The following is a 108,520-nucleotide window of genomic DNA, read 5'->3' as shown; positions in this document are numbered from 1 at the left end:
GACCGACTCGCGGACGTGGAGGCGGTCCACGGCGCGCTCGCGGTCCCGCTTGTCGTCGTCGTCCCGAGCGACGGTGACCTCTCGGCGGCGGCCGCCCGCGACGCCGGCGCGGCCGACGTGGTCCCGGTCGTCGATTCGAACCTCTTCGAGCGGCTTCCGGAGCGGGTCGAAAGCGTCGTCGCGTGGCGTCGCCGCGGCGCGGCGGCCGCGAGCAAGATAACGGAGGACCTGAAAGAACAGGCGATAGACGAGGCTCCGGTCGGCATCACCGTCGCCGACTGCTCGCTGCCCGACCGACCGCTCGTCTACGTCAACGAGGCGTTCGAGACGATGACCGGCTACTCGGCCGACGCGGCGCTGGGGCGGAACTGCCGATACCTTCAGGGACCGAACACCGACCCCGAGCGAGTCGCCGAACTCCGCCGCGCCATCGAGGCCGAGGAGGCGGCGTCGGTCGAACTGCTGAACTACCGCGCGAACGGCGAGACGTTCTGGAACCGGGTCGATGTCGCGCCACTGAGCGGACCGGACGGCGAGGTGACACACTACGTCGGCTTCCAGACCGACATCACAGAGCGCATGCGCGCGGAGGCGGCCGCCGAGCGGTACGCCGCGCGGGTCGACGAAGAGCGCGCGCGCCTCCAGACGCTCGTCGAGCACATCGAGGGGCTGCTGGAGGACGTGACGAGCGCGCTCGTCCGCGCGGAGAGCAGACAGGAGCTCGAAGCGGCCGTCTGCGATCGAGTCACCGCCGCCGGCTCGTTCGACTGCGCGTGGGTTGGCCACTGCGACCTCGCACCGGCGGTCATCGTCCCAAACGAGCGGGCCGGAACCGACACTGGATTCCTCGACGGCCTCGAAATCGACCGGTCTGACCCCAGCGACCCCACCGCCCGCGCCGCGGAGACGCGGACCGTCCAGTCGGCGACCGTCGGCGATGAGAACGTCTCCGCGGAGGCGCTCGTCCCGTTCGACTCCGTCATCGCGGTCCCGCTAGTCCACAGCGGGACGCTGTACGGCGTCCTGACGGTCTACACCGATGCTGCGGAACTCGACGACCAGGTTCGGGTGGTGTTCGGGACGCTCGGCAGGGCGGTCGGCGCGGCCATCGACGCGTTCGAGAGCCGGCGGTCCCTGCTGTCCGACGAGCGGCTCGAACTCGAACTCGAGGTGCGCGACGAGACGCAGCCGCTGGTCCGACTCGCCGCCGCGGGGAACTGCGAACTCTCGTACCGCGGTTCGGCCCAACACGACGACGGGACCGTGAGTCTGTTCGTCTCGACGGACCCCGCGACGGAGTTCGAGGAAGCCGACACCGACCTCGACGGTCTTCGGAGCGTCGACGTCCTTCCCCGCGGTGACGACGCCGAACTCTACGAACTCACTTTCGCCGACGGGTCGCTCGTCCACCTCGTCGCCGACGCGGGCGGGCGACTCGTCGACCTCGAAGTAGACCGCCTCGGCTGTCGGTTTACGGTCGTCGTCCCCGACCGCGTGGCGGGGCGGGCGCTCCTCGACGACTTCAAGACGGTCGCGGCGAACGCCGAACTCCGCTCCGTCACGAACCGGTCCGAACCGCCGGAGGCGCGCCGCGAGTTCGTCGCGAGCGTCAACGACGACCTCACCGACCGCCAGCAGTCGGCCCTCCAACTCGCCTACCTCGGCGGGTATTTCGAGTGGCCGCACGCCGTCACCGGCGACGAACTCGCGGAGACGATGGGCGTCTCGCGGGCGACGTTTCACCAACATCTGCACGCGGCGGAGCGAAAACTCATCTCTCGATTTTTCGATGGAGAACCGTACTAACGGGTATATCCGGATTTTTGACAGCTGCTCGATGTCTCCCGCCCCCGGGACGCCGACATCAGCGCCCGTGACGACCCGCGAACTGAATCGCGGTCTCGACCCACAGACGTGACGCCTTCCCGTCACGACCGGTTCCGGCCGGTCTGGCCGGCCAGACAGTAAAAGATTAACACCCCAGGCGAACAACCCCCGCCAACGATGGCCGAAGACGTCAAGCCGACCCGCAAGAACTTGATGGCGATCGAAGATCGCATCGAACTCTCCGAGCGGGGCCACGACACGCTCGAGCAGAAGCGTGACGGGCTCATCATGGAGTTCATGGACATCCTCGACCAGGCCCAGGACGTGCGGGCCAACCTCAATCAGGACTACGAGCGCGCGCAGAACAAAATCAACATGGCCCGCGCCATGGAGGGCGACGTGGCGGTCCGCGGCGCGGCCGCCGCGCTGAAGGAGTACCCCGAAATCACGACGCAGTCGAAGAACATCATGGGTGTCGTCGTCCCGCAGATCGAGTCCTCGCGCGTGAAAAAGAGCCTCGACCAGCGCGGCTACGGCCTGCTCGGCTCCTCGGCCCGCATCGACGAGGCCGCGGACGCCTACGAGCAACTCCTCGAATCCATCATCCTCGCCGCGGAGGTCGAGACGGCGATGAAGAAGATGCTCGAAGAGATCGAGACGACGAAGCGCCGCGTCAACGCGCTCGAGTTCAAGCTCCTGCCGGAGCTCTACGAGAACCAGGAGTACATCGAGCAGAAGCTCGAAGAACAGGAACGCGAGGAAATCTTCCGTCTGAAGAAGATCAAGGCGAAGAAGGAAGAAGAAGAGAAGGAAGAGCGCGCCGCCGAGAAAGCGGCGGCCGAAGCGGAAGCGGCGACGGCCGACTGACCCGACTGATCCGTTCTCTCTCGATTCCGTTCTCTTCTCGGTCGAGTCTCCGACCGTTTTTCACCGTCTCGGCGCGTAGAGACTCTCATGTCCTGTCCCGACTGCGACGGTGAACTCGCCGTCTTCGCAGTGCCCGAACCGCTAGCGTCTCACGCGCCCGAGGCGGCGCTGACCGTCGGGTTGTGCGCCGGCTGCCTCCGACTTCATCCGACGGAGACGGTGCCGACCGACGGCGACTCGCGGCCGTTCGCGGACGTGCTTCCCGAGGGCGACGCGGGCGCTGCGGTCGTGCTTCTCGTCGGCATGCTCGACTCGCTGGCGCTCAACCGCGCCGGCATCGTCGACTGCGTCGAGTTCGCCGAACGGTCTGGAATCGACGTGCATCTCACGCTCGACCGGCTCCAGCGGGAGGCGGCCGACCCGCACTTCGATGTCGCCCGTCGGCAGGCGCAGTTGGACGCGTTCCTCTGAGCGCCGCCGCTCTGTACCGTTTGACACCGTGGCGCGCGAAGACGCCGAGGAGGAGTCGCTTAGACGCCGGTGGAGTACCGGAGAATGCCGGCGATACCGCCGAACGCGTCGTAGAGCTGTTCGCCTTTCTCGAAGTCCGTGCTGATGAACTTCGTCTCGGTGCCGCGCTGGTCGGCGAGGTCCATGAGCCACTCGATGACGTCCTCGCGCTCTTTCAGTTCGGCCTCCGAGCCGCCTTCGCACTCGTGGGTGGGCGTGTTGTGACGGTGGTCGACGAGTTCGTACTCCTCTTGGCCGTCGCAGTCGTAGATGGCGATATCCTTTCGGAGGTCCTCGGAGATGAGGAGGCGGTCGACCGACCCCATCACGAGGTTCTTCCGGGTCGCCTCGAACCCGTAGGTGGACTCGTTGCCGCGGTGGAGCTTCTCGAAGAACTCCTCCATCTGCTTTTTGTCCTTCATGACCTCCTGGTCGGCCAGCGCGTCCTGACCGGCGTCGACGAGGTCGTAGAGGCCGGACTCGTCGGTGTAGGCCACGTCGAACTTCCCGACGACGAGGTCCTGCAGTTCGTGGTGGAGGTAGTCTCCGTCGAGGAACTCGTCTTTCGTCGGCGAGGGGCCGCCCACGAGGATGCCGTCCATCTCGTGTCGCTTGGGGACGAACAGGTCGTTCGCCATGCCGGCGACCTCTTGATAGAAGTTGTCGATGGCTTCGAGGCGGAGGCGGGCGAAACGCTGGGCGGACTGACCACCTTTGCGCTGCTTCCCGGGGACGAGCGACGAGGCGCTCTTGACCGGCTCGACGCGCTTGCCCTTGAGCCAGCCGACGTTGGCCTCGCGGCGGTCGAGGACGATGAGCCCGAACAGGCCCTTGTCCATGAGCATGTCCTCGAGCGGTCCGGTGAGGAAGTTCGAGTCGCAGTGGTACCGGAACGACTGAATCGGCTCCGGCGGGCTCTCCAGCACCTTCGTGACCATGTCGGTCTGGCCGCCGCCGGAGTTGACCGCACCGGAGAACATGACGATACCGCGGTCCGGTGGGAAGGTGTCGTAGTAACGGAGACGGTCCTTGATGCTCGTCAGGGCGTCTTGGACGTTCGTTCGCGTCTGCTTCGATTTGATGTTAGACGCTTCGCTGTGCTCTGTGATGACGTGTTCGACCACGTCGGAAATCTGCTTGTCTTCGGGGATGTAGATGGTGACGAGCTGCGTTCCTGACCCTTCGTACTCTCGCAGGTCCTCGATGACCTTCTTGAATTCGTACTTTCGGCGGTCCTCGCTCGCCTCCTCGGCGTCGCTACTCATCACTCCACCTAGTCCCTCCAGCGGCTAAGTAACCTTTGACTGGTCACGTTCCGCGGTATCCCGCCGCACGAGCCGCCCTACGACCCGACTTCGAGACGAGCGCGGTCGGAGAACATTTATGTGGCTGTCACGGGTGGACTTCGACGTTGGAATTATGGCCCGGGTGTACGCAGTTGCCAGCGCGAAAGGCGGGGTTGGAAAGACGACGACCACGGCCAACCTCGGGACGACGCTCGCGATGGCCGGTCACGATGTCGTCGTCGTCGACGGTGACCTCGGGATGCCGAATCTCGCCGGCGCGCTCGGCGTCGACCCGGATGGGGCGACGCTTCACGACGTATTGACAGGCGAGTCGGCGGTCGAGGCGGCCGTCTACGAGGGACCGGTAGGACTCTCGGTGCTCCCCGGCTCGAACGCCCTCGAAGCGTTCGCGACGGCGAACGCGAAGGAGCTCGAACCGGTCGTCTCGGCGCTCGAAGCGAGCTACGATATCGTCATCATCGACACCGGCGCGGGGCTGAGTGACGACACCTTCGTCCCGCTGAAGCTCGCCGACGAGGTCGTCTTGGTCTCGACGACCGAGCGCGAGGCGCTCGGCGACACCGAAAAGACCCGACAGCTCGGCGAGCGCATCGGCGCTGACGTGGTCGGCGTCGTCCTCACGCGCGTTAACCAGTCGAACCCGAACGCCGACGTGGTCGCCTCGCTCCTCGACGCTGGCGTCATCGCCGTCGTCCCCGAGGACCCGGCCATCCGCGAGGCGCTCAGCACGCAGGTTCCGGTCGTCGCCCGCTCGCCCGACAGCATCGCGGCCGCGGGCTACCGCGCCCTCGCCGAAGCGCTCACCGGTAAGCCGGTCCCGATTCCGGACGATGCGGTCGATTCGGTGGAGCCCGAGGCCACCGCGGACGAGTCGGACACGGAACCCGAACCGGCGGCCACCGCGGAATCAGCTTCCGACGTGGCCAGCGACGACGGCACGGCCGACGACGAAACGGACACGCCGGAGGAGAGTGAGCACACGTCGGTCGTTCAGGTCGATGCAGCCCCCGAAGCGGAGTCCGAGCCGGAACCGGAACCCGACGCCGAAGCCGAGACCACTGACACGGACCCAGAGTCGGCGGCCGAGACCATTGACGCCCCCGAACCGGACGACGACCTTGAGGCGTCGATTCCGTTCTCCGGCGGCTCCGTCGAGGCGTCGGACGACTCCGCCGAACTCGACGCGGACCCCGCCGAGGAGCCGGGCGAACCGGCGGTCGAAACGGATGCAGTCGCCGACCCGATGGGCGGTGACGACGCCGTCGAACCCGACGATGTCGTCGAAGCCCCAGACGCTCGTCAGGCCGCCGCCGAAGCCGGTGATGACGACGCGCCGGCCGACCCGTTGGCGGCGGACACGTCCGACGACTCGATGGTCGCCGACCCCGAACCGGTCGGCGACGTGGAACCGGAGAGTGACCCGCTGGCGGCGGACCTCGAAGCGGTCACTCGCGGCACCTCGACCGCCGACGAGGCCGCCTTGGATGTCGACGCCGACGCCGGTGCGACGGATGCGGACCCGCTCGCTGAAGGGGCGGTCGAAGAGGAGTCGGTCGGCGACCTGTCGCCCAGTTCACCGTCCGACGACGCCGTCGAGGCTCCCGAGGGGCGGGCGGACGATGCCGACCCGGTGACTGAGGGGTCCGAAGCTGAGGATTCCGAATCCGCGGAGTCCGTCCCTGCGGACTTCGATCCCGACGCCGAGGAGACGGACGCGCTCGGCGCGGACGAACCCCTCGTCGCCGAGGCCGAGCCGAGCACCGCCGACACTGATGCTGACGCCGACGAATCGCCCGAAGCCGGCGGCGACGAGGAGGGCGTCTACACCACCTCGCTCGTCGAGGAGGTCGAGTCGTTCGACGACGACGAGCGCGACGAGAAGAAAAAGGGGTTCTTCAGTCGCTTCCTCGGCTAAACGGGAAGGCCTTTTAGTCGCGTCTGCGGAAAGCCCTCTATGGCAGACTCTGAGTCCGTTCCCTTCTGGTGGATAGTGTTGTTTCTCGTCCTCGCGCTCGGCAGCGGTGCCGCCGTCGTCTTCTCGGTCGGCGGGTCGCTCCTCGCCGGGGCCGCGGCACTCCCGCTTTTCTTCTGAATCGCTCGAAAAAAGCCGTCGCCGAAGAACTCGCTTAGCCCGCGGTCACATCGACTCGGGCGCTTCCACGCCCACGATGGAGAGCGCGTTCGCCACCGCGTTCCGCGAGGCTTCGACGAGCGCGAGGCGGGCCGCGCCGACCTCCTCGTCGGCGTCGAGCACGGGGCACTCGCGGTAGAAGGTGTTGAACACCTCGGCGAGTTCGCGGGCGAACGTCGCCACGGTGTGGGGTTCGAGGTCGTCGGCCGCGGCCTCGACGACCGCGGGGAACCGCGCGATGGTCGCCAGTAGGTCGCGCTCGGCGTCGGTCGTCAGCACGGCGGGGTCGACCTCGTTCGCGTCGAGGCCGGCGGCGGCCGCCTCGTTGGCGATGCCGCAACAGCGCGCGTGGACGTACTGGATGTAGGGCGCGGACTGGGCCTCGAAGTTGAGCGCCTGGTCCCACTCGAAGGTGATGGTCTTCGTGGGCTGTTTGGAGACGATGTCGTAGCGAACCGCGCCGATGCCGACCTGCCGGGCGATGCGGTCGATGTCGGCCTCGCCGAGGTCGTCGTCGCGGGTGCGGCCTTCGAGGCGGGTCTCGACCTCGTCGCGGGCGCGGTCGATGGCCTCGTCGAGGAGGTCGTCGAGCATGACGCCCGTCCCCTTTCGGGTGGACATCGTCTCGCCGCCGGGGAGGTTGACCCACGAGTAGATGACGTTCTCCAGTTTGTCCACGTCGTTGCCGAGGATGTCGAGCGCGGCCCGGAGCTGTCCGGACTGGAGTTTGTGGTCCTCGCCGAGGACGGTCACGGCGCGGTCGTAGTTGTCGAACTTCCACTCGTGGTGGGCGAGGTCGCGCGTCGTGTACAGCGAGGTGTCGTCCGACCGGAGGAACACGAGATTCTTCTCGAAGCCGTAGTCGTCGAGTTCGAGCTGCCACGCGTCTTCCTCGTAGACGGCGTGGTCGGTCTCCTTGAGGCGCTCGGCGAGGTCGCGGGTGCTCCCGTCGAACATGAATCGCGTCTCCTTGACGAACTCGTCGAACTCCGCGGGGAGGCGTTCGAGACACTCGCGCATGCCGCCGAGCACCTGGTCGACCACGGTCTCGACGCGGGCGTACGTCTCTTCGTCGCCCTCCTCGATGCCCTGGAGAATCTCGGTGATTTCGGCTTCGGCCTGTTCGACTTCCTCGGGGTCGGCCTCCTCGAGGAAGGCGTTGCCCTTGCGGTAGTAACGGACGAGGTCGTACTCGACGCGCTCGCGCGCGGGTTCGCCGTCGAGTTCGTCCTCGTCGAACGTCTCGTAGGCCCACGTGAAGACAGCCATCTGGCGACCGGCGTCGTTCACGTAGTAGTGGCGGTCGACGTCGTTGCCGGCGAAGTCGAGCAGGTTGGCGACGGCGTCGCCGATGACCGGGTTGCGGGTGCGGCCGACGTGGACCGGACCGGTCGGGTTCGCGCTCGTGTGCTCGACGACGACGCTGTCGCCGGTCGCGGGCAGGCGACCGTACTCCTCGTCGGCCGCGGCGGCGTCGAGGGTGTCGTCGTAGTAGGCGTCGGAGACGTGGAAGTTGACGTACGGGCCCTGCGTGTCGACCGCGGCGAGGTAGTCGTAGCCCTCGACGGAGAGTTCCTCGGCGATGTCGGCGGCGATTTTCGGCGGCGGCGCGCCGACGACCCCGGCGAGTCGGAAGGCGACGCTGGAGGCGAGCGTCGCGGGTACGTCCTCCGGCGGTTCCTCGACCCCGAGGTCGTCGGTGGGCAGGTCGAGCGACGAGAGCGCCGCAGAGAGCGCCGTCTCGACCTCCTCACGGAACTGTCTGAACATGTACGCGGATTCTCGATAGGCGGCTAAAGGCCTTTCCGAACCGCCCGAGCGACCCGCGGGTCCCGCTGGCTGGGGACGTTCGTTTCCCTCGGTTTACGGGGTGGTCTTAGCACCACCTGTGCCAATACCTTACCAGTTAGGTAATAGTGGTATATCGTAAGCGGACGACATTCAAATCACGGGCGGCGACCCGCCGCTCTCACCACCCCACCCATGAGTCAATGCAACCACTGCGATGCGTTCGTGTCGAACAACTTCGTCCGCGTCTTCGGCGACGAGGACGGCAACGTCTACGCGTGTCCCAGTTGCTCGGCGAACGCGGGTATCTCACAGGTCAGCACCGAGCGGAGAGCGTCCTCCCTCTGAAGTCGCTGTTCGCCCGTCGACCTTGCCGGGTCCGAAGTTCGCGGAATCACACGCCCACCGCCACCCCACCTCACCCCACCCCACTGCCCCCACAGCACTCCCCGCGTATCCACGCACCCACACCGACTTCGGCGGTCGACACCGATCCCCCAAATCACGCGGTACGACTACGCTTCCCCCGGAACGTCCCCTTCTCACCGCGATAGACTGACCGACGGACTTACCCGTCCGCGATTGGAACTGTCGCGTATCCACGGCGGTCCCGCCCCGCCGCTTCCCTCCGCGTCAACCATCTCACTTTTGGAACGCATTCCACATACGATACGCTTATGAGGCGCGCGTTCGAAGCCGGGAGTATGTCAGAATCGGCAGTCGCCGCGGCGGTCGGGTACGACGAGTTGGCTACGCTCAAACTCGTCGCGCTCGACGGCGGGCGCTCCGGCCCGGTCAAGCTCTCCTGTTCCGGCGTCGCGAACCGACTCGACGTGTCGAACCAGACGGCCTCGCGCCGCCTCCAGCGGCTCGAAGAGGCCGACTTCATCGACCGCGAGGTCGTCGCCGACGGCCAGTGGATAACCATCACCGACGCGGGCGAGTCCGCGCTCAGAAAGGAGTACGCCGACTACCGGCGAATCTTCGAGACGCCTTCCGTGGTCGTTTTCGACGGCGAGGTCACCGGGGGAATGGGCGAGGGCCGCCACTACATCTCGCTTTCGGGCTACATGGAACAGTTCAAAGACCGACTCGGCTACGAGCCGTTCCCCGGCACGCTGAACGTCCGCCTCGACGACGACGCGGTCCGCGCCCGCGCCGGGATGACCGCCCTCGACGCGGTTCCCATCGACGGCTGGGAGGACGACGAGCGCACCTTCGGCCCGGCGACGTGCTACGCCGCCTCGGTCGCAGTCGGCGACGAGTCCTACGAGCCGGTCCACATCATCGTCCCCGAGCGGACACACCACGACGAGTCGCAACTGGAGATAATCGCGCCGGACAAACTCCGCGACGAACTCGACCTCGACGACGGCGACGCGGTCACGGTCCGCGTCGAGGAGGCGGCGTACGAATGAGCCGAACTGCCGAATCCACCGGCGACTTCGACGCCGTCTCGTGCGTTCTCGACGCCTTCCGCGCCGGCGAGCCGGTGCTCATCCACGACTTCGACGACCGCGAGGGCGAGACTGACCTCGTCTACCCCGCGGGTGCGGTCGGCCCCGCCGACGTGGCCCGGATGCGCAACGACGCCGGCGGCCTCGTCTGCGTCGCCCTCCCGAACGACGTGTCCGAGTCCCTCGGCCTCCCGTTTATGGACGACGTGCTCGACCACCCGGCCGCGTCGTCGCACGACCTCGCGTACGACTCGCGGTCGTCGTTTTCGTTCACCGTGAACCATCGCGACTCGTTTACGGGCATCACCGACCGCGACCGCGCGATGACCATCTCTCGACTCGCGCCCGTCGCCGAGGCCGCCCGCGCCGGCGAGTACGACGCCGACGACTTCGGCGGCGAGTTCCGCGCGCCCGGCCACGTCCACCTGCTCCGCGGCGCGCCGAACCTGCTTTCGGACCGGCAGGGCCACACCGAACTCGGCCTCGCCTTGGCCGACGTGGCTGGTATCCCGCCCGCGGTCGTCGTCTGCGAGATGCTCGACGACGAGACCGGCGCGGCCCTCTCGAAGGACGCCGCCCGCGACTACGCCGACCGACACGGCTTCGCCTTCGTCGACGGCGACGGCCTCATCGACGAACTCGTCTGAGCGACAGGCGACCGCCCCGGTTTACCTTCTCACGCGCGCCCGTCGCGCCACGACCACGTCGGTTCCCAGCCGAGCAGCCGCTCCGCCTTCTCGGTCGAGACGAGCGCCTCGTGGCCCGAAAGCGGCGTTCTCACCTCCGCGCCGGGGTAGACCTCCCGGGCGACTGTCTCTGACTCGACGGTCGTCGAGGTGTCGGCGGCCGCGGCCCAGAACACCTCGTGGCCCGCGAAGTCGGCTTCGAGCGCCCGGCGGACGAGCCGCGCGGCGTCCTCTTTGCCGAGGTACGAAAAGAGTGTGTTGCGCGCGGTGTGGAAGTGCCCCGCGTCCTGCAGTCCCGACAGCGATCGGTCGGCCTCGGCGAACGTTTGCCTCGCCTCCTCCTCGCTCGGCATCCACGGGAATCGGAGGCTGGCGACCGTCTCGGGAGCGTCGTCGCGGCGGACGAACCCCGCGGCGGTCTGCTCGGCGACGTACTTCCCGAGGCCGTAGGGGTTCGAGGGCGTCGCGCGGTGAGTCTCGTCCACCGGGAGGAAGTCGATTCGAGCGGGGTCGGGTTCGAAGCTCCCGCCGATGGCGCTCATGCTGGAGGCGACGACCACGCGGTCGATGCCGAGCGCGGCGGCGACTTCGAGGACGACGTAGGTCGATTGGACGTTGCTCTCGAAGACGCGGTGGCCGGGGTCGTTCGTCGGCGTCGAGATGGTTCCGAGGTGGACGAGCGCGTCGGCGTCGACGTCGCTGAGCGCCGCGGTGAGGTCGCCCGGGTCGAGCGCGCTCACGCGGTAGTCGTGGTCCGCGAGCGACGACTCGCTGTGCCGCGAGAGGTTCGTGACGGTGTAACCGCTCGCGCGGAGGTGGGCGACGACGGCCGGTCCGATATTTCCGGTCCCACCCGTGACCGCGACGGATTCGAGGCTCATACTCCGACATGGCGGCCCGCGAACAAAACGCCGGGGGCGGCGGTGGTCGGGTCGTCATGATTTTAGAGGGGGGCCGCCGAAGGCCACTACATGGGATTTGAAGAGATGGATGTCTCGACGATCTGGCAGAGTGGAGAGTACAAGGACTGGGAGGACGCGACGGTGCACGTCCTCACTCACGGTCTCCACTACGGGACGGGCGTCTTCGAGGGGGTTCGGGCCTACGACACCGACCGCGGCCCGGCCATCTTCCGCTGGGAGGAGCACCTCGAACGGCTCTATCAGTCCGCGAAGCCCTACGACATGGAGATTCCCTACACGCGCGAGGAACTCACCGAGGCGACGCTGGAGGTCATCCGGCGCAACGACCTCGACGGCGGCTACATCCGTCCCATCGCGTTCTACGGCTACGACTCGCTCGGCGTCAGCCCCAAGGACAACCCGACCGAGGTCGCCATCGCGGCGTGGCCGTGGGGCACCTACCTCGGCGAGGACGCGCTCGAAAACGGCGTCGACGTGATGGTCTCGTCGTGGCGCAAGCACGCCTCCAGCCAGATTCCGACGAACGCGAAGACGACCGGTCTCTACGTGAACTCCATGCTCGCGGGCGAGGAAGCCCGCCGCAACGGCTACGTCGAAGCCATCGTCCTGAACAAGGAGGGCAACGTCGCCGAGGGCCCCGGCGAGAACATCTTCATGGTCCGCGACGGGAAGATTTACACCCCCGGTCTCTCCCAGAGCATCCTCGACGGCATCACCCGCGACACCGTCATCACGCTCGCCCGCGAGCGCGGCTACGAGGTCGACGACAGCGCGACTATCAGCCGCGGCGAACTCAACACGGCCGACGAGCTGTTCTTCACCGGCAGCGCCGCCGAAGTGACTCCCATCCGCAAGGTCGACAACGTCGTCATCGGCGAGGGCACCCGCGGCCCGGTCACGGAGGAGCTGCAGACCGCCTTCTTCGACCTCGTGGAGCGTCGCACCGACGACCACGAAGAGTGGTTCACCTACGTCGACGAGCAGTAGCCGTAGACGCCCGCGAAAACGAGCTTCCTTTTCACGTCACTGTACCGCCGCGTCCCGATAGCGACGGCCGCCGCCGCCGAATCCTTACTCGTTGCTGGGGACGCGCCCGTCGCCGGACTCCTCGGTCACTTCGATGTTGAACTCGTCCACGTGGTCCTGTTCTGCGAATCCGGCCGAGAGGACGCGCGTGAGGGCCTCTTCGACCTTCTCGCCGGTCTCCTCGATGTCTTCGGGGTCGACTTCCATCACGAACCCGGTGGTGATGTTCGGCGCGGTCGGCATGAAGACGATCTCCTTGCCGTCTTTGGTCTTCTTCCCGGTCTTGAACGCGGTCATTCGGATGCCCGGCCACGTTTCGAGACGGACCGGCTTCTGGAGGTCTTCGGTGCCGGTGAGCGCGGTTTCGACCGCGAGCTTAGAAGCGTTGTAGACGACGCGAACGAGCGGGACTTTGTTCATGGAGGCGTCGAGGCCGGATTCGAGCAGGCGGCCGGCCGTCGTCCGCATCAGGTAGCCGACCGAGAGGACTAACAGCAGGAAAATAATAATGGAGATGACAAATCCGAGCGCCTCCGAAAGCGGCGTCACCGTCCCGTCGGTGGAAAGAATTGTCGCAACGTACGGAATCGACGTGATTCCGTTATAAAAGAAGGCGAGGATGTACAGGATGACGATGAGCGGAACGAGAACCACGAGGCCGCTGGCGAAGTCGCGTCTCCACGAGGACATTGATATCGGGTACGTGAACCCGCGGGCATAAGGGGATTTCTAGTGTGGGACGAGAGACACGCGCCGCGTTCCAGCGCTCGCTCAGACGCCGACGACGGCCCGGAGCGCGAACAGGGCGTTTTCCTTGCGCTCGCGGACCCGGCGATAGAAGTACGAGAACCACTTGTCGCCGTAGGGCGCGTACTGCCACACCTCGACGCCGTCGGCGGCGAGTTCGCGCTGGGCGTCCTCGCGCACGCCCATGAGCATCTGCACCTCGTAGTCGCGGTCGTACTCTGCACCGAGGTCGCGCGCGTAGGTTATCATCTCGGGGTCGTGGCTCCCGACGGCGATACCGCCGTCGTACTCCCGAAACAGGTACGCGAGGAGTTCCTTGTACGCCTCGTTCACCGCCGATTTCTGCTTGTGGGCGACCGCGGCGGGCTCGTCGTACGCGCCCTTGACGAGGCGAATCTTCCCCGGCACGTCGGCGAGGCGTTCGAGGTCGTCGGGCGTGCGCTTGAGGTTCGCCTGCACGCACAGTCCCATCCCGCCGTCGAACTCGCGGGCGAGTTCCTCGAAGGCGTCGAGGGTCACGTCGGTCGTCTCGTGGTCCTCCATGTCGCACCACAGGAAGACGCCGTGCTCGTCGGCCGCCTCGGCGATGCGCCGGTAGTTCTCCTCGAACACGTGGTCGCCCGCGTCGAGGCCGATTTGTGAGGGTTTGACCGACACGCAGGCGTCGATGCCGGTCGAGGCGATGTCCTCGACGAGCCGGACGTAGGCCGCCGCGTCCTCGTCCGCGGGGGCGCGGTCGTCGTAGTGCTCCCCGAGGAGGTTGAGGATGACCGCCACGCCGTCGTCGTTCATCCGTCGGGCGTGGTCGAGCGCTCCCGCCGCGGACTCTCCCGCGACGAACCTGCTCGCGATGGGCGGAATCATAACGAACGATTACGACCCTCAGCTATTGAGGGTTATCATCGATTCGGACGCGAAATCGAACGACTCCGGCGCCTCGCCCGGCGACGAACCGTCGGAACTTACATTCCTCGCCGCCGACGGGTCGGTATGGTCGTCTCTCTCGTCGCCACCGCCTTCTGGGCGATGCTGCCCGCGTACGTGCCGAACAACGCCGCCGTCCTCGCGGGCGGCGGTCGTCCCATCGACGGCGGGCGCACGTGGGGCGGCCGGCGCGTCCTCGGGGACGGAAAGACGTGGCGCGGCACCGCCGCCGGGACGCTGGCCGGGACGCTCCTCGCCGTCGCCCTCAACGCCGTCGGGCCCGCGGTCTCGGGCGCGCTCGGCGTCTCGCTTCCGACGTTCCCGCTCGCCGCCGGGTTCGGCCTCGCGCTCGGCGCGATGCTCGGCGATATCGGCGCGTCGTTCCTCAAGCGCCGCTCGGGCCGCGAGCGCGGTGCCGCGTTCCCCGGTCTCGACCAACTCGACTTCGTCGTCGGCGCGCTCGTCCTCGCGCTGGTCGCCGCGCCCGGGTGGTTCTCGGCGACGTTCACCCTGCCCGTGCTCGCGGTCGTGCTCGTGATGACGCCCGTGCTCCACGTCGTCACCAACGTCGGCGCGTACCTCCTCGGGCTGAAAAACGAGCCCTGGTGACCCACTTTTTTCTGCGTCGGGGTCGCCTCCGGCGACCCGCTCCTTGAAAAACCTGGAGGAAAAAAGGCCGCGAGACTCGGCCTTCGGCCTCGTTCGCGGTACAGTAACAGAACGATTGCTGAACCGGTTCAACCGGACCTCGACACGTCAGTTCTCCACGAACTGTCGAATATCGTCGGCAACGTCTCCTTCCTGTTCCTCAGGAACTCCTGCAAACCAGCTAAGCACCCGGTCTTCCTGTTTCTGTGTCTCCCCAATAACTACATCATCAGATATGAAACACGAAAGACCACGTTGTGCATCGTGGTGCGTCCGTCGTCCTCGTCCGCGGATTGAAACTCGATACAGCGGACGAACTCAACCTTCTCTAAGACGACTGAGGTATCGAGAAGTGACCCGGTTTCCTGTCGAGCCACAACCAGCCAGTCTTTGCCGTGTTCCACAGGGAAGGCGAGAAGTGTCCACCCGTGAGAACCATCGTCCAGCAGCAGCACGTCTCCCTTGGCGTTGGTTATACCGACAACTGCGTGGCTGTCGACCCTCTCAGCAACTGACTCGAACGCCTCTGAAGGAAGCTGTCTCGTTTCGTCGTCGAACGGAACTTCAACTCGGTTCCACAGGTGGTCCGGGTCGGAGAACGAATTCATATCTTCTCTTATAGGTAGGGTGATCTATTTCTCGGGTACGGCCGACTATTTGTGCCGCTCACCCCGAACCAACCCGCTTAAGCGCCTCCCTGAACCCTCTCGAAACAAGATGGCGAACACAGCACTCATCGAGGCGCTCCGAGCCGCCGACGCGGTCCAGTTCGGCGAGTTCGAGCTCTCTCACGGCGGCACGTCGAGCTACTACGTGGACAAGTACCTCTTCGAGACCGACCCCCGGTGTCTGAAGCTCATCGCCGAGGCGTTCGCGGAGCGCGTCGCGGACGACGACAAACTGGCCGGCGTCGCGCTCGGCGCGGTCCCGCTCGTGGCCGCGACCGCGGTCGAGACGAACAAGCCGTACGTCATCGCCCGCAAGAAGGCGAAGGAGTACGGGACGGCAAAGCGAATCGAAGGCGCACTGGAGGAGGGCGAGGAGGTCGTCGTCCTCGAAGACATCGCGACGACGGGCCAGAGCGCCGTCGACGCCGTGGAGGCGCTCCGCGAGGCCGGCGCGGTCGTTGACCGCGTCATCGTCGTCGTGGACCGACAGGAGGGCGCAGCCGAGCTGTTAGCCGAACACGACATCGAACTGGAGTCGCTTCTCACCGCCGAGGACCTGCTGGCTGACGCCGACCGCTAATACACGCTTGTGACTAATTCACTCGGAATCGGCAATCGAAGTATTCATTTTTGTGCAAGTACGAAGGCGGAGGCATGAACAGAGCAGAGAAGGCCGCACTCCAGTTGCAGGCTGTCTCCGTGCTCCGGATGCTCAAAGAGACCCGGACGTACGACGAGCTGGCCGAACTCACGGGACTGCCGGCCGGCGACCTCAACCGTTACGTCAACGGGCACGTCCTGCCCGGGGTCGAACGCGCCCGCGAGGTCGTCGAGGGCGTTGGCCGCGACGCGCTCGCCGACGAACTCGAAGCCCGCGTCCGATTCGACGACGAAGGCTACGTCGATAACTCCGGCGTCGTCTTCGACCAGTCGTTCCTCGACCTCGTCGCGCCCGTCGCGGCGAACACACTGAACCTCGAACGGCCCGACGTGATTCTGACCGCGGCGACCGACGGCATCACCCTCGGCGCGGCGATGGCGAGCTACTTCGGCGCGCGCCTCGCGTACGCGAAGAAGTCGAAAGAGACCGCCGTCGAGGACTTCATCGAGTCGCGCCAGCGCCTCGCGTCCGGCATCGAACTCACCTACTACCTCCCCGCCAGCGCCATCGACGACGGCGAGCGCGTCCTCGTCGTCGACGACCTCATCCGCTCGGGCGAGACGCAGGAACTCCTCTTGGACATCGCGCTGCAGGCCGACGCCGACATCGCCGGCGTCTTCGCGCTCATCGCCGTCGGCGACGAGGGGACGAACCGCGCCCGCGAGCTCACCGACGCCCCGGTCGGCGCGCTGAGCAGTTTCGACTGAGGCGCTCCCGCGGTCGCTCGAATAAACGGTTCAAAACTCGTTAGTTCACTTACAACTGGTGGGGAAATAGGCACTTCTGTGCCGTTCTCACACACTGAATAGGTAGTTTAACTCACGTCCGTGGATAATTCTGTTCGGGAGGATGGTAATGCTTATGTGTGCAATCGTGGGTATGCTTAGTCGTGCATCATGGGGCTCTCTGAAACCCTCGCAAACTACTTCGACGTGCATAAACACGGGTCCACGGTCAGGACCGAGATTCTCGCGGGCATCACGACGTTCCTCACGATGTCGTACATCGTCGTCGTCAACCCGTCGCTTCTCACAGACCAACCGTACATCGAGGGCGTCGACGGCATCGCCATCGCCGGGTACACGCCGGGGGAGGTTCAGTCCATGCTCGCCGTCGTCACCATCCTCGCGGCCGCCATCGCGACTATGGTTATGGCGTTCTACGCCAATCGACCCTTCGCGCAAGCGCCGGGCCTCGGCCTGAACGCCTTCTTCGCGTTCACCGTCGTCGGCGCGTTAGGCGTCCCGTGGCAGACGGCGCTCGCGGCCGTCTTCGTCGAGGGTGTCATCTTCATCGCGCTCACCGCCGTCGGCGCGCGGGAAGCCATCATCAAGGTGTTCCCCGAACCGGTCAAGATGGCCGTCGGAACCGGTATCGGGCTGTTCTTAGCGATTATCGGGTTACAGGCGATGGGCATCGTCGTCAACGACAATGCGACGCTCATCACGATGGGCGACCTCGCGTCGAACCCCGTCGCCATCGTCTCCATCGTCGGCCTGTTCTTCACGTTCGCGCTCTACGCCGCAGGTATTCCAGGTTCGATTATCATCGGCATCGCCGGCACGGCGATTGTCGGATGGGCAGTTACTGCCTTCGGATTCGTTGCTCCTGATGCGGGTCTGGTCGTAGGTGCAACGACGACAACGATTTCGCTCCCTCTGCTTGGTGCTGTTGACCTCGTTATGCCCGGTGGAGGTGCCGCCACCTACGACATCACGCCCCTCGCAGGCGCGTTCATCTCCGGCTTCGGCAACGTCGAGGCGTTCAGTTTCGCCCTCATCGTCATCACGTTCTTCTTCGTCGACTTCTTCGACACCGCCGGCACCCTCGTCGGCGTCGGTCAGGTCGCGGGCTTCCTCGACGAGAACGGCGACCTCCCCGACATCGACAAGCCGCTCATGGCCGACGCGGTCGGCACCACCGCGGGCGCGATGCTCGGCACCTCGACGGTCACGACGTACATCGAGTCCGCCACCGGCGTCGAAGAGGGCGGCCGCACGGGCCTCTCCGCGCTCGTCGTCGCCCTCTTGTTCCTCGGTTCGCTCGCCATCGTCCCGCTCGCAACTGCTATCCCGCAGTACGCCTCCCACATCGCGCTCGTCGTCATCGGCGTCGTGATGCTCCGCAACGTCGTCGACGTCGCGTGGGACGACATCACCGTCACTATCCCCGCCGGCATGACCATCCTCGTCATGCCCTTCACGTACTCCATCGCCTACGGCATCGCGGCGGGCATCGTCTCGTACCCGCTCGTGAAGGTCGCAGCCGGTGAGTACGACGAGGTCAGTGCCGGCCAGTGGGCACTCGCCGTCGCGTTCTTCCTCTACTTCGTCATCCGCACCTCGGGCATGCTGCAAGCGCAGGTCTGAGGCGCCGCTCGCGACCGCTCGGTCCCCCCGCAGGCGTGCGTTTCTCTCCGATGCGTCCGCGACACACACCACCGCCGCGTTTTTCCGCTCGGACTCCATACCTCCGAGCGATGTCTCAACTCGTCCTCTACGAACTGCAGGGCTGTCCGTACTGCGCGAAAGTGAAGAACAAGCTCGCTGAACTCAACCTCGAATACGAGTCGCAGATGGTCCCCAGCGCTCACGCCGAGCGCACGGAGGTCGAGGAGGTAAGCGGCCAGACTGGCGTCCCCGTCCTCGTCGACGAGGAACACGGCGTCGAGGGGATGCCCGAGAGCGACGATATCGTCGACTACCTCGAAGAGACCTACGGCTCGGCGGCGTAACTCCGTCCCCTCCGTCCGGTTCGTCCCACGGTGAGCGTCGCGCTCTCGCTTACTGTTCTCGTTTTCGACCCACAGCCGCCTCGTAGCTCGCGCGGAGCGCGTCCGAGAGTTCGGCGATTCGGCTCGGTTCGATATCGACGGTCGCCCACGACCCGACGACGCGACCGTTCGCCTCGAACGGCAGGACGCGGTGTCGTTCCGCCACCGCCGCTCGCGACTCGGCCGACAGCGACGTAAGCGAGAGCCCCTGCTCGGAGACGACGGCGAAGAGCGTCCCGTTCGCCCGAAACGACGGGCAGCCGAAAAGCACCGTCCGCTCGACCGCCGGCCACGACGCGGCCTCGCGCCACGCCGCGGCCGCGAGCGTTTCGACGGCGGCCCGCGATTTCTCACTCACCCCGTCGTTCCCGTTCGGCCCTCGCACGTTCGACATAGCAACCGCTACGCTGGCGACGATGATAACCATAGTACTAACCGCACGATAGCGTGCCGCGACCCTGCGGTTAGCTCTCTGCGGGGTCGCGGGTCCGCTCGCGAATCAGGTCGCGAATCTCGTCGGGGTCGTCGATGGCGGCGAGTTCCTCACAGCTGACGATGCCGGTGCCGTCGACCGACTCGCGCTTCTGCTGTTCCTCGACGAAGTAGACGGAGCGCGTCCGCGTGATTTCGCCGAGCGAAGACATGATTTGGGCGCGCTTTTCGGCGCTCCTGGTGAACGACGAGTGACCCGTGAGGACGTTCGTCTCCTTCTTGCGTCCGGCGTCCTCGCTGACGGCCTTGAACGGTGCGCGGGCGGTCGGGTGGACGGTGAAGCCGGCGCGCGTCAACACCGACAGGACGTGTTCGTCGTCGGGGTCCACGTCGGGGTCGTCGGGCGTCGGCTCGGCGTCGCGCACGTCCTCCGCGCCCGTGAGCACGTCGACCGGGTTCGAGAACGGCCGGTCGAACAGCTCTTCGAGGTGAATCGCCACTTCGATGCTCGCGTTCATGCCGTTTTCGTACTTCGAGACGGTGCGCCGCGAGACGCCGAGCTCGGTCGCGAGCTGTCCGAGGCTCCACCCGCGTTCTTGCCGCTCTTCGGCGAGCACGTCGCCGTCGAGGCTCACATACAGTCCGCCGGGGGCGGCGTAGATGAGCGGGGGAACCTCCTCGACGAACAGGTCCATGGCGGTGTCGGGGTTCAACACCGGCACGCCGTGGCGGAAGTAGACGACGCCGGGTTTGAGGTCCTCGTCTCGGGTCCGAAGCCCGACGACCAACGGCGTGGCGTCGAGGTACGAACCGAGGCGTCGCATCTCGGAGCCGGTGATGCCGTCGAACGCGTCGATGTTCCCCAGTATCTTGAGGAGCAACAGGTCCTCACCCCTGCGGGCGGCGAGGTCGAAGCTCTTCGGCCGGATGGCGATGCGGTCGCTCACGACGAAGCCCGCGTCTTGGAGCATCGCGGCGACATTACCAACCAGCGCTGACCGGGACATAGGGGGCAATAAGCGATTCGGCCCATAAAGCGTTTTCCCCGGTATCGTCGCCCTCGCCGACGTGTATCCCTTCTCGATGCCGCATTTATATAGCCGCGACCGACCCGAAAGGCGTTACTGCGCCCTCCGGCAATCTCCGCCGATGACCGTCATCGGCCTCGACGACACCGACTCCCGCACCCTCGGGATGTGTACGACCTACCTGGCGACGCTCGTCGCCGAGGCCGTCGAGGCCCACGGGGGGAACGTCGAGCGACGACTTCTCGTCCGCCTGAACCCGGCGGTCGAACACAAGACCCGCGGGAACGCGGCGCTGGCGATTCACACCGACCTCCCCGCAGGCGCGGCGTTCGACCTCGCCCGCGAGGAACTCGACCGCTGGGCCGTCCTCGACGACGACCGAACCAGTCCGGGCATCGTCGTCGCGCCGGGGTCCGCCGACACGGTTTCGACCGCCGTCGCCGACTTCGCCCGCGACGCCGTCCGCGACTTCCACGACCTCGACGCCGCGGTCGACCTCGCCGAGCGCTCCGGGTTCCTGACCGAGGGCTGGCACGGTGGGCGGGGCCGCATCGGCTCGCTCGCGGCCGTCGGCGCGTGGGCCGCCTTCGACGAGTGGACCTACGAACACATCTCCTACCGCGAGTTCCACCGCTGCGGGACGCCCCGCGAGGTCGATTTGGACTCCGTCTTCGACGCCGCCGACGCGGCGTATCCCGACGCGTGGGACACCGTGGACCGCGAGGAGGGCGAGGCCGTCTGCGTGCCGAACGCGCCGGGGCCGATTCTCCACGGCATCCGCGGCGACGACGCCGACACCGTCCGCGAGGTTGCTGCGGCCATCGACTCGGAGCCCATCGACCGCTCGGCGACGTTTCTCACGAACCAGGGGACCGACGCGCACCTCCGCGACGGCGTCGTCTCGGACCTCCGCGACGGCCGCGCCTACCGCGTCGCCGGGACCGTCGCCTCCGGCCCGGAGACGCGCGCCGGCGGCCACGTCTTTTTCGACCTCGAAGCCGGCGACTCGACGGTCTCCGTCGCCGCCTTCGAACCGACGAAGCGCTTCCGACACCGAGTGCGGGCGCTCCGCGTCGGCGACGCGCTCACCGCCTGCGGCGAGGTCGGAGACGGGACGCTCAAACTGGAGAAGTTCGCGGTCCGCGACCTCGTTCGGACGGAACCCGCGACGCCCGTCTGTCCCGACTGCGGGCGGACGATGAAAAGTGCCGGACGGAATCAGGGCTACCGGTGTCGCGACTGCGGGACCGACGCGCCCGGCAAAGTCGAGCGGGCGGTCGACCGTGACCTCGAACTCGGCTGGTACGAGGTGCCGCCGTGCGCCCGCCGACACATCGCCAAACCGCTCGTTCGCGGTGGATTCGACGCGGCGACGCACCCCGAACGCTGAGGTCGCGGCCCGCGGTTTCTGCGTTTAGGACTCCGAGTACCGCGCCCAGTCTTGAACGACGAGCACGTTCGTGTTCTCGCGACGGTCGACGAACGAACTCCCTGCGGGCGGTTTCACGTCCACGACGAGCGTTCCGTCCTCGCGGTTCGCACCGAGTTCGGCGTCGACGTGAACAGTCGCTGCCCCGCCGCCGCCGGTCTTCGCCGTCGCCACGCCGTCGATTTCTGCGGTTCCAGATTTCACGATAACCGTCGCGCCCTCGACGGGGTTTCCTTCGTGGTCGACGACGGTGAAGTCGAGGTCCTGTGCGCCCGGGCCGACCACGTCGGGCGCCGGCTTCACGTCGAGTTCCGAGGTGGCGAGGCCCTGCACTCCCGAGAGCATGTTGAGCATGACGCTCATGCTGGCGACGCCGACCACGAGAGCGACGACGAGACGGACCGGGAGCCCTTCGATGGCGCGCGTGTCTGACCGAAACGTATCGAGCATGGGCCGTCTGGCCGCGGGTTCGTATATAAACCCTCGTCCCGGGGTTCAAGTCGCATCACGGGACCAACCCGTCCCATGCACATCATCGGTCGCGAGTCGGACGACGATAGTCCAGTCTGCCGGTTCGGGAACTACCGCGCCCGCGACGGGAGCGACGGGGCGGCCGTCGGCCTCGACGTGAACCGCCCGCACGCGGCCGTCGTCGTCGGCAAGCGCGGCAGCGGGAAGTCCCACACGCTCGGCGTCGTCGCCGAGGGACTGGCGCGCGCCGTGGGCGTCGCACCGGTCGTCATCGACCCGATGGGCGTCTTCGGGGGGCTCGCCGAGTCGCCGATAGACGGGACAGTCCACGACGCGCCGACTGTCCGCGCCGACGCGCTCCCGCCGACCGCGTGGCCGGACCTGCTCGGTCTCGACCCGACCGGCCCCGCGGGGTCGCTCGTGTGGCGACTCGCGGCCGAGGAAGACTCGCTCTTGGCGATGCGCGGAGCGGTCGACGACGCCGACACCGCACCCGAAACGCGCAGAGCCGCGGCGAACCACCTCGCACTCGCCGACTCGTGGGACGTGTTCCACCCCGACGGGCTCGACCCACGGTCGCTCTGCGGTCCCGCACCCGACGTGCTCGACCTCTCCGGGCTGGACGAGACCCCCGCGAGCGCGGTCGTCCGCGTCGTCGCCCGCGGCCTCTACGACGCCCGCGTCGCGGGTTCGGTCTCTCGCATTCCGTGGGTGCTTCTCGACGAGGCTCACGCGTTCGTCGGCGGTCTCGCGGACGCCGCGCTTCGAACGCTTCTCACGCGCGGGCGAGCCCCCGGCGTCGGCGTCGTTCTCGCGACCCAGCGACCCTCCGCGCTCCCCGAGGTCGCCGTTTCGCAGGCCGACCTCCGGGTCGTCCACCGACTCACCGCTGGCCCCGACGTGTCGGCGATGGCCGCCGCCGACCCGACGTACTTCGACGAGTCGCTCCGGTCCCGGCTCCCGCGCGAACGCGGCTGCGCCCTCGTCGTCGACGACACCACGGAGACGGTCCACGACGTTCGGGTGCGTCCCCGAGAGACGCCAGACGGCGGCGCGACGCCACGGGCGGTCCCCGAGGGTGACCGTTCCGAAACCATGGAGTAGTCTGGCCGGAGAACAGCCGTATGGACCGCTCGGAACTGGCGCTGGTCGCCCTCGGTGGCTTCGCCGGCGCGATACTGCGCTACGGCGTCTCCGTCGCGATTCCCGGTGCGGGCGGCACGCTCGCGGTGAACGTCCTCGGGAGCTTCCTCCTCGGGACGTTCATCACGTCGGTCTCCTCCCGCCGGGCGCAGTTGTTCTTCGGGACCGGGCTGCTCTCGTCGTTCACGACGTACAGCACGTTCGCCGTCCAGACCGTGTCGCTGTCGCCGATGGGCGGCGCGCTCAACGTCGGCGCGAACTACGTGCTCGGCTTCGCCGCCGCCGCGCTCGGCCTCGCGTTCGGAGGGCGGCAATGACTCTCTCGCTTCTCTCGGCCGCCCTCGTCGGCGTCGGCGGGATGGCCGGCGCGGTCGCCCGGCACACTGTCGACCAGCGAGTCGTCGGCAAGTGGAGCACCGTCACCGTCAACGTCCTCGGGAGCGTCGCGCTGGGTTTTCTCGTCTCCGCGCCCGTCGGCGACGCGGCCGTGACGCTCGCCGGAACCGGATTCTGCGGGGCCTTCACGACGTTCTCCTCGTTCGCGGTCGGCGTCGCGGAACTCGCGGACGCGGGCGACTACGATACGGCGGTGCGGTACGCCTTCGGGACGCTCGTTGCGGCGTTGGTCGGCGTGGCGATTGGCGGAGCAGTCGGCGGCTTCGTCGGGTGAGTCCGGCGCTCGCGCCCGTCACCGCCCGACTGATTCGGCGGTCGCCTCGCGCTCGTCGAGGAACTGCTTGGTACCCCGCTTGACGATGAACGGGAAGCGGCGGGCGAGGTACAGCCCGATTCTGGTCGTCAGGTCGGCGGTGACGACGAGGCGGGTAGATTCGATTTTGTCGGCGAACTTCCGCCCTACGTCTTCGGGGTCACTCATCATCGACGACGGGAGCCCGAGTCGGGCCGCCGACCGGGTGGCGGTGTAAGGTGGGTGCATCACGGAACAGGAGACGTTCTCGCGTTGCAGTTCCATCCGAAGCGACCGGGTGAACGCCTCGATTGCGCCCTTCGTCGACGCGTACCCCGATAGTCCCGGCGTGCCGACGAGTCCGACGCCGGAGCTCACGTTGTGGATGTGCCCGGAGTTCCGGGCCCGCATGTGTGGTAGAACGGCCCGTATCATCCGGAGGTAGCCGAAGTAGTTCACCTCGAACTCTTCGCGCGTGTCGTCGAGCGTTCGGTCGTCGAACAGGCCGAAGTTGAATATCGCCGCGTTGTTGAGGAGGATGTCGATGTGCCCCCACTCGTCGAGAATTTCGGCCACCGCCGCCTCCACGTCGTCATCGTTCGTGACGTCGCACTCGTAGACGCGGACGCGGTCGGGAGACGCCTCCTGAAGCGGCCGGAGATTGTCAACGTTAATGTCGAGTCCGGCGACCCGATATCCCTTCTTCAGGAGCGCCGTCAGCGTGTGGTAGCCGATACCCTCGTTCGCGCCGGTTACGACGACGACTCGCCCATCCGTTGTGCTGTTCACGATACTGTACAGACGTCACGCGAGAATATGGCGGTAGTGACGCGTCTCCGGCTCTCAGGCGGTGGCGAGTCCTAGATTTGAACCTCGGTCGCTTTGCTCGCTGGCGCTCGCGTCGCTCCTTGGTTCAAATCCCACCTGTCACCGCTTACAGATTCCACTCGCTGTCGCTCGGCGACGAGACGCCTCGCTGGAGGAGTTGAAATCAGAGAAGCGCCCGAGGCGGGATTTGAACCTCGGTCGCTCCGCTCACTCCGTTCGCATTGCTCCCCGATTCAAATCCCTCTGTCTGGCGGTTACAGCACGTCGGGGTCGCAACGTGACAAGACGCGTCGCTTGGCCTGTAACGTTCGGAAAAGCGCCCGAGGCGGGAGTGCCGCGAGCGGAGCGAGTGGCACGTCGGCGAGACTTCGTCTCGCCGAGATTTGAACCCATTCACAGACGTTCCTGCTCGCTCCCTTCGGTCGCTGTGCGGGCATACGACTGTTCGTGTTCAAATCCCTTTGTCTGGGCGTTTACAGCACGTTGGGGGTCACGACGCGACAAGACGCGTCGCTTGGCCTGTAACGTTCGGAAAAGCGCCCGAGGCGGGATTTGAACCCGCGTCACGACCGTGACAGGGTCGTATGATGGGCCACTACACCACCCGGGCTTACTGAAGTGAGTTTGCGGTACGGAGAGCGCCCGAGGCGGGATTTGAACCCGCGTCACGACCGTGACAGGGTCGTATGATGGGCCACTACACCACCCGGGCCCTCCGTCTGCACTCATCCGTAGCCGAGGTTTATAGATAAGACTTACCATCTGGGTTGCCCTTGGCCCGCGGTACCGCGATTCTTGCCCCGAAGACATTTATATTGGGATACCCCATGCCAACACGTGACGATTCGCGCATCTCCGGTGCGTGACCTCCGATAGCGCCGCCTTTCTTCGAGGCAGTTGGCAAGTGTTAAATGGGTGCGTCCCAAAATCAGCCGTAGTATCCCGTGACAGCTTCTTCCAGCACCCAGCAGCACCATACATGGTAGACGTAAGCCAACACAAACTGGTTCCGGAACACACGAAACTCGACGACGAGGCCGTCGAGGACGTGTTACAGGAGTACAACGTCGAGAAGACGAACCTCCCGAAGATCAAGCTGAAGGACCCGGCGCTCCCCGAGGACGCAGAGCCCGGCGACGTCATCAAGATCGTTCGGAACTCTCGAACGACAGACAAAGCAGTCGTATACCGACTGGTGATCGAATGAACCGACAAGCGCGACGCGAGGTCTCTCGCAAGTACTTCTCTGAAGAACGGCTCGCTGAACACCACTTCCGCTCGTTTAACGCGTTCCTCGAACGCGGCATGATGGACGTCGTCGAGGAGAAGGCGACCATCGAGACCGACATCGGCGACAAGGAGGGCGAGGAACCCGTCTACGTCGAACTCGGTGGCGTCCGCGTGGAGACGCCCCGCGTCCGCGAGGCCGACGGCTCCGAGGAACTGCTCTTCCCGCAGGAAGCGCGCCTGCGCAACATCACTTACTCCGCCCCCGTGTTCATGGAGATGTCCATCGTCCGCGGCGGCGAGGAAGAAGAGGAGGTCGTCGTCGACACCGCCGAGACGAAGGTCGGCCGGATGCCCATCATGGTCGGCTCCTCGAAGTGTAACATCGCGGAGCTCTCCGACGAGGATCTCGTCGAAATCGGCGAGGACCCCGTCGACCCCGGTGGCTACTTCATCGTCAACGGCTCCGAGCGCGTGCTCATGACCTCGGAGGACCTGGCACCGAACAAGATTCTCGCCGAGTACGACACGAAGTACGGCGACGAGATTCAGGTCGCGAAGACGTTCAGCCAGCGCCGCGGTTACCGCGCGCTCGTGCTCTGCGAGCGCAACCGCGAGGGGCTCCTCGAAGTGTCGTTCCCGTCCGTCTCCGGGAGCGTCAACTTCGTCACGCTCGTCCGCGCGCTCGGCCTCGAATCCGACGAGGAGATCGTCCACCGCGTCTCCGACGACCCGGAGATTGTGAAGTTCATGCTCGAGAACCTCGAGGAGGCCGAGGTGCAGACCCAAGAACAGGCCATCGAGGCGCTCGGTAAGCGCGTCGCCGGCGGGCAGGGCAAGAACTACCAGCTCAAGCGCGCCAACTACGTCATCGACCGCTACCTGCTCCCGCACCTCCACGAGGAGGGCGCGGAGGAAGAGGAAGTGCGCATGAACAAGGCGTACTACCTCTGTCGCATGGCCGAGGCGTGCTTCGAACTCGCGCTGCAGCGCCGCGACTCCGACGACAAGGACCACTACGCCAACAAGCGCCTGAAGGTCTCCGGCGACCTCATGAAGGACCTCTTCCGGACGGCGCTCAACAAGCTGGCGCGCGACGTGAAGTACCAGCTCGAACGCGCCAACATGCGGAACCGGAACCTGACGGTCAACACCGTCGTCCGGTCCGACGTGCTCACCGAGCGGCTCGAACACCCCATCGCGACGGGCAACTGGGTCGGCGGCCGCTCCGGCGTCTCCCAGCTCGTCGACCGCACCGACTACATGGGTGTGCTGTCGCACCTTCGCCGCCTTCGCAGTCCGCTGTCGCGGTCGCAGCCGCACTTCGAGGCGCGCGACCTGCACGCGACCCAGTGGGGTCGCATCTGTCCCTCCGAGACCCCCGAGGGACCGAACTGTGGACTGGTGAAGAACTTCGCGCAGGCGATGGAGCTCTCCCAGAACGTCGAAGACGAACAGTCGCTGAAACGAGAACTCGCGTCGATGGGTGTCGAGGGTATTCCCGGCATCGACAGCGTCGACGCCACACCCGCGGACGACTAACATGGCTCAGGCACAGCGAGAAGCGAAAGTATACGTCAACGGTAGTCTCGTCGGGACCCACCCGGACCCCAACCAACTCGCGGCACAGATCCGAGAGGCGCGCCGCCGCGGCGACGTGAGCCAGATGGTGAACGTCTCCGTCAAAGAGCGCACCCGCGAAGTCATCATCAACGCCGACGCGGGCCGCGCCCGCCGTCCGCTCATCGTCGTCGAAGACGGCGAGCCGCTCCTCGACGACGACCACGTCGAGGCGCTCGACAACAACGAACTCGACTTCGACGACCTCGTCGAGCGCGGACTCGTCGAGTTCATCGACGCCGAGGAGGAAGAGGACATCTACGTCGCGGTCGACGAGGACGAACTCAACGAGGACCACACGCACCTCGAAATCGACCCGCAGCTCATCTTTGGCATCGGTGCCGGGATGATTCCGTACCCGGAACACAACGCCTCGCCCCGCATTACGATGGGTGCAGGGATGATGAAGCAGTCCCTCGGGCTGCCCGCGGCGAACTACCGAATCCGCCCGGACACCCGTCAGCACCTCATGCACTACCCGCAGCTCTCGATGGTCAAAACGCAGACCACGGAGCAGATCGGGTTCGACGAGCGACCGGCGGCCCAGAACTTCGTCGTGGCCGTCATGTCCTACGAGGGCTTCAACATCGAGGACGCGCTCGTCATGAACAAGGGGTCCGTCGAACGCGCCCTCGCCCGCTCGCACTTCTTCCGCACCTACGAGGGCGAAGAGCGCCGCTACCCCGGCGGTCAGGAAGACCGCTTCGAGATTCCGTCGCAGGACGTGCGCGGCGCGCGCGGTGAAGACGCGTACTCGCACCTCGACGAGGACGGCCTCGTCAACCCCGAGACGGTCGTCGACGAGAACTCCGTGCTGCTCGGCAAGACCTCGCCGCCGCGGTTCCTCGAGGAACCCGACGACATGGCGGGGCTCTCGCCGCAGAAGCGCCGCGAGACCTCCGTCACGATGCGCTCGGGCGAGTCCGGCGTCGTGGACACGGTCACCCTCATGGAGGGCGAAGACGGCTCGAAACTCGCCAAGGTGTCCGTCCGCGACCAGCGCGTTCCGGAACTCGGCGACAAGTTCGCGTCCCGTCACGGACAGAAGGGCGTCGTGGGCCACCTGGCACCCCAGGAGGACATGCCCTTCACCGCCGACGGCGTCGTTCCCGACCTCGTGCTCAACCCGCACGCCCTGCCGTCGCGGATGACGGTCGGCCACGTGCTGGAGATGCTCGGCGGCAAGGTCGGCGCGCTCGAAGGCCGCCGCGTCGACGGCACCGCCTTCCAGGGCGAAAACGAAGAGGAACTCCGCTCGGCGCTCGAAGAGCGCGGGTTCATGTCCTCCGGCAAGGAGGTCATGTACTCCGGCGTCACCGGCGAGAAGATCGAGGCCGAAATCTTCGTCGGCATCATCTTCTACCACAAGCTGTACCACATGGTGAGCAACAAGCTGCACGCCCGCTCACGCGGTCCCGTGCAGGTGCTCACCCGCCAGCCGACGGAGGGGCGCGCCCGCGAGGGTGGCCTCCGTCTCGGGGAGATGGAGCGTGACACCGTCATCGGCCACGGTGCCGCGATGGTGCTCCAGGAGCGCCTGCTCGACTCCTCCGACAAGGAGAAGGTCTACATCTCCGCCGACACCGGCATGGTCGCCGTCGAGGACCGCGACCAGCGCCGCATCTACGACCCGGTCACCGGCGACGAGGACAACATCCACGAGATCGAGATCAGCTACGCGTTCAAGCTGCTCCTCGACGAGATGGTCGCGCTCGGCGTCCGGCCGCGAATCGAACTGAAGGACGCGGTCTAACCACTCATGTCAATTCAGACACCCAAAGAAATCGGCAGCATCCAGTTCGGGTTGATGGACCCGGAGACGTACCGAGACATGTCCGCGACGAAGGTCATCACCGCGGACACCTACGACGACGACGGCTACCCAATCGACATGGGTCTCATGGACCCGCGGCTGGGCGTCATCGACCCCGGGCTGCAGTGCCGCACCTGCGGCCAGCACTCCGGGTCGTGTAACGGGCACTTCGGCCACATCGAACTGGCCGCGCCCGTCATCCACGTCGGCTTCACGAAGCTCATCCGCCGCCTGCTCCGCTCGACGTGTCGCGAGTGCGGTCGCCTCTCGCTCACCCAGGAGGAGGCAGACGAGTACCGCGACAAGCTCGGTCGCACGAAGGAACTCGGCGACGACTGGAGCGACGTGATGAAGTCGGCGGTCCGGCAGGCCCGCAAGGCCCACCGCTGTCCCCACTGCGGCTCGCCGCAGCACGACATCAAACACGAGAAGCCGACGACCTACTACGAGGTCCAGAACGTGCTCGCCGGGGACTACTCCGAGCGCATCGCCGAAGCGATGCAGCCGGACCCCGACGACGAGGACGACGAGGGCGTCGACCCCGTCACCCTCGCCAACGAGACCGGACTCGACGCCGAGCGCGTCAACCAGGTGCTCGCCGGCGAGTTCCGCCCGGTCGGCGACGACCGCAAGGCGCTCGAAAAGGCGCTTGACCTCGACCTCACCGAAGAGGACATGAACAAGCTGATGCCCTCGGACATCCGCGACTGGTTCGAGGACATACCGGACGAGGACCTCATCACGCTCGGCATCGACCCCGACCGGTCGCGCCCCGAGTGGATGATTCTGACCGTCCTCCCCGTCCCGCCGGTCACGGCGCGTCCCTCCATCACGCTGGACAACGGCCAGCGCTCCGAGGACGACCTGACCCACAAGCTCGTGGACATCATCCGCATCAACCAGCGGTTCATGGAGAACCGCGAGGCGGGTGCCCCGCAGCTGATTATCGAGGACCTGTGGGAACTGCTCCAGTACCACGTCACCACGTTCATCGACAACGAGATTTCGGGCACGCCGCCGGCGCGCCACCGCTCCGGCCGCCCGCTGAAGACGCTCAGTCAGCGCCTGAAGGGCAAGGAGGGTCGCTTCCGCGGCTCCCTGTCCGGCAAGCGCGTCAACTTCTCGGCGCGTACCGTCATCTCGCCGGACCCGACGCTCTCTCTGAACGAGGTCGGCGTCCCGGACCGCGTCGCGTCCGAGATGACCCAGACGATGAACGTCACCGAGCGTAACATCGACGAGGCTCGACAGTACGTCCGTAACGGACCCGAGAGCCACCCCGGCGCGAACTACGTCCGCCGCCCGGACGGTCGCCGCCTGAAGGTGACAGAGAAGAACTGCGAGGAACTCGCGGAGAAGGTCGAACTCGGCTGGGAGGTCAACCGCCACCTCGTCGACGGCGACATCGTCATCTTCAACCGACAGCCGTCGCTGCACCGGATGTCCATCATGGCGCACGAAGTCGTCGTGATGCCGTACAAGACGTTCCGCCTGAACACCGTCGTCTGCCCGCCGTACAACGCCGACTTCGACGGCGACGAGATGAACATGCACGCCCTCCAGAACGAGGAGGCCCGTGCCGAGGCGCGCGTCCTCATGCGCGTCCAAGAGCAGATTCTCTCGCCGCGCTTCGGTGAGAACATCATCGGCGCGATTCAGGACCACATCTCGGGCACCTACCTGCTCACTCACGACAACCCCGAGTTCGTCGAGACGCAGGCGCTCGACCTGCTCCGCGCGACGCGCGTGGACACGCTCCCCGAGCCCGCGGGCGAAAACGACAACGGCCAGCCCTACTGGACCGGCCAGCAGATCTTCTCCGAGCTCCTGCCGGACGACCTGAACATGGAGTTCACCTCGAAGGTCGGCGACACGGTCACCATCGAGGACGGCCAACTCACGCAGGGCACCATCGACGAGGACGCAGTCGGCGCGTTCGGCGGCGAAATCGTCGACGCCCTCGCCAAGGACTACTCGAAGACGCGCTCGCGCATCTTCATCAACGAGATTGCCTCGCTCGCGATGCGCGCCATCATGCACTTCGGGCTGTCTATCGGTATCGACGACGAGTCCATCCCGGACGAGGCGACGGCGCAGGTCGACGAGGCCATCGACGCCGCCTACGACAAGATTCAGGAACTCATCGAAATCTACGAGGCGGGCGAACTCGAGTCCCTGCCGGGTCGCTCCGTCGACGAGACGCTGGAGATGAAGATCATGCAGCGCCTCGGCAAGGCGCGCGACTCCGCCGGTGAAATCGCGGAGGATCACTTCGAGGAGGACAACCCCGCGGTCGTGATGTCGAAGTCCGGCGCGCGTGCGTCCATGCTCAACCTGACCCAGATGGCCGGCTGTGTCGGCCAGCAGGCAGTTCGGGGCGAGCGCATCAACCGCGGCTACGAGGGCCGCACCCTGAGCCACTACCAGAAAGGCGACCTCTCGGCCGAGGCCCACGGCTTCGTCGAGAACTCCTACCGCGCCGGCCTCACGCCGCGCGAGTTCTTCTTCCACGCGATGGGTGGCCGCGAAGGGCTGGTCGACACCGCAGTCCGTACCTCGAAGTCCGGGTACCTGCAGCGTCGTCTCATCAACGCCCTCTCCGAACTCGAGGCACAGTACGACGGCTCCGTCCGCGACACGTCGGGGACCATCGTTCAGTTCGAGTTCGGCGAAGACGGCACGAGTCCGGTGAAGGTCTCGTCCGACGACGAGAACCCCATCGACGTCGAGAACATCGCCGACCGCATCCTCACCTCGGAGTTCAGCTCCAACGAGGAGAAGGAACGCTTCCTCGGCGAGCGCGAACCGCCGACCAACCTCTCCGAGCACGCCGAACCGCGTGTCGACGCCCGTGCGGGGGTCGAATCCGATGACTAAGCACGACGCAACCGCCGACTACGAGTTCGTCGACGACGCCATCGTCGACGTCGTCGAGTCCAAAGAGCTGTCTCGACGCCTGAAGGACCGCATCTACCAGACCATCGAAGAGCGCGAGGGCGTCTCGCTCGAACAGGCCGGCGAAATCGCGCAGGCCGTCGAGGCGCGCTACCTCGACACCCGCGTCGACCCGCTCGACCCCGTCGGGACGGTCTCGGCGCAGTCCATCGGTGAGCCGGGGACGCAGATGACGATGAACACGTTCCACTACGCGGGCGTCGCCGAAATCGACGTCACGCAGGGGCTGCCGCGCCTCATCGAACTGGTGGACGCGCGGAAGACCCCCGACACGCCGATGATGACGGTGTACCTCGAAGACGAGTACGCGAACAACCGCGAACTCGCCCACCAGGTCGTCTGGAACATCGAGTCCACGAAGATTCTGGCGCTCGGCGACATCTCGACCAACGTTGCCGACATGGTCGTCCAGATCGACCTCAACGACGAGACGCTCCTCGAGCGCTGGCCGACCTACGACGACGAGGGCGTCGTCGCGAGCGAAATCGCCGAGACCATCGAGGACGCGCTCGGCATCAAGACCCGCCGCGAGGGGACGCTCATCGAGTTCGGCCCCGAGAGCCCGAGTTACCGCCGGCTCCTCCAACTCGTCGAGGAACTGCGCGACATCGTGTTCAAGGGCATCGAGGAGGTCTCCCGCGTCGTCATCCGCAAGGAGAACAACGAGGACACCGACGAAGAGGAGTTCGTCCTCTACACCGAGGGCTCGGCGTTCGGCGACGCGCTCGCCATCGAGGGCGTCGACGCCTCCCGGACCACCTCGAACAACATCCACGAGGTGCACAAGCAGCTCGGCATCGAGGCCGCCCGTGAGGCGATCATCGACGAGACGATGAACACGCTCCGCGAGCAGGGTCTCGACGACGTGAACATCCGCCACCTGATGCTCGTCGCAGACATCATGACGAACGACGGGACCATCGAGTCCATCGGTCGCCACGGTATCTCCGGGTCGAAGGACTCCGTCCTCGCCCGCGCCGCGTTCGAGGTCACGGTCAACCACCTGCTCGACGCCGCCATCCACGGCGAGGAAGACGACCTCGACGGCGTCATCGAGAACGTCATCGTCGGCAAGCCGATCGCGATCGGCACCGGCGACGTGGACCTGCGCATGGGTTCGCTCGACGTCGAAGACGCGGACGCCAACGCGGCACCAGAACCGTCTGACGACTGACGATGAAAGTTACGCTGTCGGATACGGCCCGCCGCTTCATCGCCCTCTTCGAGGAGGAGACGGAGGCGACCGCCCACGACTGCCTCGTGTTCGAGGACCGGGTCGTCTTCCTCGTCGCCGCGGGCGACATGGCGACGGCCATCGGCCCCGGCGGGCGGACCGTCCAGTCGGTCGAGCGGCAACTCGGTCGGTCGGTCGAACTGGTCGAGGACGCCGACACGCCGGAGGCGTTCGTCGCGAGCGCGCTCGCGCCGGCGGCCGTCCGACACGTGACTCTCTCGCGGCAGAACGACACCGTCGCGTACGTCGAGGTCGCCGAAGCCGACCGCGGCGTCGCCATCGGCGCGAGCGGGAAGACAATCGACACCGCCCGTGAACTGGCGCGTCGCCACTACGACATCGACGACATCCAGTTGACGTAGGGCGGCGGTCTGCTCGACCACACGTTTTTGTCTCCACCGACCCGCGAGCTACGCATGTCGCCGATACGACAGTCTGTCGGAGTCGCAGTCGGGCAACTCGACCCGACGCAGTTTTCGGAGTACGAGGAGCTCACGAGCGCGACCGCGGGATTCGCCGCCGCGGCGATCGTGGTCTATCTCGTCGGTCGGCTCCTCGTGGTCCCGGGCGTGACGAGGCTCGTCAGCGCCCGGAACCGGAACAACCCGACGTTGCAGTCGGCGACGGAGACCTACGCGCACGCGTTCGTCATCGTCGTCGCCGCACTCGCGGGCGCCATCGGCGCGGGCTACGCGTCGGTCCTGACCGACACGGCGCTCATCGTCGCGGCGCTGACGCTCGTCGTCGGGGTCGCCGGACAGGAGGTCATCGGCGCGCTCATCAGCGGCCTCTTTCTCGTAGCCGACCCGGACTTCAACGTCGGCGACTGGATATCGTGGCCCGGTGGCGAGGGGGTCGTCGAGGCGGTTGACTTCCGGGTCACGCGCGTGCAGACGGTGAACAACGAGACCATCTCGGTACCGAACACGGAACTCACGACGAACGCGCTCACTCGCCCGTACGGCCGAGAGCGGTACCGAATCACCGAGCGCGTCGATATCGCGTACACCGACGACGCGGAGTTGGCGCTTCGCGAACTCGTCGAGACGGCGCGGGAGGACGACCGCGTGCTCGACGACCCGGAACCGACCGCGCGCATCCTCGAGTTCGCCGGGAGTTCGATCGGCCTACAGGCGGAGTTCTGGGTCGCCTCGCCGATGGACGTGAGTCTCGTCGACGTTCGCTCGCAGTACCGTCGTCGAGTCAAGCGGCGGTTCGACGAGGAGGGGCTGACACTCGGTCCGGCGTCGGGCCGCGAGGTCAGCGGTCGCCTCGACGTGGACCTTGTCGGCGAGCGCGGCGGCGAGTGACCCCGCTGGACGGGCGCGTCGGCCCGTGTGCGCATCGTTCGCACGGGTGGACGAAACGACACAATCTCCGGGCGGTTTAGTCCCTCTTCGACGCGGAGGGGCCGTCGTTCGAATCGGAGAAACGACCTCAGATTCCTCCTTAGGGGGCGCTAATCGCTCCTGAAGCCGTCTCGTCGGATTCGAAAAGGGAGGCTTAAGTAGCTCCATCTGGAACTGTTGTTCACTATGGCGAACGGCAAATACGCCGCGCGCAAGCTCAAGCAGGACCGGCAGAAGCGCCGCTGGTCCGACTCTGAGTACGCGCGCCGTGAGCGCGGTCTCGGCAAGAAGTCCGACCCGCTCGAGGGTGCCCCGCAGGGTCGCGGCATCGTCCTCGAGAAGGTTGGTATCGAAGCGAAGCAGCCGAACTCGGCGATTCGGAAATGCGTCCGTGTTCAGCTCATCAAGAACGGAAAGCAGGTCACCGCCTTCTGTCCCGGTGACGGCGCGATTTCGTTCATCGACGAACACGACGAAGTCACCATCGCCGGTATCGGCGGCGCGAAGGGTCGCGCGATGGGTGACCTTTCGGGTGTCAACTACAAGGTCGAGAAGGTCAACGGCGTCTCGATGATCGAACTCGTCCGCGGGAACGCTGAAAAGCCGGTGCGCTAACCATGTCGGAAAGCGACGCACCCGAGCCCGAGTCCCCCGCGAGCAGCGAGGAAGCAAAGGAGAACGCGCTTCTGTTCGGCGTCTGGGACGTCTCCGAGATGGAGTACACCGACCCCAGCATGAGCCGGTACATCAAGGCGACGCCCATCGCCCACACGATGGGTCGTCACGCCTCGAAGCAGTTCCAGAAGTCCGAAATCAGCATCGTCGAGCGGCTCATCAACCGTCTGATGCAGACCGAGGACAACACGGGACACAAGCAGAAGACGAGTAAAATCGTCAAGGAAGCGTTCGAAATCGTCCACGAGCGCACCGAGGAGAACCCCGTGCAGGTGCTCATCCGCGCGGTCGAGAACGCTGGTCCCCGCGAGGAGACCGTCCGCCTCAAGTACGGCGGTATCTCGGTCCCGCAGGCCGTCGACGTCGCCCCGCAGCGCCGCGTCGACGAGGCGCTGAAGTTCATCGCACAGGGCACGCTCAGCGGTTCCTACAAGACGACGACCACCGCCGCCGAGGCGCTCGCACAGCAGCTCATCGGCGCGGCCGACTACGACGTCCAGACGTACGCTATCTCCCAGAAAGAGGAGAAAGAGCGCGTGGCCGAAGCGGCCCGGTAATCTCTCCACTCTCTTCCGTTTTTCACCGCGCCGAGTGACGACGCCGTACGGTCGGTCTGGTGGGACACACACCGTTCGTCTGGCGCCTCGTGACCGGTGCGTAGCGTAGCACTCAGTCGGCGGCCATTCCCGGGTTGACGACGTAGTGTTTCACCACGTCGACGAGCGTCCGGCGGTACTCGCTTTTCGAGGGGTCGTCGGCGAGCGTCCGGAACTGTTCTTTGAACGTGTCGAGCGACACCGACGGCGCGTCGTCGCCCGCGGCGTGGGCGAGGTCGTACAGCCGGTGGTCGGGCTCGACGAGGTCGTGTCGCTCCACGAGCGCGAGGGCGAACGCGGCGTTCACGGCCGTGATTTCGGGGTCCGAACCCGCGGTGACGAGTCGAGAGCCGGGGCGTCCGGACGCCTGCGGTCGGTCGGCGAGCGCCGCCGCCAGTTGCGATTCGAGGAACTGGACGAGTTTGTCCGCGGGCGCGACAGACAGTGTCAGGTCGTCGGCATAGATATCCTTGCAGTGATTAGCGATTTGATAGCAGTGCGCGAGCTTCCGACGCTCGACGGTTCTGCCCGCGAGCGCGAGAAAGACCGCCTCGCGCGTGGATTGGTAGTGCGAGACGTGGCCTTCCTCGTTTCGGGCCATGTGTGAGAGTTCGTGGAGCGCGAGTTCGCGGGCCATCGCGCTGGTGGCGGCCTGCCGGGAGATGTTGAGGACGTGGTGGTCCTGATAGTGGCCGGCCCACGTGCGGGAGTCGGGATCATCGCGAACGCGCACGTACACGGGGTACGAAAGCTCGAACTCGGTTTCGAACAGGTCGGCGGCGCTCAAGAACGGGTCTGCCGGTGCGCCCCCGACGACTCGGAGGTCCATTCGAGTTGAGAAATGTTATCAACCAACATGACTCTTACGCCGACCCCGGCAACGAGATTCGCGTCCGGCGGACAGTCTCACCTATCGTGACAAAAATGCTCATACCCCGGCGGTAGGACGGCTGAAAATGGGAAATCCGCTCGGCAAAAACACTACTCTTTTGACCCTCCTGCCGGTAGACCACTGTATAATGGGCCGACGAAAGAAGATCGTCCAGGAATGTGAGAAACTGATGGACAAGCCGGAGCAGATCCGGAACATCGCCATCGCCGCTCACGTCGACCACGGTAAGACGACCCTCTCCGACAACCTCCTCGCGGGTGCGGGCATGATCTCTGACGAGACTGCCGGCCAGCAGCTCGCGATGGACACGAAGGAAGACGAACAGGAACGCGGCATCACCATCGACGCCGCAAACGTCTCGATGACCCACGAATGGGAAGGCGAGAACCACCTCATCAACCTCATCGACACGCCGGGCCACGTCGACTTCGGTGGCGACGTGACGCGCGCGATGCGCGCCGTCGACGGTGCGCTCGTCGTCGTCGACGCCGTCGAGGGTGCCATGCCGCAGACCGAGACGGTCCTGCGTCAGGCGCTCCGCGAGGGCGTCAAGCCGGCGCTTTTCATCAACAAGGTCGACCGCCTCATCAACGAACTGCAGGAAGGTCCCGAGGAGATGCAGAAGCGCCTCGTCGACGTCATCTCCGACGTCAACGAGCTCATCCGCGGGATGACCGAGGAGAAGGACTACGACTGGACGGTCTCCGTCGAAGACGGGACCGTCGCCTTCGGGTCCGCCCTGTACAAGTGGGGCGTCTCCATGCCGTCGATGGAGGAGACCGGTATCTCCTTCGGCGACATCATGGAACTCGAGCGCGGTGGCGACCGCCAGGAACTCCACGAGCGCACGCCGCTTTCGGACGTCGTCCTCGACATGGTCGCGGAGCACTTCCCCGACCCGCTCGACGCTCAGCCCCGTCGTATCCCGACGGTCTGGCGCGGTGACTCCGAGTCCGACCTCGCGCGCCAGATGCGCGAAGTCGACGACGAAGGCGAAGTCGTCTTCATGGCGACCGACATCTCGATGGACCCCCACGCGGGCGAAATCGCGACGGGTCGCCTGTTCTCCGGCACCATCCGCAAGGGTCAGGAGCTCTACGTCTCCGGGACCGCGGGCAAGAACCGCGTCCAGTCCGTCGGTGTCTTCATGGGCGGCGAGCGCGAGGAACTCGACCGCGGCGTTCCCGCGGGGAACATCGCGGCCGTCACGGGTCTCCGTGACGCCATCGCCGGTTCCACCGTCTCCTCCGTCGAGATGACGCCGTTCGAGTCCATCGAGCACATCTCCGAGCCTGTCATCACGAAGTCCGTCGAGGCAGAGCGCATGGACGACCTGCCGAAGCTCATCCAGACGCTCCAGCAGGTCGCGAAGGAAGACCCGACCATCCGCATCGAGATTAACGAGGACACGGGCGAGCACCTCATCTCCGGGCAGGGCGAGCTCCACCTCGAAGTCATCACCCAGCGTATCCGCGACAACCAGGGCATCCCGGTCCGCACCGGTGAGCCGATTGTCGTCTACCGCGAGCAGGTCCAGGGCAAGTCCCACGAGGTCGAGGGCGTCTCCCCGAACCGCCACAACAAGTTCTACATCACGGCGGAACCCCTCTCGCAGGACATCGTCGACTCCATCAAGCTCGGCGAAATCTCGATGGACATGCCCGAACTGGAGCGCCGCGAGGCGCTGCAGGAAGCCGGCATGGACAAGGACACGTCCCAGAACGTCGAACACATCCACGGGACGAACATCCTCATCGACGACACGAAGGGTATCCAGCACCTCAACGAGACGATGGAACTCGTCATCGAGGGTCTCGAAGAGGCGCTCGACGACGGTCCGCTCGCCGCGGAGCCCGTTCAGGGGACGCTCCTGCGCCTCCACGACGCGCGCCTCCACGAGGACACCATCCACCGCGGTCCCGCGCAGGTCATCCCTGCGACGCGTGACGCGGTCCACCGCTCGCTCATCGCGGGTCAGGTGAAGCTCCTCGAACCCATCCAGAACGTCCGCATCGACGTCGCCTCCGAATACATGGGCTCGGCCTCCGGCGAGATTCAGGGTCGCCGCGGCCGCGTCGACGACATGTACCAGGAAGGTGACCTCATGGTCATCGAGGGCATCGCGCCCGTCGAAGAGATGATCGGCTTCTCGTCGGACATCCGTTCGGCCACGGAAGGTCGCGCCTCCTGGAACACGGAGAACGCCGGCTTCCGCGTGCTCTCGGACAACCTCCAGCGCGAGAAGATCATGGAGATCCGCGAGCGCAAGGGCATGAAGCTCGAGCTCTCGCAGGCTATCGACTACATCTAAGCGCGAGCCTTCGCGCCTTCTTTCGGTCACCGGCCCGGGAGCGACCGCAGTGTGTCACACTAACGGTCGCAGCGGTTGCTTCTCGCCGCTCCGTTTTCCGGTCGCTCGGTCGTCCCTTCAGGGGTGAATCGGACGACCGGGGGCGCCGACGTCGAGCGCCGTCAGACTCTCCGTACATTCGCTGTCCGATGAGAGTCCGAACTACGCCACGATAACGGGCTCTCGAAACACCGCCCTTGACGTAGTACTGATTGATAAATAGAACAAATAAAAACGGAGATCGGCTTCACCGCCGCGTGGAGTTCGGTTACAGCGTCAGGTCTTCCCAGGCAACGCTTCCTTCGCTGACGATATTCTCCGGTGTCATCTCGGGAGCGCCCAGAACAGCTCCGGCGTTCGGAATCGGAAGCGGTCCGTATGTGTCCGACGGGACAGCTCCGTCGCCGGATACGACGATTCGGGCAACCATCCCGAGGGTGAGGTGGGGGAGGCAAAGCACGTCGTACACGCCCTGTTTCGTAAAGCGGTAGAGCCACGAGTCACCGCCCACCACCGGAGGCGACGTGAAACCGTGTGACGTTGGAACCCGGCTCGGTAACGTGAATACCGGAGGTTCGCTGAACTTCGGATGGAACGACGTCACCGTGTGAAGCCCATGGTGGACGCGGAATTCGACGACTTCGCCGGGGCGCACGTGCAGTCCAACCGGGTCGAAGATGAACTCCGCCGGAACCTCGTTCCCTGACTCGGGGTCAATCGGGAAGTCGTCGTGGATGTTCTCTTCGTGGGTGTGAAGTTCGACGACGTGGTCGACGAGTCCCGAGGGAACGGTGTCATCCGCCGAGTACGGCGCGCCGTACACCTCGTCGATTCGGTTTCCACGGCCGCTGGTCGCGGCTGCCGTCCCCCCGAGTGCCGACACGGCTGCACCCACACCGAATACTTTCAGCAGTGATCGCCGGTCGATTCCGTGATTCTTGATGACCTCTATCAGTTCGTCGTCGCTGAGTTCGAGGTCGTCGGTATCTGTTTGTTTGGTCATCTGTTTTCCTACCGTCACTGTCCCACCGCGTGACGCGGCACGTGATGGCGTGTATATATCTACGGAAACTGAGTTTGCTACCCATCAACTAACTCGAATATTCTTCGCCTAAGGCTGACTTTCAGACGCTCGTTAGCACGACTGAAGCCGTGGGCTTCCGCCCAAATCACGTGATAATGAGCACACGGCGATCCGTTCTCTCCGACCGAGTCCCAACTGCCGCGGCCGAACTGCACTGACACCCATGTCAAATGCCAGCACGCTGTCGGCGTCGGCAAACCGTGTCGGCTACGAAGGCTTATACCGCGTGGCCGAATCACGGATACGTATGCGTAAGGGTACGTCTCTCGACTCCTGGCGCGACGACGCGAAACCACGACCGAACCGCGCGTCGCGGACAACAGCGTCGGGACGGCCCACGGGGGTGGGACAATGAGCGCACAGGACCTCGACGGCGGGAGCGACGCCGAGACCGACGGGAGCGGCGAGATGCCGAAACCGCACACGATTCGGCTCGAACTCGTCGACGAGCCCGGACAGCTTTTGGCCGCGCTCAAGCCCATCTCCGACAACGGCGGTAACCTGCTTTCCATCTTCCACGAACGAGGGAGCCTGACTCCCCGCGGACACATCCCCGTGGAGGTCGACCTCGAATGCCCGCCCGACCGCTTCGAGCGAATCGTCGAGGCGCTCCGCGACGCCGGCGTCAACGTCATCCGCGCCGGCGCGGAGCACTTCGGCGAGGAGGTAATGGTCATTCTCGTCGGCGACATCGTCGATTCCGACCTCTCGGACACGCTCCACCGCATCGAGTCCTCGGCGGACGCGACCCTGCAGGACCTGTCGCTGTCCGCCCGCGAGGGGACCAACGAGGCGTCGAGCGCCCGACTCCGACTCGCGGTCCGCTCCGGCCGCGTCGACGAGACGCTGTCGGTCGTTCGCGACCTCGCCGCCGAGAAGGGACTGCACGTCGTCGAGCCGCTCGCGGAGGGATCCCAATGAGCCTCAGACTCGCAGTGCTCGGCGCGGGCGCGGTCGGCGGCTCGGTCCTCGACCTCGCGGGCGACTACGGTCACGATGTCGTTGCGTTCGCGGACTCGTCTTCCTCCGCGGTCGACCCCGCCGGGCTCGATCCGAGCGCGGTCCACGACCGAAAGGAACGCGAGGGCGTGGTCGGCGAGGCGGACCCCGCGGCGGTGTTCGACGCCGATTACGACGTGTTGGTGGAGGCGACGCCGACGACGCTCGGCGACGCCGAGCCCGGCTTTTCGCACGTCGAGCGCGCGCTGGCCGACGACCGTCACGTCGTGCTTGCGAACAAGGGTCCGGTCGCGGAACGGTACGCCGACCTGCGCGCGCTCGAAGCCGAGAGCGAGGGGACGGTCCAGTTCGAGGCCGCTGTTGGCGGCGCGATTCCCGTCCTCTCGACCATCTCGGACCTCGGCGCGCCCCACGTGACGGCCGCGCGCGGCGTGCTGAATGGGACGGCGAACTTTATCCTCTCACGGATGGCCGCCGAGGGACTCGACTATGAGCACGTGCTCGCGGAGGCACAGGACCTCGGCGTCGCCGAGGCGGACCCGACGTTCGACGTCGACGGCATCGACGCCGCGCTGAAGTTCGTCATCCTCGCGAACGTCCTCTCCGACGGCGAGACCGAGTACGCGCTCGACGACGCCGAGGTCGAGGGCATCCGCAACGTCCCGGGAACGGCGCTCGATCTCGCCGCCGAGGACGGTCGGACAGTCCGCCTCATCGGCGAGGCGACGGCCGACGGGGTCCGCGTCGCTCCGCGGCTGATTCCGCAGGGCTCCGCGCTGTCGGTCACGGGCACGCAAAACATCGTCCAGTTGGAGACCAAACACGCGGGCCAACTGAATATCAGCGGCCGCGGGGCGGGCGGTCCGGAGACGGCGACCGCCGTCCTGTCCGACGTTTCACGCCTCGAATAGCAGACAGGCGGCCCGTACCCTCTGTTTCTTTCGACTGTCGATATCCACCGGACACTCCATTTCCGCGACCGTGGTATGGTTCCGCAAATCGCAGTACGGCGGTTAGACGGCCCGTAGCGCGTATCGAAATCGTTTTAGGGGTTTCAGCAAAAACATTCCCCACAGAGCGCCTTAGCGCGTGAACACACCAATGAGCGACAAACCCCACCAGAATCTGGCCATCATCGGCCACGTCGACCACGGTAAGAGTACGCTCGTCGGCCGACTCCTGTTCGAGACCGGCTCCGTCCCGGAGCACGTCATCGAGCAGCACCGAGAGGAAGCCGAGGAGAAGGGCAAGGGCGGATTCGAATTCGCCTACGTCATGGACAACCTCGCCGAAGAGCGCGAGCGCGGTGTCACCATCGACATCGCCCACCAGGAGTTCGACACGGACGAGTTCTACTTCACCATCGTCGACTGTCCTGGCCACCGCGACTTCGTCAAGAACATGATCACCGGTGCCTCGCAGGCTGACAACGCGGTTCTCGTCGTCGCCGCCGACGACGGTGTCGCGCCGCAGACCCGCGAGCACGTCTTCCTTGCCCGCACCCTGGGCATCGGCGAACTCATCATCGCGGTCAACAAGATGGACGTCGTCGACTACAGCGAAGACAAGTACAAGGACGTCAAGGAGCAGGTCAACAAGCTCCTCAAGCAGGTCCGCTTCAACTCTGACGACGCGACCTACGTCCCGATTTCGGCCTTCGAAGGCGACAACATCGCCGAGCGCTCCGACAACACGCCGTGGTACGACGGCGACATCCTGCTCGAAGCGCTCAACAACCTGCCGGCACCGCAGCCGCCGACGGACGCGCCGCTGCGCCTGCCCATCCAGGACGTCTACACCATCTCCGGCATCGGTACGGTCCCGGTCGGCCGTATCGAGACGGGTACCCTCAACCCCGGCGACAACGTGAGCTTCCAGCCCTCTGACGTCGGCGGCGAGGTCAAGACCGTCGAGATGCACCACGAGGAAGTCGACCAGGCCGGACCTGGCGACAACGTTGGTTTCAACGTACGTGGCGTCGGCAAGGACGACATCCGCCGCGGCGACGTCTGTGGCCCGGCTGACGACCCGCCGAAGGTCGCCGAGACGTTCAAGGCGCAGGTCGTCGTCATGCAGCACCCCTCGGTCATCACCGCTGGCTACACGCCGGTCTTCCACGCCCACACGGCGCAGGTCGCGTGTACCATCGAGTCGATCGACCAGAAGCTCGACCCCGCGTCGGGCGAGGTTGCTGAGGAGAACCCGGACTTCATCAAGTCCGGCGACGCCGCCATCGTGACCGTCCGTCCGCAGAAGCCGCTCAGCATCGAGCCGTCCTCCGAGATTCCGGAGCTCGGCAGCTTCGCTGTCCGTGACATGGGTCAGACCATCGCGGCCGGCAAAGTGCTCGAAGTCAACGAGCGATAACGATGCAACAGGCACGCGTTCGGCTCGCCGGCACGAGTCCGGAAGACCTCGACGATATCTGCGACGACGTCCGCGAGATCGCGAACAAGACGGGCGTCAACCTCAGCGGGCCGATCCCGCTGCCCACGAAGACGCTCGAAGTCCCCGCCCGCAAATCGCCTGACGGCGAGGGGACGGCGACGTGGGAGCACTGGGAGATGCGCGTCCACAAGCGTCTCATCGACCTCGACGCTGACGAACGCGCTCTGCGCCAGCTGATGCGCGTTCAGGTTCCGAACGACGTCAGCATCGAGATCGTCCTCGAAGACTAACGACGGCGCTGTCCGGACCCCCGGACCGCCCGTTCGTGACGGTCGGCCCGTCACACTCGCGGCTGTCGAGGCGCGCGTCCGGAGGACTCTGCCTCCGAGCTGACTTTCAGCGCTAAGGCGCGTGTCATCTCACTTCCGTTCGACGCGCGAGCAGACGCCCGCAGAATCGCCCGACGGAACGGGATGCTATCGCATGCCCGACCGCGGACAAAACATAGGGTATAAGTGTATCCCACGACTCCGTGGGAATGAGGGCTCGTAGATCAGTGGCAGATCGCTTCCTTCGCAAGGAAGAGGCCCGGGGTTCAAATCCCCGCGAGTCCATCCACGTTTTCACAACGTTTCTAAGGCCCGCAAGACGCCTCTCTTGCGGTCTCACGCTGTAACGTTCATCGGCCAGCGGCCGCACAAAACGTCCGCCGCGTCGAGAGTTACTGATTACTCGGCATCCGCCCCGACCACGTCGGTCGATTTTCTGGAGGGAATTGCGGCATGAATTTCCTCCCAAAGTGTCGCGACTGCGATGCCGAAATGCCGGAGCCGGTCGAGTCCGAACAGACGGCTCGGAACCTCGCCGCCTTCCACGCAGATCGGTCCGGCCACCGCGCCTACGTCGAGGAGGTCGATGAGCCATGAGCGACGAGAAGCTCCACGCCAAGTGCCTCCGGTGCGGCTGGCACGTCCGCGCGGGCGACTGGCTCGCTGCGGACCTCGTCTCGGACGCACACGAGGACAAGACGGGTCACGAGACGACGACCGTCGCCGACGGAGAACTGGAGTTCTCGAAGGCATCCGAGGTCGGAGGACCGGCATGAGCGCGGACGAACCCTCGGGGTCGCAGGGTGCAGGACCGGACCTCAGTCACCTCGAAGTCGTCGCGTTCCGGAAGTTGCTCAACACGCTCGCCGTCCCGGACGACGAAGAGCGGATGAACACGGACCTCGGTCCCATCGACGCGGCTAACCGGATCGTCGACCGCCTCGACCGCCTCGAAAACGAACTCGAACAAGAGCGGGAAGCTCGGAAGCGCGCGGAACAGCTTGCCGAGGACGCGCTGGCGATGGCCGAACAGATCGACGATGGTCGACGCCCGGACGGTGGTCCGTCGAAGAAAGAGGTCGCTATGCGCATCTCTCGTGACGAGGTTATCGTCCAGACTGCGAAGGGGAAGAACGCGGGTCCACGAAACGCGGGTGGGAAGCGTGCGGACCAGATCGGATCGGTGGCGAACTCCGGAGTTCAGGCGATGGCTCGGCCACAGCACGACCTCCGCTGGCAGTCCGTCGACGACGCTTGGACTGACCTCGTCTCGTCTTTCGAGGCGTTCCACATCGACGAGTCGGGCGACGAAAAGCGCCTCACAGTGAATCCCGAACTACTCACCGGGTCGCTGGTTCGGACGGTCGAACGCTCTGTGGGTCGGAGTGACCTCGCCAAGCGACTTGTTGGTGACTCCGAGACTGCCGGGGGTCGATAGCCGATGAAACACGCCTCGGACCGGCCACCACCAACTCAATAATTAAGAATACAGCAGTACAGCCTCTCGTAAGCAACTATTCATTAGTCGTAGGTACGTCGGTCGGAGCGTCGTCGGAGCGTCGACGGTGCGGGTTTTCTGGGGGCTTGGTGGCTTCGAGGCCGCCAACAAGTCTCTTGGTGAGTTTCTACCGTGTAAAACCGGATGGTGGTTAGCTACAAGACCGCGCGTGCGATCAGCAGCAACACAGCCACTTGGTAGAATGGTACGCCAATTATCAAGGCGACCATAACCGGGACTAGTACCACCGCCCGATTTGTTGATCGTATTGTCTGGGATCTTGTTTTGTATTTCATCTCGATCACCCTCTCGGGTGTGGTACATCGATTTTATCTCAGACCTTGGATCAACAGTATATGATTGGTGTATAGATGTATAGTTATTATTCAGAAATAGCAGAAAGTCGACGATGTTTGTCACCTGTTCTTATTGACTACGGCAAACACCCGATGATACCCTGCTAGGGACAGTACCAACCACAACGGCAGGTCAACCGTCTGCGTCAGCGCCTCAATCATCGTCGACGACCTCACCGCCGTCAGGGATGTAGACGTTCTCCAGTCGACCGATCCGCGAGCGGACGCCGCGGATGTCCTCGTGCAGCGATGCTTTCACCTCGCGGACGTACAGGCCGAGCACGACCAGGAGCAACGCGACGACTGGGTCAGTCGTCTGCAAGAGCAAGTCGGTGAGTTCACTCACCGTCACCACCGACCGCGAGGATCAGTTCGAGGAGCGGCGCGACCAGGTACAGAACGACGAGCGCCGCGAGGAAGGCGAACAAGAGCTTCGTCTTCATCTCCGCGGTGCCGTGTTCTTCCCCATCGCGTTCGACAACCACGTCGACGGCGCTCCCTTCCGAACCCCACAGACCGGGACCGAGGAGGTCGACGGTATCCTCCTGTCCGTTCAGCGTGCCGTCGTAGTCCATCACCGTGTCGTAGAGCGACCGCGCGAAGTCCCCACGGAGATATCTGTTGTTGTAGGTATCCGTCTCCGAGTCGTTCGTCTCGCCAGTACGCCCCACGTCGGCGAATCCGCCGCCGGGTTCATCGTCGAACTGCCGACCGATGGATTCGTCGACGGACCCCCCGAGGTGGTCGCCAACCCCTGCGTAGGTGTCGTAATCAGCGACTCCCCCACCGGGTTCGTCGTCGAACTGCCGGGCGATGGACTCATCGACAGAACCAGCGAGATGGTCACCGACGCCGGCGACTGCGTCGTACAGGCCCACTACGATTCACCACCGACGAGTAGGCCCACACCGACCGCAGTCACGGCCGTCGCTAGGAGGAGCGTAGTGTTGCCGAGCCCGCGGGCTTTCTGCACGGTGTCGTCGATCACCTCCGACATGGACTGCAGCGTGTCGTGAATGGCGATGTTACGGAACATATCGGCTTCTCCAGACAGATCTGCCGAGGCGGTCGAAATCGAGACTTCCCTGCCACCCAGGTTGAACGACGCCGATTCATTCGGGTCGCTTCCGTCTTGCGCGAGATCGACGAACGTCCGGGCTGTCGCCTCTGCACCGTCCTCTTTCACCTTCTCGGCGACAGATGTGACCGATGGATCGATGGTCGCAACCGAGGAGGTGTCGCCATGTTCGGCCATGACCTCCGACCCAGTCTTACCACCACTGAAGGGGTCAGAGTCGTCGTCATCGTCGTCGCTCCCACCGCCGCCGAGGTTCTGAGCGAGCTGTTCTCCGGCCGTCATGCCGTCGTTGCTGTCGTCGATATCGTCTGGTGCGATGTACATCGTTAGTCTCCCCTCTTGTCGAACGCCGGGGGTTCGGCGTTGTTTGCGTGTGCCTGTGCGATGTCGCGGGCTCGGCCGATGGGGGCGCGTCGGAGTGCATCGAGATGGTTCGGATCGACGGACCCCGGACCACCGGCAGACTCGTCGGCGAGCATCGAAAGGAGCGCATCGAGTCGCTGGTGTGCCTCCCACGCGGACCGTCCAGTCACAGTAACCACCCCCGTGCGAGGTATTCCAGAGACGGGACCTCCCCACCGCTCCCCTCGGTAAGCTCGACGCGGAACCGAGGGTTTTCGGTGTCTGAGAGTGGGATACTGTCGCCTCTGGAGACCGGCCCGGCGACTTCGGAACCGCTGGAGTCCTCGATGAAGACTTGACACGTGGAGTCTGCCGGGGTGGTCGAATCAAACACGACAGCAGTCCACGCGAACACGTCCGGTTCCGGCCACGAGACGATTGGAGACGCGGAAACAGCTTCGCCATTCACGGCGACACGCGAATAGGAATAGACCCCGTCCCCGTTGTAGCTGCCACTCCCAGCATCGAACAGGTTCGATGTTATCTCGAACGTGTCCGCGACCACCGGGAAATTGTTTGTTCCTTCCTCCGGGCGGTAGTCGCAGTACGTGTACACCCAGATTTCTTCAGACTCCGGTATTGAGAGGCCGCTGAAGGTGTGGGACCCACCGGCGGAGAGCGACGACGTACGTGCTTGTTCCCCGGACTCGACCGTCTCGACGACGGTATCACCGACCGCGGTCGCCGACGAGTCCAGGTCGACGGTGATCTCTTCGACCCGGACCTTCGGGTTGATCTTGATACCGTGACCTCCACCCCCTGTGCTTCCACCGCTGGTTATCGAGATGTCGACGGAGTCCGAAGCAGCGCGATCAAGCGAGAGGTTGCCACCGGTCGTGTGCAACCCTCCCGACACGGTAACGTCCGGTTCGTCGAACGTCTCCGCGACATCCTTGGGCGAAACCTGCGCTTTGGCTCGCCCGGCGACCCAGTTACTCACCGGCCCACCCTCCAGCGATTCTGGACGTCGTACCGTTCGGGTCACGGAACTCGAGGGAGTCGATTTCCCACTTGTCGAAACTACCCGCACCACTTGCAAGCGGGAGGTCGAACGTGTCCCCCCCGGTCGTCGTAATCCGGGCGATGACGTTTCCGCTTGTCGTGATGACGAGTTCTTGAATCGTCTCTGCCGGGTTTAGGGTGTACGGATAGGCTGAACCGTCGAAATCGAACGCATCGCCGTGGGCGTAGTTGTCCGTCTCGACGGTCCCTTGGGTGCTCGTAGCCAGAATACCGCCAGAGCCGCGAACCTCCTGGCTGAACTGCTCAACACCCATCAGAACAGCCTCCGTAGCTGGCCGAGAAAGGAGTCGACCGGGCGGGTCACACCTCCGGCTCTGTCGACGACCATGTCGACGGCGTAGTCGTAGGTGTTCGACCCGTCGATGTTGCGGACCTCGACCCCGAGGAGCTCACCTTCGTGAACCGATTCACTGGTCGGGAAAATCCAGTAGTCGTCGTCGCCGTCGACGTACTCCTTCCCTCGGAGTTCGACCAGCGGGATACGCTCTCTGTATCCCGGCTCACCCCGTTCGACGAACGGAATGATCTGGAGATCGAGGCGTGGCCCCTGGTAGATCCGAACGGCGACTTCCTCGACTGTCGCGTCTTTCTGCAGGGCGTACGTCTCGGTCTCCACGTCGTCAGGGCCGACGTTCCCGGCGAAGCGGAGGCTACTCTTGCGCTCTGAGTTGGTAGACATGAAAGAGGGACCTCCGGGTTAGTTGAGCTTCCCGTGGTAGATACGGGCGCTCGACGCGCTCGGGTCGATCTCGGCACCGTCGGACTCCTCGTCCGCGACGATGCGAAGCTGAATCCGCTGGTCCTCCCGTGCGATGGGCGCGAGGGCCGGCATGATGGGTCGCTCAGTACGCGGGTCCGCCGCGGCGTCGGCGAGGGTTTCGAGGTCGCCGATGTTGTAGCGGTGGAGCACGTCGCGGCCCTCCGAGTCGGTGATGACCGCGATAAGGTCGCCCTTGATCGCGTCGCCAGCCGTGGCGCTTCCGTTACCGCTGGCCTTCACTTGGGCGTAGATGTGCGAAGCGTTCCCCGCCTGCTTGTTCCGGTAGCCGAAGCCCCAGAACAGGTACTTGTCGGCGGGACACGACTCCTCGTAGACGACGATTTCGTTGCCCGCGCGGAGCGTCGTCTGCTTGAGCATCGCGCCCTTGACGGGCTTCGAGTTACCAGCCTCCGCGAGTTCGGTGTTGTAGGTGAGCGGCGTCGACATGCTTACTCACCTGCCACCGGGATGCCGGTCCCCTGGTCGACGCCAGTCGTTTCCTTCAGCTTGTTGTACGCCCACGTCGCCGCGCCCATGATGGCGAGGAAGATCATCACGCCGATAGTGGCGAGACCGAGGTTCTGTGCCGATTCTCCGGGTTCGTCCGTGTCGACTTCCGTGTCGAGGAACGGAACTCCAACCTTTGGCATTGCATTCGGGTCGATGGCCGGGTGTTCAAAAGCCGAAAGTGGAGTGTACAGCACTCAACGCTCAATAATTGAGTGTCGAGACTCGTTGATGTTTCATATAGTCACGCCGATAAGAACGTCTCATGCCTGTGCTTGGCTATCCGACACTCGTTTTGGGCGCTCTCGTTGCCCATCTCCGGGCTTCTGAGAGTTCCCGCCCGTTCGTCAAGAACGCCTTTCTCCTCGGCGTCGCGGGCGAGTGTGGCGTACTCAGCGGTATCGTACACTTGTCTGGTTCGGCGGGCGCGAGCATCGCCTCGGCGCTCAATTTCGTCGCGGGGGCAGTCGCATGAGCGGCGGAACCTACGAACCCCAATCGGCGACTGACCAGCAATGTGAGCACTGTGGGCTGTATTTCCGCGCTCAGGGGATCCACAACCACGAGACCTCATGCTACCTCCGAGACCACGACACGATGATTCAGCCGCTCGATGACCCGGTTTCGGTCCGGGAGACTGAGTCCGGCACACAGGACGAATCACCGGACATGGAAGTGCCGGACACTCAACCCGAGGTCGAGGCGGTGACTGACGGCGGGAACCCGGCACTCGATGCCCCTGACCCAGTCGAAGGCATCGCCACCGACGGCGGAGAGCCGGAGGACCCCGAGTGCCCCGACTGTGGAAGCGACCGATACGGCATCGTCGACGAACACCGCCGGGCGCTCCCCACGTGGGCGCACGAGTACGACTACATCTGCGCCGACTGCAAGGAGGTCTACAATGGCTGAGGGACCGCCGTCGCCCGGTGAGTCCCTCACGCCGGAGGAAGGCGTCGCGCCGTCTCACGCCGCGGCAGAGGGCGCTCCTGCAGAGGAAGCGATGGGGTCGGCATCGACCGCGCGGGAGATGCTGTTCGCCACCGAACCGCACCAGTCACTCGACGGGATGGAATCGCCGTGGGACCCGGACCGCGGCGGTCCGAAGCGACTCGTTCGCGGGTTCCAGAAGATGATCGACGTTGACGGCGTTCCGGCTATCGTCGACGTAACTGTCGGGACGCTGGAGACGCTGGTCGTCATGCGCAAGAACATCGAGAAGGCGCAGCAGGCCGGTGAGGACGACGCGGGTCACGACGAGGGCAATGCCATGGACCCGGATCTCGCGTCGCTGGTGAGTACGGAGGGCCGGTAATGGACCGGTATCACGTCACGGTCGTCGGTGACTCCGGTTCCGGGAAGACGACCTTCCTCCGGGAGATGCACGACACGTTCCCCGGTCTCTCTATCTGGATCGACGATACGGACGCCGGTGGCATCTCCGGGCGCGACCTCGACGACGCCACGACCGTCTACTCCGCAGCTGAAGCTCGCCGGGCGACTGCCTCGCGCATCCGGTGGGTGTGTGACGACGCGATGGAGGTGATAGAGCATGTACGCGCCATCGCCCACAACTACCACGAGCGCACCGGCTATCCTGTCCAAGTCGTCGTCGACGAGGCCCATCGGCATCTACCCGATTCCGAGAGTGAGTCCAGCGCGAAGGTCAACACGCTGGCCGCGATGCTCCACGAAGACCGAGACAAGGGCGTCAAGGTCGTCATCGCCTCGCAGGACCCACAGGACTTCTACTACCCACCAGTCAAGCAATGCAAATACCTCGTCTGGGTCGGTCCGCCGTCGACGTTCCACCGGGGTTTCATCCGCTACTACAACCTGAAGGACCTCGACGGCGAGGGACTTCCCTCGGAACGGTGGGAGTACGTCGTGATCCGCCCGACTGAGCCACCGAGAGCCGTCTATCACGGTGAGACGCGGGAGGTGTACGGATGATGATTGCGGCGATCAGAAACGTTTCAAAACCGCTTCACGGAGACGTATCTGCCCCTGTCCGATTTACCCTCCAGCACCCATCTCGGGTGCTGGACTTCCGTTCCCTCGACCGAGTAGCGACTGCTCGACCAGGTGATGCCGCATGAAGATCGTCCGGATGCGCGATCTCTCGCGGCACCAGAAAGAGCAACTGCAGAGCGGCGAGACCGCGGCGCTCGCCGAGGAGTTGGTCGCCGAGGTCTATGGCCTCGACCACCGACCGGACGACGCGTTCTGGTACGACTGCGTCCATCCCAACAGCGGCGCGAAGACCGAGGTCAAGTCAACTTCCGTCCGGATCGGTGAGAAGTATCCCGCGCACGGACGCTTTCGACTTCGGCACGACCAGACGCGGTCGCTACTCGCGGCAGACGCCCGGGGTGTCGCGTGGTATGCGTTCGTCCTCTACGACTTCGACAAGGGTGAGATTCGGATTCGTCGGGCAAAGCCGTCGACGGTGAGTAAGTGGGTGCGAGAGGCTGGTGGATGGAACGAAGCGGGTCACGAGGAGTTCGAGGAACAGCGAAAAATCGGGTCGCGATTTGCTGATACTTAAGCAGGGACAGGGTCGTCACGTTTGACGATGTCATACATCTGCGCAGGCTCTCCATTGAGGCCGACAATCTCAACCTCGTTTGTTCTCTCGTAGTGATGGAGTTCGTCTGCAGCGGATCTACTGATAATCTCCACCTTGCTCAAGTCAAGTGTCGTGCAACCTTTTTTGATTGCTTCCTTAACGACCTCTTCAGCATAACTCCGGGTGTTAATACTCCGGTCATTAAGGGTGTATTTTAGAGCCATAGTCGTGGTACCTGCTGATGTACGGGTATTGTACGTGTTGGTATGCGTGTACCTATCCGTATCTGTATGCCGTATATGGCACATATTGGTGTAGCAGATTATATGCTTTTCTATGGATCCAGATACTGTTTACTTCACTCGGAAAGTACGCTAGTAGTACTTCTGGTAAGAAACCTCACCGGCGGGTTCTCTGAGACGGGCGACGAAGATTGTTCCTGGCCAGTATTGTCCATTGAGTATCTGTTTGTAGTCTCCGTCGCCTTGCCGGTGTATTGCTGCGTTTCGGGACACTAGTGCGACCTCTCCATTAAATTCGAGACACGAGATATTTGTCGCATATTTCATACCTCGACCTCTATTTCTATAATCGTCTGTACTATTTTTAGTTGAGTAACCGTCTGTAGACTTTAATAGCGCATCGTAGTCGTCATTGAAATCCATGCCGTATTTCTCATAACTACCAGGAATTGTCACACCATTATCTGCAATACAGATATCGATGAACTCTTTGGACGGATAGTTCTGTACTAGAACCGATCCCTGTTTTGAGTGTGCGTGTTGATCTATGTTATCTGATATCTCTTGGATTCCGTAGAGCATTGCGCTGACTTCCTTGCTATCCCGATCTGAACAGTAGTCACCAAGCAGGTCCCAAATTTTACTGGTCACAGTTTGAACAATAGATGACCCGTTATCGTCAATTAGACGGCAGATAGGTATGTGGTTTTCATAGTCTTCTGTCGGATCACTAGTCCCAATTGGGAATTTTATCTGGTTAGTGTATTCAGAAACCAAATTATTTCGAGGTGGGAGATAATCAACATTCTTGTTGTCTTTCTTGAGGTCGTGATACAGCACATTTAGAGGTGCATAGTACGCTGGCCCTCCCCACGAAAGTCCAGTAAAATCTAGTACGATGTCCTCAGAACCACTACTCATCACCTCTTCACGGGTTTTCATCACACACCGTAGCTGGCTAACGAGGTCGTCTGCTGGTGTGTGTTCGACGGAGATAACAGTCATTGGGAAGTGATTTGTAGTACGACAGGTTCAGTAAAAACCTCTCCGCTAGCAGCGCGTTGATATGTGGTTACTGGTCGGATGACTGTCTGGATACTATGTCATGAAATGACATAACCTCGACTACTTTTTGTCGCCAGAATTGACCTCTCGCTTCCGCCGATCAACCTCCCTCCTAACAGCATGAACGACGAGATCGATCCGTTCCTCCCGTTGGTACGACTCATAGACCTCGTCGAGGATTGGATCTACCTGCTGACGCATCCGAATCGCGTGCCGAATCCATTGGCTCTTCGAGTCGCCGTAGGACAACTCGTTCTCGATTTCTTGGTTTAGCTCATCGGGGAGACTCAGGCTTGTTCGGGCCATTGGCAGGTAATCAGTTATTGAATGAATACTGGCACAGACTATTAAGCACATGGGCTAGCAAATCTGATTTTCACCGTGTAGTAATTATTAAGTTATTACGGTAATACCGTATTATGTGTATGGCACTCAGCGTGAACGTCACCATCTCGATGCCGCCAGAGATGGTCGAGAAAATCGATGCACAGAGCAAGAACCACAAAATGAGTCGGGCACAGTACGTCCGCCACCTCATCCAGCAAGCGCCTGACTCACCATTCGATGAACCAGACCTGCGGCTCACCGAGAGTCCACAGGTAGACGCTTAGAACGGGGGACTGGAGCCTTGGAAACTCACCACTCCCCCACAAACAGACAGCGGCGCGAGGCACGTAAGACTGCCGTTCGGGAGGTATTCGAGTGACTGACCTCGAACCACTCTCACCCGAGGACGGCGTCGAGCGGTTCATCGCCTACCGCGAGCCGAGCGTCCGCGAGTCGACCCTGCAGAACGCGAAGACGCGGCTGAATCACTTCCTCCGCTGGTGCGAGGTCGCTGGCATCGACAACCTCAACGACCTCACCGGACGGAAGCTCAACGACTTCGTTACGTGGCGTCAGGGCGATATCGCGCCCATCACGCTCCAGAAGCAACTCAGTAGCGTCCGCATGGCGCTCGATTTCTGGAGCGACCTTGACGCCGTCGAGGACGGGCTGCGCGAGAAGCTACACGCACCGGAACTCCCCGATGGTGCCGAGGCACGCAACATCCATCTGGAGCCGGATACCGCAGAGACGATTCTGGAGTATCTAGACCGCTACCACTACGCGAGCCGGATGCACGCCGTCATGGAGCTCATCTGGCGGACGGGGATGCGTCGCGGAACCGTCCGCGGGCTGGATGTTGGCGACCTCAACGAAGACGAGCACGCCATTCAGATCGTCCACCGACCAGAGTCCGACACCCCGCTGAAGAACGGGAACAAGGGCGAACGGTGGGTGTACATCGGTCCTGAATGGATGCGCATCCTGCAGGAGTACATCGCCGAGAACCGGCACAATGTCACCGACGACTACGGGCGTCGTCCGCTCATCACCACGAGCTACGGGCGTATCACGGGCGACACCCTGTACAAGATCGTCAACAAGGCGACCCAACCGTGTGAGTACGGCCTTCCGTGTCCGCACGACCGTGACCCATCGGCCTGCGAAGCCCGCGGAACGCATGGGTTGCCGAACAAGTGTCCATCGTCGAAGTCGCCCCACGCGGTTCGTCGAGGACACATCACGCACTACCTGTCGCGGGATGTCGAGCCGGAGATCATCTCGGAACGCTCCGACGTGTCGCTCGAAATCCTGTACCAGCACTACGACGCGCGCACCGCCCGCGAGAAAATGGAAGTCAGAAAGGAACACCTGCCATCATGAACCCGAATAACACTCCCCCGCGAGTCCATTTCCTTCCGTCACTTCGTTCCGCCAGTCAATGGACTCGCTTGCCCCCGTTCGCTTCGCTCACGGGGACCCCGCGAGTCCACTACCATTTTCGCGACGCAATACAACGAGTCGTGACTTCGTCAGGAGTCCGACGAGTATCAACTGCGTCGCGAACAGATGTACGTCCAGTTTCTCATTTCCGTCCAATGCCGAGTTGATATGCCGCGAAGTACGTACTGAGCATCGATATGGCAAGTAGAGTGCAGAACGTGCTTATAAAATAGAGAAGTTCAACGATTGAATTCGGTGAGCTGACACCCAGAAATCGTGATACGATCGCAGCGAATCCAACCGAAGGAAACGAAGCAATCATCAGTACAAATCTACTGGACCATGCGCTGGACCGCCCCAGCATGAAGTCTGTTGGAGGGGCATCCATACTATAATCATACGCAAAGAGTTGTTTTAAAATTGTCATTTCCGCCCAGTACCTCACGGCCTAGGCTACCGCTGTTTTTGTGACGCTTCCCACCGTGGCGAATACTGAGTCGTCGCGTTCTACGACTACACAATCGCGATCCGAACGAAGTACCACTCTCCCTCGTACCGGACGAGTTCGGGCCGGTCAGCGTTGCTGAACGAAAACCGGCTTTGTTCGTCGTCCGAGCGTGACTCGGCCGTCGAGCGCGCTCGGAAACATCGTTCACTTCCGCCGAATCCTACACTTTCACCCCGCTCATGGCGGACCCTCTTATCGCCTCGCTCCGAGGCCGTCGGTATGGAAACACGACGAGGCGAACCCCCGTCGGACCCAACGGCCCTCTTTCGAGCCATCGTCTCGAAACTCCGCGAGACGCGCCGCGGGGTCCACCAACACCGGATGGCGCAGGCGCTCCTCCAGAAGGACGCCAACGGCTCGCGGCTGGTCGGACTCGACGAGAACACCGAGCGGGCGGTCTTTTTCAACCCCGCGTCGCAGACGCTCGAACTGATACCGTTCGACCGGGAGGGAACTCACGAGGAGCGCGCGGAGGTGCTGTCGCGTCGGCTGAGCGACCCGTCGTCGTGGGTCGAGGCCAACGCGGCGGGGCTGTCGTGGATCCACCCGCACTTTCGGTGGGCCTGCGGGTTGGACGACGCCGGGCAGCCGTGAGTCGAGAATCGTGAGTCGCGTCCGACCGTGACCGATGTCCGACCGTGAAGAATTATACGCACGCCCCGCGCACAACACGTCCATGAACGACGAGGAACTCGACGAACTCCGGTCGTCTCTCACGCCCTACGAGTCCAGCGGGGGCGTCACCACCTACCAGAACACCGTCTCTATCGCCTGTCCGGCGTGCGAGAAACCGTTCGACGACTTGGTCGTCTGCGAGAACGACTACAACAGCCTCGAACTGAGCATGATGCTCGACCTCTGTGTGACCCAGCACGACGGCGACGTGCTGCTGTTCACGCACAAACAGGAGGAGTAACGCGGCCGGCGACGGTGGGACGCGGTCCACCGTTTCAGTCTCGCAGTTACGAGTCCGTCACCCCGTGCCCGTCTCTCCAGTAGCGGTCGGTGAATTCTCGTCGGCCAAAAACGAGTGGTTGCGCGACGACCGCCCGGTTATTCGCGCGGCGGGAGACCGTTTTCGTCGATGACCTCGCCGTCGTCGTCGACGGTGACGATACCGCGGTTGTTGACCGCGTAGGGGTCCAAGCCGACTTCTTGGAGGAACTGCTTGTAGAGCCGCTCGGCCGTCTCGGCGTCCTTCTGGCGGTCGGAGGCGCGGTCACAGAGTTCCACGAGGTCTTCGGGCACGTCGTTCTCGTGGACGATCCAGTGGTTGATGAGGTCCGACAGCCGTCGGATGGGCGAGGTGAAGTGACCGTAGATGTCGAAGTTGAGCGCGTAGTGGCCGCCGAAGGGGTCGTTCATGTACTTCGCGCGGGGCATGACCTTCAGCACGGCGCGCTGAATCTTGTTGAGGGTGCGGGAGTTCGCGCTCTCCAAAGCGTCGTTGACGGCCTTGCGGGGCTCGTCCCACGACGTGGACTTGATGCTCACGCCGTCGAGTTCGGTGATTTCGCGGAGCGCCTTGTCCCACTGGTCGGGGGTCGGCTGCGGGTGGACGCGGTACATCGCCTCGACGCCGCGGTTCCACATGAGTTCGTGCGTGACGGCCTTGTTCGCCTTCAGCATGCACTCTTCGATGATGGTGTGGGCGCGGTCGCGACTCGGGTTGAGGACCAGCGAGCCGTCTTCCTTGCGCTGCTCGTGGAGTTGGTCCGCGAGGTCGAAGACGAGGGAGTTCTCCTCGTGGAGAGGAAGGTCGGGGTCTTCCAGTCGGTTTTCACACTGCGTGTAGGTAAGCCGTTCGTTGGAGTGGATGACGGACTTGTAGATGTCGATAGACTCGAACGAGAGCGTGTCTTTCTTGATCTCCATCTCGACGGTGTGGGCGAGGCGGTCCTCCTCGGGGACGAGAGAACAGACCGTCTCGGCCAGCGCCGGCGGGAGCATGTGGATGGTGTAGGCGGGGAGGTAGACGGTGTTGCCGCGCTTGACGGCCTCGGCCCACATCTCCGAACCGGGGTGGACGTAGTGGGTCACGTCGGCGATGTGGACCCACAGCGTGTACGTCTCCTCGTTCTCGCGGATGCTTAGGGCGTCGTCGAAGTCCTGGGCGTCGACGGGGTCGGTCGTCCACGTCGTGAGGTCTCGGAGGTCCTTGCGGTGTTCCAACTCGTCTTCGATCTCCTCGTGGACGCCGTCGGTGCGCGCACGCGCCTCCGAGAGGACTTCCGGCGGGAACTTGTCTCGAATCTCGAACTCCTCGAACAGGTCCTCGCGCTTGTTCTGGAGGTGTCGCGCGAGTTCGGCGTCTATCTCCACCGGTCCTTGCCCTTCGGCGGTCCCGGCGTACGCCTGCGCGTCGTCTGACATAGTCCCGACTAGACGGGGCAGGGAGAAATGAGTGTCGGGCACGGCCCGCGACGAGAAGGAAACGATATCGCTCGCGACCGCGACCTCGTTCGCCTCGGCGGCGGTCCGACGGCTGCGCCCTCAGCGGCCGCGCTCGCCGGGCGATTCGTACCGCTCTTTGACCGCGTCGAAGTAGCGAAGCAGGAACTCCTCGTTGGAGATGCTGTGTTCTTCGATGTCGATGAGGAGGCCTTCGAGCTCCTCGCGGGGCTGGTGACAGAGCCCTCGATAACAGGACTTACAGAGGTGTTCGAACCGCTTGCCGTGCCGTTCCCAGCGGTTCCCCTCTTTGTCGTACTCGCGCGCCGCCGACCGGAGGACCGCGTCACCGCATGCGATGCACACGACACGTTTCCGGTCCCGGTTCGTCCGGGAGCGCCACATATCGTTGGAGTGGACCCAATCGTACTTAGCAGTTTATCCTGTCACAGTCTGACGCGCGTCGGACGCCGACGCGACTCGGTTCGGGTTGCTCCGAGGTGACTCACCTCGCCACGCGTCCGGTCGGCCGTCGGGAGGCGTCGCCGACCGCCCGATGCGGAGCGGTCGATTTATCGGCCGTGAGCGTCCACGACCCGGTATGAAGGTCAAGTCCCGCCACCACCTCCGAAGCGACGAAATCGACGCGCTGTGCGACTCTATCGAATCGTCCCTCGGCGTCGCCCTCGACGGCGACGCATTCGAGGCGGTCGAGTTCGCCGACGCCGACTACGAGGTCGTTCTCGTCGACGGCGAGCCGGCGGTCATGTACGTCGACGACCAGCCGTTTCTCACGGTCAAGGGCGCGAACCAGTTCCCGCCGACGACGAACGTCGTCACGGTCGACGCGGGCGCGGTCTCGTTCGTCTCCAGCGGGGCCGACGTGATGCGACCCGGCATCACCGAGGCCGACGACACCATCGAGGCGGGCGACCTCGTCGTCATCGCCGAGGAGACCCACGGCAAGGTGCTCGCCGTGGGGCGCGCGCTCGAAGACGGGGCGGATCTCGTCGGTGACTCCGGCAAAGTCGTCGAGTCCATCCACCACGTCGGCGACGACCTCTTCGAGTTCTCGGTCTGAGCCGACCCCCGGGGTCTCAGGCTCCGGCGCTCAGAACTCTCGTTACTCTTCTGCGTACTTCTCCAGCGCCGCCTCGTACCCCGCCCGCGCCATCGAGAACGTCTCTCGAAGGTCGCGCAGCGGCGTCTCCGTCGCGTCCACGCGGAGGTCGTTGTAGTACGGGTCCATCTCGCGGTCCTCGGTCGAGGTCACGACGACGGCCGCGCTCTGGATGTCGAGGTCGTCGCGCTTGTCGCCGCCCGCGGCGTGTCCCGCGCCGAGCGCGTCGATGAGCCGTTTCGCGAGCGGTTCGCCGCCGCCCACGTCCCGCTCGTAGGCGTCGGCGGCGGCTTCGACGACTTCCGCGCCCGTGAGCAGGTTGCCCGCGACGGTGTAGTCGTCGCCCTCGCGGTGGCCCGCCCAGCCGAGGCAGTCGTCGCCGGTGAAGGCGAACGTCCCCTCGGAGCCGACGCCGTGGAGCTGTCGCTCCGCCCGGCCGTCGTCGGCGTTCAACAGCGCCCGGAGGGCGTCGTCGACGGCGAGACCGTCTTCGAGGTAGTCCAGACCCTTCTCCCCGAGCTCGACGTTCGTCAGCGCCTGTGTCGCCACCGCGCCGTGTTCACTTGCAAACGGACAGAGTGCGCCGACCCCCGGCAGGCGGGTCGTCACGGCGACGCCGAAGCGGTGCTGGTCGTCGCCGTCGGCGTCGACGTACGACTCGCGGACGCAGATGCTGAAAGTCATCGTGTTCGTCTGCTCCCGCGCGCCGCGAGGTAAAAACACCCGGCGAAACGCCGTGAGTGGCGCACGCGCTGGATATCCGCCGGCGTCGCCGCTTCCCGTGGCACCGCCCTCGTGTGACGGTACTGCCGTCGATTCGTCGGGTCGACGAGGCGAGAAGTGTCTGAAAACAGACAGTCGTCTGACGTAAGAACTAACCCCGTTGTGGCCTCTCTACGTCCTATGGGTATCATGAGTAAGATTCTCGGTGGTGGTGGTTCCCGCACGACCGAGGACTACGTCGAACTCGACCTCGACGACTTCGACACCGCTCGCGGCGACGCCGGTCTCTCGGTTCACATCGCCGAAATCGGCGGGCAGCAGGACGTTATCGCCATCAAGGACGCCGTCTACGACGGCAATTTGGTCATCGCGGACATCACCCGCCACACGACCTCCGACAACACGATGGAACACATCATCGACGACCTCCGGCAGGTCGCGCGCGAGGTCGACGGCGACATCGTCCAGAAGGGCGACGACCAGATCGTCATCACGCCCACGGGCATCTCTATCTCGCGGCAGAAGCTCAACGGCTGACGGCGGCGGACGACACCCCGCTTACACTCCGATTTCTCCACGACTCGCAGACGCGAGCGATGCGGTTCGAACGGCCCGAACCGATGCCTATTCGGTCCTCTCGTTCCTAGAGTCGTCCGAATGAGCAAGGACTACATCGAGGTTCGTGGTGCCGAAGAGCACAACCTCAAGAACCTCGACGTTCGCATCCCCCGCGAGACGTTTACCGTCGTCACCGGCCTGTCGGGGTCAGGCAAGTCCTCCCTCGCGTTCGACACCGTCTACGCGGAGGGCCAGCGGCGGTACATCGAGTCGCTTTCGGCCTACGCGCGGAACTTCCTCGGCCAGATGGACAAGCCGAAGGTCGAGGCCGTCGAGGGCCTCTCGCCCGCCATCTCCATCGATCAGAAGAACGGGGCCAACAACCCTCGGTCGACCGTCGGGACCGTCACCGAACTCCACGACTACCTCCGCCTCCTGTACGCCCGCGTTGGCACCCAGTACGACCCCATCACGGGCGAGGAGGTCGGCGAGCAGTCCGCACAGGACATGGTCGACCAGATTCTCGAACTCCCCGAGGGCACCCGCGCGAAGGTCGTCGCGCCGGTCGTCCGCGATCAGAAAGGCGAGTTCAAGGACCTGTTTTCGGACCTCGTCTCCGAGGGATACGCCCGCGTCGAGGTCGACGGCGAGGAGTTCGACCTCTCGTTCGAGACGCCCGAACTCGACAAGAACTACGATCACACCATCGACGTGGTCGTCGACCGTGTGAAGGTCGCGCCCGAGGCGCGCTCCCGCATCGCCGACTCCGTCGAGACCGCCCTCGACGAGGCCGGCGGCGTGCTCAAACTCATCGTCCCCGACCCGCCCGAAGACCTCCCCTTCGCCTCCAACACCCGGTCGACCGGGTCGCTCGCGGGCGAGAGCGACGACCGCCTTGTCGTCGAGTTCTCCGAGGAGCTCGGCAATCCGAACTCGTCGTTCCGCTTTTCGGAAATCGAGACGCGGTCGTTCTCGTTCAACAGCCCCCACGGGGCCTGCCCGGAGTGCGAGGGCCTCGGTAAGGCCAAGGAGGTCGACCCCGACCTCATCGTCACCGAGCCGTCGAAGCCGCTCAAGCACGTCTTCGAGCCGTGGAGCTACAACCGGACGTACTACCGCCGCCAGCTCGACAACGTCGCCGACCACTTCGGCGTCAGCGTGGACACGCCGTTCGAGGAGCTTTCCGACGAGGTACAGGACGCCTTCCTGTTCGGCACCACCGAAGACGTGGTGTTCGAGTGGACGACGAAAAACGGCACGCGCCACAAGGAACACCCCTTCGAGGGCGTCGTCGGCAACCTCGAACGCCGCCACGTCGAGACCGACTCCGACCGGACGCGCGACCACATCGAGGAGTTCATGGCCGTCACGACCTGTCCCGACTGTAACGGCTCGCGGCTCAAAGAGCAGTCCCGCCACGTCCGCGTCGGCGGCACGACGCTCCCCGAGGTCAACCGCATGACCATCGCGGGCGCGCTCGAACACTTCGAGGGCCTCGAAAGCGACCTCTCGGAGCGCGACCGGACCATCGCACAGGAGATCCTCAAGGAGATTCGCGCCCGTCTCGGTTTCATGACCGAAGTCGGCCTCGAATACCTCACCTTGGACCGCGAGGCCGCCACGCTCTCCGGCGGCGAGTCCCAGCGCATCCGCCTCGCCACGCAGGTCGGCTCCGGCCTCGTGGGCGTCCTCTACGTCCTCGACGAGCCGTCTATCGGCCTTCACCAGCGCGACAACGACAAACTGCTCAACACGCTCGAAGGCCTCCGCGACCTCGGTAACACGCTCATCGTCGTCGAACACGACGAGGAGACGATGCGACGGGCCGACGAGATCATCGACATGGGTCCCGGCCCGGGCAAGCGCGGCGGCGAGGTCGTCGCGCAGGGCGACTTCGACGACATCGTCGCGGCCGACGACTCCATCACGGCCGACTACCTCTCGGGCCGCAAGGACATCGACGTGCCCGACGCGCGCCGCGACGGCGACGGTGAACTCGTCATTCGCGGCGCGCGCCAGCACAACCTCGACGACCTCGACGTGCCGATTCCCCTCGGGACGTTCACGGCCGTCACCGGCGTCTCGGGGTCGGGCAAGTCCACCCTGATGCACGAGATTCTCTACAAGGGGCTCGCCCGCCGGATGAACGACAACACCTCCGTCGACCCCGGCGAGCACGACGCCATCGAGGGTTACGACGAAATCGAGACGGTCCGGCTCATCGACCAATCGCCCATCGGCCGCACCCCGCGGTCGAACCCGGCGACGTACACCGGCGTCTTCGACTACGTCCGCGAGCTGTTCGCCGAGACGAAGCTCTCGAAACAGCGCGGCTACGAGAAGGGTCGGTTCTCCTTCAACGTCAAGGGCGGCCGCTGTGAGGCCTGCAAGGGACAGGGCAACGTCAAAATCGAGATGAACTTCCTCTCGGACGTGTACGTGCCCTGCGAGGAGTGTAACGGCGCGCGCTACAACGCCGAGACGCTCGACGTGACGTACAAGGACAAGACCATCGCCGACGTGCTCGACATGGAAGTCGACGAGGCGCTCGACTTCTTCGAGGCGAACTCGCAGATTCGCCGCCGCCTCCAGTTGCTCCACGACGTGGGCCTCGGCTACATGCAGCTCGGCCAGCCGTCGACCACCCTCTCCGGCGGCGAGGCCCAGCGCGTCAAACTCGCGGAGGAGCTCGGCAAGAAGCAGACCGGTGACACGCTCTACCTGCTCGACGAGCCGACGACCGGCCTCCACAAGGAGGACGAACGGAAGCTCATCGAGGTGCTCCAGCGCCTCGTGGACAACGGTAACACCGTCCTCGTGGTCGAACACGAACTCGACCTCGTGAAGAACGCAGACCACATCGTCGACCTCGGCCCCGAGGGTGGTGCGGGCGGCGGCACTATCGTCGCTAGCGGCACGCCCGAGGAAATCGCCGAGAACCCTGACTCCCACACGGGTCGGTACCTCCGCGACTACCTCCCCGACGTGGACGAGGAGGGCCCGCGCTCGGACCGTCGCAAGCCCGCGAAAGTGGCGAACGACGACTGAGCGCGCGCACCGATTTTTTCGCAGGCCGACTGTTCTTCAGCGCCGACGGTACCACCAGTAGCCGACGCCAGCGAGCGCGAGGACCACGACCAGCGCCGGAAGGACGGGGAACGTCGTCGCCGGTTCGACCACCTCGATGGCGACCCGCTGGGTGCCCGTCGAGAGCTGTCGGCCGGCGTCGTCCTCGTAGCTCACCTCGACGCCGACGACCTGCGTCTTCGGGACGGCGTCGCCGCTCACTTCGAGGTCGAAGACGACGAGACGCGTCTCGCCGGCGTCGAGCCGCGGGACGAACGCGACGGCGTCCTCGCTCGAAAGCGGCTCCTCGGCGACGAGTCTGACCGTCACGTCGGTCTGCGGCGTCGACTCGGTGTTCGTCACCGCGAGGACGAGCCGACCGTTCGAGTCGACTTCGAACGTCGCGTTCCGCGGTTCGATCGCGACGGCGGGGTCGCCGGTGCTCACAGCCGCGAGCACGTCGGTCCGGTCGGCCGCGCGCAGTTCGTCGCCCGGCGGCCGGTACTCGACGACGAACGGGAGCCGACGTGTCCCCGGCGTTGAGCCCGCGGCGAGGCCGATGGCGTACTCGAACTCGGCGACCTCCCCGGGCGCGAGCGTGCCGACGGTCACGTCGAGGTCCGTCGGCGTCAGCGCCGGGTCCTCGGTTTCGAGGCGCATCACCACGTCGCGGGCTTCGGCCCCGCCGACGTTCTCGACGGTGCCGACGACGCGGCCGACGCCGCCAACTCTGAGCGTGCTCTCTTCGACCGTCACGGCGAACGCCGGACCAGCGCCGGGGTCGAGACCGGCGACGAGCGACTGGGTCTTCCGGTCGCCCCCGGGGTTGCGGAACGAGACGGCCACGTTGAGCGAGTAGGGCCGGTCGAGGGCGTCGTCGGCGACGCGGGCGCGGAAGCTCACGCGCCTCGTCTCGCCCGGCTCCCACGCGCCGACGTAGGCCTCCGCGGCGGGCGCGCCGGCTCCGAAGGTCACCTCGGAGTCGGCGGAGGAGACGCCGACGGTCGTCGCCGCGGCGGTCGCGTCGCCGACGTTCACGAGTTCGAGCGTCAGCGTACCGGTGTCGCCGACGGCGACCGCCGCGTCCACGTCCGCGAGTTCGAAGTCGGCCCCACGAGTCGGTCTGACCCCGGCGACGACCGACCGCGAAGTCCGCGTTTGGCCGTCCTCGTCGCGGTAGGTCACGGCCACTTCGACCGAGTAGTTGCGGACGATTGCGTCGTCGGCGACGCGGGCGCGGAACTCGACGCGCTCTGTCGCACCCGCCTCCCACTGGCCGACGAACGTCTCCGCGGTGGCGACGCCGCTCCCGAACGTTATCTCCGGGTCGGTCGAGGTGACGGTCACGGTCGCGTCCGCGGCCCCGACGGGACCAACGTTCTCCACGTCGAGCGCGACGGTTCCGCTGTCGCCGACCGCGAGGGCGGCGTCGACCGCCCGGACCGCGAACGCGGGTCGACGCTCGACGACCACTTCGAGGTCTCGCTTGATGATGCGGCTCCGGTGGGTCGTGTCCACGTCGTCGCCGTCCACGTACACCGAGGCGGTGTAGTCGTAGGTGAACGTTACGGGGAGTTCGTAGGTCCCGGGCCGCGCACCCTCGGCGACGCGGAGGCGGAGCGACGCCGGCCCGGAGACGCCCTCGGGAACGGTTCCGATGGGAATCTCGCCGCTGACGACGGTAATCGGTCCCTCGGATTCGCCGCGGATGGTCAGCGCGCGCGCCGTCTGCACGAGCGCCTCGTACTCCTCGGGGCCGTCGCTCGTGACCGTCCCGCTGTTGACGACGAACACTTCGACCGTGGTCTCGGTGCCGGCGACGAGTCGGTTCTCCGGCGCGATAATCGAGAGGTCGGGACTTCCGGTCACTCGGCTGGCGGCTGCGGCGCTCCCGGTTGCGCCGGCGAGGGCGGAGAGGACCAGTAGCGTGGCGAGGAGCACGGCGCTCGCTCGCCGGACACGGCGAGTCATGGTAGGGCGACCGGCGGCCGAACCCGCCTCAGTCGCGCTAGATACGCGGTATGTAAGCTTAACAACACGCTCGGCTCTCAGTCGGCGGTAACGTCACGCAAGGGATACGTTCGGGGCGCGCCTACGTGTGAGTATGTCCGTCCCCGCTATCGACATCGACGGTCTGACCAAGTTCTACGGGGACGTTCGCGGCGTCGAGGAGCTGTCGCTTTCGGTCTCGGAGGGTGAACTGTTCGGCTTCCTCGGCCCCAACGGCGCGGGGAAATCCACGACGATTCGCCTCCTCCTCGGCCTGCTCAAACCGACCGACGGCACGGCGAGCGTCCTCGGCGTGCCGGTGGACGACCGCGCGGCCTTTCTCGACGTGCTCGCCCGCGTCGGCCACATCCCCGGCGACCCGCGGTTCTACGACGACGTGACCGGTCGCAAGACGCTCGACTACTTCGCCGGGCTCTCCGGCGACGCCCGCCGCGACGAACTCCTCGACCGATTCCCGGTGCCGCTCGACCGGCCGGTCCGGGCCTACTCGCGGGGTAATCGGCAGAAACTCGCCATCGTACAGGCGTTCATGCACGACCCGCGGGTGGTCGTGATGGACGAGCCGACCTCGGGGTTGGACCCACTCGTCCAACAGGAGTTCTACGAGTTCCTCCGCGAGGAGCGCGACCGCGGGGTGACGGTGTTCTTCTCGACGCACATCCTCGGCGAGGTCCGCGAGGTCTGCGACCGCGTCGCCATCATCCGAGACGGTCGCCTCGTGGCCGTCGAGGACATCGACGACCTGCTCGCCCGAAGCGGCAAGGTCGTCACGGTCCAGTCGCCGGACGCCATCGACCTCGCTGACTTCGATTTCCCGGAGACCATCGACGCCCGTATCGAACCGGACGGCTCGCTCCGACTCGTCACCTCGGGCAACTACGACGCCCTCGTGGACGCGCTCGAAGGCTATCGAATCGACGACCTCGAAGTCCGCGAGACGGCCATCGAGGACGTGTTCATGCACTTCTACGACGAGGGCGACGGCGCAGAAGACGGCGTTGCCGCCGGCGACAGCGCCGCCGCCGCCGACGAACCGGACGAGACCGAAGACGACGCGGAGCCGTCGCCCGCCGACGCCGAGGAGTCCGCGAATGCGTGAACTCGACATCGCGGCCTTCGAGTTTGCCCAGCGTCGGCGTGGTCTCGCCATCGTCAGCGCACTTCTCGTGGCGACGGCGGGGCTCACCATCGCCGTCTTCCCGTCGTTCGGCGAGTCGGACATCGACTTCGCCGAACTGCTGGAGTCGTACCCCGAGGAGTTCCGGGCGGCCTTCGTCGGGAGCGTCACCGACTTCTCGTCGCTCGAAGGCTACCTCGTGGTCGAACTCTACCAACTCGTCTGGCTCCTCATCGTCGGGAGCTACTTCGCCTACGCCGCGGGGTCGCTCGTCGCCGGCGAGGTGGACCGTCAGTCGGTCGAACTCGTCCTCGTCCGTCCCGTCTCGCGCACCCGGTTCGTCGTCGGCAAGTTCCTCGCGATGCTCCCCGCGGTCGCCGTCGTCGACCTCGCGCTCCTCGCGGCCGTCGTCGTCGGCGCGGGCCTCATCGACGAGGAGATTCACCTCTCTCGCCTCCTCGCGGTCCACGCCGTCGGCGGCCTCTACCTCGTCGCCTGCGTCGCGGTCGGCCTCCTCGCGTCGGCGTTCTTCGGGCGCGTCCGCCGGGCACAGGGCGCGGCCATCGGCGTCGTCTTCGGGACGTTCCTCCTCGACTCCCTGACGGTCGACACCGACTACGAGTTCCTCGGTGCCCTGTCGCTCACGCGCTATCTCGACCCCGGAGAGCTCCTCGTCGCCGGCGACGTAGACTGGGGCGGTATCGCCGTCCTCGTCGCCGTGACGTGCGTCCTCGTCGTCCTCGCGGCCGAGGTGTTCGAGCGGCGCGACCTGTCGTAGTCATAGCGCCGTCCTCCGCCACGCGCGGCCCGCGCGGTCCGCGCGCCCACCGCGAAGCCACCGCTTCGAACCGGAGCCACCGCCTCGCACCCGCGTTTTTCACCGCCGAGCGCCTATGTCACCCATGCACCTCTACGCCGCCGCCAACGGCGCGGTCTTCGCGGTCTCGGGGTCGCCAGACGACACGACCGCCCGCCGGCGACTCGGCGACCACCGAATCGAGTGCGTCGCGGCCGACTCGCACGCGCCGGATCGGGCGTTCTGCGGGACCTTCGACGCCGGCGTCTTCCGAACGACCGACGGCGGGGCGTCGTGGCACGCGGTCGGGACCGACGCGCTCCCCGAGTCGGTGACGAGCCTCGCCGTCTCCTCGTCCGACCCCGACGTGGTCTACGCCGGCACCGAACCCTCGGCCGTCTTCCGCTCCCGCGACGGCGGCGACACGTGGGCCGAACTCGCGCTGCTTTCGGACCTCGATTCGTCGTCGTCGTGGGCGTTCCCGCCCCGCCCGCACACTCACCACGTCCGCTGGATAGAACCGGACCCGACCGACCCCGACCGGCTGTTCGTCGCGGTCGAAGCCGGAGCGTTCGTCCGCTCGCTCGACGGCGGGGAGACGTGGCAAGACCGCGTGCCGTCGAGCAAGCGAGACACGCACTCGATGGCGACGCACCCCGACCGGCCGGGCCGCGTCTGGATCGCCGCAGGAGACGGCTACGCCGAGACCGACGACGCGGGCGAGACGTGGACGACGCCGACCGCGGGGCTGGGCCACGGCTACTGCTGGAGCGTCGTCGTCGACCCCGCGGACCCGGACTCGGTGCTCCTGACGGCCGCTTCCGGGCCGATGCGCGCCCACCGGGTCGAGTCGGCGGAGGCGTACCTCTACCGGCGAACGTCCCGGGACGACGATGGCAACGGCGACGGCGGCGAGTCGTGGGAACGCCTCGACGAGACCGGACTGCCGACCGGACCGGGCGCGACGCGCGCGGTCTTGGCCGCCGGACGAACCGGCGGCGAGTGCTACGCCGCGAACGACCGGGGCCTCTACCGAACGACCGACTTCGGCGACTCGTGGGCCCGAGTCGAGGTCCCGTGGGACGGGACGCGGCGGACCGCGTCGGGGCTGGCGGTCGTCGCGTAGTCGGGCGGTTTTCTCCGGTGACGGTCCGCCGCCCGAAGCGAGAAGATTCATGGGTCGGCGCGGCAACGGCCAACCATGTACGATTTCGCCGTCGTCGGCGTCGGTCCCGCCGGCGCGCGGTTCGCCCGCCGCGCGGCCGACGCGGGCTACGACGTGCTCGCGCTGGAGAAAGGCGAGGTCGGAACGCCCCTCGCGTGCTCCGGCCACGTCAGCACCGACATCTGGGAGTTCGTCCCCGACGAGGCGCGCGACCGCCTGTTCCAGAACCGCATCTACGGGGCGAACTTCCGCGTCGGCGGCCCGAACTCGAAGGCCTACCCGTTCTACAAGCAAAGCGAGGTCTCGAACGTCATCGACCGCGTCGAACTCGACCGCACCCTCGCCGACTGCGCCCGCGACGCCGGTGCCGACGTGCGCGAGGGCCACACCGTCACCGCCGTCGAGGAACTCGACGACCGGGTCCGGCTGACCGCCAGCGTGGCCGGCGAGGCCGGAACCGTCCAGTTCGAAGCGAAGATGGTCGCCGGGTGCGACGGCCCCACCTCGCGGGTCCGCCGGGCGCTCGACCTCCCCGAACCGTCGGAGACGCTCCACGGCGTCCTCGCGTTCGACCCCGACCCGGACGACGGCGACTTCGTGGACGTGCACCTCACGGTCCCGCGCTTTTTCGCGTGGCGCATCCCTCGCGGCGACGCCGGCGTCGAGTACGGCCTCGCGGCCCCGCCGGGCGCTGAGGTCAACGAGATGTTCGACGCGCTCACGAACACCTACGACGTGGAGACAGAGCACTTCTGTTCGGGAGCCATTCCCATCGGCCCGCCGGACCGGACGACGACCCGCCGGGCGTTCCTCATCGGCGATGCAGCCGCTCAGACCAAGCCGTTCACCGGCGGCGGCATCCTCTACGGGATGACCGCGGCCGACATCGCCGCCGCGACCATCGACCCCGACGACCCGGAGACGCTATCTGCCTACGAGGACGCGTGGCGCGACGAACTCTCCCGGGAGATTCGACTGGGGCACCTCGTGCGCCGGTGTTACTCCTTCCCCGAGTGGCTTCAGCGGGTCGGCCTCCGGTCGCTGTCGGGCGAAATCGGCGTCCACATGGACAAGCCGAGTTCGTTCTTCTCGCGCGAACACCTGAAGAAGCTGTTCTGAGGGATTGTCCCCCGGACGCCCCGCTCAGTTCTCGCCCGGATACGTCGGAATCCGCGCCGACACCGCGCTCCCCTCGACGAACGGGAGCGACTCGCGGGTCGCCGCCACGTCGTCGCCGGCGACCTCGACCCTCAGGTCGTCGGCGTCGAGGCCGTAGTCAACGAGCGCGAAACCGATGGGCACGTCGAGCATCGGGCTCTCGACGGCGCGGGTGACGGTGCCGACCGGCTTGCCGTCCGCCGAGACCTCGGCACCCGAATCGGGGAGGTCGTCGGCGCGGAAGCCCACGAGCCGGCGCGAGGGCCGACCGCGGTTTTCGATCTTCGAGACGAGTTCCTGACCGACGAAACAGCCCTTGTCGAAGTCGAGCGCGTTGCGGACGCCGACGACGTTCGGGACGTTGCCGCGGAGTTCCGACTCGAAAAGCGGCGTGCCGGCCTCGGCGGTGAGGCTGTCCCACGTCTGGTAGCCGACGGGGACCGAGGGGTTGCCGTAGAACAGGAGCGCGTCGAGCACGTCTTCGGCGTCCTTCGCGCGGCAGATGACGTCGTAGCCCTCCTCGCCGATCGGGTTGTCGGAGGCGACGACCGTGACGCCGAGTTCGCCGCCGATGGAGCCGCGGACGAAGGAGAGTTCGGGCTCCGGCGCGCCCGCACCCGAGAGGATGCTCGCCACCTTCTCGGTCGACTGCGGGCCGTGGACGCCGAAGACGCCGAATTCGTCGGAGGCGTCGCGGAGTTTGACGCGCTGGAGGAACGTCTTCGAGCGCCACTCCTCGACGAGCGGTTCCGCGCGGTCACGCGGGGTGAAAATCAGCAGTCGCTCGCCCGCGTTGTAGACGTACATCTCCGTCTCGATGTGACCGTCGGGGTCTAACAGCAGGGCGTAGACGCCCTCGCCGTCCTCGTCGGGGACGGTGTTGGTCACCGCGTTGTCGACGTAGTCGACCCGGTCTTCGCCCTCGACGACGACCACGCCGTAGCCGTGTTCGATGACGCCGACGCCGTTTCTGACGGCGCGGTGGGTCCGCTCGGGGCGGCCGTAGTGACTCACGACCTCGATTCCGCCGCGCGTCTCGAACGTCGCACCGTGTGCCTCGTGGATGTCGGCGACGAGTGTCATTACCCCCCGTTTCGCCTTCGGCGCGTAAAACCCTCCCACTCCCGGACGACTGGACCGGCTTTCGGTCGACAGTCCTCCGGCGGCGGCCGCAGGCGGACCGGACAGTCGAAACGAGTCCTTCTCCGCGCTGGCTCGCTCAGAGCCCGAACCGCTCGCGGAGTCTCTCGAACAGCGATGCGTCCTCTTCGACGGCTTCGCTCGGGTCCGGAACGACGCGCTCGTCGGCGTGGATGAGTACCCCCGTGTCGGCCTCCTCGACCACGATGAGGCCCTCGTCTTTCAGCGCCGACAGCGCCTCTTCGATGGTGTCGATGTCGGCGTCCACGGCGGCACGGAGTTCGAACACCGTCATCCCCTCGTCGTGGCGGTCGACGAGCGCGTCGAGCACCGCGACCTCGATGTCGCGGCGGTTCCGGAACTCCCGCCTCGCTCTCATAGCGGGTACATCGTTCGCCTCCTGTTTACTTGTACCGCCCGTCTGACGGGCGTCCGACAGGCAGGGGGTACCTTTTTGTTTCCGAATCCCGGAATCCTCGCGTAATGGGACTTACTTGCCGTCTTCTCGGGCACGCCTACGGAGACTCCGAGACGGAACGGGAGCGCGAGGAACGCGGCGACGAGGTGGTCGTCTCGATTCGAGAGATACAGGTCTGTTCGCGGTGCGGACACGAACAGGTAATCAGCGAGAACAAGGAGGTCACGGCCATCCGAACGCCCGAGGAGGTCGGGATGACGGAGGGTGAAGTCGAGACCGCGGCCGCGGGCTTCGAACCGGCGAACCCGCAGCCCGGCGTCTCCGACGCCGAGGACGCCGCCATCGAGACGGCTCCGGACGCGGAGACGCAGGCCGAGGTCGACGCCGCAGCCACCGACGCTGCTGCGGACGTCGACGCGAGCGCGGGCCCGGACCCCGCGGCGCAACAGCCGGCCGAGACCGCGAACGCCGCCGACACCCAACCCGCAGACGGGCCGGACACGGCCGACGACGCCGGGAGCGTCGACGCCCCGCCGGTGACCGACGACGGCATCATCCTCGACGACGACGAGGAGCAGTCGGCCACCCGCGACCGGACGCAGTGGCCCGACGAGGTCGACGAGGTCGAGACCGACGACCCGACGCCGCCGGCCGACGGCGACGACGCGGAGTTCATCGACGCGGACGCCGAGGCGGGCGTCGAGGCCGATGCGGCGGAGTCGGAACAGCCCCGAGAGCGAGAACGCGGCGCGTGGCCCGACGCGCCGGGTGACGACGAGGGATGGAACGCCCAGCCCGACGACGGCGAACCCGTCTCCGTCTCGTTCGGCGGCGGCCTGGCCCCGGAGGGCAACAGCTCGCCGAGCCAGCAGTCGAACGGTCAGTACGTCGAGGCGGAGGAAGACGACTTCGTCCGCGCCGACGAGTCGAACGTCGGCAACGAGGCCCCCGACGACGCCGTCGAGTACTACTGTCCGAACTGCGGGCACGCCCGCGGCGCGTCCTCGTCGTCGATGCGGGCCGGCGACATCTGCCCCGAGTGTAAAAAGGGCTACATCGCCGAGCGGGAATCCTGACCGCGGCACGCCCTCGCAGGCGTCGCAGAGTCGCGAAACAGGTAAACCATCCCCTGTCGAAAAGGCGTCCATGAAGGAGTACAAGATGCGTCGTGGGGAGACGCTCGAAGAGCGAATTCCGGACATGAAAGCGACGGTCGAAGACTACTTCGGCCCCATCACCGGCACCGAGGAGTTCAAAGGAAGCGACCTCTACGTCGTCGGCGAGCCCAAGAACCCCGTGTTCACCCGTATCGTCGCCGGCGCGGTCAAGTACAGCGGCAAGAAGGACAAGCTCGCGGTCAACTTCGAGGAGGCCGACCCGGCCGAACTCGCTCCCGAAGACCTCGAAGCCGCGGGCGAGGCCGTCAGCGCGAAGAACGACTTCCTTCTGGAGGCGACGGGCCGCGACGCGAAGTCCCGCCGCGACTCGATGAAGCGCGCGGTCGAAGACGACGCGCCCGACGTCTGAGCCGTCCGACGCGGTTCGATTTTCTCGCGCACCCACTCGTCGAGCGGCCGCGCCGCCGGCGAAACGTACATAGTGCTAGCACGTGACGCTCCGGCTGACAGCGACTTCGCCAGCCACGAACACGAATTTTTATTTCGAATGTGAGTAAAAAATCCCGGCACGGTTAAGTGATACCGGGACGAACGGGCTGGTATGGCTATCGAAACTATCCTGCTCGCGGTCGGCGCGGGCGACGCCGAGCGCATCGACAGACTCGCCGAGGAGACGATCGACGTGGCCGGGCCGACCGGCGCGACGGTCGTCATCGGACACGTCTTCACGAGAGACGAGTACGACGAGGCCCTCGACAACCTCGACTTCGACATCACAGCAGAGGAGGTCTCCGCGGACGACGTGGCCCGACGACACGCCATCGTCCGCGAGCTCACGCGACGCTTCGACGAGGCGGACATCGACTACGTCGTCCACGGCCGAGTCGGCCACCACGGCGAGAAACTCGTCGAACTCGCGGGCGAGGTCGACGCCGACCGCCTCGTCGTCGGCGGTCGAAAGCGCTCGCCGACCGGCAAGGCCGTCTTCGGGAGCGTCGCACAGGAGGTCATGCTCGAATCGCCGTGTCCCGTGACGTTCGTCCGCGCGGACACCAAGTGACGACCTGCGGTCGGCGCGACTGACGGAGTAGACTGTCGGGAGACCGGCTTCGCAGGCAACTACATATCTTAGCGCGCCGTCATCTCTCGCATGGACCACTCCATCGATTACCGCCCGTCGTTCGCCCTCCTCACCGTCTCGCTCGACGAGGGCGAGTCGCTCCGGTCGGAGGCCGGCGCGATGGTCAGCTACTCCGACGGCATCGACATCGAGACGAACGCGAAAGGCGGCCTCTTCGGGTCGCTCAAACGGAGCGTCCTCGGCGGCGAGTCGTTCTTCCAGAACACGTTCAGCGCACGACAGGCGGGTGAGGTCTCTTTCGCGCCCCCGCTCCCGGGCGATATCGTCCACCACGCCCTCGAAGACGAGACCCTGTACGTGCAGTCCGGGTCGTACATCGCCTCGGACCCCGCGCTCGACCTCGACACCTCCTTCGGCGGCGCGAAGACCTTCTTCGGGAGTGAGGGCCTGTTCCTGCTCAAACTGACCGGCACCGGCGACAGTTTCCTGTCGAGCTACGGGGCTATCCACGAGGTCGAACTCAGCGAGGGCGAGCGTTATACGGTCGACACCGGCCACATCGTCGCCTTCGACGAGACGACGAGCTTCTCGGTCGAGCGCGTCGGCGGCCTGAAGTCAACCCTGTTCAGCGGTGAGGGGCTTGTCTGTACGTTCACCGGGCCGGGGACCGTCTGGATACAGTCGCGCAGCATGGACTCGTTCCTCTCGTGGCTCATCCCCAAACTCCCGACCAACAACTCCGCGTAGGCAGCGGGTCTCGACTTACATCGGGGCGAGTAAATCTACCGAGAATCCCGCTTAGTTAAGTGGAGGGCGCATCGCTATGGGAACGATGGCGTACTACGTGGGCGTCGACCTGGGGGCGACGAACGTCCGTTCCGTGGTGGGCGACGACGATGGAACGATCCTCGGAGAGGCCCGTGATAACACTCCGCGCGGCCCGACCGGAATCGCGATCACCGAGGCGGTCCTCGGCGTCGTCCGCGAGGCGTGTGCCGAGGCGGGTATCGACCCGAGCGACGCGGTCGCGGCCGGCATCGGTGCTATCGGCCCGCTCGACTTGGCCGAGGGCGCGGTCGAGAACCCGGCGAACCTGCCGGACACCATCGACCGCATCCCGCTGACCGGTCCCCTCTCGGTGCTCTTGGAGACGGACGAGGTGTACCTGCACAACGACACGAACGCCGGGGTCATCGGCGAGCGGTTCCACTCCGACCGCAACCCCGACGACATGGTGTATCTCACCATCTCCTCGGGTATCGGCGCGGGCGTCTGCGTCGATGGCCACGTCCTCGCCGGCTGGGACGGTAACGCCGGCGAGGTCGGTCACCTGACGCTCGACCCGAACGGCTTCATGACGTGCGGGTGCGGCCACAACGGTCACTGGGAGGGCTACTGCTCGGGCAACAACATCCCGAAGTACGCCCGCGAACTCCACGAGGAAGACCCCGTGGAAACCGCACTCCCCGTGTCGGACCCCGATTTCTCCGCGGTCGACGTGTTCGAACACGCCGGCGAGGACGAGTTCGCAGACCACATCATCAACCAACTGGGCCACTGGAACGCGATGGGCGTCGCCAACATCGTCCACGCGTACGCGCCGCTTATCATCTACGTCGGCGGCGCGGTCGCGCTCAACAATCCGGACCTCGTGTTAGAGCCCATCCGCGAGCAGATGAGCGAGATGGTCATGTCGAACATCCCCGAGATTCAGCTGACGACGCTCGGCGACGAGGTCGTGGTCGAGGGGGCGTTGGCGAGCGCGATGACCGGTGGCACCGGTGACCGCTCGCGGCTGTGATGCCGAGACGACTCACCGGTGGTAGCGCAGGTGGCACCGGTGACCGGTCTCGACTGTAACGCGGCGCTTCGTCTCTCCGCCGTCGAGTTATCTCGATTGATACTCGGTGGCGCAGTCTTATAACCCCCGTCCGGGAACACGATGATGTGCACCCGACGACGCCGAGTCGCTCGGCGCGCCGGTCGGCGCGTTCCCGTTCTCGTCGAACCGAACGGTGCACGGGCGTTCCACCGGAAGCCTAGAACGGGACTGGTCGACAACCCCCACCACCATCGTCGACCGATCGACGCCGACGGGGTATCCACACCCACCCACCCACCCATCCCCATCGGCGTCGCTTCAGTTCTCACGCAACCCAGTGCAGACTGAGCGATCCCCGCTTTCCTCCGGTCCTCAGGCCTTCCCCCTACCCAAGGACCTCCGTCCGATTTTTCTCCTCGGCGCGCTCAGACTCACCGTGGACCGCCGCCAGTTCCTCCGCTCCATCGGCGCGAGCGCGGTCGCCGCCTCCGTCGTCTCCGTCGCTGGTTCCCGCCCCGTCACCGCCCATCCCGGTCCCTTCGAGCCGCTGGGTCGCATTGATATCGACGGCGCGAAAGAGACCGTGGTCTCCGCCGACGGCGAGACCGTTTTCGTCGCCGCGACCAGCGGCTACGCCGTCATCGACATCTCCGCGCCCGACCGCCCCGAACTCCTCGCCGAGCGCCGCGACCTGCTTTCCGACCGCGAGGACGGCCCCTTCCGCGGCATCTACGACGTGAAGCTCGACGGAGACACGCTCCTCGTCGTCGGCCCGGCTAACCCGATTCCGGGCGCGCCGACGGGCGCTCTCGTCGTCGACGTGTCCGACCCCACGAACCCCGAGGAAATCGCCTTCCACGAGACGGACGTTCCCATCCACAACTGCTTCGCCGCCGACGGCCGGGCGTACCTCACCGCCAACGACGCCGACCGTAACCCGCTCGTCGTCCTCGACACCGACACCGGCGACGAACTCGGCCGCTGGTCGGTCGTCGACGCCGACGACCGCTGGGCCGACGTGCCCGCCTCGGTTCGCTCCGTCCACGACGTGTGGGTCCGCGAGGGCGTCGCGCACGTCGCACTCTGGGACGCCGGCACGTGGCTCGTCGACCTTGCGGACCCCGCGTCGCCGTCGGTCCTCGGGTCAGTCTCACCCGGTGACCCCGAAGCACTGTCGGGGCTGACCGCCCGCGACCGCCGCCGCGAGAGCCGGACGCCGCCCGGAAACCACCACTACGTCGCCACCGACGACTCCGGCGACCTCCTCGGCGTTGGCATCGAGTCGTGGGCGGTCGAAGTCGAACGCGACGACGAGACGTCCGAACTCGTCGGCGGACCGAGCGGCGTCGAACTCTGGGACGTATCGGACCCGGCGACTCCGACGAGACTCTCGACCATCGACCCGCCGGCCAGCCCGGACCCGACGGTTGAGGGCGTCTGGATCACGGCGCACAACTTCGACTTCCGCGACGACAGGCTCTACACCTCGTGGTACCGCGGCGGCGTCAAGCGCCACGACGTGTCGGACCCGACGGACCCCGTCGAACTCGCGTGGTGGCGCGACCCCGAACGCGCGAGTTTCTGGACCGCGCAGTACGCCTACCCGTTCGCCGACGAGGGTGTCTTCGTCGCGTCGAGTTGGGGCGTCGGCGACGTGTCACCTGCGCTCTACACGTTCCCCGACCACGCCGGCGACCAGCGCGACCCGCCGCCCCTCGGCCCGGAGACGACCACCGAATCCCTCGTCAACACGCCGTCCCCGACCGGAAACGAGACGGCCGCGTCCACGTCGGACACCGAATCGGCGACGTCGACATCGACGACCGACGCGCCGGGCTTCGGGTTCGGCGTCGGCGCGGCGGCGCTCGGACTCGCCGGCTGGCTGGCCCACCGTCGCGGGCGGTGCGACTGAGAGAGCGACGTAGCACCCGGCGCGCTGACTCGCGTGGTTCCCGCGTCGAATCTATCACGAACGACCGAGACAGCCTTTCTCTCGTCGCCCGGCGCGTTGGGAGAACCGTTTCATTCTAATCCGTGGGGTTCGAAGTGTCGGGGTATGAGCGACGAGTCGGAGAGCCTCAAAGAGCGCGTCGAGACGTGGATGGTCGGCCAGATGCCGATTATCCAGATGCACGGCGGCAACAGCGTCGTGCGCAAGGCCGATGCGGAATCGGGGGAAGTCGTCGTCGAACTCGGGGGCGCGTGCGCCGGGTGCGGCATCTCGAACATCACCGCCCAGAACATCCAGTCGGACCTCATCATGACGTTTGACGAGATTACCGACGTGCAGGTCAAGGTCCCCAGTTCCGGCGACCACGGCAGCAGCACCGTCGAGGGCGGCCGTGGCGGCGAACTGCAGTACGGCGACGAGGGGCCGGGGCACTTCTAACCCACTTTTTTACGGCTCGGGGTCGCTTTGCGACCCACTCACCGTAAAAACCTGGAGGAAAAAAGGCCGAACCTCACTTCGTTCGGTTCGGTCGGTTCCTCGGTTCGGTAACTACTGTCTGGTAGATGCAGTCCTACAGCAGTTCGGTGACGACCCGCGGTAACTCGTCGAGGCTGTCGATTGTGTAGTCGGGCTCGCGTTCGGGTCCGCGTGATTCCGCTGAACTTCCCGAGAGATGGACCGTCGTCATACCGACTTCCGCCGCCCAGGTGTCCTCATCTATTCGGTCTCCGACCATCACACAGTCTGTCCCGTCGAGTCCGGTTTCATCTAAGAAGATTTCGAACGGTTCGACGGTCGATTTCTCGGCTTGGACACCGGTCGAACACAGTACGACGTCAAATTCATCTGCGATGCCGGCGGTTTCGAGGCGAGTTTCAGTCATCATCCGGTTTCCGTTCGTGATGACTCCTGTGACGAGGTCCTGACGGCGACAGAATCGAAGGACGGACTCTGCATGTTCGTCGAGAGATTGGTGTCTCAGCCGCGTCTGCCAGAACAATCGGTCGAAGGATGCTCGCTCTTCCGCTGTTGTGTCCACGCCCCATACGTCGAAAAATACCTCCGAGAACGCCCCGAAGTGGAACCGGCGATAGTCTCCGTGGTACTGCGCCGCGAACCGCACACTCGCTTCTCGCAAAACCGACTCGAACTTCGATGAGTCGAGTTCGTATCCTCGCTCACACAAACGCTCGTACAGCACTGATTTCGCTTTCGAGACGTCGTCCTCTCCGTGAAACAACGTCCCGCCCAAGTCGAATGCGACTGCTTCGACCATTCTTGGGAGTGGTTTCATACACCCGAGGAAATCTCTTCGTACTGACTGACGCGGCTACCCCGACAGCGCCGACTCCAGACTCGACGCCACCGACCGCGCCTTCTCGGCCAGTGCTTCCGAGATGTGGCCGGCCTCGACGGCCGCGTCGAGTTCGTCGTCGTCGACTCGTTCGACCGTCCCGTCGGCGTGTTTCACCACGTCCACGTGGAGGTCCACGTACCGAATCTGGTCGGGGAAGCACTCGACGGGCGTGCAGATGTTGACGTAGGTTCCCTTGACACCGCCGTCGGCGTCGCGGTACACCGTCGGGTACCACCATCGCCCCTCGCGGAACTTCGTGACCGCAACGTCGCCGGACTCGCGGTCGACGCCGAGGGCGTCGTAGGTGCCGCCGCCGGTCATGCCGCGCCGGAGTTCGACGGTCCCCTCGGGGTCGCGTTCCGTCACCTCGCCGGAGCCGAGCGTGATGAGGCGGCCGTCGGGCTTCCCGTGGCCGATTTCCACGTCGTCGCCTTCGAGCGGGCCGAACTGCGCGGTCACCACGCCGAAGGGGAACTCGCCGTCGCCGACCGCCTCGCAGAGGGCCTCCGCGAGGTCGACGCCGGCGGACGCCTTCGGCGAGGCGGCCTTCGTCCGGTGGTGGCCGGGCATCGTCGTCTCGACGGCCCGGCGCTGGGCGTCGAGTTCGAAGCGCGTCTCGCGGCCGAACCAGACCCACGTCGTCGCGGTGGGTGCGGCGACCGGCCGCGGGGCGTCGACGGGCTCTGAGAGCGCGTCGTCGAGTTCCGCGGCGACCTCGGCCGCCCGGTCGAGCGCGTCGTTCAGGGCGCTCATGTCGGCGTCGACGGCGTCGCGGTGCCAGCGGATGCCCCAGCCCTCGGGCGGGTCGCCGCCGAGGAGGTCCGTCATGCCGGCCAGTTCGCGGGCGGCGGCCTCGTCGCGGGTATCGACGCGGACGCCCTCCGAATCCGGTTCGAGGGTCGCCAGCCCAGCGACGGCGCGGATGTCGCCGGTCAGTTCGGCGCGACGGGAGGCCCACGGCGGGGCCGACTCGGCGACCTGCACGCGAACCTCGTCGCCGACTTCCACGCGGCCGTCGAAATCGCCGTACGAGAGGTAGCCCTCGGTCTCGCCGAGGTCGCAGACCGCGCCGCCGCCGAGGGTTTCGGTCACGCGGGCGTCGAACACCGCGCCGGTCGGCGCGGGGTCGTCCCACGCGAAGGTGTCGATGCCGAGGTCGGTGAGTCGCTCGGTGGCCGTTTCGACCGCCTCGGGCGCGCCGGTCGCGCCGACGCCCTGCCGGTTCCGGGTCGTCTCGACCGACACGTCGTGGTCCGACGAGTCGAACTCGGCGTCGAAGCGCTCCCGAATCGGGCCGGACGCCTGCACCACGTCGTGGCCGTCGTCGAGGAAGACGCTCGTGAGCGCGGTGGCGTAGATGCCGCGGACGCGGACCCTCATAGCTCGTCGGCGTCGCGGGCGAAGGTGACGCGAGCGTCGACCGTCGGACCAAGCGTGAGTTCGATTTTCTCCTCGGTGAGCACGCGGCCGCCCTCGATGGGGACGCCCCACGAGTCGAACTTGAGGTAGCCGCGGAGGTCCGCGCCGTGGGTGTAGAGGTCGACGTGGTCGACGGCGTGTTCCTGCACGTCGCTCGCGCTGTGGGCCATCTCCATGTCCGAGTAGACCGTGTCACCGTCGCCGAAGAACGCCGCGATGGCGTCTGCGTCCGATTCGACTGCGTCGCTCACGAGGTCCGACGCGGCCCGGAGGTCGTCGGTGTCGAGGCCGACCTCGCGGAGCGCCGCCTGTTCGCGGGGGTCGAAGTGCATACCCGCCCTTCGGAGCGGAGGCATTAACCTCGTACGGTCGGTCGTCGGTCGCTAGGCCGGCCAGCTAGTCGCTGGGTCGGCCGGTCGCGGGATGCCGTGGCCGAAGCTATTACCAGATGCGATACCCTTTATGCCACGTGATGGACCAGCAGGACCCAGTCGAGCAGGCGTCCGACGGCTCGGACGACCTCTACGACATCGCCACGTGGGAGGAACGAACCTCGGTTGACGGGCTCGCGGTCGCGCTCTACCGGGTGCTGGTCGCGTCGACCCGCGCGGTGGTCGTCCTCGCCGCGTTGCTCATCCTCGTCGGTATCGGCGGGCTCTCGGCGCTCACCGACCCGCAGGTCGGCGCGCTCACCCTGCTTTCGGCGCTTCCGGCGCTCGCGCTCGCCGGCTACGTCTACTACTCCGACGTGACCCAAAACGAGCCGCTGTCGATGCTCGTGGTGACGTTCCTCCTCGGCGTCCTCACGGCCACCTTCGCCGCGATTCTCAACTCGCTTCTGAGCAACGTCGGCCAGACCATCGCGGCCGAGTTCCAGCTGTCTATCGGCTTCCTCGGCAGTATCGTGTTCTACTTCCTCGTCGTCGGCCCGGTCGAAGAGACCGTCAAGCTCCTCGCAGTCAGGCTGTACGCCTACTCCCACGACAGTTTCAACGCCGTCATCGACGGCGCGGTCTACGGCGCCATGGCCGGTCTCGGCTTCGCCACCATCGAAAACGCCCTGTACATCACCCGCAACCTCACCTCGTCGGGACTCGACGTTGGGGCCGACGGCGTCGGCATCATCGCCGCCGGCGGGACGATTACGGCGGTCCGCGCGCTCGCCGGGCCGGGTCACGTCATCTACTCGGCCATCGCCGGCTACTACCTCGGCCTCGCCAAGTTCAACAAGGAGAACGCCGGCCCTATCGTCATCAAGGGCCTCATCCTCGCGGCGCTCGTCCACGCGACGTACAACTCGACGGTCGGTCTCGGCTCGTCTGTCATCGCGGGGATAACCGGTATCGGCGGTCTCGCGGCCTTCCTCGTCTACGTCATCATCTACGACGGGGTCTTCGGGCTCTATCTCATCGGGAAGCTTCGCCGCTACAGTCAGGCCTACCACAGCGCCCACGCGCCCGGCCCGAGCGCGGCGTCGTTCAGCTCCGAGCAGACAGAGTTCGAAGACTGAGTCGACGACGGCGCGGGAACGTACGAAACGAAAGAACCGGTCGCCCTACTCGGCGACCAACCGCTCGGCGTAGCCGTCGAGCATCGACTCGACGTACTTCGCCACCACGTCGACCTCGACGTGAATCGGGTCGCCGACCGCTTTTTCGGAGAGCGTCGTCAGGTCGTAGGTCGTCGGGATGATAGCCACGGCGAAAGAGTCCTCGCGGCGGTCGGCCACGGTGAGGCTGATGCCGTCGAGACAGACCGAGCCCTTCTGGACGACGTACTTCGCCAGCGACTCGGGGAGGTCGAACTCGAAGAACCAGTCGTCGCCGACGCGCTCGACGTTCGTGACCGTCGTCGTGCCGTCGACGTGGCCCTGGACGATGTGGCCGTCGAAGCGGTCGTCGGCCGCGAGGGCGCGTTCGAGGTTGACGCGGTCGCCCTCGACCACGTCGCCGAGGTAGGTCTTCTCGACGGTCTCCGCCGCGAGGAACACCTCGAACCAGTCGTCGCCGAACGCCTCGACGGTCAGGCAGACGCCCGAGACCGCGATTGACTGGCCGTGATGGAGGTCGTCGAACGCGAGGTCGGTGCGGATGCGGAGGCGGCGACCACCGTCGGTGTCTGTCACATCGACGATTTCGCCCGCCCCCTCCACGATTCCCGTGAACATACCCGCGCTTCGGACGGGTGAAGTTAATGCCTATCGTTTCCGTTTTCTATCACGTTTCTGTGGCACTCTCGCCCATACAATTTTACGCTCGTCGTCCGGAGAGTCGGTATGGACGTTCTGGCCCGACTGCGGAGCAGTTTCGTCACCGGTCTCATTCTCGTCACTCCGCTGGCCGTGACCGTGTTCGTCCTCCAGTTCGTGTTCAATCGCATCACCGCCGCGCTCCGCCCGGTCGTCCGCGAGGTGACGCCCTTCCTCGCCGGGGCGCTCAACTACTCCGGCGACATCGTGTTCATCTCGCAGGTGCTGTCGGCGCTCATCATCGCCGTGGCCATCTCGCTTCTCGGCTACCTCGCGTCGATAAGTCTCGGCCAGCGGCTCTTCGGGAGCTTCGAGCGCGGCGTTCGACTCCTGCCGCTCGTCCGCACTATCTACTTCGGCGTCCGGCAGGTGTCGGAGTCGCTCACGGAACCGACCGCCGGCTACGACCGCGTGGTGTTGGTCGAGTACCCACGGGAGGGCCTGTTCTCCATCGGTTTCGTCACCAACGAGGCACCGCAGTCGGTGTCGGCGGTGTCCGACGACGACCTGTTTACCGTGTTCGTCCCGAACAGTCCGAACCCGACCGCCGGGGCGCTCATCATGGTCTCGCCCGAGGAGATTCGCGAACTCGACATGCCGGTCCGGCGCGGCCTCAGACTGCTCGTCACCACGGGCCTGAGCGTTGATGACCCCGAGACGCTCCCCTCGGGGCCGGCGGCCTACGACCCGTCGAACGGCGACGACGTCCGGTCGGAGTCGGAGCAGCGACGGAGCGCGGGCGAGACGCAAAAGCGAGCCGAGTGAGTCGCCACGACGGCCTCACAGCCCCCAGATGAGGACGATTCCGGCAGTCGTGACGACCGTGAGTAACAGTTGGAGCGGCGCGCCGACGCGGAGGTAGTCGGTAAAGCGGTAGCCGCCGGGACCGTACACCATCAGGTTCGTCTGGTAGCCGATGGGCGTCATGAACGCCGTGCTCCCGCCGAAGGTGACCGCGATGGCGAAGCCGAAGGGGTCGGCACCGAGGCCGTACGCGGTGTCGATGGCGACCGGCAACAGGAGGACGACGCTGGCGACCGGCGTGATGACGTTCGCCAACAGCCCCGTGAGCAGGTAGAACGCGGCGACGACGGCGACGACGGGCAGATAGGTCGCGGCGACGCCGACGAGGTCCGAGAGGAGTGCGACGCCGCCGGTCAGTTGGAGCGCCCGCCCCAGCGGGATGACGCCCGCGAGCAGGAAGATGACGTTCCAACTCACCGCGTCGTAGGCGTCGCTCGCCGACAGACAGCCGAGCGAGACCATCGTGGCGACGCCGCCGAGTGCGGCGATAGCGATGGGGACGACGCCGAGCGCGGCCAGTCCGATGACCGCCGCGACGACGGCGAACGCGCGGAACGCCGTGGGCGACAGCCCGCCGTTGTCCTCGATGAACTCGTCTGCGACCTCGCTGGTCACGATGAAGTCGCCGCTGTCGCGGAGGTACCGCGCCGTCTCGTTCGTCGTCTGGAGGAGCAGCGAGTCACCGACCTGGAGGTCCACGTCTCTGAAGTGCTCGCGGATGAGGTCACCGCCGCGCCGGCGGACCGCGAGCACCGTCGCGTCGTACCGCTCGCGGAGTCGCGCCCCGCCGATGGTCTCGCCGACGAGGCCGGACTCGCGGGGGACGACGAGTTCCACGAGCGCCACGCGGTCGGGGCGGTCGAGTTCGGCGTCGGTGATCGACGCGCGCGGGAGGAACCGCAGGTCCGCCAGGTCACAGAAGCGCCGAATCGTCGCGGGGTCGCCTCGGATGGTCAGGATGTCCCGCGCCTCGACCTCGCGGTCGGAGTCGGCGGCGATGAAATGTTCGCCGCCGCGGAGCACGTCGAGGATGTCCACGTTGAGGTCGCGGTAGGTGTCGTCGGAAATCTCGCCCGCCGGGACGCCGACGAGTGGCGACCGTGCGGAGACGAGCACGCGGGCGAGAAACGGCTCGACGCCGTAGTTGCCGGTTCGGTTCCCGGGCTCGATTCGCTCGGGCAGGAGTCGCGGCGCGACCGTCAGCAGGTAGCCCGCGCCGACGACGAACACCACCGCGCCGAGGGGGGTGAACGTGAACATCGAAAACGGCGGCAGCCCGGTCGCCTCGGCGTAGGCCTCGCTGGCGACGAGGTTCGTCGCCGTCCCGACGAGCGTGAGCGTGCCGCCGAGCATCGAGGCGTACGAGAGCGGGATGAGGAGCTTCGACGGCGAGACGTTCGCCTGGTCGGCGAGGTCCGAAACCATCGGGACGAACACGGCCACGACGGGCGTGTTGTTGACGACGCCCGCGATGGGACCGGTGAGCCCGACGACCGCGGCGAGCAGTCGGTTCTCGCTCCCGTTCGTGAACGAGGCGACTGCGTCGCCGAGGACGCGAATCGCGCCGGTCTGTCGAACCCCCTCGCTGAGGGCGTACATCGAGAGGATGGTGATGGTCGCGGCGCTCGAAAACCCCGACAGCCCCGTCTGGAGGTCGACTCCCGTCCACGGTTCGAGGACGACGAGCGCGACGATGACGCCGATTGCCGTCACGTCCGGCGGGGCCGCCTCCGTCACGAACAGCGCCATCGTGACGACGACGAGCGCGAAAACGACGAGCATCCCGGACGTGACGGCGACCATGCGGGCAGTCGATTCGGAGACGGCTTAATGCTACCCCGCGTGACTGTCGGTCGCATCGACGGGTCGGTGGCTTCCGGCGAGCGAGCGACCGCGAGCCGCGCCCGCTTGTCGGTCGCGACGCTTTTACTCGCCCGTGGTGTAGCCACGGGCGATGCGACTCGGAATCTTGGAGATGGTCGGTCTCGCGGCGACCCTCATCTTCGCCATCCCCGTCGGCGGCTTCGGACTCACGCTCCTCGCCGACGGTCAGACCGTCTTCGGCGGCGCGATGCTCCTTCTCGCGGTGCTCATGGTCGCGCTCCCGAAGTTCCTCACCATGCCGCAGGACGTCCCCTCGCTCGCGGCCGAGAAAGTCATCGGCGGCGTCGCAAAAGAGCCGGACGAAGACGAATAACTACCAGCGACTCGGGTCGAGACCGGCCGGCGCGTCGCCGACCAGTCGCGGCCCGTCTTCGCCGACGACCAGCACGTCGGTCAGTTCGACCCGTCCGTGGTCCGCGTGCGTGACCGCGGACCGGACTCGCAGGACGTTGCCGGCGACGAGTTCTCGGTCGCCGTCGAGCGGCGGGTCTTCGCGGGCCGCGAGGCCGATGCCGCCGCCCACGTCTCTCGTCACCTCGTCGGCCATCGAGAAGCCGAACGCGGCGGTCTCTGCGCGGAGTTCGCTCCCGAGGAAGCCGGCGTCGTCGCCGGGGTCCGCTTCGACCAGACTGACTTTTCTGGCGGCGTCGCAGGCGACGTGCGCCCGGCGCTCCCACCCGCCGTCGGGGTCGACGACGAAGGTGCGAGCCAGCGCGCCGCGGTAGCCCGTCGGACCGCGCGGGCCGACCGAGACGACGATGGGTTCGCCCGGCCGGAGTTCGACCGGTTCGTTCTCACCACCCCGGGTTCCGGCGCGAACCGTCGTCGCGCCCGCGGAATCGACGCCCTCGACCGCGAGCGTCGCGTTCACCTGTCGGCGGAGTCGCTCGGTGGACAGCGGCGCGCCGTCCCAGGAGAGGGCGGGTTCGCCGTCGTCGCCGTCGCCGCCGTTCCCCTCACGGTCGCTGTCGGTGTCGTCGGCTTCCTCGACCGTCGCCGCCGACAGTATCGCGGCGGCGCGTCCGACGCCGCGGGTCGCCGCGCGCTGGACGGCCTCGATGGCGTCGCGCTCGGCGTCGTCTTTCACCGCGCGGGCGTCTGCGACCGCCGGGGTCGACGCGAGGTCGTAGCCCGCCGATTCGAGGTGGAGCGCGGCGTCGTGCGGAACCGTCCGCGGCGCGAGGACGGTCCCGTCGGAAGCGCCGTGTTCTGCGAGGACGGCCGCGGCGGCCTTCCCCGGCGGCCTGTCATCGACGCGGACCGAGGCGACCGGGAGCGACGGCGGTTCGACGGTCGAGGGGACTCGGAGATGCGTCTCGCCGGCGACGCGGACGAACACGAGGTCGCAGTCGAAGTCGCGACCCGTGAGGTATCGACTGGTCGGGTCGGAACCGCGGGAGACGGCGACGAAGCCGACGGCGTCTCGCTCGGAAACGGCGGCGTCGATGGCGTCGCCGCCGCGCGGACCTCCCCGCACGGGACGTTACGCCTCGGGTTCGGGCGCGGGCGGTTCCTGCGCGTCGTCGACGAGATCCTGTGCGGGGTCCTCGCGAATCTCGTTGTGGAGGAGGACGCTGATGGGGAGCGTCGGCGCGCCGGTGACGAGGTTCTCGAGGACGATGAGGCGCTCGCGGGCGCGGGACATGCCCACGTAGAAGACGCGGCGCTCGTTGTCGGTGATGAGGGGGACGGGACTCGTCGTCGCGGTGAACTCCTCGATGCCGCGGGCTTCGAGCTCCTCGTCGGAGACGGAGGCGGCCATCTGCTCGACGACCTTCTCGGTCAGGTCGGTCGCCATGAACACGTGGTCGGCCTCGCGACCCTTCGCGGAGTGGATGGTACCGACGCGGACGCGACTGGGGTCCATCCCCTCGTAGTCGCCGCCGAAGTACGCGTTGACGGACTTGCGCTGGAAGCTCGTCACCTTGCGCACCATGTCGCTCGCGGACGCGCTGTCGGGGGCGAAGGGCGCGAAGTTCTTGATCTCCTTCGTCGTGAACTCGATGTCCGTGATGTCGTCGACGCCGGCTTCCTCCTGTCTGTCGTCGATGGCGTCGAACAGGTCGTCGCGGTCGTTCGTGCCGAACGCGGAGTCCTGCAGCATGTCGGCGAGGCGGCGCGCCTCCAGCCCGTCGACGGGCTCTTCGGCGTCAAGCGCCTCGACCGCGCGGACGTACTGCGTGAGGCGGTCGGTCCACATGCGCTGGTCGGTCAGCGTCGAGAAGGGGATGCCCGACGGGAGGAACTCGTCGATGAACTGGAACATCTGGTAGCGCGCACGGAACAGCACCATCACGGTGCCCTCGTCTTTTTCGACGGTGTAGCGGACGTTCCGGGCGAGTTCGAGCATCGACGGGCTCTCGACGGCCTCGACCGCACCGCCTTCCTTGCGGGGTTTGAGGTCCTTCTCCTGTCGCTTGTCGATGTGACGAATCTCCCGGTTGACGACGTTGAGGACGTTCGACGGGAGGCGGTAGGAGTTCGGGAGAATCTCGTCGTTGTCGCGTTCGGCGTCGAGAAGCAGGTTCGGGTCCGCACCCTGCCACGCGTAGACGACCTGGTCGTCGTCGCCGGCGATGAGGACGCCCCTCATGTGGGGCTTCCACTCCTCGTACACGTCGTACTGGAGGGTCGTGATGTCCTGGAACTCGTCGATGACGAGGTAGTCGACGTTGGGGACGAGCGCGCGCTGCTTGACGCGTTCGAGCATGTCAGCGAATCCGACGAGCCCGTTTTCGCCCTTGTAGGCGCGCCACGCGCGGATAGCCTCGGGGATGTCGATGCGGTCGTCGTCGGAGGGCCACGTCGGGGTGTACTTGTTTCCTTCCTGCGCGTTTGGGTCGACTTCCGGCGGGAGGCGGACCTCCTCGACGTTCCACTGGAACGGTACGTCGTACCAGTCAGACACGTCGCGGCGGGTGCGCTGGAGCCACTGGCTCGTGGCGATGACCTTGTTCCCGATGGTGGTCGAGCGGGCGGTCCGACGGCCCGCGCCGCCGTACTCGTCTTCGAACTCGATGCTGTAGTCCTCACAGAACTCCTGTTTGTCGTTCTCGCCGACCACGTCGTTCCGCGAGAGGCTCAGCAGTTCGTACGCCTTCGCGTGCATCGTCGAGACGTTCCCCTTCAGCGACCGCGGGTTGATGTCGAGTCGCTCCGCGAGCCGGTCGCGGACCTCGGCCGCCGCGGCGCGAGTGTAAGAGACAACGAGAATGTCGCGGATGGTGACGCCGTCTTGTTCGAGAATCTCCTCGACCTTGTCGAGCAAGGCCGTGGTCTTCCCGCTTCCCGGGCCGCCGAACAGCCGGGTGACGGTCACGTCGGATTCGCTCATTGTGCACGTTCACGGCCTTATCGGTGATAAGCGACGTGCTTCGGACGAGGGCGAACGCGCCCGGAGTAGTGTAACTCGCCGGGCGTTCGCGGACGGCTCACCGAACGGGTGAGAAACCGTCGAGAACAGGTGCTTGTGGCTTGGTCAGTTCGGACGCGTCAGGCCTCCGGCACCCACCCGCAGACGGAGCAGGTTGCCGCGCCCATGTCGTGCAGGGCCCCGCAGTCGGGACACTGCAGCTTGTTATAGGATCGGTCCCAGCGTACCGGTTCTGTCTCGTGACCGCGGTCGGTCAAGAACTGGTCGAACAAGTCGTCACTGGGTGCTGAGGCCATACGTGGTATGATATGGCATACCCCTATTTAGTTCCTGCGACGACTCCGAGTCGTCGAAAATCGGGGGACTGCGGCGGACTGTCAGTCTCGCCTACAGGTCGTACAGCGCCCCGTATTTCGACTCGACGTAGTCGAGGAACGCGTCGGCGGCGAAGTCTTCACCGGTGGCTCGCTTCACGAGGTCGTTGGTCTCGTAGCGGCGGCCGTGCCGGTGGACGTTCTCGCGGAGCCACTCGCGGAGGTCGCCGAACTCGCCGTCGGCCAACTTCGCGTCGAGGTCGTCGATGTCTTCCTCGGCGGCCGAAAACAGTTGGGCGGCCATGATGGAGCCGAGCGAGTAGGTCGGGAAGTAGCCGAAGTTCCCGTACGCCCAGTGGATGTCCTGCAGACAGCCCTCGGAATCGGTGTCCGGCCGGATGCCGAGGTACTCCTCGTACTTGTCGTTCCACGCCTCCGGCACGTCCTCGACAGCGAGGTCGCCGGCGATGAGTTCGCGTTCGAGTTCGAACCGGATGACGATGTGCAGGTGGTAGGTCAGCTCGTCCGCTTCGACGCGGATGAGGTTATCGTCGTACACCTGATTGGCGGCCTCGTAGGCCTCCTCGACCGTCGCGTCGACCTCGGGGAACCGGTCTTCGAGCGTGGGGAGGAAGTGCTGCCAGAAGGCCCGCGAGCGCCCGACGTGGTTCTCCCAGAGCCGCGACTGCGACTCGTGGACCGAGAGGTTGCGGTTCTCGCCGAGCGGCGTCGCGTAGTGCTCGTCCGGCAGGCCGAGCGTGTACAGCGCGTGGCCGAACTCGTGGACGGTCGAGAACAGCGACCCGAGCACGTCGGACTCGTCGTAGCGGGTCGTCACGCGGGCGTCGAACTGCGTTCCCGACGAGAACGGGTGCGGGGCGGTGTCGAGGCGGCCGCGCTCCCACGGGTAGCCGAGCGTCGAGAGCGCGTCGCGGACGAGCGCCTCCTGGTCGTCCTCAGGGAACTCGCCCTCGAAGGCGTCCACCGCGAGGTCAACGTCGGATTCGCGGATGTCCTCTATCATCGGGACGAGCACCTCGCGCACCTCGGCGAGAATCTCTTCGGCCTGTTCGAGGGGGAGACACGGCTCGTAGTCCTCGAACAGCACCTCGTAGGGGTCGCGGTCGGGGTCGATGTGTTCGGCGTACTGTCGCTTCAGTTCGACGTGCTTCTCCAGATGCGGCGCGAATTTCTCGAAGTCGTCTTCGGCCTTCGCCTGCTTCCACGACGGGATGGCCTCCGACGACGCCGCCGAAATCTTCTCGACGAGGTCGTTCGGCACGCGGGCCGCCCGCTCGTAGTCGCGGCGGAGTTCGCGCAGCACGTCGGCCTGCTCGTCGGTCGGGTCGTCGGCCTCGGCCGCGTCGAGGAGGTCGCCGAACTCGTCGTCGGTCAGGAGTTCGTGGCTCAACGCGGAGAGCGCCGACATCTGCTGGGAGCGCGCGGGCGTCCCCTCGTCGGGCATCATGACCTGCTGGTCCCACGAGAGGATGCCGCCGGCGTTCTCGACGTTGGCGATTCGCTTGTACTTCTGGAGGAGTCGGTCGTACGCCGACTCCGAGTCGGATTCCGCGGAGGACTGTGCCATGGTACGTACGGTGGTCTCGGAGGCGTATTAAATCGCAGGAGCCGGTTATCGGTGTGTGTGTTTCGAGATTCGCCCGCAACTGGTTGCTCTACTGGCACCGACAACGTGCCAACCGGACTCACCGACACAACAGCCGTGAACAACACCGCGAAAGCCCCCGCGAGCGACGGCTCCCGCGGCGACGCGCGCTCCTCGGCCTCCGGCCTGCGGTGCTCACGCCGCCGGGGTTCGCCCTCGCTCACGGCCCCTTTCAGTCCCGCCCGGTGGTTTGTCGGGAGTCGTCGCGGATGGAGTGTTCAGGTCTCGTCGCGGGCGGGGCGTTCAGTCGTCGTCGCGGCGGCGGTTGGCCGCGCTCACCAGTCTTCCACGAGCGCGCGGTACGTCTCGTAACAGCGCTCCAGTACGTCGAGCGACACGCTCTCGTCTTTCGTGTGCGCCTCGCCGGGTTCCGAGGGGCCGTAGACGACGCAGGTCGTGCCCGCCTGCGCCAGCCATCCGGCGTCGGTCGCGTGGGGTTTCGTCGTCTGTTCAGGGTCCGCGTCCCCGCGGGCCTCGTGGACCGACTGGGCGACGTCGAGGACGCGCTCCGCGAAGTCGGCGTCGTCGCACGCCATCGGCGGGAGGTCCTGTTCGACGACCCACTCGACGCCCTCGATGTTCTCCGTCAGCGCGAGGTCGGCGAAGCCGCCGGGGACGGTCCGCTCGTCGATAGTCACCTCGCAGCGGTCGGGGATGACGTTCCACGCGCTCCCGCCGTCGATTTCGGTGACGGCGATGCTCCCCGAGACGGTGTGGCCGAGGACCTCCGTGTCTGGGAACGTCAGTCCGCGCACCACGTCGACGGCGTCGCAGGCGCGGTAGACGGCGTTTTCGCCGCTCTCGGGGACGCTGGCGTGGCAGGCGACCCCGGTCACGACGAGGGTGCTCGCCCGACGGCCGCGGTGGGCGACGACCACGTCGGTCCGGTCCGGTCCGGTGTAGTTCGTCGACCCCTCGGCGACGACGGCGTAGTCGAGTTCGAAGCCGTCGTCGAGGGCGGCGCGGACGCCCTCTCCACCGATTTCCTCGCCGACGAACGAGGCGAAGACGACCTCGGACTCGGCGTCTGCGGCGGCGTCGCGGAAGGCGAGCATCGAGGCCGCGACTGCTCCTTTCATGTCCGCCGCCCCACGGCCGTAGAGTCGGCCATCGCGAGTCTCGACCACGTAGTCACCGTCGTCGGTCGTCTGTCGGTCGGCCGGCGGGACCACGTCGTGGTGGCCGACGAGCGCGAGCGACTCGCCGACGCCGGGGTTGGCGCGGGCGACGACGTTCCCCGCGTCGTCTCTGGTCACGTCGGCGTCGGTCTCCTCGCGGAGCCACGATTCGATGCGGTCGCCGACGGCGGTCTCGTCCTCGTGGCTCGGCACCGACACGAGGGCCGCCGTGAGGTCGCGGAGTTCGTCCATGCCGGCCCGTCGGCGGGTCGCCTCAAAAGCGTGTGGCGTCCGGCAGTCCGCGCGTGTACCCGTCGCAGCCGGGGGTGACTGCCGCCGCACAGCACCCGCCGTTATCAAATTTCGAGAATGCACGACCCGGCTTATTGTGCGTTCCCCGCACGTCCGAGTATGCGATTCGTCTCGACGTACGAACGGTTGCTCTGGGGAAGCATGGACGCGCTCGGTATCTCGGATTCGGTCGAGAGAAAAGTCGTCGCAGCCGTCGCCATCCAGTTCGCGGTCTCGCTCGCGCAGGCCGCGCTCCCGTGGGTCGCGACCGGGGCGCTCCGACTCGAACTCTCGGCGCTCTTCGTGTTCGGTGCCGGCCTCGCGTTCGTCAACACGATTATCATCACGCGAAAAGACATCGTCTCACCCATCGAGTCCATCTCGTCGGCGGCCGCGGGCGTCGCCGCGGGCGACCTGTCGGCCCGTCCCCCGGACGTGAGCGGGAACGACGAGGTGGCCCGCCTCGCCGACGACTTCGGCGCGATGCACGACCACCTCTGCGTCGTCGCCTCGCAGGCGGGCGCGCTCGCCGACCAGCGGTTCGACGACCCCGCGCTCGACGAGGACTTGCCGGGCGAGTTCGGCGACGCGCTCGACCGGATGCAGCGCGACCTCGCCGACTACACGCGCAACCTCCAGCACCTCGTGGAGGCGTTCGCCGAGGCGACTTCGCGGGCGCAGGCTGGCGACCTCACCGCCACCATCGACACCGACGACTGGGGCGTCGACGACGAGCGATACGAGGAGGTCGCGGCGACCTACAACGACCTCGTCAGCACCCTCTCGTCGACCATCGGCGAGGTGCAGTCGTTCGCACAGGAGGTGTCGCAGATGAGTTCGACCGCCCGCGAGCACGTCCGCCGGGCCGACGCCGCCAGCGAGGAAGTCGCCGCCTCGGTCACCGAAATCTCCGACGGCGCGGGGGCGCAGACGGAACACCTCCAGACCGTCTCCGACGAACTCAACACGCTCTCTGCGACCGTCGAGGAGATAGCCGCCTCCGCGGACGAGGTCGCCACCACCGCCGAGACGGCCTCCGAGCGCGGCGAGGTCGGCCGGGACGCGGCGACCGAGGCGATGGAGGAGTTAGACACCGTCGAGGCCCGAATCGACCGCACCGCCGACGCCGTCGCCGAACTCACCGAGAGCATCGAGGAGATAGACGAAATCGCGGCGTTCATCGACCACGTCGGCTCCCAGACTGATCTGCTCGCCATCAACGCGGCTATCGAGGCCGCCCACGCGGGCGAGGCGGGTGACGGCTTCGGCGTCGTCGCACAGGAGGTCAAGTCGCTCGCCGAGGAGACCCGCGACTCGGCCGACGAGGTGTCCGACCTCATCGCCGACATCACCGAGCACTCCGAGGAGACGCTCCCCGACGTGCGGGAGATGAACCGGCAGGTCGCGGACAGTCTGGAGACCGTCACCGAGGCCATCGGCGAGTTCGAGACCATCGTGGACATGGTGACGGACATCGACGCCAGCGTGGCCGAGGTGAGCGCCGCGACCGACCAGCAGGCCGAGTCGGCGGCGGACATCGCCGCCCGCGTCGACGACGTGGCCAACATCTCCGAGGAGACTTCCGGTCAGTCGCGGACCGTCGTGGAGACGGCACAGGAGCAGTCCGAATCTATCGGCGACCTCGCGGACCAGACCGAGGTGTTGTCGTCGCGGGCGGCCGACCTCGACGGACTCGTCGGGTCGTTCGAGGTCGTCGATGGGGAGCGACCCACCGCGCTGGCCGACGACTAAGTCGAGGGCGCGGAACGTGGGACGCGGAACGCGGGCCGCGGTACCACCCGACGCCCCACCGGCGGTGTCACCGCTTTTATCTACAACCTTATCCGTCACCCGCCCAAACTCACGCGCATGAAGATAGTGCCGGACACGAGCGCGGTCATCGACGGTCGCGTGTCCGAGCGAGTCGACGACGGCACCTACGAGGGTGCCGACGTACTCGTCCCCGAGGCGGTCGTCAGCGAACTCGAATCGCAGGCCAACGACGGCCGTGACACGGGCTGGGAGGGCCTCTCCGAACTCCAGCGTCTCGCCGAGTTCGCCGACGACGGCGTCATCGACCTCAAGTACGTCGGCCGTCGCCCGAGTTCGGGCGAGACGAAAGGTGCCGGCGAGGGCGACATCGACGCGCTCATCCGCGACATCGCCACCGAGCGGTCGGCGACGCTCCTGACGAGCGACGTGGTGCAGGCCGAAGTGGCGCGGGCGAAGGGCGTCTCGGTCGAGTACGTCGAGGCCGCGGTCCGCGGCTCCGGCGGGCTCATCATCGAGCGCTTCTTCGACGACCAGACGATGTCGGTGCACCTCAAGACCGACACCCGTCCGAAGGCCAAACGCGGCGCGGTCGGCGAGATGCACTACCAGCCCATCGCCGACGAACCGACCGACGAGGCGACGATGAAGGAGTGGGCCGACGACATCGTTAACTCCGCCCGCGCCGCCACCGACGGTTTCGTCGAACTCTCCGAGCCGGGCATGGACATCGTCCAGTTCCGCGACTACCGCATCGCGGTCGCCCGCCCGCCGTTCGCCGACGGCATCGAAATCACCGCCGTCCGCCCCATCGTCAAGACGGAACTCGACGACTACGAGTTCGCCGACGAACTCCGCGACCGACTCGCCGAGCGCCAGCGCGGCGTCCTCATCGCCGGGTCGCCCGGTGCCGGGAAGTCCACGTTCGCGCAGGCGGTCGCCGAGTTCCTCAACGACAGCGACTACGCGGTCAAGACGATGGAGAAGCCGCGCGACCTGCAGGTCGGTCCCGACATCACCCAGTACACCGCCCTCGGCGGCGACATGGCGAAGACGGCCGACTCCCTGCTCCTCGTGCGCCCGGACTACACCATCTACGACGAGGTCAGAAAGACCGAGGACTTCTCGGTGTTCTCCGACATGCGTCTGGCGGGCGTCGGCATGGTCGGCGTCGTCCACGCCACCCGCGCCATCGACGCGCTCCAGCGCCTCGTCGGCCGGGTCGAACTCGGCATGATTCCGCAGGTCGTCGACACCGTCGTCTACATCGAAGACGGCGAGGTCCACACGGTGTACGACGTGCGCACCGAGGTGAAGGTCCCCGAGGGCCTCTTCGCGGAGGACCTCGCCCGCCCGGTCATCCAGATTCGGGACTTCGAGACCGGCACGCCGGAGTACGAGATTTACACGTTCAACCGGCAGGTCGTCACCGTCCCGCTCGGCGAGGGCGGCGAGGAGAAGGAAAGCGGCGTCTCCCGGCTGGCGAAACAGGAGATCGAACGCGAGATTCGCTCCATCGCCCGCGGCCACGTCGACGTCGACCTGAAGGGCCAGAACCGCGCGGTCGTCTACGTCGAGGAAGACGACATCTCCTACGTCATCGGGAAGGGCGGCGGGCGCATCTCGGACGTGGAAGACCGTCTCGGCATCGACATCGACGTGCGGACCCACGACGAGAAGCCCTCGTCGTCGGGACAGCACGCGGGCGCGAACGCCGGCGGACAGTCCGGCGCGTCCGGTTCCGGCGGCGGGGCCGGTGAGGGCGTCGTCGTGACGCCCGAGGTCACCTCGCGGCACGTCATCGTCCGGATGGACGGCCACGTCGGCGAGACTGTCGAGGTCCGCGCGGACGACGAATACCTGTTCACGGCGACGGTCGGCCGCGGCGGCGACATTCAGGTCTCGCGCGGCAGCGCCATCGCCGAGGAACTGGAGAACGCTATCGATAGAAAACAGCAGATTACGGTCGTTCCGGCCTAGGAGAACGGCCGAATCGTTTTCGTCGGTCGAGGCTCGACCGGATCGACACGTCGCAACAGGTCTCTTCCGACACCGACTGCGAAGCGTGCGGTGGTTCCGCGACGGTTCTGGTTACTCGGCGCAGCAGGCCTTTTCCTTGCCGCCGTCGGCTTTGGCCTGCGCCTGCTGCGGCGCGAGATCGGTCAACTGATAGAGGTTCTGTCGGGCGTCGGCGAAGTAGACGTCCTCGTCGACGATACCGATTCCCTCCAGTCGTTCGAGCGCGTAGCGAACGGTTCGCGCCGAGAGCATCGACTCTTCGACGATGCCTTTCTGGGTGAGCGGACCGTTGTATTCGAGCACTTTGAAAACAAGCTTCGCACTCGGTGGGAGGTCGTCGAGACTCTCCTCTTCTGTTCCAGCCATCGTTACGAATCGAAACGCGCTACCAGCATAAACCTTGTTGGCCCGCGACCGGCCGACAACGCTTTATCCGCGCGGCGGCGGCAGGAACGAACGCCTTTTGACGCCGGATGTCGCAGGGAAACACATGGCCACGGAAACGCAGACCGGTCTCTCCAGTCATATTCGAGGAGTGACGGTCACGACACTCGCCTGCCTCGCCGGCATCGCCGCCGCGGTGCTCTCCGGGGCTGTGGTGGGGACGAGTCCCGAGGCCGCGACCAATCAGTTGGCCGTGGGTATCCTCGGGGCATCCGTCCTCGTCCAGTTCCCGGTGCTTCGCGTCGTTGGCGTCGACGTCAACGGGTTCGGCGCGAAGGACTACATCTACGTGGTGTTCATGACCTTCGCGCTCTGGTTCATCACGTTCGCCATCCTCCTGACTTCGGGTGTTCAGATATAACGATGGCCGACGATAGTATCGCCGTCGTCGACTTAGACCGGTGTTCCCCCGACCGCTGTAGCTACGAGTGCTCGAACTTCTGTCCGCCGAACCGAACGGGCAAAGAGTGCATCACGCTCCGCGGCGAGGACGCCGAGCAGGGCGGTCCCGACCAAGTGCGTATCTCCGAGGAGATCTGCCTCGGCGAGACCTGCGGCATCTGCGTCGAGAAGTGCCCCTTCGATGCAATCGAAATCATCAATCTCCCCTCGGAGCTCGACGAGGAGCCGACCCACCGCTACGGCGAGAACGCCTTCTCGCTGTACGGGCTTCCGGTCCCCGAATCCGGCTCGGTCACGGGTATCCTCGGACCGAACGGTATCGGGAAGACCACGGCCGTCCGCGCCCTCGCGGGCGAGATGGTTCCTAACCTCGGCAACTACGACGAGGAGCCGACGTGGGAGTCCGTCCTCGACCGCTTCCGCGGGACAGAACTCCAGAACTACGTCGAGCGGGTCCGCGACGGCGAGGTCTCCATCGCGCGCAAGCCGCAGTACGTCGACCAGATTCCCAAGCAGTTCGACGGCTCTGCCCGCGACCTCCTGGAGGCGACCGACGAGCGCGGCGCGCTCGACTCCTACATCGACCGCCTCGACATCGGTCCCGTCGTCGACAACGACATCAAGACGCTTTCCGGCGGCGAACTCCAGCGGGTCGCCCTCGCGGCGACGCTCGCCCGCGACCGCGACTTCTACTTCCTCGACGAGATTTCGCCGTACCTCGACATCGGCCAGCGCGTCACCGCTGCGCGGCTCATCCGCGAACTCGCGGAGGAAGAAGACCGCGCGGTGCTCGTGGTCGAACACGACCTCGCAATTCTCGACTTGCTCGCCGACACGCTCCACGTCGCCTACGGTGAGCCCGGGGCGTACGGTGTCATCACCGACCCCAAGTCGGTCCGAAACGGCATCAACGAGTATCTGAAAGGGTACCTCTCGAACGAGAACATGCGCATCCGTCCGGAGGCTATCACCTTCGAGGAACACGCGCCGCGCGAGACGACGAAGGCCGAACCCCTCGTCGAGTACCCCGAACTCGCCAAGTCCTACGGCGACGGCGAGTTCTCCCTCGACGTCGAGGCCGGCACCATCTACAACGGCGAAGTGCTCGGCATCGTCGGTCCCAACGGTATCGGGAAGTCGACGCTCGCACAGCTCTTCACGGGCGACCTGACGCCCGACCTTGGCGAGCTCGACTTCGCGCTCGACATCTCGTACAAGCCGCAGTACATCGAAATCGACCAGCCGATGCGGGTCGACGCGTTCCTCTCGTCTATCACCGACCAGTTCGGTTCGTCGTACTGGAACACCGAAATCGCGAATCCGCTCCAGCTCAACCGAATCATGGAGCGCAACCTCACCGACCTCTCCGGCGGTGAGCGTCAACGGGTCGCCATCGCGGCGTGCCTCTCGCAGGACGCCGACCTCTACCTGCTCGACGAGCCGTCTGCCCACCTCGACGTGGAACAGCGCGTGCAGGCCACCTCGGCCATCCGCCGCTACGCCGAGAACCACGACGCGACGGTCATGGTCATCGACCACGACATCTACATGATGGACCTGCTCGCGGACCGCCTGATGGTGTTCGACGGCGAGCCGTCCATCGAGGGCCACGCCTCGAAACCACAGGAGATGCGCGACGGCATGAACGACTTCCTGTCGGACCTCGACATCACGTTCCGCCGCGACGAGCGCACTCAGCGCCCGCGCATCAACAAGCCCGACTCGCAACTCGACCGCGAGCAGAAGCGCGCCGGCGAGTACTACTACGCCGAATAGCGACTCGGTACCCGTTCGCTCGCGTTTTCACCCCTCAGTTTCTCCGTCCTTCGCTCCCACACCTCCGGCTACACGCCGCGCCACGAGTGACCCCGATGTTACTACGGGCGTTTTCACGGTCACGCTCGAAGACGGAGGTATGACGAACGATTCCCCATCCGACGGTTCGCTCACGGACGACGCCCATCTCGGCCGGGTCGCGCTTCGCGTCGGCTCGCTCGACCGCGTCGTCCCGTTCTACCGCGACGTGGTCGGTCTCGAAGTCGAGCGCGAACGCGACGGTTCGCAAGCGATTCTCTCGGCCGGTGAGACCCCCATCGTCGTCCTCGACGAAGCCCCCGGCGCCCCGGAGCGCGGCCGCCGCGAAGCCGGGCTGTTCCACCTCGCGGTTCGCGTGCCCGACCGGGGCGCGCTCGGCGACGTGCTCTCCCGCGCCCGAACCCGCGCCAGCGACGCCGGCGCGACCCTCTCCGGCGCGTCCGACCATCTTGTCAGCGAGGCGCTGTACTTCCGCGACCCAGAGGGCAACGGCGTCGAGGTCTACCACGACCGCCCGCGCGAGGAGTGGCCGTGGACCGACGACCGCCGGGTGTCGATGGACACGCTTCCGCTCGACCTCGGGTCGCTCGCGGACGACGCCGCCGGCGCGGACCGCGCGCCAGACGGCACCGACCTCGGCCACGTCCACCTCGAAGTCACGAACGTCCCCCGTTCGCGGGACTTCTACGTCGACGCGCTCGGCATGCGCGTCCGCGACGAGGGCTACCCCGGCGCGTCGTTCGTCGCCGCCGGCGAGTACCACCACCACGTCGGCCTGAACAGTTGGAACAACCGGAGCGAACCGGCCGGAGAGGGCCGCGGAATCGAATGGTTCGAAATCGTCGTCCCCGACGCCGAGACGCTCGACGCGGTCCGCGGGTCGCTCGTCGCCGCCGGCCACGAGTTCGACGAGGTCGAGCCCGGCGACGGTGATGTGACCGCCGCGGCCGCCACGACCGATTCGCTCGTCCTCTCCGACCCAGACGGAATCGGCGTTCGCGTCGTTCACGGACGCTGACGCGTCGGTTTCCCCGAACTAATCGTTTTGTCGCTGGTCGCCTAACGGGACGGTATGATATCGAGCGATTCGAGCGAGCGCCGTCGCGGGCTCACCCTCCAGAGCCCGGCGTTCGACGACGGAAGCCCGATACCTCGCACGCACGGCTACGCGACCGAAAACGAGAGCCCGCCACTCCGAATCGGCGGTGTTCCCCCGGGAACCGTCTCGCTCGCGCTCGTGATGGACGACCCCGACGCGGTGAAGCCCGCGGGCAAGGTGTGGGACCACTGGCTCGTCTGGAACATCGACTCCGACATCGACGCCATCGAGGCGGGCGAGACGCCCCCGGGCGCGGTCGAGGGAACTAACAGCTACGGCGAGACGGGCTACGGCGGGCCGAACCCGCCGGACGGCGAGCACACCTATCGGTTCCTGTTGTACGCGCTCGACACCGCTCTGGACCTCGACGCCGGTGCGACGAAAGCCGACCTGAAGCGCGCCATCGCGGGACACGTCACCGCCGAGACGCAACTGACCGGAAAATACGCGCCCTGAGGCTGCCGAAGCCGGACCTTCCGGTCAGCGGCCGCCGTCTGACTCGACGACCGCGCCCGTCCCCGTCCCCGCCCCCAGACCTGCGACAGCGCCCGACCCCGCGCCGCGGTCGCTGTCTTCGCCCGCCCGGAGCGTCACGTCGTAGCCGAAGGCACGAATCACGTCGAGGTTCGTCCGCACGTGGTCCGTGACGGCGGGAATCCGCACGCGACCCCCGGCGAGCGCGACCCAGACGAGCAGTTGGTCGGCCATGTGGCGATCCACGGGCGCGTCGCCGCGGAGCCAGTCGAGGAACGACGCGGCCGCCCGCGACCCAACTGTTTCGGCCGGCGTACCGCGCTCGCCGTAGGCGTCGAAGCCGGCGACGAGCGACGCGGAGCAGTCGCCGCCTCTCTCGTCCTCTCCGCCTCGTGCGACGACGACCACGACGGACCCGGGCGAGTCACTCTCGACCGACGAGACCGACGACCGGACCGGGAGTTCGACGCCGGCATCGGCGAGCGCGTCGCGGACGCCCTCGACCTGTCGCTCGGCTACCGTGGCCTCAGCGAGCGAGTCGCTCGCGACCGAGTAGACCCGGAGTTCGTCGGGTTCTGCGCGGCGGGACAGCGCCAGCGGCGTCGGCTCGGCCGGCTCGATGCGGAGCGAAAGCCTGCCGCCCCCGGCCGGGTAAAAGCCGCGGCGAGGCACCGAGACGCCGAACTCGACGCCGAACGCCGAACACAGCGGGCGCTTCGCGTACCGGAGGTAGTCCGCCGGCGGCGACCACCGAACGTCGGTGCCGCCGGTGACGGTGAGCGAAAGCGGGTCGTCGAGAGCGACGGCCGCGGGGAGCAGCGTCTCGCAGACGAGCGTCGCGCTCCCGGCGGTTCCGACGGCCGCCTCGACCGGGTCGGTTCGGACTCCGCGGGGCGAGAAGCGGAGCGTCGAGGAGCCGACTTCGCCGCCCTCGACGTCGGCGTTCGAGACGGCCGCCGCGACCGAGACGCAGGCGACGTGCTGGGCCTTCAGACCGGGTGTCGAGCGGTTCCCGCGGACGTTCGTCATCTCGAACGGCTCGCCGGTCACGACCGAGAGCGCGAGGGCGGTTCGCAGGGGTTGGCCGCCGCCGTCGCGCCCGTCGAGTCGGCGCATTCAGCGGACGACGGTGACGGGGCAGGACGCCCGCTCGACCAGTTCCTTGGCGACGCTCCCGACCAGTCCCTCGTAGCGCTTCGAGAGGCCGCGGTGGCCGACGAAGATGCCGTCCGCGTTCGCCTCGTCGGCGTAGGTCGGAATCGCCTCCACGGGGTCGCCGTAGAGGAGTTCCGTGGTCGCTTCGACGCCCGCGTCGGCGGCGCGCTCGGCGGCCGCTTGCAGGACGTGTTCTGCGCGTGATTCCGCGTCTTCGAGGCTCTCGGCGACGATTCGGTCGCCGGTTCTGGCGACGCCCGCCACGGGCTCCTCGCCGCCTTCGACGAGGACCTGCGGTTCGACCGCGTGGACGATGGTGACCGTCGCACCCAGCGGTTCGAGCATCGTGAGCGCGTGGTCGAGCGCTCTGTCTGCGGCCGCAGAGCCGTCTACTGCAACGACGAAGTTCATACCTGAATACAGGTGCCGAGACGAGAAAAAGGGTGAGACGAGACGGGTCGGGACGAGCCGAACCGAGACCGGTTCCCGAGCGCTAGTGGACGAGTCGACTGCAGGTGCCGCAGAGGTTCTCTTCTTTCACATCCACCTCGCGGACCGTCGGCGAGAAGGACATGACGCACTTGTTGTTGTCGCAGTGTTCGAGGCCGAGGGTGTGGCCGATCTCGTGGACGACCTCCTTGCGAACGCGGTCGGACAGCACTTCGTCGGCGGGCTTGTTCGTGATGCCGCCGTCGGTGGAGGTCTGGAGTCGGTAAGTGGAGATGACGGAGCCGTTGCCGTTGAGGTACGCGAGGCCGAAGACGTAGTTTCGGCGGCGGTAGTAGAGGTCCTTCTCCGTGATGCCGATGTTCTTCTCGCCGCGGCCGATGCGGCTCGCCAGCTCGATGAACTGCTCGGCCCGGTACTGGTTTCGGCTCCGGTCGAACGCGCCCTCGGGAATCGCCTGATTCGAGTGCACGGTCACGTCGCAGTCGTAGACGGAGCGGAGTCCGGCGGATGCCTCCCGCTTGACGGCCGCAGAAATATCCCCGATAGGCACGATATCGACGAGCATGCGAGGGATTAAGCGGGGACGCTTCTTAAATATCCCGACGTGAAAAAATCGCTTCGCGACGCGCTCGTCGCACGGTTGTCGGGGTACGACCGCGCGGTCGAAGTCGGGGTTGGTCGGGAGCCATCGGTGGCGGCCGCCCTCGCCGACCGCGGGGTCGACGTGGTCGCCGTCGACGTGCACGACGTTCCCGTTCCCGAAGCCGTCTCGTTCGTCCGCGACGACGTGTTCGCCCGCGCCGACGCCTCCGACCTCGGCCCCTACGCCGACGTCGATGTCGTCTACGCCCTGAACGTCCCCGTCGAACTCCACCGGCCCGCTGCGGAGGTCGCCCGCCGCGCCGACGCCGATTTCCTGTTCACCACGCTCGGCTACGACGAGCCCTCGATTCCGGTCGCCCGCGAGACGCTTCCGGGCGACACGCTGTACGTCGCCGAGCGGGGGCGGCGGGGTCGGCGCGCCCGGCGGGACTAGTCCGCTCGGGCCCAAGAGTAAGGCACTTGCCCGCTCGCCGCGCGGTTCCGGTATGCACGCGGACGCTGTCGTCCTCGATATCGACGGAGTGCTCGTCGACGTCGCCGACTCTTACCGGCGCGCCATCGTCGAATCCGTGGACCGACACTACGGCACGACCATCTCCCGCGACGAGGTCCAACTGTTCAAGGACGCCGGCGGCTTCAACAACGACTGGGAACTGACGTACGCGGCGGCGCTGTACGTCCTCGCTGCCCGCGAGACCGACCTGTCGGTCGCCGAGTTCACCGACGAAATCGAGACCCGCGGCGGCGGCCTCGACGCCGCCGAGGCGACCGTCGAAGCCCTGTTTTCCGACCCGAGCGTCGTCTTCGACGAGTGGGACCCCGAGGCGCTCCGCGAGACGTTTCAGGCGCTCTACCTCGGAAGCGACCTTTACGGCGACCTCGAAGACGGCGAGCCGCCGTTCGAGGCCGCCGGCTACATCCACGACGAACCCGTGCTCCTCCGTCAGGAGACACTCGACGCCCTCGGCGACCGCGAACTTGGCGTCGTCACCGGTCGCCCCAGCGCCGAGGCCGACATCGCGCTCGACCGCGTCGGCCTCGACGTGGCCGACGACCACCGGTTCACGATGGACGACTGGGAGGAGGGCAAGCCCCACCCGGCCGCGCTCGTGACGGTTGCAGAGCGCCTCGGAGCCGACTCGGTCGTCTTCGTCGGCGACACCCTCGACGACGTGAAGACGGCGCTGAACGCCGACGCCGCCGACCCCGACCGCGTCTACTACGGCGTCGGCGTCCTCTCCGGCGGCCTGACTGGCGACGACGGCCGACAGAAGTTCTCGGAAATCGGCGCGGCCGCCGTCGTCGAGGACGTGAACGAGCTTCCGGACCTGCTCGACTGATGGCTCGGACGCTGACTCCGACACCCGTTTCGACGCCGGAGGGCCGCTGATGGGACACCTCCGCGCCTTCGTCGTCACGCTGCTCGCGCTCGACGCCGTCGTGGTCGTCGTCGGGACGTACCTCCTCCCGCCGGACCCGTTCACGCAGTTGTTCCTCGTCGGGCCGCTCCTGCTTTTGGCCCCGGTGGTCGCGTGGTGGCTCGTCTACCGCGACGGCTTCGAGCGGGTGCAGGCGCTCTTCGAGTCCGACGACGACGCCTGACGCCTCAGCCGGACCGACTCCCGAACCGTGCGCCGAGGTCGTCGACCAGCCTGACGACGAGATACACCGGCAGCACCCATATCAGCGCGATACAGAAGACACCGAGCGCGGTTCCGAGGATACCGTCGAGACCCGGCGCAGTCTGCATGAAAATCAGCACGACGAACCACAGCGTCAGCGCCTGAAAGTACCTCGATTCGTTCACGCTTTCATGACAGTTCTTTGAACCCATAGCGTTTTCTCCTCGCGGACACAGGCAGAACCGACCGGTCGCACAACCCTTTAGGTCGGCTCGGTCCGGAGGTGTGAGTATGCGAATCGCACTCCTCGGTGGGACCGGCGACATCGGCGAGGGCCTCGCCCTCCGCTGGGCCTACCACACCGACCACGAGGTCATCATCGGGTCGCGCGACCCCGACAAGGCCCGCGCGAAGGCCGACGAGTACGAGACCGAACTCTCCAGCCGCGGCCGCGACGTGAAGGTAAACGGCTTCACGAACGAGATGGCCGCCGACCGCGCCTCCGTGGTCGTCCTCGCCGTGCCGCCGTACCACGTCTCCGACACCGTCGAGGCCGTCGTCGACTCCCTGTCCGAGGGCGACGTGCTCGTCACGCCCGCCGCGGGCATCAAGCGCGACGACGACGGCTTCCACTACCACCCGCCGAAGGCGGGGAGCGTGACGGCGCTCGTCGCCGACGCGGCTCCCGACGACGTGCCGGTCGTCGGCGCGTTCCACAACCTCGCGGCCGGCCGACTGGCCGACCTCGACGCCGACCTCGGCATCGACACGCTCCTCGTCGCCGACGACGAGGACGCGAAGGAGACGGTGCGCCTGCTCGCCGAGGGCATCGACGGCCTCCGCGCCCTCGACGGCGGCGGCCTCGCCAACGCCCCCGAAATCGAGGCGGTGACGCCGCTTCTCATCAACGTCGCACAGAACAACGACGGCCTGCACGACCTCGGCATCGAGTTCAAGTAGCGCCGTTCGACCCGCGCCCGACGCGATTTCTCACGACAGTTCCGACCGCGGTGCCGTCGCGGCCTCCCCGTAGAGCGTCCGCGCTACGAGCAGTCCGACGACAACCACGAGCGCGACGCAGGCGAGGTACTCGACGCGGAAGCCGACCACCTCGGCCAGCGGGACGGCCACGAGCGGGCCGAGCGTCGACCCCGAGTCGCCGAAGACGTTGTAGACGCCGCCGAGTTTCCCCACGTCGTCGGCCGGACTGAGGTCGCCGAGATAGGCCAGAAGCGGCGGGTTCGACCCGCCGACGCCGATGCCGATGAGCGCCACGCCCGCGAGCGTCGAAGGGAGCGTCGGCACGAGCGCCAACAGCGCGAACCCGGACGCGAGGACGCCCAGTGCGGGCAGCGTCAGCGCCGCGCGGTTCGACAGACGGTCGGAGTACCGCCCGACGACGAGCGTCGTGACGCTCGACGCGACGACGCCGACGGCCATCACGACGCCGCTGACGCCGGCTCCGGAGAGGCCGCCGAGAGAGATGTCGTTCGCCGTCGCGTACAGCACGGCCGTCGAGAGGAGGACGCCCGCAAACAGGAATCGGACGGCGAAGTTGACGGTGCCGACGGTGAAGATGCGGATGTCCGAGCGCACCAGCCGCGGCACGTCGCGGAGCGAACTCGCCGCCGTCACGTCGGTCTGCACGTCCGGGAGGACGGAGATGGCGACGAGGGCGGCGAACAGGCCCGCGAACCCCGCGACGGCGAACGCGGTGGCGTAGCCGAACGCGTCGGTGACGAGGCCGCCGACGACGAGACCCGCGGGGAAGCCGAGGCTCTGCCCGCCGCGCATGTAGCCGACCCACTTCCCGCGGTTTTCGCCCGAGGTGACGTGCGTGATGGTGCTGAACGCGCCGACGAAGACGAACGCCGAGCCGACGCCCCAGCAGGCCCGCGACAGGAGGAAGATAGTCGCGCTGTCGAGCGGAATCGGACCGGGGTTCAGTCCGAGGACGTAGCCGAACGGCGACAGCCCCTGCACGACGAATCCGGCTATCATCGGCCGGCGGGTCCCCATCCGGTCGAGTATCTGCCCGGCGGGCGTGTTCACGACCAGTCGGGTGAACCGGTTCGCAGAGAGGATGAGACCGACCACGAACGGCGTGATGCCGATGATGGGACCGAGCGTCGGCAGCGTCGGGAAGGCGACGCCCGCGCCGACGCCGCCGAAGAAGACGCCCGCGATGAGGCTCCCGGCGACGAACTCGACTGACGGCTCGTCGCCGCCGAACAGCCGACTCACGCGGCCGACCCTCGGGAGGCGGGCGCGGCGCGGTGGGGCGTGGGGTGCGCGGGAACGGACTGGCGGACGCGGGTTCGGGGGGCGTGCATCGAGAGAGTGCGCTATCGTGAGTCCACGCTCTTGGTGCTTTGCAATCGGGCCGTCTCGTCCGGAAACTGCGGGCGACGACCAGCAAGCGGCGACGGTCGAACGCCGACGCCGCGTTGCGGGGTGCGGCCGTGGAGAGCCGTCCGGGAAGACGGTCTCAGAACCGTGCTTTCAGCTCTTCGCGCAGGTCGTCGAGCGAGGCGTCCTTCATCGACAGCAGGACAAGCAGGTGGTAGACGAGGTCGGCGCTCTCGTAGAGCAGTTCCTCGCGGTCGTCGTCCTTGGCCGCGAGGATGGTCTCTGTCATCTCCTCGCCGAGCTTTTCGAGGACGTAGTTCTCGCCTTTCTCGTGGGTGAAAAGCGTCGTCGTGTAGGAGTCTTCGGGGAGTTCCGCCTTGCGCGACTCGATGGTCCCAAAGAGTTCGTCTAAGACCTCCTCGGTCGGGGTGTCGGCGTCCATGGTCGCACGACGGGCGGGCGCGGAAAAAGACCCTCTGGTTCGGGCGGCCGCCACTCTGCCAGCTAGCCGGTCGCTCAGGCGTCGACTTCGACCGCCAGTTCGTCGAAGAACGCGAGGTCGTGGATGCGGCTATCGGGCGTCAGTTCGGGATGGAACGAGGTACCGACGACGGGGCCGTCGCGGACGGCGACCGGGTTGCCGTCCCACTCGGCGAGCACCTCCACGCCCTCGCCGACCTCGTCGATGAGGGGCGCGCGGATGAACACCGCGGGGAACGGCGAGTCGAGGCCGGCCACATCTAGCGGGGCCTCGAAGCTGTCGACCTGTCGGCCGAAGGCGTTGCGGTCGACCGTCACGTCGAGGAGGTCGAGCGTCGTCACGCGGTCGTCTTTGGCGTCGCGGGAGGCGACGATGAGGCCGGCGCAGGTGGCGAGGACGGGTTTGCCGGCGTCGACGTGGGCGCGAATCTCGTCGTCGATGCCCTCGCGTTCGAGGAGTCGAGAGATGGTCGTGGACTCGCCGCCCGGCATGAGTAACACGTCGCAGTCGGGGACGAGGCCGTCGCTTCGAATCTCAACGATTTCGGCGTCGACGCCGTGGGCCGCAGCGGCCCGCTCGACGGCGTCGGCGTGCTCGGACACGTCGCCCTGCACGGCGACGACGCCGGCGCGTAGCGTAGTCATGGAGGGGTCTCGGGAAGCCGCGGACAAAAAGCGTCCGTTCGGCGGTCGGCGCGGTTCAGAGCGCGAGCGCGTTCAGCACCAGAATACCGATGCCGAACAGCGCTCCCGTGGCGACGACGGTCTTGGGGTCGACTCGAATCGCGTTGCGGTCCTCCGCGTCGAAGTAGCGGACGAGGCCCGCGCTCGACATCAGACCGCCGCTGTTCTGGCCCTTGCTCATGTCCCACCGTCCGTGCGTCCGCCGCGTAAACGTTTCGGCTCGCGCTCGAAACGCGCCCCGGCGCGGGCCGAAAAAACGCGCTCATCGAACGAGCCCGCTCGCGGCCGTCTCGGGGACCGACGGGTCGGAACCCGTTTTGCATGACTGGAAGCACAACCGGAGAGCCGCGGGCCCATGAGTAATCCTTATGCGCGGGGGCAGGCAAGTTGCGTCGGGATACGATGACTGTTCGACTCTTGGACTTTTACGCGGACTGGTGCGGCCCTTGTAAGACGCAGGACCCGATTCTCGACGACCTCGAGGGCGACTACGAGAACGTCGAGTTCGTCAAGGTCGACGTCGACGAAGAACAGGACGTTGCCAACCAGTATCAGGTTCGCTCGCTCCCGACGCTCATCGTCGAGAACGACGACGGCATCGTCGACCGCTTCGTGGGCGTCACCCAGCGCGACGACATCGAATCGGCGCTGAGCCAGGCCGGCGCGTAGACGCGCCGCGGACCGCCGCGTTTTCCGACCCATCCGGACGACTGCCGAGGGCGCCGCGAGCGCCGGCGGTGTGTCTCGCAAGCGTTATACGACCGGCGGCGGGACTCGTAAGCATGGCTAGTGACGCTGCGACGAAGCGGACGCTCGAGAAGCAGATCTGCATGC

122 protein-coding genes and 3 tRNA genes (2 of these 125 cut by a window edge) are annotated in these 108,520 nt (G+C 66.1%); 73 read left to right on the top strand and 52 right to left on the bottom strand.

Translation table 11 applies throughout. The annotated features are described in order from the left end of the window. From AM590_RS06535 to AM590_RS06525, 3 genes are all read left to right on the top strand, one after another. Positions 1 to 1,806, top strand: the 3' portion of a protein-coding gene (locus AM590_RS06535; protein WP_058826760.1) for a bacterio-opsin activator domain-containing protein. The gene continues 171 nt to the left of window position 1, outside the view; the window shows 1,806 of its 1,977 coding nt (coding positions 172-1,977); its start codon lies beyond the left edge, outside the window; it ends in the stop codon at positions 1,804 to 1,806. A 198-nt stretch (positions 1,807 to 2,004) separates the two neighbouring features. Next, positions 2,005 to 2,694 (top strand): V-type ATP synthase subunit D, encoded by a 690-nt coding sequence (locus tag AM590_RS06530; protein ID WP_058826759.1) that lies wholly within the window; start codon positions 2,005 to 2,007, stop codon positions 2,692 to 2,694. Positions 2,695 to 2,781: 87 nt separating this feature from the next. Next, positions 2,782 to 3,165, top strand: coding sequence for a DUF6276 family protein (locus AM590_RS06525; protein WP_058826758.1), 384 nt, complete (start codon positions 2,782 to 2,784; stop codon positions 3,163 to 3,165). A 59-nt stretch (positions 3,166 to 3,224) separates the two neighbouring features. Here the strand turns inward: AM590_RS06525 and prf1 are convergent, their stop codons facing one another. Next, positions 3,225 to 4,469, bottom strand: coding sequence for a peptide chain release factor aRF-1 (gene prf1 / locus AM590_RS06520; protein ID WP_058826757.1), 1,245 nt, complete (start codon positions 4,467 to 4,469; stop codon positions 3,225 to 3,227). A gap of 154 nt (positions 4,470 to 4,623) precedes the next feature. Here prf1 and minD point away from each other — a divergent pair, with 154 nt between their 5' ends. Together minD and AM590_RS20765 are read left to right on the top strand one after the other, a co-directional pair. Next, a complete protein-coding gene (gene minD / locus AM590_RS06515) occupies positions 4,624 to 6,426 on the top strand; it encodes a cell division ATPase MinD (RefSeq protein ID WP_058826897.1) in 1,803 nt (600 codons plus the stop codon). A 39-nt stretch (positions 6,427 to 6,465) separates the two neighbouring features. Next, positions 6,466 to 6,603, top strand: a complete 138-nt coding sequence (locus AM590_RS20765) for a hypothetical protein (protein WP_172795768.1) — start codon at positions 6,466 to 6,468, stop codon at positions 6,601 to 6,603. A gap of 45 nt (positions 6,604 to 6,648) precedes the next feature. Here AM590_RS20765 and argS read toward each other — a convergent pair whose 3' ends face one another. Then, positions 6,649 to 8,412, bottom strand: a complete 1,764-nt coding sequence (gene argS, locus AM590_RS06510) for an arginine--tRNA ligase (RefSeq protein WP_058826756.1) — start codon at positions 8,410 to 8,412, stop codon at positions 6,649 to 6,651. A gap of 243 nt (positions 8,413 to 8,655) precedes the next feature. Between argS and AM590_RS21245 the strand changes: the two genes are divergently transcribed. The 3 genes from AM590_RS21245 to ribB all read left to right on the top strand — a co-directional run bounded on the left by AM590_RS21245 (position 8,656) and on the right by ribB (position 10,534). Then, the gene (locus tag AM590_RS21245; protein ID WP_004969035.1) at positions 8,656 to 8,778 is read left to right on the top strand and encodes a hypothetical protein; all 123 of its coding nucleotides are present in this window, start codon (positions 8,656 to 8,658) and stop codon (positions 8,776 to 8,778) included. A 329-nt stretch (positions 8,779 to 9,107) separates the two neighbouring features. After that, complete coding sequence (locus AM590_RS06505) at positions 9,108 to 9,848, top strand: DUF120 domain-containing protein (protein WP_172795767.1); 741 nt, start codon at positions 9,108 to 9,110, stop codon at positions 9,846 to 9,848. Further along, entirely contained in the window at positions 9,845 to 10,534 is a 690-nt protein-coding gene (gene ribB, locus AM590_RS06500; RefSeq protein WP_058826755.1) for a 3,4-dihydroxy-2-butanone-4-phosphate synthase, read from the top strand. Before AM590_RS06505 ends, ribB begins: the two co-directional genes overlap by 4 nt. A 29-nt stretch (positions 10,535 to 10,563) precedes the next feature. Here the strand turns inward: ribB and AM590_RS06495 are convergent, their stop codons facing one another. Further along, on the bottom strand, positions 10,564 to 11,454 hold the full coding sequence (locus AM590_RS06495; RefSeq protein WP_058826754.1) for an NAD(P)-dependent oxidoreductase: 891 nt from the start codon (positions 11,452 to 11,454) through the stop codon (positions 10,564 to 10,566). Positions 11,455 to 11,544: 90 nt separating this feature from the next. Here AM590_RS06495 and AM590_RS06490 point away from each other — a divergent pair, with 90 nt between their 5' ends. After that, entirely contained in the window at positions 11,545 to 12,483 is a 939-nt protein-coding gene (locus AM590_RS06490; RefSeq protein ID WP_042663448.1) for a branched-chain amino acid transaminase, read from the top strand. Positions 12,484 to 12,567: 84 nt separating this feature from the next. Here AM590_RS06490 and AM590_RS06485 read toward each other — a convergent pair whose 3' ends face one another. Next, entirely contained in the window at positions 12,568 to 13,212 is a 645-nt protein-coding gene (locus tag AM590_RS06485; RefSeq protein ID WP_058826753.1) for a DUF502 domain-containing protein, read from the bottom strand. A gap of 81 nt (positions 13,213 to 13,293) precedes the next feature. Further along, a complete protein-coding gene (locus AM590_RS06480) occupies positions 13,294 to 14,133 on the bottom strand; it encodes a proline dehydrogenase family protein (RefSeq protein WP_058826752.1) in 840 nt (279 codons plus the stop codon). Positions 14,134 to 14,259: 126 nt separating this feature from the next. Here AM590_RS06480 and AM590_RS06475 point away from each other — a divergent pair, with 126 nt between their 5' ends. Continuing rightward, complete coding sequence (locus AM590_RS06475; protein WP_058826751.1) at positions 14,260 to 14,802, top strand: CDP-2,3-bis-(O-geranylgeranyl)-sn-glycerol synthase; 543 nt, start codon at positions 14,260 to 14,262, stop codon at positions 14,800 to 14,802. Between the two features lie 260 nt (positions 14,803 to 15,062). On the opposite strand, the gene AM590_RS06470 is transcribed toward AM590_RS06475, so the two are convergent. Beyond that, positions 15,063 to 15,449 carry a hypothetical protein gene (locus tag AM590_RS06470; protein ID WP_058826750.1) on the bottom strand — a complete coding sequence of 129 codons (387 nt, stop codon included), beginning with the start codon at positions 15,447 to 15,449 and terminating at the stop codon, positions 15,063 to 15,065. Positions 15,450 to 15,558: 109 nt separating this feature from the next. Here AM590_RS06470 and pyrE point away from each other — a divergent pair, with 109 nt between their 5' ends. The 4 genes from pyrE (at position 15,559) to AM590_RS06450 (ending at position 18,904) form a co-directional block, all read left to right on the top strand. Beyond that, entirely contained in the window at positions 15,559 to 16,089 is a 531-nt protein-coding gene (pyrE, locus tag AM590_RS06465; RefSeq protein WP_058826749.1) for an orotate phosphoribosyltransferase, read from the top strand. 74 nt (positions 16,090 to 16,163) lie between these two features. After that, a complete protein-coding gene (locus tag AM590_RS06460; RefSeq protein WP_004969046.1) occupies positions 16,164 to 16,877 on the top strand; it encodes a phosphoribosyltransferase family protein in 714 nt (237 codons plus the stop codon). A gap of 189 nt (positions 16,878 to 17,066) precedes the next feature. After that, entirely contained in the window at positions 17,067 to 18,539 is a 1,473-nt protein-coding gene (locus AM590_RS06455) for an NCS2 family permease (protein ID WP_058826748.1), read from the top strand. 110 nt (positions 18,540 to 18,649) lie between these two features. Further along, positions 18,650 to 18,904, top strand: coding sequence for a glutathione S-transferase N-terminal domain-containing protein (locus AM590_RS06450; protein WP_058826747.1), 255 nt, complete (start codon positions 18,650 to 18,652; stop codon positions 18,902 to 18,904). A 49-nt stretch (positions 18,905 to 18,953) separates the two neighbouring features. Here AM590_RS06450 and AM590_RS06445 read toward each other — a convergent pair whose 3' ends face one another. Together AM590_RS06445 and AM590_RS06440 are read right to left on the bottom strand one after the other, a co-directional pair. Beyond that, positions 18,954 to 19,337: an MmcQ/YjbR family DNA-binding protein gene (locus tag AM590_RS06445; RefSeq protein WP_058826746.1), complete on the bottom strand. Its 384-nt coding sequence runs from the start codon at positions 19,335 to 19,337 to the stop codon at positions 18,954 to 18,956. A 70-nt stretch (positions 19,338 to 19,407) separates the two neighbouring features. Continuing rightward, the gene (locus AM590_RS06440) at positions 19,408 to 20,382 is read right to left on the bottom strand and encodes a transcriptional regulator (protein WP_058826745.1); all 975 of its coding nucleotides are present in this window, start codon (positions 20,380 to 20,382) and stop codon (positions 19,408 to 19,410) included. Between the two features lie 142 nt (positions 20,383 to 20,524). Here AM590_RS06440 and AM590_RS06435 point away from each other — a divergent pair, with 142 nt between their 5' ends. Then, a complete protein-coding gene (locus AM590_RS06435) occupies positions 20,525 to 21,793 on the top strand; it encodes a tRNA(Ile)(2)-agmatinylcytidine synthase (protein ID WP_058826744.1) in 1,269 nt (422 codons plus the stop codon). A 24-nt stretch (positions 21,794 to 21,817) separates the two neighbouring features. On the opposite strand, the gene AM590_RS06430 is transcribed toward AM590_RS06435, so the two are convergent. Beyond that, complete coding sequence (locus AM590_RS06430) at positions 21,818 to 22,282, bottom strand: hypothetical protein (RefSeq protein WP_058826743.1); 465 nt, start codon at positions 22,280 to 22,282, stop codon at positions 21,818 to 21,820. 75 nt (positions 22,283 to 22,357) lie between these two features. Here AM590_RS06430 and AM590_RS06425 point away from each other — a divergent pair, with 75 nt between their 5' ends. Genes AM590_RS06425 through AM590_RS06415 form a run of 3 tightly spaced genes read left to right on the top strand, consistent with a single transcriptional unit; the run spans position 22,358 to position 24,116 of the window. Continuing rightward, positions 22,358 to 23,407, top strand: a complete 1,050-nt coding sequence (locus tag AM590_RS06425) for an ATP-binding protein (protein ID WP_058826742.1) — start codon at positions 22,358 to 22,360, stop codon at positions 23,405 to 23,407. Positions 23,408 to 23,427: 20 nt separating this feature from the next. Next, on the top strand, positions 23,428 to 23,763 hold the full coding sequence (locus tag AM590_RS06420; protein ID WP_058826741.1) for a CrcB family protein: 336 nt from the start codon (positions 23,428 to 23,430) through the stop codon (positions 23,761 to 23,763). Then, entirely contained in the window at positions 23,760 to 24,116 is a 357-nt protein-coding gene (locus AM590_RS06415; protein ID WP_058826740.1) for a CrcB family protein, read from the top strand. The genes AM590_RS06420 and AM590_RS06415 overlap by 4 nt, the downstream gene beginning before the upstream one ends. Positions 24,117 to 24,134: 18 nt before the next feature. Here AM590_RS06415 and AM590_RS06410 read toward each other — a convergent pair whose 3' ends face one another. The 3 genes from AM590_RS06410 to AM590_RS06400 all read right to left on the bottom strand — a co-directional run bounded on the left by AM590_RS06410 (position 24,135) and on the right by AM590_RS06400 (position 25,674). After that, positions 24,135 to 24,926, bottom strand: coding sequence for an SDR family NAD(P)-dependent oxidoreductase (locus AM590_RS06410; protein ID WP_394329095.1), 792 nt, complete (start codon positions 24,924 to 24,926; stop codon positions 24,135 to 24,137). Between the two features lie 573 nt (positions 24,927 to 25,499). After that, positions 25,500 to 25,572, bottom strand: a tRNA-Asp gene (locus AM590_RS06405). Positions 25,573 to 25,601: 29 nt separating this feature from the next. Continuing rightward, positions 25,602 to 25,674, bottom strand: a tRNA-Asp gene (locus AM590_RS06400). 267 nt (positions 25,675 to 25,941) lie between these two features. On the opposite strand from AM590_RS06400, the gene AM590_RS06395 reads away from it, so the two are divergent. From AM590_RS06395 to AM590_RS06355, 9 genes are all read left to right on the top strand, one after another. Further along, on the top strand, positions 25,942 to 26,169 hold the full coding sequence (locus AM590_RS06395; protein ID WP_004044577.1) for a DNA-directed RNA polymerase subunit H: 228 nt from the start codon (positions 25,942 to 25,944) through the stop codon (positions 26,167 to 26,169). Continuing rightward, positions 26,166 to 27,731 (top strand): DNA-directed RNA polymerase subunit B'', encoded by a 1,566-nt coding sequence (locus tag AM590_RS06390; RefSeq protein WP_004969057.1) that lies wholly within the window; start codon positions 26,166 to 26,168, stop codon positions 27,729 to 27,731. Before AM590_RS06395 ends, AM590_RS06390 begins: the two co-directional genes overlap by 4 nt. A 1-nt stretch (position 27,732) precedes the next feature. Further along, positions 27,733 to 29,562, top strand: a complete 1,830-nt coding sequence (gene rpoB / locus AM590_RS06385) for a DNA-directed RNA polymerase subunit B (protein ID WP_058568216.1) — start codon at positions 27,733 to 27,735, stop codon at positions 29,560 to 29,562. Positions 29,563 to 29,568: 6 nt separating this feature from the next. Continuing rightward, complete coding sequence (locus tag AM590_RS06380) at positions 29,569 to 32,499, top strand: DNA-directed RNA polymerase subunit A' (protein ID WP_058826739.1); 2,931 nt, start codon at positions 29,569 to 29,571, stop codon at positions 32,497 to 32,499. After that, positions 32,492 to 33,751, top strand: coding sequence for a DNA-directed RNA polymerase subunit A'' (gene rpoA2 / locus AM590_RS06375; protein ID WP_058826738.1), 1,260 nt, complete (start codon positions 32,492 to 32,494; stop codon positions 33,749 to 33,751). The genes AM590_RS06380 and rpoA2 overlap by 8 nt, the downstream gene beginning before the upstream one ends. A gap of 2 nt (positions 33,752 to 33,753) precedes the next feature. Then, on the top strand, positions 33,754 to 34,173 hold the full coding sequence (locus AM590_RS06370; protein ID WP_004973575.1) for a NusA-like transcription termination signal-binding factor: 420 nt from the start codon (positions 33,754 to 33,756) through the stop codon (positions 34,171 to 34,173). Positions 34,174 to 34,227: 54 nt separating this feature from the next. Then, a complete protein-coding gene (locus AM590_RS06365; protein ID WP_058826737.1) occupies positions 34,228 to 35,121 on the top strand; it encodes a mechanosensitive ion channel family protein in 894 nt (297 codons plus the stop codon). 225 nt (positions 35,122 to 35,346) lie between these two features. Then, positions 35,347 to 35,775: a 30S ribosomal protein S12 gene (locus tag AM590_RS06360; RefSeq protein ID WP_004044570.1), complete on the top strand. Its 429-nt coding sequence runs from the start codon at positions 35,347 to 35,349 to the stop codon at positions 35,773 to 35,775. A gap of 2 nt (positions 35,776 to 35,777) precedes the next feature. Further along, positions 35,778 to 36,392: a 30S ribosomal protein S7 gene (locus AM590_RS06355; protein ID WP_058826736.1), complete on the top strand. Its 615-nt coding sequence runs from the start codon at positions 35,778 to 35,780 to the stop codon at positions 36,390 to 36,392. Positions 36,393 to 36,504: 112 nt separating this feature from the next. Here AM590_RS06355 and AM590_RS06350 read toward each other — a convergent pair whose 3' ends face one another. Next, positions 36,505 to 37,260 carry a DUF5781 family protein gene (locus AM590_RS06350; protein WP_058826735.1) on the bottom strand — a complete coding sequence of 252 codons (756 nt, stop codon included), beginning with the start codon at positions 37,258 to 37,260 and terminating at the stop codon, positions 36,505 to 36,507. 190 nt (positions 37,261 to 37,450) lie between these two features. Between AM590_RS06350 and AM590_RS06345 the strand changes: the two genes are divergently transcribed. Then, the gene (locus AM590_RS06345) at positions 37,451 to 39,634 is read left to right on the top strand and encodes an elongation factor EF-2 (RefSeq protein ID WP_004969064.1); all 2,184 of its coding nucleotides are present in this window, start codon (positions 37,451 to 37,453) and stop codon (positions 39,632 to 39,634) included. A 307-nt stretch (positions 39,635 to 39,941) separates the two neighbouring features. Here AM590_RS06345 and AM590_RS06340 read toward each other — a convergent pair whose 3' ends face one another. Further along, the gene (locus tag AM590_RS06340; RefSeq protein ID WP_042661923.1) at positions 39,942 to 40,676 is read right to left on the bottom strand and encodes a plastocyanin/azurin family copper-binding protein; all 735 of its coding nucleotides are present in this window, start codon (positions 40,674 to 40,676) and stop codon (positions 39,942 to 39,944) included. 432 nt (positions 40,677 to 41,108) lie between these two features. Between AM590_RS06340 and AM590_RS06335 the strand changes: the two genes are divergently transcribed. From AM590_RS06335 to AM590_RS06305, 8 genes are all read left to right on the top strand, one after another. Beyond that, positions 41,109 to 41,678 carry an amino acid-binding protein gene (locus AM590_RS06335; RefSeq protein ID WP_008091513.1) on the top strand — a complete coding sequence of 190 codons (570 nt, stop codon included), beginning with the start codon at positions 41,109 to 41,111 and terminating at the stop codon, positions 41,676 to 41,678. After that, on the top strand, positions 41,675 to 42,628 hold the full coding sequence (locus AM590_RS06330) for a homoserine dehydrogenase (protein WP_058826734.1): 954 nt from the start codon (positions 41,675 to 41,677) through the stop codon (positions 42,626 to 42,628). Before AM590_RS06335 ends, AM590_RS06330 begins: the two co-directional genes overlap by 4 nt. 190 nt (positions 42,629 to 42,818) lie before the next feature. Further along, complete coding sequence (gene tuf / locus AM590_RS06325; protein WP_004969067.1) at positions 42,819 to 44,084, top strand: translation elongation factor EF-1 subunit alpha; 1,266 nt, start codon at positions 42,819 to 42,821, stop codon at positions 44,082 to 44,084. A gap of 2 nt (positions 44,085 to 44,086) precedes the next feature. Then, positions 44,087 to 44,395: a 30S ribosomal protein S10 gene (rpsJ, locus tag AM590_RS06320; RefSeq protein WP_004044563.1), complete on the top strand. Its 309-nt coding sequence runs from the start codon at positions 44,087 to 44,089 to the stop codon at positions 44,393 to 44,395. 252 nt (positions 44,396 to 44,647) lie between these two features. Next, positions 44,648 to 44,719: transfer RNA gene (locus tag AM590_RS06315), tRNA-Ala, on the top strand. Between the two features lie 168 nt (positions 44,720 to 44,887). Further along, positions 44,888 to 45,031 (top strand): hypothetical protein, encoded by a 144-nt coding sequence (locus AM590_RS20425; protein WP_157575440.1) that lies wholly within the window; start codon positions 44,888 to 44,890, stop codon positions 45,029 to 45,031. Then, on the top strand, positions 45,028 to 45,210 hold the full coding sequence (locus tag AM590_RS06310; RefSeq protein ID WP_058826733.1) for a hypothetical protein: 183 nt from the start codon (positions 45,028 to 45,030) through the stop codon (positions 45,208 to 45,210). The genes AM590_RS20425 and AM590_RS06310 overlap by 4 nt, the downstream gene beginning before the upstream one ends. After that, positions 45,207 to 45,872, top strand: coding sequence for a hypothetical protein (locus AM590_RS06305; protein ID WP_058826732.1), 666 nt, complete (start codon positions 45,207 to 45,209; stop codon positions 45,870 to 45,872). The genes AM590_RS06310 and AM590_RS06305 overlap by 4 nt, the downstream gene beginning before the upstream one ends. A 570-nt stretch (positions 45,873 to 46,442) precedes the next feature. Here the strand turns inward: AM590_RS06305 and AM590_RS06300 are convergent. The 10 genes from AM590_RS06300 to AM590_RS20420 all read right to left on the bottom strand — a co-directional run bounded on the left by AM590_RS06300 (position 46,443) and on the right by AM590_RS20420 (position 50,467). Continuing rightward, positions 46,443 to 46,634, bottom strand: coding sequence for a hypothetical protein (locus AM590_RS06300; RefSeq protein WP_058826731.1), 192 nt, complete (start codon positions 46,632 to 46,634; stop codon positions 46,443 to 46,445). Further along, on the bottom strand, positions 46,627 to 47,166 hold the full coding sequence (locus AM590_RS06295; RefSeq protein WP_058826730.1) for a hypothetical protein: 540 nt from the start codon (positions 47,164 to 47,166) through the stop codon (positions 46,627 to 46,629). Before AM590_RS06295 ends, AM590_RS06300 begins: the two co-directional genes overlap by 8 nt. Further along, complete coding sequence (locus tag AM590_RS06290; protein WP_058826729.1) at positions 47,166 to 47,690, bottom strand: hypothetical protein; 525 nt, start codon at positions 47,688 to 47,690, stop codon at positions 47,166 to 47,168. The genes AM590_RS06295 and AM590_RS06290 overlap by 1 nt, the downstream gene beginning before the upstream one ends. Positions 47,691 to 47,692: 2 nt before the next feature. Then, on the bottom strand, positions 47,693 to 47,899 hold the full coding sequence (locus AM590_RS06285; protein ID WP_058826728.1) for a hypothetical protein: 207 nt from the start codon (positions 47,897 to 47,899) through the stop codon (positions 47,693 to 47,695). Further along, positions 47,896 to 48,708, bottom strand: a complete 813-nt coding sequence (locus AM590_RS06280; protein WP_058826727.1) for a hypothetical protein — start codon at positions 48,706 to 48,708, stop codon at positions 47,896 to 47,898. Before AM590_RS06280 ends, AM590_RS06285 begins: the two co-directional genes overlap by 4 nt. Then, positions 48,701 to 49,045, bottom strand: a complete 345-nt coding sequence (locus AM590_RS06275; protein WP_058826726.1) for a hypothetical protein — start codon at positions 49,043 to 49,045, stop codon at positions 48,701 to 48,703. Before AM590_RS06275 ends, AM590_RS06280 begins: the two co-directional genes overlap by 8 nt. Then, a complete protein-coding gene (locus AM590_RS06270; protein ID WP_058826725.1) occupies positions 49,045 to 49,470 on the bottom strand; it encodes a hypothetical protein in 426 nt (141 codons plus the stop codon). The genes AM590_RS06275 and AM590_RS06270 overlap by 1 nt, the downstream gene beginning before the upstream one ends. Before the next feature lie 18 nt (positions 49,471 to 49,488). Continuing rightward, positions 49,489 to 49,998 (bottom strand): hypothetical protein, encoded by a 510-nt coding sequence (locus AM590_RS06265; RefSeq protein ID WP_058826724.1) that lies wholly within the window; start codon positions 49,996 to 49,998, stop codon positions 49,489 to 49,491. A gap of 2 nt (positions 49,999 to 50,000) precedes the next feature. Continuing rightward, on the bottom strand, positions 50,001 to 50,201 hold the full coding sequence (locus AM590_RS06260; RefSeq protein WP_050458542.1) for a hypothetical protein: 201 nt from the start codon (positions 50,199 to 50,201) through the stop codon (positions 50,001 to 50,003). A 101-nt stretch (positions 50,202 to 50,302) separates the two neighbouring features. Further along, the gene (locus AM590_RS20420) at positions 50,303 to 50,467 is read right to left on the bottom strand and encodes a hypothetical protein (RefSeq protein ID WP_157575439.1); all 165 of its coding nucleotides are present in this window, start codon (positions 50,465 to 50,467) and stop codon (positions 50,303 to 50,305) included. Positions 50,468 to 50,655: 188 nt separating this feature from the next. Between AM590_RS20420 and AM590_RS06250 the strand changes: the two genes are divergently transcribed. The 4 genes from AM590_RS06250 (at position 50,656) to AM590_RS06235 (ending at position 52,606) form a co-directional block, all read left to right on the top strand. Further along, a complete protein-coding gene (locus tag AM590_RS06250) occupies positions 50,656 to 50,970 on the top strand; it encodes a hypothetical protein (RefSeq protein ID WP_058826723.1) in 315 nt (104 codons plus the stop codon). Next, complete coding sequence (locus AM590_RS06245) at positions 50,963 to 51,373, top strand: hypothetical protein (RefSeq protein ID WP_058826722.1); 411 nt, start codon at positions 50,963 to 50,965, stop codon at positions 51,371 to 51,373. Before AM590_RS06250 ends, AM590_RS06245 begins: the two co-directional genes overlap by 8 nt. Then, positions 51,373 to 52,011 carry an ATP-binding protein gene (locus AM590_RS06240; RefSeq protein WP_058826721.1) on the top strand — a complete coding sequence of 213 codons (639 nt, stop codon included), beginning with the start codon at positions 51,373 to 51,375 and terminating at the stop codon, positions 52,009 to 52,011. The genes AM590_RS06245 and AM590_RS06240 overlap by 1 nt, the downstream gene beginning before the upstream one ends. Positions 52,012 to 52,153: 142 nt before the next feature. Beyond that, the gene (locus tag AM590_RS06235) at positions 52,154 to 52,606 is read left to right on the top strand and encodes a hypothetical protein (protein ID WP_058826720.1); all 453 of its coding nucleotides are present in this window, start codon (positions 52,154 to 52,156) and stop codon (positions 52,604 to 52,606) included. Here AM590_RS06235 and AM590_RS06230 read toward each other — a convergent pair. The 3 genes from AM590_RS06230 to AM590_RS06225 all read right to left on the bottom strand — a co-directional run bounded on the left by AM590_RS06230 (position 52,603) and on the right by AM590_RS06225 (position 54,240). Continuing rightward, entirely contained in the window at positions 52,603 to 52,851 is a 249-nt protein-coding gene (locus AM590_RS06230; RefSeq protein WP_058826719.1) for a hypothetical protein, read from the bottom strand. The two genes, AM590_RS06235 and AM590_RS06230, sit on opposite strands and share 4 nt — an antisense overlap. Before the next feature lie 150 nt (positions 52,852 to 53,001). Further along, positions 53,002 to 53,874 (bottom strand): hypothetical protein, encoded by an 873-nt coding sequence (locus tag AM590_RS20415; RefSeq protein ID WP_172795766.1) that lies wholly within the window; start codon positions 53,872 to 53,874, stop codon positions 53,002 to 53,004. A 120-nt stretch (positions 53,875 to 53,994) separates the two neighbouring features. After that, positions 53,995 to 54,240, bottom strand: a complete 246-nt coding sequence (locus AM590_RS06225; RefSeq protein WP_058826718.1) for a hypothetical protein — start codon at positions 54,238 to 54,240, stop codon at positions 53,995 to 53,997. Positions 54,241 to 54,359: 119 nt separating this feature from the next. Between AM590_RS06225 and AM590_RS06220 the strand changes: the two genes are divergently transcribed. The 4 genes from AM590_RS06220 (at position 54,360) to AM590_RS06205 (ending at position 57,128) form a co-directional block, all read left to right on the top strand. Then, positions 54,360 to 54,545 (top strand): ribbon-helix-helix domain-containing protein, encoded by a 186-nt coding sequence (locus tag AM590_RS06220; protein WP_050458549.1) that lies wholly within the window; start codon positions 54,360 to 54,362, stop codon positions 54,543 to 54,545. Positions 54,546 to 54,636: 91 nt separating this feature from the next. Then, the gene (locus tag AM590_RS06215) at positions 54,637 to 55,644 is read left to right on the top strand and encodes a site-specific integrase (protein WP_058826717.1); all 1,008 of its coding nucleotides are present in this window, start codon (positions 54,637 to 54,639) and stop codon (positions 55,642 to 55,644) included. A 787-nt stretch (positions 55,645 to 56,431) separates the two neighbouring features. Beyond that, a complete protein-coding gene (locus AM590_RS06210) occupies positions 56,432 to 56,806 on the top strand; it encodes a hypothetical protein (RefSeq protein ID WP_058826716.1) in 375 nt (124 codons plus the stop codon). Positions 56,807 to 56,888: 82 nt separating this feature from the next. Continuing rightward, entirely contained in the window at positions 56,889 to 57,128 is a 240-nt protein-coding gene (locus AM590_RS06205; protein WP_004065334.1) for a hypothetical protein, read from the top strand. Between the two features lie 137 nt (positions 57,129 to 57,265). On the opposite strand, the gene AM590_RS06200 is transcribed toward AM590_RS06205, so the two are convergent. Together AM590_RS06200 and AM590_RS06195 are read right to left on the bottom strand one after the other, a co-directional pair. Next, complete coding sequence (locus tag AM590_RS06200) at positions 57,266 to 58,585, bottom strand: ribonuclease R family protein (RefSeq protein ID WP_042661929.1); 1,320 nt, start codon at positions 58,583 to 58,585, stop codon at positions 57,266 to 57,268. Between the two features lie 120 nt (positions 58,586 to 58,705). Then, the gene (locus AM590_RS06195; protein ID WP_058826715.1) at positions 58,706 to 59,008 is read right to left on the bottom strand and encodes a hypothetical protein; all 303 of its coding nucleotides are present in this window, start codon (positions 59,006 to 59,008) and stop codon (positions 58,706 to 58,708) included. A gap of 196 nt (positions 59,009 to 59,204) precedes the next feature. Between AM590_RS06195 and AM590_RS06190 the strand changes: the two genes are divergently transcribed. Continuing rightward, positions 59,205 to 59,684 (top strand): RNA-binding protein, encoded by a 480-nt coding sequence (locus AM590_RS06190; RefSeq protein WP_004969073.1) that lies wholly within the window; start codon positions 59,205 to 59,207, stop codon positions 59,682 to 59,684. Positions 59,685 to 59,726: 42 nt separating this feature from the next. Here AM590_RS06190 and AM590_RS06185 read toward each other — a convergent pair whose 3' ends face one another. After that, positions 59,727 to 60,407: a DUF1028 domain-containing protein gene (locus AM590_RS06185; RefSeq protein ID WP_058826714.1), complete on the bottom strand. Its 681-nt coding sequence runs from the start codon at positions 60,405 to 60,407 to the stop codon at positions 59,727 to 59,729. A gap of 219 nt (positions 60,408 to 60,626) precedes the next feature. On the opposite strand from AM590_RS06185, the gene sepF reads away from it, so the two are divergent. Continuing rightward, the gene (gene sepF, locus AM590_RS06180; protein ID WP_004969075.1) at positions 60,627 to 60,983 is read left to right on the top strand and encodes a cell division protein SepF; all 357 of its coding nucleotides are present in this window, start codon (positions 60,627 to 60,629) and stop codon (positions 60,981 to 60,983) included. Positions 60,984 to 61,103: 120 nt separating this feature from the next. Further along, complete coding sequence (gene uvrA, locus AM590_RS06175; protein ID WP_058826713.1) at positions 61,104 to 64,052, top strand: excinuclease ABC subunit UvrA; 2,949 nt, start codon at positions 61,104 to 61,106, stop codon at positions 64,050 to 64,052. Positions 64,053 to 64,088: 36 nt separating this feature from the next. On the opposite strand, the gene AM590_RS06170 is transcribed toward uvrA, so the two are convergent. After that, complete coding sequence (locus AM590_RS06170; RefSeq protein ID WP_058826712.1) at positions 64,089 to 66,041, bottom strand: COG1361 S-layer family protein; 1,953 nt, start codon at positions 66,039 to 66,041, stop codon at positions 64,089 to 64,091. A 133-nt stretch (positions 66,042 to 66,174) separates the two neighbouring features. On the opposite strand from AM590_RS06170, the gene AM590_RS06165 reads away from it, so the two are divergent. The 4 genes from AM590_RS06165 (at position 66,175) to AM590_RS06150 (ending at position 70,277) form a co-directional block, all read left to right on the top strand. Then, positions 66,175 to 67,179, top strand: a complete 1,005-nt coding sequence (locus AM590_RS06165) for an ABC transporter ATP-binding protein (protein ID WP_058826711.1) — start codon at positions 66,175 to 66,177, stop codon at positions 67,177 to 67,179. After that, a complete protein-coding gene (locus tag AM590_RS06160) occupies positions 67,172 to 67,975 on the top strand; it encodes an ABC transporter permease subunit (protein ID WP_058826710.1) in 804 nt (267 codons plus the stop codon). Before AM590_RS06165 ends, AM590_RS06160 begins: the two co-directional genes overlap by 8 nt. Positions 67,976 to 68,099: 124 nt before the next feature. After that, entirely contained in the window at positions 68,100 to 69,119 is a 1,020-nt protein-coding gene (locus AM590_RS06155) for a hypothetical protein (protein WP_058826709.1), read from the top strand. A 75-nt stretch (positions 69,120 to 69,194) separates the two neighbouring features. Then, complete coding sequence (locus AM590_RS06150; RefSeq protein WP_058826708.1) at positions 69,195 to 70,277, top strand: geranylgeranyl reductase family protein; 1,083 nt, start codon at positions 69,195 to 69,197, stop codon at positions 70,275 to 70,277. A 24-nt stretch (positions 70,278 to 70,301) separates the two neighbouring features. Here AM590_RS06150 and AM590_RS06145 read toward each other — a convergent pair whose 3' ends face one another. Both AM590_RS06145 and AM590_RS06140 read right to left on the bottom strand, forming a co-directional pair. After that, complete coding sequence (locus AM590_RS06145) at positions 70,302 to 71,399, bottom strand: aminomethyltransferase family protein (protein WP_058826707.1); 1,098 nt, start codon at positions 71,397 to 71,399, stop codon at positions 70,302 to 70,304. A 136-nt stretch (positions 71,400 to 71,535) separates the two neighbouring features. Next, positions 71,536 to 71,922: a DUF6432 family protein gene (locus AM590_RS06140; RefSeq protein WP_345775625.1), complete on the bottom strand. Its 387-nt coding sequence runs from the start codon at positions 71,920 to 71,922 to the stop codon at positions 71,536 to 71,538. Positions 71,923 to 71,939: 17 nt separating this feature from the next. Here AM590_RS06140 and AM590_RS06135 point away from each other — a divergent pair, with 17 nt between their 5' ends. The 7 genes from AM590_RS06135 to AM590_RS21100 all read left to right on the top strand — a co-directional run bounded on the left by AM590_RS06135 (position 71,940) and on the right by AM590_RS21100 (position 78,284). Then, the gene (locus tag AM590_RS06135; protein WP_058826706.1) at positions 71,940 to 72,950 is read left to right on the top strand and encodes a hypothetical protein; all 1,011 of its coding nucleotides are present in this window, start codon (positions 71,940 to 71,942) and stop codon (positions 72,948 to 72,950) included. Between the two features lie 70 nt (positions 72,951 to 73,020). Further along, entirely contained in the window at positions 73,021 to 73,401 is a 381-nt protein-coding gene (locus AM590_RS06130; RefSeq protein ID WP_058826705.1) for a DUF5611 family protein, read from the top strand. Positions 73,402 to 73,593: 192 nt separating this feature from the next. Further along, positions 73,594 to 74,052: a universal stress protein gene (locus tag AM590_RS06125; protein ID WP_058826704.1), complete on the top strand. Its 459-nt coding sequence runs from the start codon at positions 73,594 to 73,596 to the stop codon at positions 74,050 to 74,052. Positions 74,053 to 74,142: 90 nt separating this feature from the next. Further along, positions 74,143 to 74,820, top strand: a complete 678-nt coding sequence (locus AM590_RS06120; protein WP_058826703.1) for a TIGR00266 family protein — start codon at positions 74,143 to 74,145, stop codon at positions 74,818 to 74,820. A gap of 85 nt (positions 74,821 to 74,905) precedes the next feature. After that, positions 74,906 to 75,874 carry an ROK family protein gene (locus tag AM590_RS06115; RefSeq protein ID WP_058826702.1) on the top strand — a complete coding sequence of 323 codons (969 nt, stop codon included), beginning with the start codon at positions 74,906 to 74,908 and terminating at the stop codon, positions 75,872 to 75,874. A 457-nt stretch (positions 75,875 to 76,331) separates the two neighbouring features. Then, a complete protein-coding gene (locus AM590_RS06110) occupies positions 76,332 to 77,807 on the top strand; it encodes an LVIVD repeat-containing protein (protein WP_058826701.1) in 1,476 nt (491 codons plus the stop codon). 144 nt (positions 77,808 to 77,951) lie between these two features. Beyond that, positions 77,952 to 78,284, top strand: coding sequence for a NifU family protein (locus AM590_RS21100; RefSeq protein WP_004058105.1), 333 nt, complete (start codon positions 77,952 to 77,954; stop codon positions 78,282 to 78,284). 133 nt (positions 78,285 to 78,417) lie between these two features. Here the strand turns inward: AM590_RS21100 and AM590_RS06100 are convergent, their stop codons facing one another. From AM590_RS06100 to AM590_RS06090, 3 genes are read right to left on the bottom strand one after another with little or no spacing between them, the layout of a single operon-like run. After that, complete coding sequence (locus AM590_RS06100; RefSeq protein WP_058826700.1) at positions 78,418 to 79,122, bottom strand: HAD family hydrolase; 705 nt, start codon at positions 79,120 to 79,122, stop codon at positions 78,418 to 78,420. A 54-nt stretch (positions 79,123 to 79,176) separates the two neighbouring features. Continuing rightward, positions 79,177 to 80,583 carry a DUF402 domain-containing protein gene (locus AM590_RS06095; RefSeq protein ID WP_058826699.1) on the bottom strand — a complete coding sequence of 469 codons (1,407 nt, stop codon included), beginning with the start codon at positions 80,581 to 80,583 and terminating at the stop codon, positions 79,177 to 79,179. Continuing rightward, complete coding sequence (locus AM590_RS06090; RefSeq protein WP_058826698.1) at positions 80,580 to 80,954, bottom strand: hypothetical protein; 375 nt, start codon at positions 80,952 to 80,954, stop codon at positions 80,580 to 80,582. The genes AM590_RS06095 and AM590_RS06090 overlap by 4 nt, the downstream gene beginning before the upstream one ends. Positions 80,955 to 81,094: 140 nt before the next feature. Here AM590_RS06090 and AM590_RS06085 point away from each other — a divergent pair, with 140 nt between their 5' ends. Then, complete coding sequence (locus AM590_RS06085; protein ID WP_058826697.1) at positions 81,095 to 82,132, top strand: PrsW family intramembrane metalloprotease; 1,038 nt, start codon at positions 81,095 to 81,097, stop codon at positions 82,130 to 82,132. Positions 82,133 to 82,177: 45 nt separating this feature from the next. On the opposite strand, the gene AM590_RS06080 is transcribed toward AM590_RS06085, so the two are convergent. After that, complete coding sequence (locus tag AM590_RS06080; RefSeq protein WP_058826696.1) at positions 82,178 to 82,789, bottom strand: riboflavin synthase; 612 nt, start codon at positions 82,787 to 82,789, stop codon at positions 82,178 to 82,180. 108 nt (positions 82,790 to 82,897) lie between these two features. On the opposite strand from AM590_RS06080, the gene AM590_RS06075 reads away from it, so the two are divergent. Then, on the top strand, positions 82,898 to 83,635 hold the full coding sequence (locus tag AM590_RS06075; protein ID WP_058826695.1) for a DUF502 domain-containing protein: 738 nt from the start codon (positions 82,898 to 82,900) through the stop codon (positions 83,633 to 83,635). 15 nt (positions 83,636 to 83,650) lie between these two features. On the opposite strand, the gene AM590_RS06070 is transcribed toward AM590_RS06075, so the two are convergent. Further along, the gene (locus tag AM590_RS06070; RefSeq protein ID WP_058826694.1) at positions 83,651 to 85,477 is read right to left on the bottom strand and encodes an SLC13 family permease; all 1,827 of its coding nucleotides are present in this window, start codon (positions 85,475 to 85,477) and stop codon (positions 83,651 to 83,653) included. 151 nt (positions 85,478 to 85,628) lie between these two features. On the opposite strand from AM590_RS06070, the gene AM590_RS06065 reads away from it, so the two are divergent. Further along, complete coding sequence (locus tag AM590_RS06065) at positions 85,629 to 85,871, top strand: hypothetical protein (protein ID WP_058826693.1); 243 nt, start codon at positions 85,629 to 85,631, stop codon at positions 85,869 to 85,871. On the opposite strand, the gene AM590_RS06060 is transcribed toward AM590_RS06065, so the two are convergent. The 5 genes from AM590_RS06060 to AM590_RS06045 all read right to left on the bottom strand — a co-directional run bounded on the left by AM590_RS06060 (position 85,872) and on the right by AM590_RS06045 (position 92,281). Beyond that, the gene (locus AM590_RS06060; RefSeq protein WP_058826692.1) at positions 85,872 to 87,035 is read right to left on the bottom strand and encodes a M24 family metallopeptidase; all 1,164 of its coding nucleotides are present in this window, start codon (positions 87,033 to 87,035) and stop codon (positions 85,872 to 85,874) included. Positions 87,036 to 87,041: 6 nt separating this feature from the next. Then, positions 87,042 to 88,892 carry a UvrD-helicase domain-containing protein gene (locus tag AM590_RS06055; RefSeq protein WP_058826691.1) on the bottom strand — a complete coding sequence of 617 codons (1,851 nt, stop codon included), beginning with the start codon at positions 88,890 to 88,892 and terminating at the stop codon, positions 87,042 to 87,044. Between the two features lie 158 nt (positions 88,893 to 89,050). Beyond that, entirely contained in the window at positions 89,051 to 89,227 is a 177-nt protein-coding gene (locus tag AM590_RS21330) for an HVO_0416 family zinc finger protein (protein ID WP_004973500.1), read from the bottom strand. 91 nt (positions 89,228 to 89,318) lie between these two features. Continuing rightward, a complete protein-coding gene (locus tag AM590_RS06050) occupies positions 89,319 to 90,833 on the bottom strand; it encodes a carboxypeptidase M32 (protein WP_058826690.1) in 1,515 nt (504 codons plus the stop codon). 353 nt (positions 90,834 to 91,186) lie between these two features. Beyond that, positions 91,187 to 92,281, bottom strand: a complete 1,095-nt coding sequence (locus AM590_RS06045; RefSeq protein WP_058826689.1) for a M20 family metallopeptidase — start codon at positions 92,279 to 92,281, stop codon at positions 91,187 to 91,189. Positions 92,282 to 92,440: 159 nt separating this feature from the next. Between AM590_RS06045 and AM590_RS06040 the strand changes: the two genes are divergently transcribed. Both AM590_RS06040 and AM590_RS06035 read left to right on the top strand, forming a co-directional pair. Continuing rightward, positions 92,441 to 94,072, top strand: coding sequence for a methyl-accepting chemotaxis protein (locus tag AM590_RS06040; protein ID WP_058826688.1), 1,632 nt, complete (start codon positions 92,441 to 92,443; stop codon positions 94,070 to 94,072). A 117-nt stretch (positions 94,073 to 94,189) separates the two neighbouring features. Then, a complete protein-coding gene (locus tag AM590_RS06035; protein WP_058826687.1) occupies positions 94,190 to 96,070 on the top strand; it encodes a PINc/VapC family ATPase in 1,881 nt (626 codons plus the stop codon). A gap of 111 nt (positions 96,071 to 96,181) precedes the next feature. Here the strand turns inward: AM590_RS06035 and AM590_RS06030 are convergent, their stop codons facing one another. Then, positions 96,182 to 96,475: a helix-turn-helix domain-containing protein gene (locus tag AM590_RS06030; RefSeq protein ID WP_004044502.1), complete on the bottom strand. Its 294-nt coding sequence runs from the start codon at positions 96,473 to 96,475 to the stop codon at positions 96,182 to 96,184. 124 nt (positions 96,476 to 96,599) lie between these two features. On the opposite strand from AM590_RS06030, the gene AM590_RS06025 reads away from it, so the two are divergent. The 4 genes from AM590_RS06025 to AM590_RS06010 all read left to right on the top strand — a co-directional run bounded on the left by AM590_RS06025 (position 96,600) and on the right by AM590_RS06010 (position 100,325). Continuing rightward, positions 96,600 to 96,914: a hypothetical protein gene (locus AM590_RS06025; protein ID WP_058826686.1), complete on the top strand. Its 315-nt coding sequence runs from the start codon at positions 96,600 to 96,602 to the stop codon at positions 96,912 to 96,914. Positions 96,915 to 96,916: 2 nt separating this feature from the next. Further along, complete coding sequence (locus AM590_RS06020) at positions 96,917 to 98,731, top strand: ribosome biogenesis/translation initiation ATPase RLI (RefSeq protein ID WP_058826685.1); 1,815 nt, start codon at positions 96,917 to 96,919, stop codon at positions 98,729 to 98,731. 139 nt (positions 98,732 to 98,870) lie between these two features. Further along, entirely contained in the window at positions 98,871 to 99,788 is a 918-nt protein-coding gene (locus AM590_RS06015) for a VOC family protein (RefSeq protein WP_058826684.1), read from the top strand. 54 nt (positions 99,789 to 99,842) lie between these two features. After that, positions 99,843 to 100,325 (top strand): YbhB/YbcL family Raf kinase inhibitor-like protein, encoded by a 483-nt coding sequence (locus AM590_RS06010; protein ID WP_058826683.1) that lies wholly within the window; start codon positions 99,843 to 99,845, stop codon positions 100,323 to 100,325. A gap of 24 nt (positions 100,326 to 100,349) precedes the next feature. Here AM590_RS06010 and rtcA read toward each other — a convergent pair whose 3' ends face one another. From rtcA to AM590_RS05995, 3 genes are all read right to left on the bottom strand, one after another. Continuing rightward, positions 100,350 to 101,459: an RNA 3'-terminal phosphate cyclase gene (gene rtcA, locus AM590_RS06005; protein ID WP_058826682.1), complete on the bottom strand. Its 1,110-nt coding sequence runs from the start codon at positions 101,457 to 101,459 to the stop codon at positions 100,350 to 100,352. Beyond that, positions 101,460 to 101,909 (bottom strand): universal stress protein, encoded by a 450-nt coding sequence (locus AM590_RS06000; RefSeq protein WP_058826681.1) that lies wholly within the window; start codon positions 101,907 to 101,909, stop codon positions 101,460 to 101,462. 82 nt (positions 101,910 to 101,991) lie between these two features. Next, entirely contained in the window at positions 101,992 to 102,513 is a 522-nt protein-coding gene (locus AM590_RS05995; protein ID WP_004969113.1) for an archaemetzincin family Zn-dependent metalloprotease, read from the bottom strand. A gap of 39 nt (positions 102,514 to 102,552) precedes the next feature. On the opposite strand from AM590_RS05995, the gene AM590_RS05990 reads away from it, so the two are divergent. From AM590_RS05990 to AM590_RS05980, 3 genes are read left to right on the top strand one after another with little or no spacing between them, the layout of a single operon-like run. Further along, the gene (locus AM590_RS05990; RefSeq protein ID WP_058826680.1) at positions 102,553 to 102,984 is read left to right on the top strand and encodes a UPF0146 family protein; all 432 of its coding nucleotides are present in this window, start codon (positions 102,553 to 102,555) and stop codon (positions 102,982 to 102,984) included. Between the two features lie 52 nt (positions 102,985 to 103,036). Next, a complete protein-coding gene (locus AM590_RS05985) occupies positions 103,037 to 103,891 on the top strand; it encodes a TIGR01548 family HAD-type hydrolase (RefSeq protein ID WP_058826679.1) in 855 nt (284 codons plus the stop codon). Positions 103,892 to 103,940: 49 nt separating this feature from the next. After that, the gene (locus tag AM590_RS05980; protein ID WP_058826678.1) at positions 103,941 to 104,153 is read left to right on the top strand and encodes a hypothetical protein; all 213 of its coding nucleotides are present in this window, start codon (positions 103,941 to 103,943) and stop codon (positions 104,151 to 104,153) included. 4 nt (positions 104,154 to 104,157) lie between these two features. On the opposite strand, the gene AM590_RS05975 is transcribed toward AM590_RS05980, so the two are convergent. Then, positions 104,158 to 104,358, bottom strand: a complete 201-nt coding sequence (locus AM590_RS05975; RefSeq protein ID WP_058826894.1) for a hypothetical protein — start codon at positions 104,356 to 104,358, stop codon at positions 104,158 to 104,160. A gap of 106 nt (positions 104,359 to 104,464) precedes the next feature. Between AM590_RS05975 and npdG the strand changes: the two genes are divergently transcribed. Beyond that, positions 104,465 to 105,133: an NADPH-dependent F420 reductase gene (gene npdG / locus AM590_RS05970; protein WP_058826677.1), complete on the top strand. Its 669-nt coding sequence runs from the start codon at positions 104,465 to 104,467 to the stop codon at positions 105,131 to 105,133. A gap of 30 nt (positions 105,134 to 105,163) precedes the next feature. Here the strand turns inward: npdG and AM590_RS05965 are convergent, their stop codons facing one another. From AM590_RS05965 to AM590_RS05950, 4 genes are all read right to left on the bottom strand, one after another. Continuing rightward, positions 105,164 to 106,417, bottom strand: coding sequence for an MFS transporter (locus AM590_RS05965; protein ID WP_058826676.1), 1,254 nt, complete (start codon positions 106,415 to 106,417; stop codon positions 105,164 to 105,166). A 244-nt stretch (positions 106,418 to 106,661) separates the two neighbouring features. Then, entirely contained in the window at positions 106,662 to 106,964 is a 303-nt protein-coding gene (gene hisE, locus AM590_RS05960) for a phosphoribosyl-ATP diphosphatase (RefSeq protein ID WP_058826675.1), read from the bottom strand. Between the two features lie 74 nt (positions 106,965 to 107,038). After that, the gene (gene pdxT, locus AM590_RS05955; protein WP_058826674.1) at positions 107,039 to 107,647 is read right to left on the bottom strand and encodes a pyridoxal 5'-phosphate synthase glutaminase subunit PdxT; all 609 of its coding nucleotides are present in this window, start codon (positions 107,645 to 107,647) and stop codon (positions 107,039 to 107,041) included. Between the two features lie 55 nt (positions 107,648 to 107,702). Then, on the bottom strand, positions 107,703 to 107,867 hold the full coding sequence (locus AM590_RS05950; protein WP_049904986.1) for a preprotein translocase subunit Sec61beta: 165 nt from the start codon (positions 107,865 to 107,867) through the stop codon (positions 107,703 to 107,705). 206 nt (positions 107,868 to 108,073) lie between these two features. Between AM590_RS05950 and trxA the strand changes: the two genes are divergently transcribed. Together trxA and AM590_RS05940 are read left to right on the top strand one after the other, a co-directional pair. Beyond that, positions 108,074 to 108,355: a thioredoxin gene (trxA, locus tag AM590_RS05945; protein WP_394295171.1), complete on the top strand. Its 282-nt coding sequence runs from the start codon at positions 108,074 to 108,076 to the stop codon at positions 108,353 to 108,355. Between the two features lie 113 nt (positions 108,356 to 108,468). Next, a protein-coding gene (locus AM590_RS05940) for a 50S ribosomal protein L40e (RefSeq protein ID WP_004044485.1) crosses the window boundary here: on the top strand, positions 108,469 to 108,520 show its beginning. 95 nt of this gene lie beyond the right edge of the window; only the first 52 of its 147 coding nucleotides appear in the window; its start codon is at positions 108,469 to 108,471; the stop codon falls past the right edge of the window.

The organism is Haloferax sp. Q22 (assembly GCF_001482285.1).
Taxonomy (GTDB): domain Archaea; phylum Halobacteriota; class Halobacteria; order Halobacteriales; family Haloferacaceae; genus Haloferax.
The sequence above is the reverse complement of the archived record's forward strand: the minus strand, read 5'-3'. Positions and strand labels throughout refer to the sequence as shown.

Bases quoted from the DNA above. Each gene is read 5' to 3' on its own strand.
- AM590_RS06530 (WP_058826759.1), top strand. From the start codon at position 2,005: ATGGCCGAAGACGTCAAGCCGACCCGCAAGAACTTGATGGCGATCGAA.
- AM590_RS06525 (WP_058826758.1), top strand. From the start codon at position 2,782: ATGTCCTGTCCCGACTGCGACGGTGAACTCGCCGTCTTCGCAGTGCCC.
- prf1 (WP_058826757.1), bottom strand. From the start codon at position 4,469: ATGAGTAGCGACGCCGAGGAGGCGAGCGAGGACCGCCGAAAGTACGAA.
- minD (WP_058826897.1), top strand. From the start codon at position 4,624: ATGGCCCGGGTGTACGCAGTTGCCAGCGCGAAAGGCGGGGTTGGAAAG.
- AM590_RS20765 (WP_172795768.1), top strand. From the start codon at position 6,466: ATGGCAGACTCTGAGTCCGTTCCCTTCTGGTGGATAGTGTTGTTTCTC.
- argS (WP_058826756.1), bottom strand. From the start codon at position 8,412: ATGTTCAGACAGTTCCGTGAGGAGGTCGAGACGGCGCTCTCTGCGGCG.
- AM590_RS06505 (WP_172795767.1), top strand. From the start codon at position 9,108: ATGAGGCGCGCGTTCGAAGCCGGGAGTATGTCAGAATCGGCAGTCGCC.
- ribB (WP_058826755.1), top strand. From the start codon at position 9,845: ATGAGCCGAACTGCCGAATCCACCGGCGACTTCGACGCCGTCTCGTGC.
- AM590_RS06495 (WP_058826754.1), bottom strand. From the start codon at position 11,454: ATGAGCCTCGAATCCGTCGCGGTCACGGGTGGGACCGGAAATATCGGA.
- AM590_RS06490 (WP_042663448.1), top strand. From the start codon at position 11,545: ATGGGATTTGAAGAGATGGATGTCTCGACGATCTGGCAGAGTGGAGAG.
- AM590_RS06485 (WP_058826753.1), bottom strand. From the start codon at position 13,212: ATGTCCTCGTGGAGACGCGACTTCGCCAGCGGCCTCGTGGTTCTCGTT.
- AM590_RS06480 (WP_058826752.1), bottom strand. From the start codon at position 14,133: ATGATTCCGCCCATCGCGAGCAGGTTCGTCGCGGGAGAGTCCGCGGCG.
- AM590_RS06475 (WP_058826751.1), top strand. From the start codon at position 14,260: ATGGTCGTCTCTCTCGTCGCCACCGCCTTCTGGGCGATGCTGCCCGCG.
- AM590_RS06470 (WP_058826750.1), bottom strand. From the start codon at position 15,449: ATGAATTCGTTCTCCGACCCGGACCACCTGTGGAACCGAGTTGAAGTT.
- pyrE (WP_058826749.1), top strand. From the start codon at position 15,559: ATGGCGAACACAGCACTCATCGAGGCGCTCCGAGCCGCCGACGCGGTC.
- AM590_RS06460 (WP_004969046.1), top strand. From the start codon at position 16,164: ATGAACAGAGCAGAGAAGGCCGCACTCCAGTTGCAGGCTGTCTCCGTG.
- AM590_RS06455 (WP_058826748.1), top strand. From the start codon at position 17,067: ATGGGGCTCTCTGAAACCCTCGCAAACTACTTCGACGTGCATAAACAC.
- AM590_RS06450 (WP_058826747.1), top strand. From the start codon at position 18,650: ATGTCTCAACTCGTCCTCTACGAACTGCAGGGCTGTCCGTACTGCGCG.
- AM590_RS06445 (WP_058826746.1), bottom strand. From the start codon at position 19,337: ATGTCGAACGTGCGAGGGCCGAACGGGAACGACGGGGTGAGTGAGAAA.
- AM590_RS06440 (WP_058826745.1), bottom strand. From the start codon at position 20,382: ATGTCCCGGTCAGCGCTGGTTGGTAATGTCGCCGCGATGCTCCAAGAC.
- AM590_RS06435 (WP_058826744.1), top strand. From the start codon at position 20,525: ATGACCGTCATCGGCCTCGACGACACCGACTCCCGCACCCTCGGGATG.
- AM590_RS06430 (WP_058826743.1), bottom strand. From the start codon at position 22,282: ATGCTCGATACGTTTCGGTCAGACACGCGCGCCATCGAAGGGCTCCCG.
- AM590_RS06425 (WP_058826742.1), top strand. From the start codon at position 22,358: ATGCACATCATCGGTCGCGAGTCGGACGACGATAGTCCAGTCTGCCGG.
- AM590_RS06420 (WP_058826741.1), top strand. From the start codon at position 23,428: ATGGACCGCTCGGAACTGGCGCTGGTCGCCCTCGGTGGCTTCGCCGGC.
- AM590_RS06415 (WP_058826740.1), top strand. From the start codon at position 23,760: ATGACTCTCTCGCTTCTCTCGGCCGCCCTCGTCGGCGTCGGCGGGATG.
- AM590_RS06395 (WP_004044577.1), top strand. From the start codon at position 25,942: ATGGTAGACGTAAGCCAACACAAACTGGTTCCGGAACACACGAAACTC.
- AM590_RS06390 (WP_004969057.1), top strand. From the start codon at position 26,166: ATGAACCGACAAGCGCGACGCGAGGTCTCTCGCAAGTACTTCTCTGAA.
- rpoB (WP_058568216.1), top strand. From the start codon at position 27,733: ATGGCTCAGGCACAGCGAGAAGCGAAAGTATACGTCAACGGTAGTCTC.
- AM590_RS06380 (WP_058826739.1), top strand. From the start codon at position 29,569: ATGTCAATTCAGACACCCAAAGAAATCGGCAGCATCCAGTTCGGGTTG.
- rpoA2 (WP_058826738.1), top strand. From the start codon at position 32,492: ATGACTAAGCACGACGCAACCGCCGACTACGAGTTCGTCGACGACGCC.
- AM590_RS06370 (WP_004973575.1), top strand. From the start codon at position 33,754: ATGAAAGTTACGCTGTCGGATACGGCCCGCCGCTTCATCGCCCTCTTC.
- AM590_RS06365 (WP_058826737.1), top strand. From the start codon at position 34,228: ATGTCGCCGATACGACAGTCTGTCGGAGTCGCAGTCGGGCAACTCGAC.
- AM590_RS06360 (WP_004044570.1), top strand. From the start codon at position 35,347: ATGGCGAACGGCAAATACGCCGCGCGCAAGCTCAAGCAGGACCGGCAG.
- AM590_RS06355 (WP_058826736.1), top strand. From the start codon at position 35,778: ATGTCGGAAAGCGACGCACCCGAGCCCGAGTCCCCCGCGAGCAGCGAG.
- AM590_RS06350 (WP_058826735.1), bottom strand. From the start codon at position 37,260: ATGGACCTCCGAGTCGTCGGGGGCGCACCGGCAGACCCGTTCTTGAGC.
- AM590_RS06345 (WP_004969064.1), top strand. From the start codon at position 37,451: ATGGGCCGACGAAAGAAGATCGTCCAGGAATGTGAGAAACTGATGGAC.
- AM590_RS06340 (WP_042661923.1), bottom strand. From the start codon at position 40,676: ATGACCAAACAAACAGATACCGACGACCTCGAACTCAGCGACGACGAA.
- AM590_RS06335 (WP_008091513.1), top strand. From the start codon at position 41,109: ATGAGCGCACAGGACCTCGACGGCGGGAGCGACGCCGAGACCGACGGG.
- AM590_RS06330 (WP_058826734.1), top strand. From the start codon at position 41,675: ATGAGCCTCAGACTCGCAGTGCTCGGCGCGGGCGCGGTCGGCGGCTCG.
- tuf (WP_004969067.1), top strand. From the start codon at position 42,819: ATGAGCGACAAACCCCACCAGAATCTGGCCATCATCGGCCACGTCGAC.
- rpsJ (WP_004044563.1), top strand. From the start codon at position 44,087: ATGCAACAGGCACGCGTTCGGCTCGCCGGCACGAGTCCGGAAGACCTC.
- AM590_RS20425 (WP_157575440.1), top strand. From the start codon at position 44,888: ATGAATTTCCTCCCAAAGTGTCGCGACTGCGATGCCGAAATGCCGGAG.
- AM590_RS06310 (WP_058826733.1), top strand. From the start codon at position 45,028: ATGAGCGACGAGAAGCTCCACGCCAAGTGCCTCCGGTGCGGCTGGCAC.
- AM590_RS06305 (WP_058826732.1), top strand. From the start codon at position 45,207: ATGAGCGCGGACGAACCCTCGGGGTCGCAGGGTGCAGGACCGGACCTC.
- AM590_RS06290 (WP_058826729.1), bottom strand. From the start codon at position 47,690: ATGTACATCGCACCAGACGATATCGACGACAGCAACGACGGCATGACG.
- AM590_RS06275 (WP_058826726.1), bottom strand. From the start codon at position 49,045: ATGGGTGTTGAGCAGTTCAGCCAGGAGGTTCGCGGCTCTGGCGGTATT.
- AM590_RS06270 (WP_058826725.1), bottom strand. From the start codon at position 49,470: ATGTCTACCAACTCAGAGCGCAAGAGTAGCCTCCGCTTCGCCGGGAAC.
- AM590_RS06265 (WP_058826724.1), bottom strand. From the start codon at position 49,998: ATGTCGACGCCGCTCACCTACAACACCGAACTCGCGGAGGCTGGTAAC.
- AM590_RS06260 (WP_050458542.1), bottom strand. From the start codon at position 50,201: ATGCCAAAGGTTGGAGTTCCGTTCCTCGACACGGAAGTCGACACGGAC.
- AM590_RS06250 (WP_058826723.1), top strand. From the start codon at position 50,656: ATGATTCAGCCGCTCGATGACCCGGTTTCGGTCCGGGAGACTGAGTCC.
- AM590_RS06245 (WP_058826722.1), top strand. From the start codon at position 50,963: ATGGCTGAGGGACCGCCGTCGCCCGGTGAGTCCCTCACGCCGGAGGAA.
- AM590_RS06240 (WP_058826721.1), top strand. From the start codon at position 51,373: ATGGACCGGTATCACGTCACGGTCGTCGGTGACTCCGGTTCCGGGAAG.
- AM590_RS06235 (WP_058826720.1), top strand. From the start codon at position 52,154: ATGAAGATCGTCCGGATGCGCGATCTCTCGCGGCACCAGAAAGAGCAA.
- AM590_RS06230 (WP_058826719.1), bottom strand. From the start codon at position 52,851: ATGGCTCTAAAATACACCCTTAATGACCGGAGTATTAACACCCGGAGT.
- AM590_RS20415 (WP_172795766.1), bottom strand. From the start codon at position 53,874: ATGACTGTTATCTCCGTCGAACACACACCAGCAGACGACCTCGTTAGC.
- AM590_RS06225 (WP_058826718.1), bottom strand. From the start codon at position 54,240: ATGGCCCGAACAAGCCTGAGTCTCCCCGATGAGCTAAACCAAGAAATC.
- AM590_RS06220 (WP_050458549.1), top strand. From the start codon at position 54,360: ATGGCACTCAGCGTGAACGTCACCATCTCGATGCCGCCAGAGATGGTC.
- AM590_RS06210 (WP_058826716.1), top strand. From the start codon at position 56,432: ATGGAAACACGACGAGGCGAACCCCCGTCGGACCCAACGGCCCTCTTT.
- AM590_RS06205 (WP_004065334.1), top strand. From the start codon at position 56,889: ATGAACGACGAGGAACTCGACGAACTCCGGTCGTCTCTCACGCCCTAC.
- AM590_RS06200 (WP_042661929.1), bottom strand. From the start codon at position 58,585: ATGTCAGACGACGCGCAGGCGTACGCCGGGACCGCCGAAGGGCAAGGA.
- AM590_RS06195 (WP_058826715.1), bottom strand. From the start codon at position 59,008: ATGTGGCGCTCCCGGACGAACCGGGACCGGAAACGTGTCGTGTGCATC.
- AM590_RS06190 (WP_004969073.1), top strand. From the start codon at position 59,205: ATGAAGGTCAAGTCCCGCCACCACCTCCGAAGCGACGAAATCGACGCG.
- AM590_RS06185 (WP_058826714.1), bottom strand. From the start codon at position 60,407: ATGACTTTCAGCATCTGCGTCCGCGAGTCGTACGTCGACGCCGACGGC.
- sepF (WP_004969075.1), top strand. From the start codon at position 60,627: ATGGGTATCATGAGTAAGATTCTCGGTGGTGGTGGTTCCCGCACGACC.
- uvrA (WP_058826713.1), top strand. From the start codon at position 61,104: ATGAGCAAGGACTACATCGAGGTTCGTGGTGCCGAAGAGCACAACCTC.
- AM590_RS06170 (WP_058826712.1), bottom strand. From the start codon at position 66,041: ATGACTCGCCGTGTCCGGCGAGCGAGCGCCGTGCTCCTCGCCACGCTA.
- AM590_RS06165 (WP_058826711.1), top strand. From the start codon at position 66,175: ATGTCCGTCCCCGCTATCGACATCGACGGTCTGACCAAGTTCTACGGG.
- AM590_RS06160 (WP_058826710.1), top strand. From the start codon at position 67,172: ATGCGTGAACTCGACATCGCGGCCTTCGAGTTTGCCCAGCGTCGGCGT.
- AM590_RS06155 (WP_058826709.1), top strand. From the start codon at position 68,100: ATGCACCTCTACGCCGCCGCCAACGGCGCGGTCTTCGCGGTCTCGGGG.
- AM590_RS06150 (WP_058826708.1), top strand. From the start codon at position 69,195: ATGTACGATTTCGCCGTCGTCGGCGTCGGTCCCGCCGGCGCGCGGTTC.
- AM590_RS06145 (WP_058826707.1), bottom strand. From the start codon at position 71,399: ATGACACTCGTCGCCGACATCCACGAGGCACACGGTGCGACGTTCGAG.
- AM590_RS06135 (WP_058826706.1), top strand. From the start codon at position 71,940: ATGGGACTTACTTGCCGTCTTCTCGGGCACGCCTACGGAGACTCCGAG.
- AM590_RS06130 (WP_058826705.1), top strand. From the start codon at position 73,021: ATGAAGGAGTACAAGATGCGTCGTGGGGAGACGCTCGAAGAGCGAATT.
- AM590_RS06125 (WP_058826704.1), top strand. From the start codon at position 73,594: ATGGCTATCGAAACTATCCTGCTCGCGGTCGGCGCGGGCGACGCCGAG.
- AM590_RS06120 (WP_058826703.1), top strand. From the start codon at position 74,143: ATGGACCACTCCATCGATTACCGCCCGTCGTTCGCCCTCCTCACCGTC.
- AM590_RS06115 (WP_058826702.1), top strand. From the start codon at position 74,906: ATGGCGTACTACGTGGGCGTCGACCTGGGGGCGACGAACGTCCGTTCC.
- AM590_RS21100 (WP_004058105.1), top strand. From the start codon at position 77,952: ATGAGCGACGAGTCGGAGAGCCTCAAAGAGCGCGTCGAGACGTGGATG.
- AM590_RS06100 (WP_058826700.1), bottom strand. From the start codon at position 79,122: ATGGTCGAAGCAGTCGCATTCGACTTGGGCGGGACGTTGTTTCACGGA.
- AM590_RS06095 (WP_058826699.1), bottom strand. From the start codon at position 80,583: ATGAGGGTCCGCGTCCGCGGCATCTACGCCACCGCGCTCACGAGCGTC.
- AM590_RS06090 (WP_058826698.1), bottom strand. From the start codon at position 80,954: ATGCACTTCGACCCCCGCGAACAGGCGGCGCTCCGCGAGGTCGGCCTC.
- AM590_RS06085 (WP_058826697.1), top strand. From the start codon at position 81,095: ATGGACCAGCAGGACCCAGTCGAGCAGGCGTCCGACGGCTCGGACGAC.
- AM590_RS06080 (WP_058826696.1), bottom strand. From the start codon at position 82,789: ATGTTCACGGGAATCGTGGAGGGGGCGGGCGAAATCGTCGATGTGACA.
- AM590_RS06075 (WP_058826695.1), top strand. From the start codon at position 82,898: ATGGACGTTCTGGCCCGACTGCGGAGCAGTTTCGTCACCGGTCTCATT.
- AM590_RS06070 (WP_058826694.1), bottom strand. From the start codon at position 85,477: ATGGTCGCCGTCACGTCCGGGATGCTCGTCGTTTTCGCGCTCGTCGTC.
- AM590_RS06065 (WP_058826693.1), top strand. From the start codon at position 85,629: ATGCGACTCGGAATCTTGGAGATGGTCGGTCTCGCGGCGACCCTCATC.
- AM590_RS06055 (WP_058826691.1), bottom strand. From the start codon at position 88,892: ATGAGCGAATCCGACGTGACCGTCACCCGGCTGTTCGGCGGCCCGGGA.
- AM590_RS21330 (WP_004973500.1), bottom strand. From the start codon at position 89,227: ATGGCCTCAGCACCCAGTGACGACTTGTTCGACCAGTTCTTGACCGAC.
- AM590_RS06050 (WP_058826690.1), bottom strand. From the start codon at position 90,833: ATGGCACAGTCCTCCGCGGAATCCGACTCGGAGTCGGCGTACGACCGA.
- AM590_RS06045 (WP_058826689.1), bottom strand. From the start codon at position 92,281: ATGGACGAACTCCGCGACCTCACGGCGGCCCTCGTGTCGGTGCCGAGC.
- AM590_RS06040 (WP_058826688.1), top strand. From the start codon at position 92,441: ATGCGATTCGTCTCGACGTACGAACGGTTGCTCTGGGGAAGCATGGAC.
- AM590_RS06035 (WP_058826687.1), top strand. From the start codon at position 94,190: ATGAAGATAGTGCCGGACACGAGCGCGGTCATCGACGGTCGCGTGTCC.
- AM590_RS06030 (WP_004044502.1), bottom strand. From the start codon at position 96,475: ATGGCTGGAACAGAAGAGGAGAGTCTCGACGACCTCCCACCGAGTGCG.
- AM590_RS06025 (WP_058826686.1), top strand. From the start codon at position 96,600: ATGGCCACGGAAACGCAGACCGGTCTCTCCAGTCATATTCGAGGAGTG.
- AM590_RS06020 (WP_058826685.1), top strand. From the start codon at position 96,917: ATGGCCGACGATAGTATCGCCGTCGTCGACTTAGACCGGTGTTCCCCC.
- AM590_RS06015 (WP_058826684.1), top strand. From the start codon at position 98,871: ATGACGAACGATTCCCCATCCGACGGTTCGCTCACGGACGACGCCCAT.
- AM590_RS06010 (WP_058826683.1), top strand. From the start codon at position 99,843: ATGATATCGAGCGATTCGAGCGAGCGCCGTCGCGGGCTCACCCTCCAG.
- rtcA (WP_058826682.1), bottom strand. From the start codon at position 101,459: ATGCGCCGACTCGACGGGCGCGACGGCGGCGGCCAACCCCTGCGAACC.
- AM590_RS06000 (WP_058826681.1), bottom strand. From the start codon at position 101,909: ATGAACTTCGTCGTTGCAGTAGACGGCTCTGCGGCCGCAGACAGAGCG.
- AM590_RS05995 (WP_004969113.1), bottom strand. From the start codon at position 102,513: ATGCTCGTCGATATCGTGCCTATCGGGGATATTTCTGCGGCCGTCAAG.
- AM590_RS05985 (WP_058826679.1), top strand. From the start codon at position 103,037: ATGCACGCGGACGCTGTCGTCCTCGATATCGACGGAGTGCTCGTCGAC.
- AM590_RS05980 (WP_058826678.1), top strand. From the start codon at position 103,941: ATGGGACACCTCCGCGCCTTCGTCGTCACGCTGCTCGCGCTCGACGCC.
- npdG (WP_058826677.1), top strand. From the start codon at position 104,465: ATGCGAATCGCACTCCTCGGTGGGACCGGCGACATCGGCGAGGGCCTC.
- hisE (WP_058826675.1), bottom strand. From the start codon at position 106,964: ATGGACGCCGACACCCCGACCGAGGAGGTCTTAGACGAACTCTTTGGG.
- pdxT (WP_058826674.1), bottom strand. From the start codon at position 107,647: ATGACTACGCTACGCGCCGGCGTCGTCGCCGTGCAGGGCGACGTGTCC.
- AM590_RS05950 (WP_049904986.1), bottom strand. From the start codon at position 107,867: ATGAGCAAGGGCCAGAACAGCGGCGGTCTGATGTCGAGCGCGGGCCTC.